The sequence below is a fragment of the Eubacterium aggregans genome, from assembly GCF_900107815.1.
GTDB classification, from domain to species: Bacteria; Bacillota; Clostridia; order Eubacteriales; family Eubacteriaceae; genus Eubacterium_O; species Eubacterium_O aggregans.
Genome location: NZ_FNRK01000011.1, coordinates 1 through 102,253, shown reverse-complemented (window position 1 = coordinate 102,253; position 102,253 = coordinate 1). Strand labels below are relative to the sequence as shown.

General features: G+C 51.7%; 104 protein-coding genes, 1 pseudogene and 2 riboswitches. Of the genes and pseudogenes, 52 read left to right on the top strand and 53 right to left on the bottom strand.

Translation table 11 applies throughout. The features are described from left to right. A partial coding sequence (locus BLW33_RS07960; protein ID WP_143032599.1) for an integrase core domain-containing protein occupies positions 1–221 on the top strand: 221 nt, incomplete at its 5' end. 70 nt (positions 222–291) lie between these two features. Next, positions 292–1,167 carry a restriction endonuclease subunit S gene (locus BLW33_RS07955; protein ID WP_341456152.1) on the top strand — a complete coding sequence of 292 codons (876 nt, stop codon included), beginning with the start codon at positions 292–294 and terminating at the stop codon, positions 1,165–1,167. Positions 1,168–1,224: 57 nt separating this feature from the next. On the opposite strand, the gene BLW33_RS07950 is transcribed toward BLW33_RS07955, so the two are convergent. Further along, positions 1,225–1,503, bottom strand: coding sequence for a type II toxin-antitoxin system YafQ family toxin (locus tag BLW33_RS07950; RefSeq protein ID WP_090307340.1), 279 nt, complete (start codon positions 1,501–1,503; stop codon positions 1,225–1,227). Further along, positions 1,504–1,779: a type II toxin-antitoxin system RelB/DinJ family antitoxin gene (locus tag BLW33_RS07945; RefSeq protein ID WP_090307337.1), complete on the bottom strand. Its 276-nt coding sequence runs from the start codon at positions 1,777–1,779 to the stop codon at positions 1,504–1,506. A 123-nt stretch (positions 1,780–1,902) separates the two neighbouring features. On the opposite strand from BLW33_RS07945, the gene BLW33_RS07940 reads away from it, so the two are divergent. From BLW33_RS07940 to BLW33_RS07900, 9 genes are all read left to right on the top strand, one after another. After that, positions 1,903–2,493: a restriction endonuclease subunit S gene (locus BLW33_RS07940; protein ID WP_090307335.1), complete on the top strand. Its 591-nt coding sequence runs from the start codon at positions 1,903–1,905 to the stop codon at positions 2,491–2,493. Next, positions 2,483–5,629, top strand: coding sequence for a type I restriction endonuclease subunit R, EcoR124 family (locus BLW33_RS07935; protein WP_090307331.1), 3,147 nt, complete (start codon positions 2,483–2,485; stop codon positions 5,627–5,629). The genes BLW33_RS07940 and BLW33_RS07935 overlap by 11 nt, the downstream gene beginning before the upstream one ends. 56 nt (positions 5,630–5,685) lie before the next feature. Then, on the top strand, positions 5,686–6,612 hold the full coding sequence (locus BLW33_RS07930) for a site-specific integrase (RefSeq protein ID WP_090307329.1): 927 nt from the start codon (positions 5,686–5,688) through the stop codon (positions 6,610–6,612). A 103-nt stretch (positions 6,613–6,715) separates the two neighbouring features. Continuing rightward, a riboswitch (molybdenum cofactor riboswitch) is annotated at positions 6,716–6,827 on the top strand. 48 nt (positions 6,828–6,875) lie between these two features. Then, the gene (locus BLW33_RS07925; protein WP_090307327.1) at positions 6,876–7,355 is read left to right on the top strand and encodes a 4Fe-4S dicluster domain-containing protein; all 480 of its coding nucleotides are present in this window, start codon (positions 6,876–6,878) and stop codon (positions 7,353–7,355) included. Then, positions 7,352–9,148 (top strand): aldehyde ferredoxin oxidoreductase family protein, encoded by a 1,797-nt coding sequence (locus tag BLW33_RS07920; RefSeq protein ID WP_090307324.1) that lies wholly within the window; start codon positions 7,352–7,354, stop codon positions 9,146–9,148. The genes BLW33_RS07925 and BLW33_RS07920 overlap by 4 nt, the downstream gene beginning before the upstream one ends. Positions 9,149–9,250: 102 nt before the next feature. Beyond that, positions 9,251–9,526, top strand: a complete 276-nt coding sequence (locus BLW33_RS07915; protein ID WP_090307322.1) for a MoaD family protein — start codon at positions 9,251–9,253, stop codon at positions 9,524–9,526. 15 nt (positions 9,527–9,541) lie between these two features. Beyond that, complete coding sequence (locus tag BLW33_RS07910) at positions 9,542–10,015, top strand: NADH-quinone oxidoreductase subunit NuoE family protein (RefSeq protein ID WP_242911629.1); 474 nt, start codon at positions 9,542–9,544, stop codon at positions 10,013–10,015. Then, complete coding sequence (locus BLW33_RS07905; RefSeq protein WP_090307319.1) at positions 10,012–11,853, top strand: NADH-ubiquinone oxidoreductase-F iron-sulfur binding region domain-containing protein; 1,842 nt, start codon at positions 10,012–10,014, stop codon at positions 11,851–11,853. The genes BLW33_RS07910 and BLW33_RS07905 overlap by 4 nt, the downstream gene beginning before the upstream one ends. Positions 11,854–11,863: 10 nt before the next feature. Then, entirely contained in the window at positions 11,864–12,610 is a 747-nt protein-coding gene (locus BLW33_RS07900) for a 2Fe-2S iron-sulfur cluster-binding protein (RefSeq protein WP_090307317.1), read from the top strand. Here BLW33_RS07900 and BLW33_RS07895 read toward each other — a convergent pair. Genes BLW33_RS07895 through fdhF form a run of 3 tightly spaced genes read right to left on the bottom strand, consistent with a single transcriptional unit; the run spans position 12,607 to position 16,678 of the window. Next, a complete protein-coding gene (locus BLW33_RS07895; protein ID WP_090307314.1) occupies positions 12,607–13,374 on the bottom strand; it encodes a formate dehydrogenase accessory sulfurtransferase FdhD in 768 nt (255 codons plus the stop codon). The genes BLW33_RS07900 and BLW33_RS07895 overlap by 4 nt on opposite strands. Further along, positions 13,358–13,972 carry a molybdenum cofactor guanylyltransferase gene (gene mobA / locus BLW33_RS07890; protein ID WP_090307312.1) on the bottom strand — a complete coding sequence of 205 codons (615 nt, stop codon included), beginning with the start codon at positions 13,970–13,972 and terminating at the stop codon, positions 13,358–13,360. The genes BLW33_RS07895 and mobA overlap by 17 nt, the downstream gene beginning before the upstream one ends. Before the next feature lie 18 nt (positions 13,973–13,990). After that, entirely contained in the window at positions 13,991–16,678 is a 2,688-nt protein-coding gene (gene fdhF, locus BLW33_RS07885) for a formate dehydrogenase subunit alpha (protein WP_090307309.1), read from the bottom strand. A 192-nt stretch (positions 16,679–16,870) separates the two neighbouring features. Between fdhF and BLW33_RS07880 the strand changes: the two genes are divergently transcribed. The 6 genes from BLW33_RS07880 to BLW33_RS07855 all read left to right on the top strand — a co-directional run bounded on the left by BLW33_RS07880 (position 16,871) and on the right by BLW33_RS07855 (position 23,385). Beyond that, the gene (locus tag BLW33_RS07880; protein WP_090307307.1) at positions 16,871–17,317 is read left to right on the top strand and encodes a hypothetical protein; all 447 of its coding nucleotides are present in this window, start codon (positions 16,871–16,873) and stop codon (positions 17,315–17,317) included. Positions 17,318–17,380: 63 nt separating this feature from the next. Beyond that, complete coding sequence (locus BLW33_RS07875) at positions 17,381–18,229, top strand: ABC transporter substrate-binding protein (protein ID WP_090307304.1); 849 nt, start codon at positions 17,381–17,383, stop codon at positions 18,227–18,229. Positions 18,230–18,876: 647 nt separating this feature from the next. Next, a complete protein-coding gene (locus tag BLW33_RS07870) occupies positions 18,877–19,545 on the top strand; it encodes an ABC transporter permease (protein WP_090307302.1) in 669 nt (222 codons plus the stop codon). After that, complete coding sequence (locus BLW33_RS07865) at positions 19,532–20,209, top strand: ATP-binding cassette domain-containing protein (RefSeq protein ID WP_090307299.1); 678 nt, start codon at positions 19,532–19,534, stop codon at positions 20,207–20,209. Before BLW33_RS07870 ends, BLW33_RS07865 begins: the two co-directional genes overlap by 14 nt. Positions 20,210–20,233: 24 nt before the next feature. Next, a complete protein-coding gene (locus BLW33_RS07860; RefSeq protein ID WP_090307296.1) occupies positions 20,234–21,463 on the top strand; it encodes a molybdopterin molybdotransferase MoeA in 1,230 nt (409 codons plus the stop codon). Positions 21,464–21,468: 5 nt separating this feature from the next. Beyond that, positions 21,469–23,385, top strand: coding sequence for a molybdopterin biosynthesis protein (locus BLW33_RS07855; protein ID WP_090307363.1), 1,917 nt, complete (start codon positions 21,469–21,471; stop codon positions 23,383–23,385). A gap of 47 nt (positions 23,386–23,432) precedes the next feature. Here the strand turns inward: BLW33_RS07855 and BLW33_RS07850 are convergent, their stop codons facing one another. Further along, positions 23,433–24,152, bottom strand: a complete 720-nt coding sequence (locus tag BLW33_RS07850) for a HesA/MoeB/ThiF family protein (protein ID WP_090307293.1) — start codon at positions 24,150–24,152, stop codon at positions 23,433–23,435. Between the two features lie 156 nt (positions 24,153–24,308). Here BLW33_RS07850 and BLW33_RS07845 point away from each other — a divergent pair, with 156 nt between their 5' ends. Beyond that, the gene (locus BLW33_RS07845) at positions 24,309–25,985 is read left to right on the top strand and encodes an IS1096 element passenger TnpR family protein (RefSeq protein ID WP_176966664.1); all 1,677 of its coding nucleotides are present in this window, start codon (positions 24,309–24,311) and stop codon (positions 25,983–25,985) included. Positions 25,986–26,011: 26 nt separating this feature from the next. Here the strand turns inward: BLW33_RS07845 and BLW33_RS07840 are convergent, their stop codons facing one another. The 4 genes from BLW33_RS07840 to BLW33_RS07825 all read right to left on the bottom strand — a co-directional run bounded on the left by BLW33_RS07840 (position 26,012) and on the right by BLW33_RS07825 (position 31,222). Beyond that, complete coding sequence (locus BLW33_RS07840) at positions 26,012–26,848, bottom strand: ADP-ribosylglycohydrolase family protein (protein WP_090307287.1); 837 nt, start codon at positions 26,846–26,848, stop codon at positions 26,012–26,014. 172 nt (positions 26,849–27,020) lie between these two features. Next, positions 27,021–28,787: a [FeFe] hydrogenase, group A gene (locus BLW33_RS07835; protein WP_090307284.1), complete on the bottom strand. Its 1,767-nt coding sequence runs from the start codon at positions 28,785–28,787 to the stop codon at positions 27,021–27,023. After that, positions 28,781–30,622, bottom strand: a complete 1,842-nt coding sequence (locus BLW33_RS07830) for an NAD(P)-binding protein (RefSeq protein WP_090307281.1) — start codon at positions 30,620–30,622, stop codon at positions 28,781–28,783. Before BLW33_RS07830 ends, BLW33_RS07835 begins: the two co-directional genes overlap by 7 nt. A 174-nt stretch (positions 30,623–30,796) precedes the next feature. Next, positions 30,797–31,222, bottom strand: coding sequence for a helix-turn-helix domain-containing protein (locus BLW33_RS07825; protein ID WP_090307279.1), 426 nt, complete (start codon positions 31,220–31,222; stop codon positions 30,797–30,799). Between the two features lie 76 nt (positions 31,223–31,298). Here BLW33_RS07825 and BLW33_RS07820 point away from each other — a divergent pair, with 76 nt between their 5' ends. From BLW33_RS07820 to BLW33_RS07810, 3 genes are all read left to right on the top strand, one after another. Beyond that, positions 31,299–32,417: a serine/threonine protein kinase gene (locus tag BLW33_RS07820; RefSeq protein ID WP_176966663.1), complete on the top strand. Its 1,119-nt coding sequence runs from the start codon at positions 31,299–31,301 to the stop codon at positions 32,415–32,417. A gap of 123 nt (positions 32,418–32,540) precedes the next feature. Beyond that, entirely contained in the window at positions 32,541–32,891 is a 351-nt protein-coding gene (locus BLW33_RS07815; RefSeq protein WP_090307273.1) for a hypothetical protein, read from the top strand. A gap of 10 nt (positions 32,892–32,901) precedes the next feature. Beyond that, entirely contained in the window at positions 32,902–33,540 is a 639-nt protein-coding gene (locus tag BLW33_RS07810; RefSeq protein WP_242911628.1) for a hypothetical protein, read from the top strand. 56 nt (positions 33,541–33,596) lie between these two features. Here BLW33_RS07810 and BLW33_RS07805 read toward each other — a convergent pair whose 3' ends face one another. The 10 genes from BLW33_RS07805 to BLW33_RS07765 form a co-directional block, all read right to left on the bottom strand. Further along, positions 33,597–34,952, bottom strand: coding sequence for an MATE family efflux transporter (locus BLW33_RS07805; RefSeq protein ID WP_242911627.1), 1,356 nt, complete (start codon positions 34,950–34,952; stop codon positions 33,597–33,599). A 551-nt stretch (positions 34,953–35,503) separates the two neighbouring features. After that, positions 35,504–36,481: an asparaginase gene (locus BLW33_RS07800; RefSeq protein WP_207647811.1), complete on the bottom strand. Its 978-nt coding sequence runs from the start codon at positions 36,479–36,481 to the stop codon at positions 35,504–35,506. 39 nt (positions 36,482–36,520) lie between these two features. Further along, on the bottom strand, positions 36,521–37,117 hold the full coding sequence (locus BLW33_RS07795; protein WP_090307267.1) for an FMN-dependent NADH-azoreductase: 597 nt from the start codon (positions 37,115–37,117) through the stop codon (positions 36,521–36,523). Between the two features lie 77 nt (positions 37,118–37,194). Then, on the bottom strand, positions 37,195–37,629 hold the full coding sequence (locus BLW33_RS07790) for a DUF2871 domain-containing protein (RefSeq protein ID WP_090307265.1): 435 nt from the start codon (positions 37,627–37,629) through the stop codon (positions 37,195–37,197). Continuing rightward, positions 37,629–38,075 (bottom strand): hypothetical protein, encoded by a 447-nt coding sequence (locus BLW33_RS07785; RefSeq protein WP_090307262.1) that lies wholly within the window; start codon positions 38,073–38,075, stop codon positions 37,629–37,631. The genes BLW33_RS07790 and BLW33_RS07785 overlap by 1 nt, the downstream gene beginning before the upstream one ends. 24 nt (positions 38,076–38,099) lie before the next feature. After that, a complete protein-coding gene (locus BLW33_RS07780; RefSeq protein ID WP_090307259.1) occupies positions 38,100–38,651 on the bottom strand; it encodes a TetR/AcrR family transcriptional regulator in 552 nt (183 codons plus the stop codon). Positions 38,652–39,011: 360 nt separating this feature from the next. Beyond that, a complete protein-coding gene (locus BLW33_RS14575) occupies positions 39,012–39,209 on the bottom strand; it encodes a 4Fe-4S binding protein (RefSeq protein ID WP_143032603.1) in 198 nt (65 codons plus the stop codon). Next, positions 39,133–39,939, bottom strand: coding sequence for a protein-ADP-ribose hydrolase (locus BLW33_RS07775; protein WP_090307257.1), 807 nt, complete (start codon positions 39,937–39,939; stop codon positions 39,133–39,135). Before BLW33_RS07775 ends, BLW33_RS14575 begins: the two co-directional genes overlap by 77 nt. Continuing rightward, the gene (locus tag BLW33_RS07770; RefSeq protein WP_090307254.1) at positions 39,936–40,832 is read right to left on the bottom strand and encodes an SIR2 family NAD-dependent protein deacylase; all 897 of its coding nucleotides are present in this window, start codon (positions 40,830–40,832) and stop codon (positions 39,936–39,938) included. Before BLW33_RS07770 ends, BLW33_RS07775 begins: the two co-directional genes overlap by 4 nt. A gap of 159 nt (positions 40,833–40,991) precedes the next feature. Further along, positions 40,992–41,216 carry a helix-turn-helix domain-containing protein gene (locus tag BLW33_RS07765; RefSeq protein WP_090307252.1) on the bottom strand — a complete coding sequence of 75 codons (225 nt, stop codon included), beginning with the start codon at positions 41,214–41,216 and terminating at the stop codon, positions 40,992–40,994. Between the two features lie 160 nt (positions 41,217–41,376). On the opposite strand from BLW33_RS07765, the gene BLW33_RS07760 reads away from it, so the two are divergent. Beyond that, positions 41,377–42,501: a GGDEF domain-containing protein gene (locus BLW33_RS07760; protein ID WP_090307249.1), complete on the top strand. Its 1,125-nt coding sequence runs from the start codon at positions 41,377–41,379 to the stop codon at positions 42,499–42,501. A gap of 71 nt (positions 42,502–42,572) precedes the next feature. Here the strand turns inward: BLW33_RS07760 and BLW33_RS07755 are convergent, their stop codons facing one another. Continuing rightward, positions 42,573–43,193 carry a flavodoxin family protein gene (locus tag BLW33_RS07755; protein WP_090307246.1) on the bottom strand — a complete coding sequence of 207 codons (621 nt, stop codon included), beginning with the start codon at positions 43,191–43,193 and terminating at the stop codon, positions 42,573–42,575. 126 nt (positions 43,194–43,319) lie between these two features. Here BLW33_RS07755 and trxA point away from each other — a divergent pair, with 126 nt between their 5' ends. Next, on the top strand, positions 43,320–43,628 hold the full coding sequence (trxA, locus tag BLW33_RS07750; protein WP_090307243.1) for a thioredoxin: 309 nt from the start codon (positions 43,320–43,322) through the stop codon (positions 43,626–43,628). A 36-nt stretch (positions 43,629–43,664) separates the two neighbouring features. Here trxA and BLW33_RS07745 read toward each other — a convergent pair whose 3' ends face one another. The 4 genes from BLW33_RS07745 to moaC all read right to left on the bottom strand — a co-directional run bounded on the left by BLW33_RS07745 (position 43,665) and on the right by moaC (position 46,515). After that, complete coding sequence (locus BLW33_RS07745; protein ID WP_090307240.1) at positions 43,665–44,315, bottom strand: TetR/AcrR family transcriptional regulator; 651 nt, start codon at positions 44,313–44,315, stop codon at positions 43,665–43,667. Position 44,316: 1 nt separating this feature from the next. Next, positions 44,317–45,405: a radical SAM/SPASM domain-containing protein gene (locus tag BLW33_RS07740; RefSeq protein WP_090307237.1), complete on the bottom strand. Its 1,089-nt coding sequence runs from the start codon at positions 45,403–45,405 to the stop codon at positions 44,317–44,319. A gap of 128 nt (positions 45,406–45,533) precedes the next feature. Beyond that, entirely contained in the window at positions 45,534–46,025 is a 492-nt protein-coding gene (locus tag BLW33_RS07735) for a MogA/MoaB family molybdenum cofactor biosynthesis protein (RefSeq protein ID WP_090307234.1), read from the bottom strand. Positions 46,026–46,029: 4 nt separating this feature from the next. Continuing rightward, positions 46,030–46,515 (bottom strand): cyclic pyranopterin monophosphate synthase MoaC, encoded by a 486-nt coding sequence (gene moaC / locus BLW33_RS07730; RefSeq protein WP_090307231.1) that lies wholly within the window; start codon positions 46,513–46,515, stop codon positions 46,030–46,032. Between the two features lie 203 nt (positions 46,516–46,718). Here moaC and BLW33_RS07725 point away from each other — a divergent pair, with 203 nt between their 5' ends. The 8 genes from BLW33_RS07725 to BLW33_RS07685 all read left to right on the top strand — a co-directional run bounded on the left by BLW33_RS07725 (position 46,719) and on the right by BLW33_RS07685 (position 54,298). Continuing rightward, the gene (locus BLW33_RS07725; protein WP_090307230.1) at positions 46,719–47,627 is read left to right on the top strand and encodes an NTP transferase domain-containing protein; all 909 of its coding nucleotides are present in this window, start codon (positions 46,719–46,721) and stop codon (positions 47,625–47,627) included. 110 nt (positions 47,628–47,737) lie between these two features. Further along, positions 47,738–48,757, top strand: a complete 1,020-nt coding sequence (locus BLW33_RS07720; RefSeq protein ID WP_090307228.1) for an XdhC family protein — start codon at positions 47,738–47,740, stop codon at positions 48,755–48,757. 54 nt (positions 48,758–48,811) lie between these two features. Then, positions 48,812–49,831, top strand: a complete 1,020-nt coding sequence (locus BLW33_RS07715) for a molybdopterin-binding protein (protein WP_090307225.1) — start codon at positions 48,812–48,814, stop codon at positions 49,829–49,831. Positions 49,832–49,844: 13 nt separating this feature from the next. Further along, on the top strand, positions 49,845–50,816 hold the full coding sequence (gene moaA / locus BLW33_RS07710) for a GTP 3',8-cyclase MoaA (protein ID WP_090307223.1): 972 nt from the start codon (positions 49,845–49,847) through the stop codon (positions 50,814–50,816). A gap of 2 nt (positions 50,817–50,818) precedes the next feature. Then, entirely contained in the window at positions 50,819–51,262 is a 444-nt protein-coding gene (locus tag BLW33_RS07705) for an MOSC domain-containing protein (protein ID WP_090307220.1), read from the top strand. 58 nt (positions 51,263–51,320) lie between these two features. Then, on the top strand, positions 51,321–52,112 hold the full coding sequence (gene modA, locus BLW33_RS07700) for a molybdate ABC transporter substrate-binding protein (RefSeq protein WP_090307217.1): 792 nt from the start codon (positions 51,321–51,323) through the stop codon (positions 52,110–52,112). Positions 52,113–52,581: 469 nt separating this feature from the next. Continuing rightward, on the top strand, positions 52,582–53,253 hold the full coding sequence (gene modB / locus BLW33_RS07690) for a molybdate ABC transporter permease subunit (protein ID WP_090307212.1): 672 nt from the start codon (positions 52,582–52,584) through the stop codon (positions 53,251–53,253). A 1-nt stretch (position 53,254) separates the two neighbouring features. Continuing rightward, positions 53,255–54,298, top strand: coding sequence for a sulfate/molybdate ABC transporter ATP-binding protein (locus BLW33_RS07685; protein WP_176966661.1), 1,044 nt, complete (start codon positions 53,255–53,257; stop codon positions 54,296–54,298). A gap of 51 nt (positions 54,299–54,349) precedes the next feature. Here the strand turns inward: BLW33_RS07685 and BLW33_RS07680 are convergent, their stop codons facing one another. The 3 genes from BLW33_RS07680 to BLW33_RS07670 are packed head-to-tail and all read right to left on the bottom strand — an operon-like array spanning position 54,350 to position 57,351. Further along, positions 54,350–55,888, bottom strand: a complete 1,539-nt coding sequence (locus BLW33_RS07680) for a xylulokinase (RefSeq protein WP_090307207.1) — start codon at positions 55,886–55,888, stop codon at positions 54,350–54,352. Positions 55,889–55,900: 12 nt separating this feature from the next. Continuing rightward, the gene (deoC, locus tag BLW33_RS07675; protein WP_090307204.1) at positions 55,901–56,572 is read right to left on the bottom strand and encodes a deoxyribose-phosphate aldolase; all 672 of its coding nucleotides are present in this window, start codon (positions 56,570–56,572) and stop codon (positions 55,901–55,903) included. Between the two features lie 8 nt (positions 56,573–56,580). After that, positions 56,581–57,351 carry an SDR family oxidoreductase gene (locus tag BLW33_RS07670; RefSeq protein ID WP_090307202.1) on the bottom strand — a complete coding sequence of 257 codons (771 nt, stop codon included), beginning with the start codon at positions 57,349–57,351 and terminating at the stop codon, positions 56,581–56,583. A 173-nt stretch (positions 57,352–57,524) separates the two neighbouring features. Between BLW33_RS07670 and BLW33_RS07665 the strand changes: the two genes are divergently transcribed. Further along, positions 57,525–58,244, top strand: coding sequence for a GntR family transcriptional regulator (locus BLW33_RS07665; RefSeq protein ID WP_090307199.1), 720 nt, complete (start codon positions 57,525–57,527; stop codon positions 58,242–58,244). A 137-nt stretch (positions 58,245–58,381) separates the two neighbouring features. On the opposite strand, the gene BLW33_RS07660 is transcribed toward BLW33_RS07665, so the two are convergent. Genes BLW33_RS07660 through BLW33_RS07650 form a run of 3 tightly spaced genes read right to left on the bottom strand, consistent with a single transcriptional unit; the run spans position 58,382 to position 60,671 of the window. Next, a complete protein-coding gene (locus BLW33_RS07660; RefSeq protein ID WP_090307197.1) occupies positions 58,382–59,569 on the bottom strand; it encodes a metallophosphoesterase in 1,188 nt (395 codons plus the stop codon). A gap of 26 nt (positions 59,570–59,595) precedes the next feature. Next, positions 59,596–59,865, bottom strand: coding sequence for a barstar family protein (locus BLW33_RS07655; protein WP_090307194.1), 270 nt, complete (start codon positions 59,863–59,865; stop codon positions 59,596–59,598). 29 nt (positions 59,866–59,894) lie between these two features. Continuing rightward, the gene (locus BLW33_RS07650) at positions 59,895–60,671 is read right to left on the bottom strand and encodes an EFR1 family ferrodoxin (RefSeq protein WP_090307191.1); all 777 of its coding nucleotides are present in this window, start codon (positions 60,669–60,671) and stop codon (positions 59,895–59,897) included. A gap of 172 nt (positions 60,672–60,843) precedes the next feature. Between BLW33_RS07650 and BLW33_RS07645 the strand changes: the two genes are divergently transcribed. Then, on the top strand, positions 60,844–61,449 hold the full coding sequence (locus BLW33_RS07645; RefSeq protein ID WP_090307188.1) for a DNA-3-methyladenine glycosylase I: 606 nt from the start codon (positions 60,844–60,846) through the stop codon (positions 61,447–61,449). Here the strand turns inward: BLW33_RS07645 and BLW33_RS07640 are convergent. The 7 genes from BLW33_RS07640 to BLW33_RS07610 all read right to left on the bottom strand — a co-directional run bounded on the left by BLW33_RS07640 (position 61,446) and on the right by BLW33_RS07610 (position 67,609). Beyond that, complete coding sequence (locus tag BLW33_RS07640) at positions 61,446–61,670, bottom strand: hypothetical protein (RefSeq protein WP_090307186.1); 225 nt, start codon at positions 61,668–61,670, stop codon at positions 61,446–61,448. The genes BLW33_RS07645 and BLW33_RS07640 overlap by 4 nt on opposite strands. A gap of 84 nt (positions 61,671–61,754) precedes the next feature. Next, positions 61,755–62,543 carry a bifunctional hydroxymethylpyrimidine kinase/phosphomethylpyrimidine kinase gene (thiD, locus tag BLW33_RS07635; RefSeq protein ID WP_090307183.1) on the bottom strand — a complete coding sequence of 263 codons (789 nt, stop codon included), beginning with the start codon at positions 62,541–62,543 and terminating at the stop codon, positions 61,755–61,757. Beyond that, on the bottom strand, positions 62,540–63,214 hold the full coding sequence (locus BLW33_RS07630) for an HAD family hydrolase (RefSeq protein WP_090307181.1): 675 nt from the start codon (positions 63,212–63,214) through the stop codon (positions 62,540–62,542). The genes thiD and BLW33_RS07630 overlap by 4 nt, the downstream gene beginning before the upstream one ends. Next, on the bottom strand, positions 63,204–63,845 hold the full coding sequence (thiE, locus tag BLW33_RS07625) for a thiamine phosphate synthase (RefSeq protein WP_090307179.1): 642 nt from the start codon (positions 63,843–63,845) through the stop codon (positions 63,204–63,206). The genes BLW33_RS07630 and thiE overlap by 11 nt, the downstream gene beginning before the upstream one ends. Further along, positions 63,832–64,653 (bottom strand): hydroxyethylthiazole kinase, encoded by an 822-nt coding sequence (gene thiM / locus BLW33_RS07620; protein ID WP_090307176.1) that lies wholly within the window; start codon positions 64,651–64,653, stop codon positions 63,832–63,834. The genes thiE and thiM overlap by 14 nt, the downstream gene beginning before the upstream one ends. A 55-nt stretch (positions 64,654–64,708) precedes the next feature. Next, positions 64,709–64,815: riboswitch (TPP riboswitch) on the bottom strand. A 47-nt stretch (positions 64,816–64,862) separates the two neighbouring features. Continuing rightward, positions 64,863–66,242: a radical SAM protein gene (locus BLW33_RS07615; protein WP_090307174.1), complete on the bottom strand. Its 1,380-nt coding sequence runs from the start codon at positions 66,240–66,242 to the stop codon at positions 64,863–64,865. 185 nt (positions 66,243–66,427) lie between these two features. After that, positions 66,428–67,609 carry an iron-containing alcohol dehydrogenase gene (locus tag BLW33_RS07610; RefSeq protein WP_090307172.1) on the bottom strand — a complete coding sequence of 394 codons (1,182 nt, stop codon included), beginning with the start codon at positions 67,607–67,609 and terminating at the stop codon, positions 66,428–66,430. Between the two features lie 324 nt (positions 67,610–67,933). Between BLW33_RS07610 and BLW33_RS07605 the strand changes: the two genes are divergently transcribed. From BLW33_RS07605 to glgB, 3 genes are all read left to right on the top strand, one after another. Beyond that, positions 67,934–68,662, top strand: a complete 729-nt coding sequence (locus BLW33_RS07605) for a gamma-glutamyl-gamma-aminobutyrate hydrolase family protein (RefSeq protein ID WP_090307169.1) — start codon at positions 67,934–67,936, stop codon at positions 68,660–68,662. Between the two features lie 79 nt (positions 68,663–68,741). After that, the gene (locus BLW33_RS07600) at positions 68,742–69,395 is read left to right on the top strand and encodes a class II aldolase/adducin family protein (RefSeq protein ID WP_090307167.1); all 654 of its coding nucleotides are present in this window, start codon (positions 68,742–68,744) and stop codon (positions 69,393–69,395) included. A 104-nt stretch (positions 69,396–69,499) separates the two neighbouring features. Further along, positions 69,500–71,323, top strand: a complete 1,824-nt coding sequence (gene glgB / locus BLW33_RS07595; RefSeq protein ID WP_090307165.1) for a 1,4-alpha-glucan branching protein GlgB — start codon at positions 69,500–69,502, stop codon at positions 71,321–71,323. Positions 71,324–71,402: 79 nt separating this feature from the next. Here the strand turns inward: glgB and BLW33_RS07590 are convergent, their stop codons facing one another. Both BLW33_RS07590 and BLW33_RS07585 read right to left on the bottom strand, forming a co-directional pair. Beyond that, a complete protein-coding gene (locus tag BLW33_RS07590) occupies positions 71,403–72,515 on the bottom strand; it encodes a hypothetical protein (protein ID WP_090307163.1) in 1,113 nt (370 codons plus the stop codon). Further along, on the bottom strand, positions 72,512–73,522 hold the full coding sequence (locus BLW33_RS07585) for a hypothetical protein (RefSeq protein ID WP_090307160.1): 1,011 nt from the start codon (positions 73,520–73,522) through the stop codon (positions 72,512–72,514). Before BLW33_RS07585 ends, BLW33_RS07590 begins: the two co-directional genes overlap by 4 nt. 254 nt (positions 73,523–73,776) lie before the next feature. Here BLW33_RS07585 and BLW33_RS07580 point away from each other — a divergent pair, with 254 nt between their 5' ends. The 11 genes from BLW33_RS07580 (at position 73,777) to BLW33_RS07530 (ending at position 85,070) form a co-directional block, all read left to right on the top strand. Next, entirely contained in the window at positions 73,777–74,751 is a 975-nt protein-coding gene (locus BLW33_RS07580) for a sugar-binding transcriptional regulator (RefSeq protein ID WP_090307158.1), read from the top strand. Positions 74,752–74,808: 57 nt separating this feature from the next. Beyond that, the gene (locus BLW33_RS07575; protein WP_090307156.1) at positions 74,809–76,356 is read left to right on the top strand and encodes an FGGY-family carbohydrate kinase; all 1,548 of its coding nucleotides are present in this window, start codon (positions 74,809–74,811) and stop codon (positions 76,354–76,356) included. Between the two features lie 3 nt (positions 76,357–76,359). Continuing rightward, positions 76,360–77,397: a 2-hydroxyacid dehydrogenase gene (locus BLW33_RS07570; RefSeq protein ID WP_090307153.1), complete on the top strand. Its 1,038-nt coding sequence runs from the start codon at positions 76,360–76,362 to the stop codon at positions 77,395–77,397. Between the two features lie 57 nt (positions 77,398–77,454). Continuing rightward, the gene (locus tag BLW33_RS07565; protein ID WP_090307151.1) at positions 77,455–78,123 is read left to right on the top strand and encodes an L-fuculose-phosphate aldolase; all 669 of its coding nucleotides are present in this window, start codon (positions 77,455–77,457) and stop codon (positions 78,121–78,123) included. Positions 78,124–78,307: 184 nt separating this feature from the next. Beyond that, positions 78,308–79,375, top strand: a complete 1,068-nt coding sequence (locus BLW33_RS07560; RefSeq protein ID WP_090307148.1) for a BglG family transcription antiterminator — start codon at positions 78,308–78,310, stop codon at positions 79,373–79,375. Beyond that, positions 79,309–80,424 (top strand): PTS sugar transporter subunit IIA, encoded by a 1,116-nt coding sequence (locus tag BLW33_RS07555; RefSeq protein ID WP_090307145.1) that lies wholly within the window; start codon positions 79,309–79,311, stop codon positions 80,422–80,424. The genes BLW33_RS07560 and BLW33_RS07555 overlap by 67 nt, the downstream gene beginning before the upstream one ends. Before the next feature lie 14 nt (positions 80,425–80,438). Beyond that, a complete protein-coding gene (locus BLW33_RS07550; protein ID WP_090307143.1) occupies positions 80,439–80,909 on the top strand; it encodes a PTS sugar transporter subunit IIA in 471 nt (156 codons plus the stop codon). Next, a complete protein-coding gene (locus BLW33_RS07545) occupies positions 80,906–81,208 on the top strand; it encodes a PTS sugar transporter subunit IIB (RefSeq protein ID WP_090307141.1) in 303 nt (100 codons plus the stop codon). The genes BLW33_RS07550 and BLW33_RS07545 overlap by 4 nt, the downstream gene beginning before the upstream one ends. A gap of 26 nt (positions 81,209–81,234) precedes the next feature. Next, on the top strand, positions 81,235–82,494 hold the full coding sequence (locus BLW33_RS07540; protein WP_090307138.1) for a PTS galactitol transporter subunit IIC: 1,260 nt from the start codon (positions 81,235–81,237) through the stop codon (positions 82,492–82,494). A 24-nt stretch (positions 82,495–82,518) separates the two neighbouring features. Then, entirely contained in the window at positions 82,519–83,562 is a 1,044-nt protein-coding gene (locus BLW33_RS07535) for a zinc-dependent alcohol dehydrogenase (protein ID WP_242911626.1), read from the top strand. A 137-nt stretch (positions 83,563–83,699) separates the two neighbouring features. Then, on the top strand, positions 83,700–85,070 hold the full coding sequence (locus BLW33_RS07530) for an MATE family efflux transporter (RefSeq protein ID WP_176966660.1): 1,371 nt from the start codon (positions 83,700–83,702) through the stop codon (positions 85,068–85,070). Positions 85,071–85,105: 35 nt separating this feature from the next. Here BLW33_RS07530 and BLW33_RS07525 read toward each other — a convergent pair whose 3' ends face one another. The 9 genes and pseudogenes from BLW33_RS07525 to BLW33_RS07485 all read right to left on the bottom strand — a co-directional run bounded on the left by BLW33_RS07525 (position 85,106) and on the right by BLW33_RS07485 (position 94,421). After that, positions 85,106–85,762, bottom strand: coding sequence for an ABC-2 transporter permease (locus tag BLW33_RS07525; protein WP_090307135.1), 657 nt, complete (start codon positions 85,760–85,762; stop codon positions 85,106–85,108). After that, positions 85,744–86,604, bottom strand: coding sequence for an ABC transporter ATP-binding protein (locus BLW33_RS07520; protein WP_090307132.1), 861 nt, complete (start codon positions 86,602–86,604; stop codon positions 85,744–85,746). Before BLW33_RS07520 ends, BLW33_RS07525 begins: the two co-directional genes overlap by 19 nt. Continuing rightward, on the bottom strand, positions 86,604–86,831 hold the full coding sequence (locus BLW33_RS07515; protein WP_090307349.1) for an AbrB/MazE/SpoVT family DNA-binding domain-containing protein: 228 nt from the start codon (positions 86,829–86,831) through the stop codon (positions 86,604–86,606). The genes BLW33_RS07520 and BLW33_RS07515 overlap by 1 nt, the downstream gene beginning before the upstream one ends. A 132-nt stretch (positions 86,832–86,963) precedes the next feature. Further along, positions 86,964–88,154, bottom strand: coding sequence for a [FeFe] hydrogenase H-cluster maturation GTPase HydF (gene hydF, locus BLW33_RS07510; protein WP_090307129.1), 1,191 nt, complete (start codon positions 88,152–88,154; stop codon positions 86,964–86,966). Between the two features lie 369 nt (positions 88,155–88,523). Beyond that, the gene (hydG, locus tag BLW33_RS07505) at positions 88,524–89,948 is read right to left on the bottom strand and encodes a [FeFe] hydrogenase H-cluster radical SAM maturase HydG (RefSeq protein ID WP_090307126.1); all 1,425 of its coding nucleotides are present in this window, start codon (positions 89,946–89,948) and stop codon (positions 88,524–88,526) included. A 42-nt stretch (positions 89,949–89,990) separates the two neighbouring features. Next, positions 89,991–91,031 carry a [FeFe] hydrogenase H-cluster radical SAM maturase HydE gene (gene hydE / locus BLW33_RS07500; RefSeq protein WP_090307124.1) on the bottom strand — a complete coding sequence of 347 codons (1,041 nt, stop codon included), beginning with the start codon at positions 91,029–91,031 and terminating at the stop codon, positions 89,991–89,993. Between the two features lie 307 nt (positions 91,032–91,338). Next, positions 91,339–92,721 (bottom strand): annotated as a pseudogene (locus tag BLW33_RS07495) (MATE family efflux transporter). A gap of 22 nt (positions 92,722–92,743) precedes the next feature. Then, positions 92,744–93,742 (bottom strand): sensor histidine kinase, encoded by a 999-nt coding sequence (locus BLW33_RS07490; protein WP_090307122.1) that lies wholly within the window; start codon positions 93,740–93,742, stop codon positions 92,744–92,746. Positions 93,743–93,746: 4 nt separating this feature from the next. After that, positions 93,747–94,421: a response regulator transcription factor gene (locus tag BLW33_RS07485; RefSeq protein ID WP_090307119.1), complete on the bottom strand. Its 675-nt coding sequence runs from the start codon at positions 94,419–94,421 to the stop codon at positions 93,747–93,749. Positions 94,422–94,585: 164 nt separating this feature from the next. Between BLW33_RS07485 and BLW33_RS07480 the strand changes: the two genes are divergently transcribed. Then, complete coding sequence (locus BLW33_RS07480) at positions 94,586–94,756, top strand: DUF362 domain-containing protein (RefSeq protein WP_090243523.1); 171 nt, start codon at positions 94,586–94,588, stop codon at positions 94,754–94,756. A 60-nt stretch (positions 94,757–94,816) separates the two neighbouring features. Here the strand turns inward: BLW33_RS07480 and BLW33_RS07475 are convergent, their stop codons facing one another. From BLW33_RS07475 to BLW33_RS07460, 4 genes are all read right to left on the bottom strand, one after another. Continuing rightward, complete coding sequence (locus BLW33_RS07475) at positions 94,817–95,833, bottom strand: permease prefix domain 1-containing protein (RefSeq protein WP_143032602.1); 1,017 nt, start codon at positions 95,831–95,833, stop codon at positions 94,817–94,819. Positions 95,834–95,837: 4 nt separating this feature from the next. After that, positions 95,838–96,176, bottom strand: a complete 339-nt coding sequence (locus BLW33_RS07470; protein WP_090307113.1) for a PadR family transcriptional regulator — start codon at positions 96,174–96,176, stop codon at positions 95,838–95,840. Between the two features lie 161 nt (positions 96,177–96,337). Then, positions 96,338–96,913 (bottom strand): EutP/PduV family microcompartment system protein, encoded by a 576-nt coding sequence (locus BLW33_RS07465; RefSeq protein WP_090307110.1) that lies wholly within the window; start codon positions 96,911–96,913, stop codon positions 96,338–96,340. A 27-nt stretch (positions 96,914–96,940) separates the two neighbouring features. Then, on the bottom strand, positions 96,941–97,321 hold the full coding sequence (locus tag BLW33_RS07460; RefSeq protein ID WP_090243531.1) for a BMC domain-containing protein: 381 nt from the start codon (positions 97,319–97,321) through the stop codon (positions 96,941–96,943). A gap of 596 nt (positions 97,322–97,917) precedes the next feature. Between BLW33_RS07460 and BLW33_RS07455 the strand changes: the two genes are divergently transcribed. From BLW33_RS07455 to BLW33_RS07440, 4 genes are all read left to right on the top strand, one after another. Beyond that, positions 97,918–99,123: a metallophosphoesterase gene (locus BLW33_RS07455; protein ID WP_090307106.1), complete on the top strand. Its 1,206-nt coding sequence runs from the start codon at positions 97,918–97,920 to the stop codon at positions 99,121–99,123. Between the two features lie 170 nt (positions 99,124–99,293). Continuing rightward, complete coding sequence (gene rlmD, locus BLW33_RS07450) at positions 99,294–100,661, top strand: 23S rRNA (uracil(1939)-C(5))-methyltransferase RlmD (protein WP_341456151.1); 1,368 nt, start codon at positions 99,294–99,296, stop codon at positions 100,659–100,661. Positions 100,662–100,845: 184 nt separating this feature from the next. Then, positions 100,846–101,766, top strand: a complete 921-nt coding sequence (locus BLW33_RS07445) for a homing endonuclease associated repeat-containing protein (RefSeq protein WP_090307103.1) — start codon at positions 100,846–100,848, stop codon at positions 101,764–101,766. A 248-nt stretch (positions 101,767–102,014) separates the two neighbouring features. Further along, on the top strand, positions 102,015–102,253 hold a 239-nt coding region (locus BLW33_RS07440), incomplete at its 3' end, for a transposase (protein ID WP_143032601.1).

Here is a 102,253-nt window from a genome sequence, read left to right as displayed (position 1 = left end):
GGAAAAGCCGCTGGGCGGATAATATCATGATTGAACGGTGGTTCCGCAGCTTTAAGTATGAGGAAGCCTACTTGACCCAATACAATAATATCAGAGAAGCGCGGGTCGCCATCGGACACTACATCCATACCTATAATTTTGAGCGGTGCCACTCCTCCTTGGATTATAAAAGACCTGCTGAATGTTACTACCCTGCCATGCTTCTGCCTTATGTTGTTTGATTTATTTAGCCGTATCAAGATCTCATTTGTTTGCCTTCCCACACCTTACTAACACACCTGCCTATTATTCATTATAAATCCTTCGGATTTTTGTCTTGACAAGCGCACCATTATATATTGGCATTCATTTATGAAATTGAATGGAGACTCAGGTGCAAGGTCTGATCGTTTTTCAATTAAGGACTCTGTGCTTATTGAGATGCCGATTCCATACCCAGGTTCGAAAGAGCAACTAAAAATCGGGGAATATTTAACACAACTCGACAACCTTATCACCCTTCATCAGCGTAAGCTTTTAAAGCTGAAAAATATTAAAAAATCCATGTTGGAAAAAATGTTTCCGAAAAATGGCGAGACGATCCCTGAAATCAGATTTAAGGGATTTACTAATCCTTGGGAACAGCGTAAGGCATCTGAATTGTTTGTTGCAACAGCTGATAAAGGGTATCCAGAGTTACCAGTTTTATCTGCAACGCAAGACCGAGGAATGATTAAACGAGATGATAACAACATCAATATCTTCCACGATAAGAAGAATGAGGAAGGCTACAAAAGAGTTCTGCCAGGGCAGTTTGTTATACACCTTCGTTCCTTTCAAGGTGGTTTCGCACATTCAGCGATAGAGGGTATAACCTCGCCTGCTTACACAGTTTTCGGCTTCAAAGAGCAAGAAAACCATAACGATATTTTTTGGAAATATATCTTCGCTTCCAAAGAGTTTATAAGGCGATTAGAAAACGTGACCTATGGTATTCGTGACGGCAGAAGCATCAGTTATGATGAATTCTTGACTATGAGTTTTCTGTATCCAAAAGCTCGTGAACAAAAGCATATAGCTGGTTATCTATCCACTCTCGACCACCTCATCACCCTTCATCAACGTAAGGCTGAAAAACTGCAGAATATCAAGAAATCTTTGCTGGAAAAGATGTTCGTTTCAGAGTAAACTCAGGAAAAGATAAAAAAGCCACCCTCAGCAGGTGACTTTTAGATAATTCTTGTCCTATAGATTAAAAAGATCGGAGTGGCTGCCGGTATCCACAAGGGTTAAGGTCAGAATATCATCTTCAATAAGATAGATCAGTAACCAGTCGGGTTGGATATGGCATTCATGAAACCCCTCCAGAGAACCTTTGAGGGTATGATCATAATATTTCTCCGGTAGTTTCTGGCCCTTGCGAAGCATTTCGATAACAGCATCGAGACGGATAAGGCTAAGGCCGCGCTTTTTTATCCGCTTATAGCCTTTTTTATAGGCGGTGGTAAATTTTAAAGTATACATTTAGTCGGCATCTAATGCTTTTTTCAAATCGTCCAGGGTCGTATAGCCCTTTACTTCGGGGTCTCTGGAAATTTTCCGGGCTTGTGCCATGGCGGACAGGGTCTTTTGGTTATAGCTCGGCAGGGCGACCTCAAAAGGAAGGCCACCACGGAGAATGCATTGGCGCAGGAAGATGTTAACGGCACCGGACATATCCATGCCGAGATCGTTGAATAAGCTGGTGGCCTGGGTTTTGACCTGGGTGTCAATTCGAATTTGGGTTGGTGTTGTTGCCATTGTTATCAACTCCTTTCATGATTATTTTACTACGATTAGTATACAATGTCAATCAAATAAAGGAAAAATGGACACCGCATATGGAGCTGATGGGGTTCAAAGCTGAAAATTGTAGGATAAAAAATGCCGTTAGTTTGGGAACAGCGGAAGTTGGGGGAACTTGGAATTATTATGACAGGTTCAACACCGTCAACCAGTCATAGTGAATACTATTCAGATGATGGAATTCCGTGGGTAACACCTACTGATATTACCAGCAATCTAATAAGCGATACTCCGAGAAAGTTAAGCAAAGATGGAGAAAAAGTTGGGCGAGTAGTCCCTCCAAATACTATCCTTGTTACCTGTATTGCAAGTATAGGGAAAAACTCTTTATTACAAGTAAAAGGCAGCTTTAATCAGCAGATAAACAGTCTTACGCCAAATGAAGAAAACGACCCTTATTTTCTGATTACAGAAAGTGAGTTGTGGTCTGCACAAATGAAGCGAAAAGCTGCTGCTGCCACAATGCAAATAGTAAATAAAACAGGCTTCTCCGAGATAGTAACATCAGTACCGACTAAAGCCGAGCAGCAGCAAATTGGCGCATATTTTAAGCACCTCGACAACCTCATCACCCTTCATCAGCGTAAGCTTTTAAAGCTGAAAAAATCAAAATCCTGGATAAAAGAACGAATAATTGAAAGAATTGGAGGAAAAGAAGATGCCATTTAGGAAAGAATCGGAATTTGAAGAGGCCCTTGTTGGATTATTGTCAGAAAAGGGATGGGAAAGAGAGGTCATTGCTTATCCAACGGAGAAGGAGTTGGTAGACAATTGGGCGAAAATCATTTTCGATAATAACCGGGGTATTGATCGTCTGAATGATTATCCCCTGACGGACGGAGAAATGCAGCAAATCATCGAGCAGATCAGAGGCCTTCGGACACCGCTGAAACTCAATGGCTTTATTATTGATAAATTTGTGACCATTACCCGGGATCACCCGGAGGATATCCTTCATTTCGGTAAGGAGGTTGGCCTTAAGATTTATGATCGCCGGGAGATTGCCGCGGGGCAAAGCCGATACCAGATCGTACAGCAGCCGCTGTTTCCTACGGCATCTAAGGTTTTAAGCGATCGCCGGGGAGACCTGATGCTGCTGATTAATGGGATGCCGGTTATCCATATTGAGTTGAAGCGCAGTGGTGTGCCAGTGAGCCAGGCGGTGCATCAAATCGAAAAATACGCCCATTCCGGCATCTTTACGGGTTTATTTGCCCTGGTGCAGATCTTTGTGGCCATGAACCCTGAGGAGATGCTGTATTTTGCCAATCCGGGACCGGATGGGCGTTTTAATCCCGATTATTATTTTCATTGGGCAGATTTTGATAATGAGCCCATTAATGATTGGAAGCGTATTGCTGACCAATTTCTTTCCATTCCCATGGCCCATGAACTCATTGGCTATTATACTGTCGCCGATAATGCGGACGGGATATTGAAGGTGATGCGCAGCTATCAATTTTATGCTGCCAATGCGATTTCAGATAAGGTATCTAAAACCAAGTGGGACAGCGGTACCCAGCTTGGGGGCTTTATCTGGCACACTACGGGCTCAGGAAAGACCATGACCAGTTTTAAATCAGCTCAGCTTATCGCCAATTCCAGAGATGCGGATAAGGTGGTTTTTCTGACCGATCGAATTGAGCTGGGCACCCAGTCTTTAAAGGAATACCGGGCCTTTGCCGAGGAAAATGAGACAGTACAGGCGACAGAAAATACAAATGTTCTCATTACTAAGCTTAAGAGTGGGAACCACGCCGATGGTCTTATTGTAACATCAATCCAAAAAATGAGTAATATCAAAGCGGAGGACGGTGGATTGAGTGATTGGGATATAGAGAAAATTAATGAAAAGCGCCTGGTATTCATCGTGGATGAGGCACACCGCTCCACCTTTGGAGATATGCTGATTACCATTAAAGCAACTTTTTCAAGAGCTGTGTTTTTCGGATTTACCGGTACGCCCATCCATGAGGAGAACCAGAAGAAGATGAGTACGACGGCTATGGTGTTTGGTGGTGAGCTCCATCGCTACAGCATTGCCGATGGAATCCGGGATAAAAATGTTCTGGGCTTCGATCCCTACAAGGTTTTGACTTTTAGGGATCAGGATGTGCGAAAGGTGGTTGCTTTATCACGGGCAAAGGCAGAAACAGAGGCAGAGGTTTTTGATAATCCGGAAAAAACCACGGTTTATTACAACTATCTGGATAAGTTAAAGGTGCCGATGGCAGGGTATATTGGAGCGGATGGCGGGTATGTAAAGGGCATTGAGGATTATTTACCAAACAGTCAATACCGGACCCCAGAGCACCGGGAAAAGGTAGTGGAGGATATCCGGGATCATTGGACGACCCTTAGCCATAACGGAAAATTCCATGCTATTTTTGCCACGGCCAGTATCCCAGAGGCCATTGTCTATTATCGTACAATCAAGAAGATGATCCCTGCACTGCGAACGACCTGTTTATTTGATCCGACCATTGATAATAATGGGGGTGTGGCTTTCAAGGAAGAGGGGTTGGTGGAAGTCATCACGGATTATAATCGGCGCTATGGACAGGCTTTTTCCGTTCCACGACATGGTGCTTTTAAAAAGGATATTGCCATGCGTCTGGCCCATAAAGAACAGTACAAGCGGATTGAGAATACATCAGAGGAACAGCTGGATCTACTGATTGTCGTGGATCAAATGCTGACGGGTTTTGACTCGAAGTGGGTGAATACCCTGTATATGGATAAGGTATTGGAATATGAAAATATTATTCAGGCCTTTTCCAGAACTAACCGATTGTTTGGGCCCGAGAAGCCCTTCGGGGTGATTCGCTATTATCGGCGTCCCCATACCATGGCGGGGTATATTAATGCAGCGGTTAAGCTCTACTCCGGAGATAAGCCGATTGTGCTGTTCGCCCAGAAGCTTCCCTACCATTTGGAGAAAATGAATACCGCATATCAAGAAATTCTCGGTATTTTCACCCAAGCGGGGATACCGGATTTTGAGAAGCTGCCCAAGGATTTAGCGGAGTGCGGAAAGTTTGCTTCGCTGTTTAAGACGTTGACGGATTATCTGGAGGCCGCCAGGGTTCAGGGGTTTAAATGGGATCAATTAAGCTATACCTTGGAGGATGGGGAAAAGAAGAGCACAGTAGAATTAGCCTTTGATGAAGGGCGTTATTTAGTATTGGCGAAACGCTATAAGGAATTGTCCACTCGCGGGGGAGAGGATGGCGGTGGTAATGAAGAGCTGCCCTTTGATCTCGATGGATATCTGACTCAGATTGATACCGGTGTGATTGATGCGGATTTCATGAACAGCCGTTTTCAGAAATATTTAAAGCTGATTCAACAGCCCGGGACCTCAGAAAAGTTAACTCAGGAGGCGCTGAATGAGCTGCACAAGACCTTTGCAGCCCTGAGCCAGGAGGAACAAAAATATGCGAATATCTTTTTACATGATGTTCAGCGTGGCGATGTTGTTCCAGCGGCAGGAAGAACCCTTCGGGACTATATTACAGAATACCAATACAAGGCAAAGGACGATCAGATTCGTCATTTTTCAGATATTCTCGGGTTAGACGAGGACAAGCTCCGGGGGCTAATGGGCCGCCATCTCTCGGAGACCAGCATTAATGAGTATGGTTATTTTGATGATTTGAAGGCATCAATGGTGAAAGAGAAGGCACAAGCGTATTTTGAAGGGGTTGAAGGAAAGCCCATTATTGCACCGAGGGTGAACCGGATGGCGGATCAACTGCTGCGGGATTTTATTCTTTCTGAGGGATTTGACGTCGGTGATGAATAGGCGTTGATTTTTATTTGGAGCAATGCGGACCGTTTTAATAAAACGGAGGTTTAATGATGTTAGGTGAAATTAAGCGGACAGATGCTTTTTGTGAGTATTATTCAAAATGGATTATGGTTTATAAGCAGGGAGCCATTCGACAGGTGACCATGGATAAATACACAATGACCCATAAGTGGCTTGAAAAGCTCATCCCCAGGGTAAAAATATGTGAGGTGACACGCATCGTATACCAGCAGCTTCTCAATGATTATGCCCTTTGTCACGAGAGGCAAACCACCATGGATTTCCACCATCAGCTTAAGGGCGCGATATTGGATGCAGTGGATGAAGGCTTAATTAAACGAGATCCTACACGAAAGGCGATTATAAAAGGAAAAACACCCCGGGAGAAGAAACCCAAATACTTAAATCAATTTGAGCTGCATACATTGCTCACGGCCTTGGAGCTTAAACCCAAGGTGGGATGGGATTGGTTCATTCTGCTCTCGGCAAAAACAGGAATGCGCTTTTCCGAAGCCCTTGCCCTGACGCCCCGGGATTTCGATTTTTCCCATCAGACCTTATCGATTAACAAAACCTGGGATTATAAAGGGAATGGTGGTTTTATGCCGACAAAGAATAAATCCTCGATTCGGAAAATCCAAATTGATTGGCAAACGGTTATCCAGTTTTCTGAATTAATCAAGGGGTTACCGGAGGACGATCCAATTTTTGTGGGAGGCAAGGTATATAATTCGACAGCGAATGATATTTTGGCAAGGTATTGCAGGAAGGCAAAGGTTCCAGTAATCTCAATTCATGGTTTGCGGCATACCCATGCGTCACTTTTGTTGTTTGCCGGGGTGTCAATTGCCAGTGTTGCACGGCGGCTTGGTCACGCCAGTATGACGACGACCCAAAAAACTTATTTACATATTATTCAAGAGCTTGAAAATAAGGATATCGATTTAGTGATGCGCTCTCTATCTGGCTTAAGCTAGGATGGCGTTGTAGTTGGACAAGGTCCGCAATTGTTTCAACTTCATCTTCCAACCCCATTCTGAAAAGGACTTGCAATTCATAAATGAAGGGCGTATAATGAAATCAATTAAATAACTCCGAGTCCATCGCATCCCACAGGGATGGGTGGAACCATGGGTTTGACTGGCAACAGCCGGGCCTGCCGTATTTGCAAAGGAGGCACTATTATAAAGGGGACGGACCCTTTTATAATAGTGTTATTTTATTCCCAGGAGGTAATTTTATGGCGAAGCAATTGTTGATCAAGCCTGAGAAATGCTTGTCCTGTCGAACATGCGAAACGGTATGTTCCTTTGGGCATTTTCAGGTCTTTAATCCAAAGCTGTCCAATGTGACGGTTTTTGCCTACGAGGCGGCGGCCATTTCGGTCCCGGTGATGTGCCTGCAGTGTTCCGACGCATCCTGCGTGGCGGTGTGTCCGGTGGGGGCCATGACCAAGGGCGAAGACGGTCTGGTCACCCTGAACCAGGATAAGTGTATTGGGTGTAAGATGTGCCTGAATGCCTGTCCCTTGGGGAATATCGGCATCAACCCCGCCACTGGCAGACTCCACAAATGCGATTTGTGCGATGGGGATCCCCAGTGTGCAAAATACTGCCCCACGGGAGCCATTGAATACGCAGACGCCACCGAGGATAAAAACCGTCAGAAAGCGGTGGCCGATGGACTGCGGGACGCTTATGGAGAGGAGGCGATTTCATGAACGCATGGACTGGAAAACTATTAAGAATCGATTTGGCTACGGGGTCCATTGCCACAGAACCCCTCAAAATGGATTTAGCCAGGGACTACGTGGGGGCCCGGGGACTGGGCACCAAGTATTTCTGTGATGAGGTCGACCCCAAGGTCGAACCCTTAAGCCCGGAAAACAAGCTGATCTTCATGACCGGCCCCCTGACCGGGACTGCCGCAGCCTGCGGCGGCCGTTATGAGGTGGTGGCCAAGGCTCCCCTGACCGGGACCATCGGCGCGGCCAATTCCGGGGGCTACTTTGGCCCAGAACTTAAATACGCAGGATATGACGGCATCATCTTTGAAAATGCCAGCGAAAAACCCGTGTACCTCTACATCAAAGATGATGTGGTGGAGCTCCGGGATGCAGACCATCTCTGGGGGAAGACCGTCTTTGAAACCACGGATATGCTCAACGAAGAATGCGGCGAAAGCTTTCGCATCGCCTGTGTGGGGCCTGTGGCGGAAAAGGGATGCCTGTACTCCGGAGTGATGAACGACAAGCACCGGGCAGCCGGTCGGGGCGGCCTGGGGACCGTGATGGCCAGTAAAAACCTGAAGGCCCTGGCCGTCCGGGGAAGCGGCGGCCTGAGTGTTGCCAATAACGAAGGCTTTATGGCCTCCATGGCGGATTGCCGGACCAAGCTTTTGGCCCACCCGGTAACCGGTGGCGGACTTCCCGCCTACGGAACGGAAATCCTGGTGAACATCCTCAATGAAAGCGGGAGCCTGCCGGTGAATAATGGCCGGGACGGTGCGGTGTTTGAACAGGCAGAGGCCATTTCCGGGGAGGCCCTGGTGGATGAATACCTGGTGCGCAATAAGGCCTGTTTTGGCTGCTGCATCGGCTGCGGGCGTATCGTCCATGTGAAGGATGGCCCCTTCAAGTCTGCTGGAGAAGGCCCGGAATACGAGGCGGGCTGGTCCTTCGGGGCGGCCTGTGGTGTGGATCGTCTGGATGCGGTGTGCAAGGCCAACTTCCTGTGTAATGAATACGGCATGGACCCCATCACCCTGGGCTCCACCATCGCCTGCCTCATGGAATTGTACGAAGCCGGCTATATCCCGGAAGAGGATATCGGATTCCCAGTGCGCTTTGGGGATGCGGATGTTGTGGTTAAACTGGTAGAAATGGTCTGTAAGGATGAGGGCATTGGGCATCTCATCGCCCAGGGCTCCTACCGCATGGCTGAAAAGTACGGCCATCCAGAGCTGTCCATGACGGTGAAAAAGCAGGAAATGCCGGCCTACGATGGCCGTGCCCAGCAGGGCATCGGTCTGGAATACGCTACTTCTAACCGTGGTGGGTGCCATGTCCGGGGGTATATGACCGCTCCGGAAATCCTGGGCCTCCCCGTTAAGATGGACCCCTTGGTCACCGAGGGAAAGGCCGGGATGCTTAAAATCTTCCAGGACCTCACCGCCCTCATCGACTCCATGGGGATGTGCTTATTCACTTCCTTCAGCCTGGGCCTGCCTGAATACGCCGAAGCCTATCGCCAGGCGGTGGGCAGTGACGAATCCGATGAGGATATCCTCTTAAAGGGGGAACGGGTCTGGAACCTGGAAAAGATGTTCAACATTGCCGCCGGTGTGGAAAAGGATACCCTGCCGCCACGGCTGCTTCGGGAAGCCCTGCCTGCAGGACCTGCCAAGGGACGGGTGAACGAGCTCTACACCATGCTTGAGGAATACTATACCTTAAGGGGATGGGATGGTGATGGCGTGCCGACGCCGGAAAAGAAGACCGCCTTAGATCTTTAAGGACGATTAAATTTTAAAAATAATGGGGCTTTCACGCTGTCCGGTGGATGGCGGAAAGCCCCGTTGGGTACAGAAGCCCGATATCTGGCAGAAGGGGGAGCCATGAAAGTAAAATTCTTTGCCTATATAAGGGATTACACCGGCACCAAGGCCATCGAGATGGAAGCTGTTCCGGATGTATATACCTTGATCCATCAGCTCAGCGACCGCTATGGAAAAGATTTTAGAGGGGTGGCCCTGGCTCCCGGTGGGGAGACTCTGGGGGATGAAATCATCATCCTGGTCAATGGCCGCCATGTGGAGCATCTGAATGGCATCCACACGCCCCTTGTGCCGTCGGATACCGTTGCAATCTTCCCGGTGGTGGCCGGGGGATGAAAGGAGAGGACAGCGTTGGACATCACACCGAATCAAATTCAAACAATCATGGAGGCCTATCCCAGGGATGAGCGGTTTGCCCTGGCCATACTGCAGGATATGCAGCGGACTTTCCAGTATATTCCAAGGAGCGGGCTTATGGCCCTGTCAGAATACCTCGGCCGGCCGGAGGCCAGCCTCTACGCCATGGCGACCTTTTACAAGGCTCTGAGCCTAAAGCCCAAGGGCAAGCATATCATCAAATGCTGCGATGGCACCGCCTGCCACATCCGGGGGTCCTTAACCATCGTGGATGGGGTCAAGCGGCTATTGGGACTGGCCCCGGGGGAAACCTCCGAGGATGGGCTGTTTTCCCTGGAAACCGTCAACTGCATGGGGGCCTGCGCCCTGGCACCGGTGGTGGTGGTGGATGATGTCTACCACAGTAAGGTGACCTTGGATAAGCTAAAGGCCATTTTAGAGGAATGTGCAGAGGAGGATAAAGCATGAAGGACCAGATAATCCTGATTTGCTGCGGGACAGGCTGTCGGGCCAATGGCAGCATGGCTGTGGCCGAGGCCTTTGGGCAAATCATTGCTGAAAAAAATCTGTCCGCCGAGGTCCAGACCGATATCAAAAAGACCGGATGCAGCGGCCTGTGTGAGAGCGGCCCCGTGGTCCAGATTCTTCCCCAGGGCATCATGTATTATAAGGTAAAGGTGAAGGATGTCCCCGCCATTGTGGAGCGGACCCTTGAAGGGGGCGAAATCATCGAAAGCCTTCTGGGCAAGGACAACGATGGGAAACGGGTAAAAACCCAGCAGGAACACCCCTTTTATGCCAACCAACAAAAAATCGCCTTAAAGGACCTGGGCTGGCTGGATCCCGAAAGCATCGATGCCTATATTGAAGCCGGGGGATACCAAGCCTTAAAAAAAGCCCTCACCATGACACCCGAGGCCATTATCAATGAGGTAGAAGCCTCCAATCTCCGGGGACGGGGGGGTGCCGGATTCCCAACGGGGCGCAAATGGCGCACAGCGGCGGGGTACGATGTCTTTCCGAAATACGTGGTGTGTAATGGAGACGAGGGGGACCCCGGTGCCTTTATGGACTGCTCCCTCATGGAGGGGAATCCCCACGTGGTGCTGGAGGGCTTGGCTATTGCGGCCATCGCCATTGGTGCCGAGGAGGGTTTTTTCTACGTCCGGGATGAATACGATCTGGCGGTACGGATGCTGCGGGGGGCCATTGCCGATGCCGAGGACCGGGGCATCTTAGGAGAATCCGTCATGGGTACCGACCATAAGCTGAAGCTTTCTGTGGTTCGGGGGGGCGGGGCCTTTGTCTGTGGGGAATCTACAGCCCTCATGGCCTCCATCGCCGGCCGGGTTGGAGAACCCCGGGCAAAGTATATCCGCTCGGTACAGCGGGGCCTGTGGGACCATCCCACGGTGCTGAATAACGTGGAAACCTTAGCCAATATCCCGGTGATCATCCGGGATGGGGGTGCCGCCTTTGCCCAGGTGGGTACGGAAAAAAGCGGGGGGACCAAGGTATTCGCCATGGTAGGCAAGGTCAAACGGACCGGCCTGGCGGAGGTTCCCATGGGGGCCACCCTGCGCCACCTGATCTTTGACATCGGCGGGGGCATTTTAGGGGATCGTCCCTTTAAGGCCGTCCAAACCGGTGGACCCTCCGGGGGCTGTATCCCAGAATCCATGCTGGATTTAGAGGTGGATTTTGACACCCTGAAGGCCTACGGCGCCATGATGGGTTCCGGCGGTATGATCGTCATGGATGACCGAAGCTGTATGGTGGAAGTTGCCCGGTATTACACCAAGTTCCTCTGCGAAGAGAGCTGCGGAAAATGCACCCCCTGTCGGGAGGGACTCCGGCGGATGCTGGAAATTCTGACGGATATCTGTGAAGGCCGGGGCCGGGAGGGGGATATTGAGCTCCTGGAAACCATCGGCCACGCCATGGAGGATGCCTCCTTGTGCAGTTTGGGGAAATCCGCCCCCAACCCGGTGCTGACCACCATCAAATTCTTCCGGGAAGAGTACGAAGCTCATATCAGGGACCACTATTGTCCGGCGGGAGTGTGTACCAAGCTTGTGGCCTTTGCCATCGATAAAAATGTGTGCGTGGGCTGCGGTGCCTGTAGCCGTCAATGTCCGGTGGAGGCCATATCCGGCGGGAAGAAGGCGCCCCATACCATCGATCCGGCCAAGTGCATCGTCTGTGGAAGCTGCCGGGAAGCCTGTCATTTTGATGCGGTTATCACCGTCAAAAAAGGGGCTGGGCATCAGAAAACGGCAAGTTCCCTGGCCGTGGAATTGTTGTAGGGGGTTTGAGATGATTGAAATTAAAATTGACGATAGGGTGTATACCTGTGAAAAGGGCGAGTATCTTTTAGATATCGCCAAGCGGAACCACATCGATATTCCCACCCTCTGCCATCATCCGGGAATGGATGGACTGGCCAGCTGCCGGCTGTGTATTGTGGAGGTGGTGGAACGGGGATGGAGCAAAATCGTGGTGTCCTGCGTCTACCCCGTGGATAAGCCCATTGAGGTCTATACCAATAGCGAACGGGTACGTCGGGACCGGGCGGCGGTACTGATGCTCCTGGCCCTTCGGGCACCGGAAAGTCCGGAGATTAAAGATTTGTGCGAAAAATACGGCGCCTTGGATGGCAGCCGTTTTGCCGCCATCGAGAATGAAAAATGCGTGATGTGCGGCCTGTGCGCCCAGGCCTGTGGGGCCATCGGAACCGGGGCCATTGCCACCGTGGGCCGGGGGACGGAGAAAAAAATAGCCACCCCCTACGATGAGCCCAGCGATGTCTGCATCGGCTGCTTATCCTGTGCCAAGGTCTGCCCCACCGGAGCCATCAGCTTTACCGAAAATCCCACAGACCGGGAAATTTGGGGACGGCGGTTCCCCTTGGTGTTCTGCCAAAAATGTGGCGCACCCTTGGGCACCTACGCCGAAGTGCAGTATGCCGCTAAAAAAGCCGGCCATCCCGGGGAGACCCTCTGTACCCATTGCCGCCAGGCCGCCATGAGCGATGCCTTGGCCCATACTTACGGGGAAGTTTAGGCGTAAAAATTCAGCCGTTCGCCCCGGACGAAACCCATGAGGGTGACGCCGTGTTCCCGGGCCAGCTGGACGCTGCCCTGGGTGGGGGCGGAGATGGACATCACCCAGGGAATGCCCCGGGCGATAATCCAACCCATGACCTCCGAGGGAATCCGTCCGGTGGTGAGGAGCATGGTCCTCTCAGTGGACAGCCCATGGCGGAGGATACCGCCAAAGAGCTTATTGTAGGTATTGTAACGGCTGACATCATCGTAAAATAAAAGGGGCTGCCCGTCTTGATACAGGCCGATGCTGTGGACTCCCCCGGTTGTGACAAAAACCTCGGACTTCCGGCTAAAGGCATCCATCATTTGAAATAAGGCATCCACATCCATGTGGGCACGGTTCATGGCATCCTCGAAGGAGGTTGTCAGGGGGCAGTGCCCCTTTTTTTTATGGGGTGAGGCAATGCTCTCCTCGGAGAGGCTAAAAAAATCCCCCTGATGGGCCCCTGTGGTGGAGCTGGTGACGGCGATGGTGGCACCGGGGGTCTCAGGGAAAGGGGTGATGGTGAGATCGGTGACGGCAGACATCCCCGGTATCAATCCTTTAAGGGAGAGAAAGCCCAGGGCCAGCTCCTCAAGGTCCCAGGGAAGGGTCATCAGGGTGATGATCGGCTCACCATTGAGGGTGAGGGACACGGGGTATTCCTTCACCATGGGGTCCGCCATTCGCATGATGCCCCTTGGGGTAATTTTTTCGATTTCTTCACGATAGATGGTCATGGGGTCCTCCTAAATGAGTGGCCAGGTCCCTGGGTGTATTCAAATTACAGAACATCTCCCAGTTTGGGCTAAAGCGTCTTGCGGTGGCTTCGGGGATATAGGTGATGGATTCCCCTTCTAAATACTTAAAGATGCTTTTTCGCCGGCTGTTAAGGAAAGCCTCCATGGTGGGGAGAAGGGCCGGGCTGTAAAAGGCATTGAAGGGCTCAATCCACTCCTGGTAGCGGGTGACGCAGCCACTAGTGGGGTCCTCCTTCAGCCGGGACATCATATAGCGGATATACCGGGGATTGTAGTGGGGCATATCGCAGGCCGTTACATAGAGATAGCGGGATTCGGTATGGCACAGCCCGGTGTAAATCCCGGTGAGGGAGGCGGCGGTGGCCAGGGCATCGGGATAAAAGGCCCGAATGCCCGTTACCGGAGCCACCGCCTCCCGGGGGCAGCCCAGGGCGATGATATCCTCAAAGAGGGGGGACAGCTGGTGGACGATGGATTGGAGGAGTCCCTCCTCCCCAAGGACCAGGTTTTTCTTATCCAGCCCCATCCGGGTGCTTTTGCCCCCCACCAAAATAGCGGCAGTTTTAAAATCGGTCACGCCAATGCTCCGAGGCCACTAATCCACCTGCCGGAGGTTGACCTTGCAGACCTTAAAGGGCGGAATCTTGGCGATGGGGTCCACCTTTCCTCCGGTGAGACAGTTGGCTCCAGTATCGCCATAATGGAAGGGCATGAATAGGGTGTTTTCCTGAATGCCCTGGTTAAAGGCGGCCTTGGCCTGGACGGTGCCCCGGGGGGAGGTCACCTGGAGAAGCTGGCCTTCCATAAAGCCGTAGTTCTGGGCGGTTTGGGGATTAATTTCCACAAAGGCCTCCCCAACGAGCTGCTGGATGCCTGGGGTGCGCATGGTCATGGTCCGGGTGTGGTAGTGCTGGAGAATCCGTCCGGTCATGAGGATCATGGGGTAAGCATCATCAGGCTGATCTTCCGGGGGCAGATACTGGGCGATATTGAACTTGCCCTTGCCCCGGGTAAATTTCCCCTGATGGAGGAAGGGGGTCCCGGGTGAATCGGCATGGGCACAGGGCCATTGGATGCGGTCTCCCCGATCCAGACGGGCATGGGATACCCCGGCGTAGCTGGGGGTCACGGCCGCAATTTCATCCATAATCTCAGCGGTGCTGTTAAAATCGAAGCCAGGAGCCCCCATGGCCTGGGCCAAATCGCAGAGGATGCGCCAGTCCTCCCGGGCTTCCCCTGGGGCGGTAACGGCCTTTCGAAGAAGCTGAATCCGGCGTTCGGTATTGGTGAAGGTACCGTCCTTTTCGGCGTAGACCGTGGCGGGCAGAACCACATCGGCGTATTCCGCCGTCTCCGTCAGGAAGATATCCTGGAGGACGATGAATTCAGCCTTTTCAAAGGCGGCCTTGACATGGTTGGTATTGGGGTCGGAGACCAGGGGATTTTCCCCCATGATGTAGAGGAATTTCACAATGCCTTCTTCTACATCGTCTACGATCTCGGTGACGGTGCGGCCGATATTGGTGGGCAGGGTAACCCCCCAGGCTTTTTCAAATTTGGCGACGACTTCGGGGTTGGCCGTCTTTTGGTAGCCGGTGTAATCCCCGGGCAAGGCACCCATATCGCAGGCTCCCTGGACGTTGTTCTGCCCCCGGAGGGGATTGACCCCACAACCCGGACGTCCGATTTTTCCAGTGATCATGGCGAGGTTAGCGGTGCTCATGACCCCATCGGTGCCGGTGGCGTGCTGGGTGACGCCCATGGAATAGAAGATTCCCCCGGTAGCCTTGGTGGCGTAAAGTCTGGCGGCCTTTCGCATTTCTTCGGGGTCGACGCCGCAGATGGCGGCACATTCCTCTACGGTGAGGGTCTTTAAGTAGGCCTCAAAGGCTTCAAAATCCTCGGTACGGGCATTGATGAAGGCCCGGTCTTCCAGCTGCTCGTCTAAAATGGCCTTCATCAGGCCATTGAAGAGGGCCACGTTGGTGCCGGGGCGGATTTGCAGGAAGACATCGGCGTAGTCGGCCAGCTCAATATGCCGGGGCTCGGCGACGATGAGGGCTGCTCCGGCCTGTACCCGCTGCTTGATCTTGGCCCCGATGACGGGGTGGGTTTCGGTGGTGTTGGAGCCAGAGACTAAGATGACATCCATCAGGGGGATTTCATCAATGCTGTTGGTCATGGCACCGCTGCCAAAGGATCGGGCCAGGCCTGCCACGGTGGAGGCATGACACAGTCTGGCGCAATGGTCCACATTATTGGTTTTGCCCACGGTGCGGATGAATTTCTGGAAGAGGTAGTTTTCCTCATTGGTGCATCGGGCCGAGGAGAAGCCAGCCACGGCCTGGGGCCCCTGGGCCACGGCGGCGGTGAGCTTTTCGGTGATCAGGGCGGTGGCTTCCTCCCAGGTCGCCGGCTCCAATTGGCCATTTCGGCGGATCAGGGGGGTCTTTAGTCGATCCGGGCTCCCCACGAAATCGTAGGCGAATCGCCCCTTGACGCAGAGGAGGTTGTCATTGACATGGCCGGGAACGCTCATGATATCGGTGATTTTATTATCGTACACCTTCAGCTTTAAGGTACAGCCCACGCCGCAATAAGGGCAGATGGTTTCCACGGTTTTGGTGGAGGGCAGGGGAACGTATTTCTTAGGGGCCAGGGCTCCGGTGGGGCATTCGGCGATGCAGTTCCCGCAGCTGACGCAATGGGTGCGTTTATCCCCCCGGAGCATGTTAAAGACTGGGCCGATGGCGGTTTCGTAGCCCCGTTCACTCCGGGAGAGGACATGGTTGCACTGGAGGTGCTCGCAGACCTTGATACAGCGGTTGCACAGGATGCATTTATTGGGGTCGTAGGTGTAGAAGGGGTTGGAATCGTCAATGGGGGCATTTTTTTCAAAGGTCTGGCCAAAGGATTTTTCCTCATCGTATTCGATGCAATTGCCATTGTATTCCACAAACTTGCAGGTATCAAAGCGATAGCAGGTCAGGCAGTCGAATTTGTGCTCGGAGAACAGCATTTTCAGGACAAAGCGTCTTGCCCGGCGGACAGCGGCGTTGTTGGTATAGACCACCATCCCTTCGGCCACCGGGGTGGAGCAGGCGGTTTCAAGGCGTCTGGCGCCCACCACCTCCACCAGGCACATCCGGCAGCTCCCCTCCGGGGAAAAATCTTTAAAGTAACACAGGGTGGGGATTTCAATATTAGCGGTTTTAGCGGCCTGGAGGATGGTCATCCCAGGGGATGCGCATACGGATTGGCCGTCAATGGTTAGGTTAATCATCTTATTATCTCCTCGTTATCGATAGTATCCATTTATGTCGATTCGGGCTGATGTCATAGTTCTATATTAGCCGATTTCAGCAGAAAAGACCAGAAGCATTTTTAGAAAGCGCCGATGTAAAAGAAAAAGAGTAGAAATTGGATTGAAATCGTGTATAATAAGATATAGAATAGAGCCAGGGAGAAATCGCATTTGAAAAGATATCAAATTGAAAGAATACAGTGTCAGTGGGAAAAGGGCGGTCCGATAAAGGCCCTGTCCCAGGGGCTTTTAGTCGAGGGTAAAGGTCTGGATGGAGATTTCCACAGCCTGGGCGGAGATAAACAGCTGACCCTCATGGGCAGTGTCTTAGAGGCCTGGATGGAAAATCAGGTCCCGCCAGGGCTTTGCTTTGCCCGGGTCAAGGCAAATTTAATCCTTAAAGGGAGTTTGTCCAACCTAGAACAAGGGGATGTTCTGACCCTTGGGGATGCCCAGGTGATCATTACCCAAAGGGGAAAGGGATGTCCTTTTGAAAATTGCCCAGTAGGCATGGGGCAGTGTGCCCTTCAGCAGGAAATGTGTTATGCTCGGGTGATCCGGGGTGGAGCCATCAAATCAACGGAAGAAGAGTCAATATGCCCAGGAAAGGAGTGTTGATCAAGGGGCGGATGTCAGAAGTCAATAGGATCAAAATTGCAAATCAAAAAGGAGAGATGTGTCATGAAAAAAGTATGGATAGGGATTATTTTGGCTTTAAGTATGGTTTTAATGCTCTCGGGCTGCGGGACCCAGAAAAAAGCGGTGGAGGATAAGGGGGATTTGCTCATGGCAACCACCACCAGCACCGATGACACGGGTCTGTTAGATTACCTGGCACCGATTTTCAAGGAGGATACGGGTTACACCCTGAAATGGGATGCCGTGGGAACGGGTGAAGCTATTAAAATGGGTGAAAATGGCGATGTGGCAGTTTTATTGGTCCACGCCAAGGCCAGCGAGGATGAATTTGTGAAAGCGGGCTATGGTGTGGAACGCTTCCCGGTGATGTACAATGATTTTGTGGTGGTCGGTCCATCGGGACCCATCGCTAAAACCGAGGATATAAACACGGTGTTTACGGCAGTTTTAAATCAGCAGCTCCCCTTTGTCTCCCGGGGGGATGATTCCGGGACGGATAAGAAGGAAAAGAAGATTTGGAAGACCTTATCCCTGGACCCTGCCCAGAATCCGAACTACGTGGAATCTGGCCAGGGCATGGGCGCAACCCTGACCATGGCCAACGAGCAGAAGGCCTATACCTTAACGGACCGGGGAACCTGGCTTAAGATGTCCAAGGATGCGGATGTCCCCATGGATATCGATATTGTCTGTGAAGGGGATAAAAACCTCTTAAATCAATACGGCGTTATCGCCGTCAGCCCGGACAAATACCCGAACACCAATATCGATGGGGCTAACGCCTTTATTAAGTGGATTTGCTCCGAAAAAGTCCAAAAGCTCATTGGCGAATACGGCGTATCGGATTACGGACAGGCTTTGTTCACCCCTAACGCTGGGACGGATAATTAAGGGGAAGAGAAGCTAGGCGGTAGGGACAGCTCTCTATAAGCGTCGGGCGGGTGGACATATGCCGTTTGTTCCGTCCACTTGCGAATTCGGACAAGGTGTGTTACCGAAAGTGCGTTGCACTTTCGAACACATTCTTGTCCGCCTCGATGTGGACTTACACAAAGGATATGTCCGCCCACCCTTTTGGTTCTGGATACCGCCGCGACAGATTTGTTGTCCTCCGTTCGTTCTGCAGAGCGAGGACAAAGTGGAGAATTGCCATTCGGATTGATATGGGGCTAAGGTGTTAGAAAACAGCTTTTGATCATTTATACCCTGCAGGGGCTCCATGCTAACATATCTTGAGATCAGTCCTCACGAGTTTTACGGCTATTTTAAACGCTAAGCCACAAAATTGCTGCGGCGGCATTTGCAAACAGAGGGGAGGCGGACATATCTTTCACGTAAGTCTGCATCGGGGCGGACTTGTGAGTGTTCGAAAGTGTGCAGCACTTTCGGTAACACTCCATGTCCGAATCCGTAAGCAGACGAAGTGAAAGCATATGTCCACCTCCCCGTCCCTCACTGAGAGCTACCCCTGCCGCCCTACAACCTTTGTCTTCACTCTGCAGGGATGCGCCAGCATCCCTCTTTTATAGGAGGATATCATGGAATTCTTATGGGATGGGGCGACTTTGAGCGCCATCCAGGTGACCTTTACTTTGGCCATTTGTGCCACGGGCATCTCTGCCCTGTTGGGTATTTGGCTGGGGCTAAAGCTGGAGCGCCATCAGTTTAAAGGCAAGAGCCTGGTCATCCGGATCAACCGCACCCTCATGGGGGTTCCCCCGGTGGTGGTGGGTCTTTTGACCTATATGCTGCTCATGCGCAATGGGCCCCTGGGCTTTCTCTCCCTCCTCTTCACGCTGCCGGGGATGATCATCGCCCAGACCATCATCATCACCCCCATCATCTGTGGGACGGTCTATGCCAGTGCGGAAAGGCAGGCCCCGGCCATTCGCTTCTTTGGGCAGTGCATTGGGGCATCTCCCCGGCAAACCCAGAGCCTGGTGCGAAGGGAGCTGAAACGGGAAATATATTTCGCCATCATCACCGGCTTTGGGCGGTCCATCAGTGAAGTCGGCGCCGTCATGCTGGTGGGGGGCAATATGAAATACCACACCCGAACCATGACCACTGCCATCTCCCTGCTGAAAAGCCAGGGGATTTTTACCGAGGGCATCACCCTGGGGGTGGTGCTGCTCCTCATGGCCTTCCTCCTCCAATGGGGGGCTGATTTTTTGCAAAGGGATAAACGGGAAATTGATAATTACTAATTTAGAAAAACGCATCGGAGATTTGACCATCAGCATCCCAGAGCTGGGCCTGGAGTCGGGTAAAATCCACGGGCTGCTGGGGGGCAACGGCTGTGGGAAATCCACCCTGGCCAAGCTCCTCATGGGCGCCATGGATTTAGATGCCGGACAGATCGATTGGGAGGACTGCGGGCCCAGGGACATCACCCTAATGGCCCAGCGCCCCTACCTTCTCAAGCGCACGGTTTTGGAGAACCTTACCTATCCCCTGGATATCCGCCATATAAAGCCAGAGGAAGGGGAAATGGAGAAGTGGCTTACCCAGGCCGGCCTTTGGGAGAAGCGGGATCAATACGCCCCGGGGCTATCCAGCGGGGAGCGGCAAAAGCTTTCCTTTATAAGGTCTCTGGTCTTTAAGCCCCGGTTCGTCATCATCGATGAAACCCTCTCGAACCTGGACCCCGAGAGCCTTGTGCAATTTGAGGATTTCATCCACCATTGGCAGGAGAAAGAGCACATCACCTGGCTGATCATTAGCCATCAGCTGGCCCAGATTAACGATCTGTGCGACCAGGTGCATTTTATGGAAAAGGGAAGGATCATCGAATCCGGGGACACGGAGCAGGTCATTTTTAATCCCCGGACAGAAACGGTCAGCCGGTATATGCAGTGCCAGCGAGTATGACCCAGAGAGAAAGGAAGAGAAAATATGCAGCTACTAACCGTCGACGATTTGGGCCAGGCCCGGGAAAAAATAAAGGAACGCTTCGGAAGCCATCTGCTGCGCTGTGAGAAAATTCCGGCGGCAGACAGCCTGGGGCGTATTTTAGGTGAAGGGGTTGATGCCCGGAATAATATCCCCCACTTTCGCCGGTCCACGGTGGATGGCTATGCCGTAAAGGCAACAGACGTCCAGGGCGCCAGTGAAAGCATTCCCGCTCTGCTGACCTGTGTGGAAGAAGTGGCGATGGGGGCTGCCGCCACAGGCACCCTAACCCCAGGGACCTGTGCCTATGTCCCCACCGGGGGAATGTTGCCCGAGGGAGCCGATGCCATGGTCATGGTGGAGTACAGCGAGGTTTTCTCCGGGGATGAAATCGCCATTTACACCAGCGTCGCCGCCGGGGATGGGGTGGTCCAGATTGGAGAGGATTTTGGGAAAGGCGAAGAGGGCCTTCACCGGGGCACCCGGATCCGTGCCCAGGAAATTGGGGTCATGGCCGCCCTGGGTATCCATGAGGTATCCGTGTACACCACCCTCAAGGTCGCCATTATTTCCACCGGGGATGAGCTGATTCCGGCAAAGGCCCCCCTGGAACCGGGGAAGATCCGGGATGTCAACACCAGTGCCCTGGCGGCCCTGGCCCAGTCCATGGGAATGACGGTGGTTTCCCAGGTATTGGTGCCCGATGTGTGGGAATCCATTGAGGAAGCCATTGCCGAGGCTATGGATAAGGCCGACCTTGTGCTGATTTCCGGGGGCAGCTCCAAGGGGAAAAAGGACATGACCGAAGCCATCATCGATACCGTGGCCAGTGAAGGGGTGTTTACCCACGGCTTGGCCCTCAAGCCAGGCAAGCCCACCATATTGGGCTGGGATGCACCCACTGCCACCCTCTTTCTGGGCCTGCCGGGGCATCCGGTGGCTGCTATGATGGTTTTCAGACTCCTCATGGAGTGGCTGGAGGGGGAAATGTACGGACAGCAGCCCGTGATCCCCATCACCGCTAAAATCGCCACCAATGTGGCCGGGGCACCGGGGCGCACCACCAGTGTCTTGGTAGCCCTTCGCCAGGAGGATGGGGGCTACCTGGCCATTCCCATCATGGGGAAATCCGGGCTGATCAGCATTCTCAGCCGAGCCTACGGCTATGTACTGCTGGATAAAAATCTGGAAGGAGTTCAGGCCGGTGACACCGTCACCGTATGGCCGGTGTGACTAAAATGGGAAAACGAAACCTATACCTTAAAACCGTTTCCGTGGAAGAAGCCCAGGAACGTTTCATGGAAAAGCTGGAACCTTGCCTGGAGGTACAATACGAAGAAATCGAGGTGGTGAACAGCCTCCACCGCATCACCAAGGAGGCCAGCATCGCAAGGTACTGCTCGCCTCTTTTCAACGCCTCGGCCATGGATGGCATCGCCGTGGTGTCTGCCCATACCCTGGGGGCGTCAGAAAAAACCCCGGTGGCCCTGGAAGAGGGCCGGGATTATGTGGTGGTGGATACCGGAGATCCCATCCATCCCCCCTACGATGCCGTCATCATGGCCGAGGATATTGTGGAGACGGAATCCGGGGAGCATACCATCCTCCAGGCGGCGGCCCCCTGGGATAACATCCGCCCCATTGGGGAGGACATCGTCACCGGGGAGATGATTCTGCCCAGCAACCATAAAATTCGCCCCATGGATATCGGGGCCCTCCTCTCCGCTGGGATTCTCACCATTCCGGTGGTCAAAAAGCCCAGGATGGCCATCTACCCCACGGGCACCGAAATCATCGAACCCACCGAGACCCCCGGGGAAGGGGATATCATCGAGTCCAATTCCCGGGTGATCGAAAACCGGGTAACCGAAGGGGGCGGTATCCCCCACCGTTTCCCCGCCATTCCCGATGATTATGAAAAAATCCGGGAGACTCTGGTTCATGCCATTCAGACCCATGAGATGGTGATTATCAACGCTGGCTCCAGTGCCGGCCGGGAGGATTACACCGTCCAGGTCCTCAGGGAACTGGGGGAGGTGGTGGTCCACGGCGTCGCCATGAAGCCAGGGAAGCCGGTGATTTTGGCCATCGTCCAGGGGAAGCCCGTCATTGGTTTGCCGGGGTATCCTGTAGCTGCCTATATGGCCTACGAAAGTTTTGTGGTGCCGGTGCTGAATAAGCTGACCGGTCAGGTGGACACCCAAGGCAGCCGGGCCAAGGCAGTGGTCAGTAAACGTCTGGTATCCAGCCTGAAGCACCGGGAATACGTTCGGGTAAAGTTGGGGGTGGTGAAGGACAAGCTGGTGGCTTCACCTCTGGCCCGGGGGGCTGGGGCGGCCATGTCCATGGTCAAGGCCGATGGGTGTTTAATCATCCCCCAAAATAGTGAGGGTATCGGTGCTGGAGAGTCCGCAGAGGTGGTGCTCTACAAGGCGCTGACGGAGATTGTGCAGACTTTGGTGGTCATCGGCAGCCACGACCTCATCCTGGATCTTATCGCCGATCGGCTGCCCGCCATTTATCAGGATGAATATCTGTCCAGCACCCATGTGGGCAGTATGGGCGGGCTTATGGCCCTAAAACGGGGAGAGGCCCATATGGCCCCCATCCACTTGTTGGATGAGGCCGATGGCAGTTACAATGTAAATGTGGTTAAAAGCCTATTTAAAGAACCCATGGCCCTCATCCAGGGCGTGGGCCGGGTCCAGGGATTGATGGTTAAGCCGGGGAACCCCCTGGGAATTCAGGGATTTGAGGACCTCAGGGCCCATCGCTTTGTCAATCGCCAGAGGGGAGCAGGGACCCGCCTTCTCCTGGATTATAATCTTAAGAAACGAGGGATTTCCCCGGATTCCATTTTAGGTTACAGCCAGGAATTAACCACCCATATGGCCGTGGCGGCGGCCGTGGGCAGTGATGGGGCCGATGTGGGCATGGGGGTTCAGTCGGCGGCGATGGCCATGGGCCTGGATTTCATCCCGGTGGGGGAAGAATCCTATGATTTTGCCCTACCCCAGGAAAACCTGGAGATGCCGGAGGTCAAGCATTTCATTGAGATTTTAAAAAGTGATGCCCTAAAGGAAAAATTAACCGCCCTTGGAGGCTACGCCATTGAGCATTCCGGAGAAATTCTCCACATCGACGGCAGAGAATAAAAAAATGCGCCTGGGTCCCTGTAAAATCAGGGGCTGGGCGCATTTTCTCATTGGGGGTTGGAAGCGCAGCAGGGGCAATTGGGATTTTGGGCAACGGGGATGGTGTCAAAATCCCCGTGGAGGCCGTCGTATTGCAGTAGGGTGCCGGGGTAGGCGGTACCCATTCCCAGAAGAAGCTTAAGACACTCCGTGGCCTGAAGGCTGCCGATGATACCAGCCACCGCCCCCAATGCCGGAGTTTTTTGAGGGGCAGGAAGCTGGGAGCCCAGGCATCCAAAGCAAGCACCCTCGGGCATACTGCAGAATAGCCAGCCCCAAAAGCCCATCACGCCCCCCTCCACCACGGGAATTCCCTGCTTCCGGCCGTAACGGGCCACCAGGTGACGGGTGGGGATGTTATCCACACAATCCACAATGACATCCGGGGACCCCATGAGGGCCGCCTGGTTATCCTCCTCCAGAAAAGCCTGGTGGCAGGTCACCTGGACACTGGGGTTGAAGGTTTCAATCCGGGCCTTGGCCAACTCACTTTTGGGGGACCCCAGGGCATCGGCGGGGTATAGAAATTGGCGGTTGAGGTTGCTCTCCGACAGAGTATCCCCATCGATGAGGGTCAGCTTTCCCACCCCGGCTCCAGCCAGGTAGGTTAAGACCGGGCTACCCAGTCCCCCCGCCCCGATGACCGTCACCCTGGATGCCTGCAGTCGGGCCTGGCCCGCCTCACCGATTTGGGATATCATTATTTGACGCTGATAATGGGCCTTCATTTGGGCCACCCCCTAAGATTTTGAGTCCATTATATATAGAATCCCTAAAAAAAACAATACACATTCAGAATCCACCCATTTAAAAAAGAGTGGTGATTCCATTTTTAAATGGGCTGTGATAGAATTAAAAAAAAGGGTATTAAAGGAGAGTCGACCATGGGAGCATATCAACTTAAAATTAAAATCGAGGGAAGTAAGCCAGTGGTATGGCGGCGGCTGATGATTGATGAGGGAGCGACCTTCCAGACCTTGGCCCAGGCCATTAATATCGCCTTCGGGTGGGGCGGGTACCATCTCCACGGCTTTGAATTCCCGGAGAGGGATATCCACATCGATATGGCGGATGAGGAGGGGCTTATGGCTGATTTTGGGATGGAGAGCCTGGACGAAGCAAAGGAAGCCCTTAACAAATGGCTGAAGGCAGGGGAAACCCTTCTTTATATCTATGATTTTGGAGACGATTGGATTCATCAGGTGGAGGTCGAGGCCTATCATCCCGATCAAATCCAGGAGGCCCCGGAGGTTACGGCCTATCGGGGGGATAACTTCATTGAAGATTGCGGGGGGCCCTACGGCTACTACGAGCTGGTGGGCCGCCTGAAGGACAAAAAAGACCCTGAGCGCAAAGCGCTTTTAGCCTGGGCCCAGGATTCAGGATACGGGGAGGCCTACAATCTTAAGGCAGTTAATGAGGAATTATTGGAGGATGGGCAATGGGACGAGGACATCCTCTACGATGATGAATTATTGGGGGATGAAGGCAAATTTTTCAATGCCCTGCCCAACCCCTTCGTCTCCGGGGAAATGCCGGTTCGTATTGTTGGGGATACCCCGGAATCCATCCTCCGGCAATTTACCGTGTCGGAGCTGAAGGAATACGCCCGGGAGCTTAGAATCGAGAGGCCCTACAAGCTGCGTAAGGCCGAGCTGATCGATGCCATCACCGCAAAGATATGTGATCCCCAGCAAATCACCTGGGATTTTAGTGTGGCCTATCGGGAGGAAATCGATCAGCTGCTGCAGGGGATGAAAACCGGTAACTTGGCTTTTAAATCGGACTTTCCGGCACTGCTGCTCTTTAATGGCTACGCCTATGAGGAGGAAGATGGCATCGCCATTCCCCGGCAGGTGGCAACGGCTTTGAAGAAGACGCTCAAAAGTGCGTCCTTTGAGAAACAGCGTGCAAAGGAATCCCGATATCGAGAATATCTGGAAACCTGTCTGAACCTCTACGGTATTTGTGATGACAAGCAGCCCGCTAAGGTTATGGCGACCTGCACCGGAGAATCCCCGGATTATTGGAGCTTTGAGCACCTTGTATCCCGCTGCCCCTTCCTTCGGGATGCCCTTTGCCTTAAGGATGGGTATTGGATGCCCTGGTTCTTTTCGGAAAGGGACATGGCCAGCCCCCTGCTTCAGGAGCAGGGAGACAAGCCCTATTACATGCCGACGGTCCAGGAGGTGGAAACCCACTTCGCAGGGGATACCCTCCAGGAAACGCCCCAGGCCTGGGCCTTGGTCCAGGAGCTGATTCATCGCCATCATCTTCATCGGGACAAGGCTCGGGAGATGTGTACCCGCCTCCAATTTTGGACGAAGATCGGGCTGTCCCTAAGGGATACCTTCTCCGCCTTCACCCAGGAGTTGGACGACTCCCTGGATGATGCCGCCATGGAACGCCTGGCTCCCCTTCTGATGGCCTTCCATAACAGCACCCGAATGTATTCTAACCGGGGATTTACACCCGATGAGCTGAGTGGTCCGGTGGCCAGTGAGCTTCAACAAATGGGAAAGCCGGGTAAAATTCTGGCCTTTCCCGGGAAACAGAAGTAGGATAGTGGGTTGACCGGAGCCTGTGCTTAGGAGGTCGCCGGTTTGGCTTCCCGGGCTTCCACCTCTGCAGCCACCGCAAAGGCATAAAACTGATACAAGGCGTCTTCGAGATCTGCATCCAGACGGGCCATTCCCTGGTCTGCAAGGGCATCGGGGATGGGGTAGCAGGCTTCAGCAATGGACCCGGCGATGGCCGCCAAGGTGTCGCTGTCGCCCCCCAGGGAAATTGCCAGACGGATGACGGATTCAAAATCCTCACCCTCTAAAAAAGCCGTCATGGCCTGGGGAACCGTTTCCTGACAGGATTCCACATGATGGTAGGTGGGGCGGATGGCATCACAGCGTTGGCTGAGATCGTAGTGGTAGGTTTCTTCAATATAATCTTTGATTTCGGCCTTAGGGGTCCCCTTTCGGGCCAGAAAAATGGCGGCGGCGGTCGCCTGGGCACCCTTAATCCCTTCGGGATGGTCGTGGGTCACCCCGGCGGAGATGGCAGCGTAGTGCTCCACCTCATCCAGGGTGTTGTACAGCCAGGCCACGGAGCTGACCCGCATGGCCGCGCCGTTGCCAAAGCTGCCGTAGGGCTTCGGGTCCGGGGCGTACAGCCAGTCTCCAAAGCGGGCACCGTACCCGCCGTCGGGATAGCGCTTTCCCCAGTCCTGCATGGCAGCGATAATTTCCTGGGCGGTTTTCTCCGGGTCCTGGTAGCCCCGGGTCAGCCCCTGGGCAACCGCCAGAGTCATAATGGTATCGTCCGTAAAATGGGAAGCCTCTGAAAACAATGGGAATTCCGTGGTTTTGATATTGTTGTGATCGAATTCGTAGGGACTGCCGATGATGTCCCCTAAAATAGCACCGAGCATGGTTGTTCCTCCTGAAATTTTATGGAATTTATTTTATCATGGGGGAAGAGAAAAGAACAATGGTATAAATCGGTGGATTCTCGTAAAAAAAGAAAAGCCGCTCATCCCCTTCTGGGGTGAGCGGCTTTTCCTTTAAATAACCGTTGGTAAATGCAGTAAAATCACGATGGATTTAGAGAAGGACGTCCGGGTCCGGATGGGGTGTCATCGGAAGATTCCAGGCGTGGTGGTCGGTGTGGAGGAGGTGATGGGCCTTGTGGGAAAGGGGCTCACCCAAGTATTCTTCATACAGGGTTAAGACCTCAGGGTTCTCGTGGGAGAAGCGGCGAGCGGCCATCTTATCCAGGTTGTACAGATTGCGGCTCCGAACCTCGGCCAGTTCCAGACCGTCGTGGATGGGTTGCCCCCCACCGCCGACACAGCCGCCAGGACAGGCCATGACTTCCACGAAATCGTAGGCCACCTCACCCCGGCGCAGGGCACGGATGAGTTCTCTGGCGTTGCCCAGGCCACTGACCACGGCGGTGCGCACCAGTGTGCCCTTGACATCGAAGGTGGCTTCCCGCCAGCCACGGTTGCCCCGGACCGCTTTAAAATCATCGGGCCCAGGATTTTCGCCCGTGGCCAGGAAGTAGCAGGAGCGCAGGGCGGCTTCCATGACACCGCCGGTGGCCCCAAAGATGACGGCGGCACCGGTGCCGCTGTCCAGGGGAGAATCAAAGGATTCCTCTGGGAGATCGGCCACATTGATGTTTAAAGATCGCAGCTGGCGTACCAGCTCCCGGGTGGTTAACACCAGGTCCACATCCTTGTCCCCATCCCCATCGTTGATGCTGGGAATATCGCACTCTGTCTTTTTCGCCAGGCAGGGCATGATAGAGACGGAGAAGATCTTTTTGGGATCGATGCCCACCTTCTGGGCAAAGGCCGATTTAATGACGGCCCCTTGCATCTGCTGGGGGGATTTGGCCGTGGATAAATCCTCCACCATATCCGGGTATTGGGATTTTAAGAAGCGCACCCACCCTGGGCAGCAGGAGGTAAACATGGGGTAGCGATGGGCCTCGCCGCTTCCGATGCGGGCCAGGAATTCGCTGCCCTCCTCCATGATGGTCAGGTCCGCCCCGAAGTTGGTGTCGAACACGTAGTCGAAGCCGCAGAGGCGCAGAGCGGCAGCTAAACGGCCGGGGGTCGCCTTATCCCGGGGGATACCCAGGGCTTCGCCCCAGGCTGCCCGGACCGAGGGAGCCACCTGGACCACGGCCACTACATCCGGGTTACTGACGGCCTGGTTCCAGGCAAAAACCTGGGGCTTATCATCCCGTCCCCGAAGGGCGCCCACTGGACAGTGGGTGACGCATTGGCCACAGACCGCACAATCGGCCTCGGTAATCTTCCGGCCACCGGAGACATCCACGGTGGTCCGGGAACCGGATTTGGCAATGTCCCAAATCCCCAGGCCCTGGACCTTATCGCAGATCTGGATACAGCGCATGCACTTGATGCACTTGGATTCATTTCGGATGAGGGGGAAGTCCTGGGGCCAGTTGTTTTCCGGCACATCCTTTTTATACAGGCTGTCCTCAATCCCTAAATCGTAGCTGATATTCTGGAGGGTGCAATTGCCGTTACGGGCACAGGTGGGGCAGTGACCGTCGTGCTGGGAAAGGATGAGGGACAGGTTCGTCCGACGGGCCTCCCGTACCTTGGGGGAGTTGGTGGAAACCACCATACCCTCACACACTTCATTATTACAGGCGGTCACCAATCGCTCCACCCCTTTAATTTCTACCACGCAGATGCGGCAGGCACCGATTTCGTTGATATCCTTTAGATAGCACAGGCTGGGTACGGGCCAGCCCGCTTTTTCGCAGGCCTCCATAATGGTGGTGTGCTGCGCTACCTCGATTTGCTTATTGTTGATGGTCACCTTTACCATTGGTTGACCCTCCCTCCTTTTAATGCGCTGATGCCGAAGTGGTCACACCGCAGACAGCGGGATGATTCCTGTTCAGCCTCCTGGCAGGTCATGCCGTATTCCACCTGGTCGAAATCCTGGCGGCGGGCATTGGCGTTGCGTTCCTTCATGGTCACCCGGCCGCAGGCTGGCAGATCCCCCATACGGGGGGCAGGGATTGCCACATCACAGGTAATGGCGTGGTGGAAGCCCAGATAATTGTCAATATTGGCGGCCACCACCTTACCGGTGGCTACGGCTTTGATGACCGTGGCAGGTCCGGTGGCACAGTCGCCTCCGGCGTAGACACCGGGGAAGCCCATCACCGCACCGGCGGCATCGGTCACCAGGCTGCCCCGGGCAACGGGCAGGCCGCCTTCAGCAAAGTGATTGGAGTCAATTTCCTGGCCGATGGCCACAATGATGGTATCACAGGGAATGGCTACGGTATCCTCGGTGGAATCCGCTGGGCGGGGACGTCCGGCAGCGTCCATCAGTCCGATTACCTTGGGGTCTGCCCAAAGGGCGCTGACATGGCCTGTGGCATCCCGCTCGATAAATTTGGGGGCGTGGAGCTCTAAAATCTGAACTCCTTCGGCTTCGGCCCCTTCAATTTCGTCCGGAAGGGCCGTCATGTCCGCCTTCCGGCGACGGTAGACCACACCCACTTGGTCGGCCCCCAGCCGGATGGCCGTCCGGGAGACATCCATGGCCACATTGCCCCCGCCGATGACCATGACGGTCTTTCCGGTGAAGTCCGGCATCCGGCCCTCGCCGATATCCCGGAGCATATCCACGGCAGAGATGACATCTGGTCCGTTCTCACCGTCGATGCCGATTTTCTTATCCTTGTGGGCACCGATGGCAATATAAACCGCATCGTAATTTTTCTGAAGGGTATCCAGAGGGATGCCCTTCTCGCCGCCGATGGGGGTGTTGAGATGGCATTCCACGCCGGTAGAGAGGATGGCATTGATATCCCCATCGAGATCGGATTCCGGCAATCGGTAGCCCGGAATACCGTAGCGCAGCATACCCCCCAGGGCATCCCGCTGTTCGAAGACGGCGGTTTGATGGCCCATGAGCTGGAGATAATAGGCCGCACTCAAGCCGCTGGGGCCACCGCCGATGATGGCGATGCGTTTCCCGGTGGATGCCGCATTATCCGGCACGGGGACATCCCCGGCGTGTTCGATGGCGTAGCGCTTGATCCCCCGGATGTTAACGGAGCTGTCCACCATATTCCGGCGGCAGCGGGCTTCGCAGGGATGCTCACAGACCATGGCACAGGCTGTTACGAAGGGGTTATCCTTTCGGATAAGCCGCACGGCATCCTGGTGACGGCCTTCGCCCACCAGGGCCAGGTAGCCCGGAATATCCACACCTGCAGGGCACAGAGCGACACAAGGGACCGGTTGGTCTAAGTGGCAGATGCAGCGGTTATGGGTGACGTGCTCCTCAAAATCATCCCGGAAGCCAGCCAGTCCCTTTAGAATCATGTGGGCTGCTTCATAGCCGATGGCGCAGTCTGCCGTTTCATAAACCACCCGGGCGGTTTTCTCCAGGGTGTCAATGGTGGCCATAGAGCCTCGGCTCTCTAAAATATCCTCCATGAGGTTTCCCATTTGTCCCAACCCAATGCGGCAGGGGGTACATTTTCCACAGGTCTGTGCGTGGCAGAGCTGAAGGAAGGCGTGTGAAATATCCACAGGGCATAACCCCGGAGGACTGGCCACAATCCGTTGCTCCAGGTTTTTATACAACCCTTCCACAACCTGTTGTGCCCGGCTTTTCGTAACGATACTCAACCTAGACATAATAATTTTCTCTCTCCGATTGATAAAATTTTATTAACTTTGGTTATCATAGCATTTTTGAGCGGGGATTGGAAGAGAAAAAATAAAATATTATTGTTTATGATAATATTTTATTGAAAATGACCATGGGATTGATGCAAGATGCGTGATAGAAGACCGGAACAATGGACAACATTAAAGGGAACGCAAGGCCTGTTTCTCTAAAATCAGATTGACATCCATGACGCTCAGATGCTGGTAGAGGGCTTTAATAAGGATGGCGTCCCGGGAGGTTTTGGGATAGAGGCTGCCATTACCCGATAGCTTTAAGAGGCGCTGGGTTTCATCCAGGGAAAAACCACCAGCCAGACTGATGGCAATAACCTTATCCCGGCCTGGGTTGCGCCGGCCATCGGCAATCTGATAAATATAGGTCCGATGGATTTGAGCAGACTGGGCAATTTCGGCCAACTCGATACCGTGGTGGTTTTGGCAGGCTGCCAGATAATTACAGAAGGTCAGTCCTTCGGCGTCGTCCATTTGGATACCCAGGCTGATGGCGGTTTCCATGGAACAATTCTCCAGAATTTTAAGTAGTTCATCGGTGGGTTTATTCTGCATTTTTTCCTCCTCGTGTCTGTCTGATTTTATGATATACTTATTTCAGAAAAACAACAAGTGGGATGGAGAAAATGTTATGGAAAATCCAGGGGCCTTTATTCTCGATCAATATGAGGAACTGACGGATTTGGCCACCGATGGACATGTGGTCAAATTGGTGCGTCAGAAAATATCCGGGCAGCTGTATGTCAAAAAAAGCCTTAAACGATACGATGCCGAAACCTATGGGGCTCTGGCCAAAGCGGCACTACCGGGGATCCCTAAAATTCACTACCAATGTGAAGATGAGGGCAGGCTCATCGTCATTGAGGATTACATCCACGGGCGGACCCTGGAGGATGATCTCCAACTGGGACCAATTCCAGGGGTGAGGGTGCGGGAGATTGCCCTGTCTCTGTGCCAGATTTTAGAAGGTCTCCACAGCTTGACGCCACCCATCGTCCACCGGGATCTCAAGCCCTCCAACGTAATGATAACCGAAAGCGGAACGGTCAAGCTCATCGATTTTAATGCAGCCCGCCAGGTTAAACCCGCTCAGGTTGAAGATACCCACAAGTTGGGAACCCCAGGCTATGCGGCACCAGAACAGTTTGGCTTTTCCCAAAGCGATGCCCGCAGCGACGTTTATGCCATGGGCATCCTCCTCAATGTACTCCTTACTGGAAAGCATCCCCAGGAGGCCTTGGCACCTCGCCCCTTTGGAGCCATCATCACCCGGTGTACCCAGCTGGCACCGGAGCAACGCTATCAAAGTGTGACGGCTCTAAAGATGGTTGTTAAAGCCCTTCCCCTCCGAAGGCCAAAAGTGTCCGGTGCTGGCCGGACCCACCAAGCCCCTGAAAATCCATCATCGATCCGGGAATCCTGGGCTCTGCCCGGATTTCGCAGCCACATTCTTTGGAAGAGTATCCTTGCTGTATTGGGCTACCTTTTTATTGGATATTGTGTGTTGACACCTGGCGGGAAGGATTACGGTACGCCCTTTCTTAATTTCTCCAACCAGCTTTATATGGGTCTGGCTCTGTTGAGCGTGGTGTTTTTTACCTGTAATTATCGGGGCCTTCGGGATTGCTTCCCCTTTATGAAAAGTGATAATATGGTCTTGCGGGTGATTTTTGGTCTTTTGTGGTGTTTTCTTCTCATCTGCATATTTGCTGTCATTAATATCTGCATCCAACAAATAGCCAGTCATTAGGCGAGAAAGATAGTTCAGTCAGAGCTTATGTCTCTGGCTGTTTTTTTGTATGCCCGCCGCATACCATCAGAGGGTATTTGAGGCATATACTAGGGGTAAATCAACGGAAAGGTTAAGGTACAGATGAAAACAACAAAGTTAGTAATTGGGATCGTGGCCATCGTATTATCGGTGGTTATCTTATTCCAGAGCTGCGCCGCCGGTGCAGCCAATGCGATGAGTGGCAATGGAGAGGTTGGGGGAAGTGCGGGATTCATCCTGGCCCTGTGCCTGATGATCGGCGGTATTGTCGGCATCGCCACGCGAAACAGCATGGGTCGGGGTGGGCAGATCACTGCCGGGAGTTTCTTTGTCCTGGGCGCTGGAATCGGGGCCCTTATGGCAGGCAGCTATAGTGATCTCTACATTTGGGCGGGGATTAGCGTTCTCTTTGGGGCGGTGTACCTGGTTAGTGTCATCCTGGACCGGCAGTAAGGAGGGCTTTATGGACAATCAAACGAAGAAATGCCGTTACTGCCACAGTGAGATGGACGGTAATGCCCGGGTCTGCCCTGTATGCCATCGCGAACAACAAGGTGGCGCAAAAAAGATGATTCTATTGGTGGCTCTGGGTTTGGCGGTACTGCTGGTCTTAGGAAGCTGCATGATGAACAGTGGTAAAAAAAATGATACTACCAGCAAACCGGCAGCTACCAGTTCCGCTCATACATCGTCGGAAAAAATCTATGGCCTGGGTGAAAGCTGGACGGTGGACGGCCAGTGGACCCTACGCATGGATGGGGCCACTGCCACCGACGAGCGGAACCCATACTCTGATAAGACACCGGCCCAGGTCGTCATCCTGAGCTACACCTACGAAAATCTGGGGTACACCAATGAGATCCAGGACCTGATGATTTCAGATTTAGCGCTCCAGGTCCTGGATGACGGGAAGGCAGTAGGAAATTCCTATCCCGGAAGTATTACCACTTACGCCCAGCCAGTGCCTGTAGGCGCAGCCTGTAACGGTGCCCAACTTTGTGTGGGGCTGGACAACCCGAGCTCGGCTATTACGGTCCATGCCGAAATGTATGACAGCAATGGGAAAAAACAGAGGGCCATCTTTAATATACCGGTGGAATAAGGATAAAGATAAAAAGACCCCTCAATGGAGGACCAGCCCTCCATTGAGGGGTCTTTTTATTTCCGTTTCAAGAGGATACAGGCAATACCCAGGGTAATAAACTCGGCAATGGGGAAAACAGTCCAAATGAGTTGAACTGCTTGGGGATTTGCAATGACAATGTGTGTGAAAATCCAAGCCAGGGGAATGACAAAGAGGAATTGGCGGCAAACCGAAATGATAAGGGAGTCCAGCCCACTATCAAGGGCTTGAAAAACGCCCTGGAAGGCGATATTAGGCCCGGCAAAGAGGAAGCTGATGGAGACGATGTGAATGGCCTGGATACAAAGATCCTGGGTTTCTCCAGATAAACCGAATACCTGGGACAAAGGGACGGCGCTAATTTCAAGAATCGTGAGCCCCAAAACCATAATAGCCAGGGTATAAAGCATCCCGTATTTAATACCCTCCCGTACCCGGGTGGTATTATGCATCCCATGGCTGAAGGAAATAATGGGAGTTATGGCATCCCGAAGACCAAAGGCAGCAAAGAGGATGAATTGCTGGATTTTATAATAGAGACCATAGGCGGTGACAACGGATTCACTAATTCCCACAAAAATAATATTGAGGGCGTAGGTCATAACCGACATGAGGGCCTGGGAGATAATGGCTGGCAGACCGATAGCGTAAATTTGTCTGAGAATATGCCAATCCGGACGGAGGTCCTGGAGATTGTTTTTTAATTCTTTGTTGTGTTTCAAGTGAAAAAGCAGGGCCAGCAGGAAAGAGGCGATTTGGCCAATAACCGTCGCCCAGGCGGCACCGATGATTCCTGTAGCGGGGATGCCAAATAGCCCGTAGATCATAATGGGATCAAGGATAATATTGACCACGGCACCCGTAATTTGGGCGATGGTGGAATAGGTAGAGCGCCCCGTGGCTTGTAGTAATTTTTCAAAAATTCCGAAAAAGACGATGCCAAAGGAAACCACACAGCAAATTTGCAGGTAGGATACCGCCATTTCAGAAATCTGGGGATTGGCCGTTTGAGTAGCAATATAAGTTGGGACCCCGAAGTGGCCAAAGAGCATGCACAGGCCGGTGATAATCAGCCCTAGAAAAATGGCATTCCCTGTGATACGACTGGCTTTTTTAAGATTTCCAGCTCCCAGACTGCGGGCTAACAGGGCGTTGGTCCCTACCCCGGTGCCAATGGCCACCGCGACCATAAGCATCTGTACCGGAAAGGCCAAAGTAAGGGCATTGAGCCCTGCCTCACCCCCTGAAGCCATGTTGGAAACAAAGGCACTATCCACAATGTTGTACAGGGCCTGAAAAGCCATGGACAGAATCATGGGAATGCCCATAGCCAGCATAAGTTGGGGGACCGGCATGGTGCGCATGCGATCCATTGCGTTTTGGGGTTTCATAATATCCTCCTAAATTCTTTTTAAGTATAACCCGTTGTGAAGTAAACTCGTTCCGCTTCGCTAACGTGCAATACGTTTCGGTATAAATCACCTTTGCTGATTTCTCCAGTCCAAGTTGGAACTTGGACTTCAGGCGGTGCTCCTTTTCGTCGCACCTTGCAGCTGCGCCGTGTAAAAATACAATCATCAAAGTCTTTATGAAAGCAAGCTTTCAACAGACTCTGCTGTTTGTATTTTTATACTTCTGTTAGCTAACGCGCAAAAAAAGCGCAAGTCCATTCCTGGACTTACGCTTTCGCAACTCGGTGATACTATTTTATCAAATTATTTTTAGACATGTCAAGTCAAATTATTTAGACATGCTCTTAGCGGCTAACTCTGCAGCGATATAGCTATAGAATAACACAAGAATCGCTCCCTTCCCCCAAAGGCTTTCCTTCGGCTGATACAAATTTATTATACAGCCTTATGAAAAAGAAGTCAAGTGCTATTTTGAAAATATTACATTGGTTGCAAATTTACAATTTTGATGCAAATTAATGATGATGTCCTTAATACTCTTCAAACCACTTCCGAATGACTCCAGGATCTGTACTTTGGGTGAGGGCCAGCATTAAAAGGACCCGAGCCTTCTGGGGATTGAGGTCGTTGCCGGGAATGGTGTGGGTGCGGTCGTCATCAAACTCACCACCGGGGATGACGGCACCAGAGCCCACCCGGGAGGAGCGCACCACGGGGATATTCACCCCGGCCGCAACCTTTCGGGTCAAACCTTCCCCCAGGCTGCCGTTACCCATACCGGCGATGACAATACCCTGGGAGGAAGTCTGAGCACAGTTCCAGAGGGTATCCCCCAGTCCTGCGGCTTCGTAGAGGATGGACACGGTGGGCAGGCTGGTGAGCCCCTCGACATCAAAACGGCTGAGGAGGGTATGGCGCTTGAGGGAGGCACAGTTGAACTGAATCCGTCCCCCCACAAAAATCCCGAGTTCCCCACCTTCGAAAGCTTCGATGTGGTGGGTAGAGGCCTTAGTGACATTCCGGGCACCGTGGATGGTGTCGTTCAGGACGATGAGCACACCCTTTCCAGCGGCCTGGGGATCAGCAGCCACCTGGACGGCCTGGTAGAGATTCATGGGACCGTCAGCGGAGAGCGCCGTGGCGGGGCGCATGGCTCCGGTAATGACCACTGGTTTGTTGCTCTTTACGGTGAGGTTTAGAAAATAGGCGGTTTCCTCCAGAGTATCGGTACCGTGGGTGATGACGATGCCGTCAACATCCGGTTTAGCCAGCAGGGCATTAATTCGGTGAACCAAAACAAGCCAGCGGGCGGGGTCCATGGACTGGCTGGGGATTTGCAGGATCTGCTCCATATGGATACAGGCCAGTTCCCGAAGCTCAGGAATGGCATCTACCAGGGCCTCCACCCCTAAATCGGCAGCGGTGTAGCCGCTGGTCTGGGTAGCGGATGGTGCCGTTCCGGCGATGGTACCGCCAGTGGCTAAAATTGTGATGCGTTTTTTTGTCATTGATGCCTCCATTATCAAATATCGGGATTAACCCCGTGGCTATAACGCCGATGCAGCTTCCTTTGCCTGATGTTCTGCCTGGGCCATTATTTCGGGAACATCCAATCCTTCAATATCCAACCCCTCTGCCGCAATGCACTGGAAACGGGGAATACCGTAGATTTGACTAAGGGCTTCCAAATAGCGGGCCCCCTGCTCCAGAAAAGCCAGATCCCCAGTGGTGATGCCGCCCCGGGTGGTAATCAAGGTGAGATCCTTTGCCGCGCAGAGCCCGATGCTGCCGGTTTCAGTGTAGTTAAAGGCAATCCCAGCTACAGAAACCTGTTCCAGATAAGCCTTCACCACGGCGGGAAAGCTGAGATCCCAAAAGGGGGCTGCGATGACAATATGCTCAGCCTCGGCAAATTCCCAGGCAGGGGAAAAGACTGGGGCATCCAGCTTCCCTGCGGCCATCAGAGCTTCGCGTTTGGTGTAGTCCTTGGCGTTCAGGGGTGGGATGGGATGCTGGGCAATTTCCCGGGTTATTAAGGTATCCTCGGGATGGGTTTTGAAATACGTGTCTAAAAAGGTTGTGGCCAGTCGCTTTGTGCGGGAGGCATCGCCTCGGATGCAGGCATCGATGTAAAGCAGGGACATGATTTTCCTCCAAGTCAGAAATTTATTTAATTATAGCACATCAAAGGACCCTTTGATTAAATTCTCTTCGTTCTACATCAAGCATCCTTTGACAAAACGGTTTTTGCCGATGCGCTGCGCAGGGATAAGAACAGGAAGATCAGCCCGAGGAGCAGCAGGATATGGGCAATGCCGGCCAGGCCGGAAATAGCGGCGGAGGGGCCGGCGGCCAAGGTCATCCCCATGACTTGGGGAACGCCCCGGGCGATGAGCATGACGACGGCGAAGGGCAGGCCGATGTTGTAAAACAGCATAAATTTTTTAAAGTGCTTTTGGGATTCTACATCGGTGAGCAGGGCGAAGAGCCCCACAATGAGAAAGACCACCATCCCCAGGACAAAGAGATGAACGTGGACGAATCCGAGGGTGGTCCGGCCATCAAAGGCAAGGTACTTGGTGAATTCCCGGTAAAAGACACCGCCGGCAATGGCCAGCATGGCATACAGAAAGGCGAGGTTGATATACTTTTTCATTAGAGTTCTCCATTATATCGGGCTTCCCGACATTCCTTAATATAATTGATGATAAACAGCACACCGGCCGTGGCCAGAGAGGCCCCCAGACCCGTGTAAAAGACAGCAATGAAGACCTCAGGGACCCAGCCGGAATACCGCAGGCTCACCCCGAAGATAATCATAAAGGCCATAATGCAGAAGGCCTTGATATCAAAAAATTTCATAAAAAACTGCTGGTCCTCCTCGTACTGGGTGATACGGGCGGTATGCTTGCGCACCATCTTACCGAAGACCATGAACTGGAAGGCGGCGTAGACCAGAATGGACAGCAGGATATTGATGATGCTGACGTAAGGGTCATAGACCAACAGGCCGATGCGCAGGATATTAAAGCCGGCGAACCCCCAGACAATGCCGCCGAGGAGCAAAAGGGTGTGTTTGTGTACTTTGAAAGAATTGGTCATAAATACCTCCTAAGGGCTGCGCCGTCAGTGCAGGGATCGACGCAGCAATTCACACAGGAAGCGGCAGTCGCTCCCTGTGGTAAGGGCTGATAGGATGTGGTTAAAGGTAAAATCCACTAAATCATCCGGAGCAAACGCCGCGTTAAAGATACTAGGATCGATGGTCCTGTCATTTTTAAGGCTTTGGGATAAGTCCGCCTTCATCAGTTGGAAACAGACGGCCATGGCCTGACGGCCCTCGGTGCGCTGTTTGGGCAGGATGACCTGGGAATGCCCGGTATAAAAACCCGGATAGCGTTCACTGCTCTTTTTAATGATGGTGTACAGGCATTCGACGGCGGCGATAAAGCTGTTTTGCTGTTGGGTGCAGCTCAGCACGTCCTCTCCGATGTCCCCCCAAATGGATTCCACCGTGGCCATGAGTAAAGCCGTCTTGGAGGGAAAGTAGCGGTACACCGTTCCCACGGCGATGCCACATTCCGAAGCCACCCGGCGTATCTCGATGGCCGCCAGGCCATCGGCAGACGTAATCGCCTTACAAATGGTTAAAATTTTAGTATGGGTCTCCTTTGCCATTGGTCACCTCCCTTTGTGAACTGTGTTCATTTTAATATAAAAACCTTAAAAAGTCAAAGGAATGGGCTGAGCCCATCCCGAGAAATGCCATGAGGGCTTAGGGTATATAATATCGCATCGGGTTCAAGTAAGCTCATGGTTGTGATTTTTTCGAAAGTGTACCCCGACGCAAAAAAAGATAGAGGGCACAATGTAGCAGTACATTGGCCTTCTATCTGATGGAACAAAAAGGCCGCGGACAAAGCATTGCCCATGGCCCTTAAAGACGATAAAATTGCATGCGAAAAACAGGAGCATTTTGACACATCCGATTTTCCGATGAAATCCCGGGGGGATTATATTATGACGGGGAGCGGGCGGTCAATGCCTTAGCCTCTCCACCGCCCCCATTGGACAGTACTCGGCACAGCTGCCGCAGTGCAGGCACTGCCACAGGCAGAGGGCCAAGCCCTTAGGAAGTACGCACAATATTGTGGGGTGGTTACCGGTGGGTAACGGTTGGCGGCGTATGGGTAAGAAGCTGTTTATAAAGATTAAAGTCGGTATCGGTGAAGACATTGAAAATGACTTGTTGCAGGGTTTGATCTGTTTTTAAAAAGGTAGATACGCTTTCCAGGGCAATCCTAGCGGCCTGATCCTGTGGAAAATGAAAAACTCCCGTGGAAATACAACAAAAGGTCAGGGATTTTACCCCATGGGCTACCGCCAATTCCAGACAGGAGCGGTAGCACTGGGCCAGTAAGTCACAGTCTGAGCTTTGGAGTGGACCGGATACAATGGGCCCCACCGTATGGAGCACCTGTTGACAGGGCAGATTATACCCCGGAGTAATCTTGGCGGTTCCGGTCGACTCCGGGTGGCCCTGGGCTTCCATCAGTTCATGGCATCGGAGACGCAGCTGTACCCCGGAAAAGGTATGGATGATATTATCGATACAGGAGTGGCAGGGCTGGAAGCACCCCAACAAAGCACTGTTGGCCGCATTGACGATGGCATCGCATTTTAAGGTCGTGATATCCCCCTGCCAGAGAAAGATTCGGGGATTGACTTCGGAGGGTACCAGGGAAGCGGCATCGGTCGTACCTCGTTCCCGAACACGTTGGGAGAGATAGGCATCCTGGATCTTTAGGAAAGCTTCGTCAGTTGGCAGGGGCGGACGGAGATTAAAGAGGCTGCGCAGCAGCTGCTGTTGGCCGGATTCATCCCCTGGGATGGCAACACCCGCATATTGGGGCAGCTCTTTGAGCAAGGCCTGAATCAAATAAAGTCGTCGTTCATCCTGGGTCATGGGAGTACCTCCTGAATGTGTTTTAAAGTGATGCCGATATCACCAGCAATGCGGATGGACTGTCTCGCTATTTCGGCTGGGGCGTAGGCTTCTTGGGTATTGACACAGGCATAGGTAGCCCTGGGATTGGCCTGGGTCATTTTCCAAAAGGGGTATTTGATAATCCCCGGGGTATTCATCCCCACCCCCAGCTCTAAGTAGAGGACATGAAGTCCCTGGTGGTGGCGGAGGAAATCGGAGTAGCATCCGGCGGCCCGGTGCCAGCCTGCATCCTCCACGAAGGTATGATCCGCCCGGAGGTTCATGGTCATGGGCTTTCCGCACTTTGGGCAGTGGGGAATAAGGTCCGAGGGAACCGCCATTGCCGGCGTGACTCCCTCTGGCAAGGTCAGTAGGCTGTTTTCGTCAATTTTGTACCCCTGTGCCTCAACCATTTTGGAGATGGTATCGGCGTTCCCGTAGGTTTTCTGATGGCAGGGGGTACTGCATTGGAAGCGTCCGTAGTCCCCCTGGGTATAAAACAGGCGTTTTTTATCAAAGCCCGCCCTCTGGAACTGGTGGTCCACATTGGTGGTTAGGACAAAATAATCCTTCCCCTGGGCAATCCGTAATAAGTCCCGGTAAACGGGCTTTGGTGGATTTTGGTATCGGTTGATGTGGATATATCGGGACCAATAGGCAAAGTGCTCCTCCCGGGAATCGTAGGGATAAAAACCGCCACTGTACATATCCCGGAAACCATATTTTTCTGCAAAATCCGAGAAATACAGGGTAAATCGTTCCCCGCTATAATCAAAGCCCGCTGAAGCCGAAAGCCCTGCCCCACCCCCGATGACGATGGCATCGGCGCAGGTGATAGCCTCAGCTAGGTTGAAAATGCTGTTATCCTTCATGATAAACCACCTTCTTTTTTTCTCCATTGTACTCTTTTAATCGGGAATGTAAAGTACGTACAATAGGATTGCCGGATGACCAGGATGAAACGAAGGGACCCCGTAAAAACGACCCTGATGCTCATCAGCAATAAATGGAAGGTTCTGAGATTACGGGATTTAATGTCGGGGAAATGGGTTTTTAATATTGGAGATACCACAAATATAATTGGCATCAACGTTGTAAAATTTTGCAAGAATTAATACGTAGTCCAAGGGAATACGTGTTTTTCCCAATTCATAGTCCGAATAGGTTTTTTGTCCGACATGGAGAAGCGCAGCAATATCGCATTGGCGTAAATCATGGTCCTCCCGCAGTTCGCGAATTCGTTTTAAATAGTGCATATGCTATCCCCCCTTTCCTCTGTTAATCATAGCGTAGAGGAATATACTCTATTGATTTATAGAGTTATATACTCTATAATAAAAACAAGGAAGCTATGGAGATGCCACTACATTGCAGGTTGATTCACAAACTTTTCCCGCTGCGGCAGAAAGGATTCCTATGCCACAACTACTTTATTCAGAAATCAATTTATTTTGTATTATCCTGCTTGTTATCGTTCTTCAGCAGATGCAGCGGGTTTTTACAGAGGATTCGGTGTGGTCTATTTTCATTAAAACAGTGGTCATTGGTATTGTCACTATGGCCTTGGATTTATTGTGGGGGCTCATGGATTCTGGTTATATTCAGGTGTCTTATCAGATGAGTGCAGTCATTAAAGGTCTTTATTTTTCTGGGGCGGGTCTCATGGCCTTTCTCTGGTTCTTGTTTTCTGAATCCTCCCAGCAGAGTACATGGGTGAATAAACCAGAGAAGAAATGGCTATGTGCCATTCCCTGGTTTGTTTTTGTCCTTTTATCCCTTCTGTCCGTCCAGACCGGATGGCTTTTCTATATTGATGAGACTGGACGTTATCAGAAAGGAAATTTGCTCCTTCTCCAATTGATGCTGTCCTACGGCTATATCATTGTGACGTCCGTTCGTGCTTTTGGGAAATCTCTTCAGAAGGAAAAGTATGCCTTGCGTGCCCGTTACCGAGCTTTGGCTTCATTCGTCATTTTTCCACTTCTTGGGAGTGTCGCTCAAATTTTCAGTCCAAATACACCGCTGCTGTGTATGGGAATTACCTTGGCGGTCCTTCAGGTTTTCCTTGACTTCCAGGGACAGCTGGTTTCGACAGACAGCCTTACTAAGCTCAATAACCGAAATCAATTGTTCGAGCATTTGGCCCGGAAAATTCGTAGTTATGACCAGGAGCTGTACTTGTTTATAATGGATATTGATCGTTTTAAATCCATTAATGATCGTTATGGGCATATCCAGGGAGATGTTGCCTTGGTTCATGTCGCCCGGGTCCTTCAGGATGTTGGTAATCGGAATAACTGTTTCATTGCCCGATATGGGGGTGATGAATTTGTCATGGTGGGGGAGTTCCCTAATGAAGCCAAAGCTCAAGGGCTCTGTGATCAGATTGGTATGGCCCTGAAAGCTAAAGCGGAATGTCTGCCTTTCCCAATCTCGGTAAGCATCGGTTACGCCTGCTTTACCCCGAGGTATTCCTACATTCCGGACTTCATTGCCAAGGCGGACCGGGCCCTGTATGCTGCTAAGGCCCGCCGTCAGTAGATTCCAGGGCTTAAAGAAAAAGCATCGAAGACATAAGGCTTCGATGCTTTTTCTTTGGGTGAAAGATCATTCTATCGAATAAAATTGGTATGGATGCCGGGTTCCCGTTCGGGAAAGGTGATTCCGGCAGCAGCGCCAGCTGCGATGCATTTCAGCAGCCAAGCCATGTTATTGCCAAGGGTCCGCATGGTCTGCAGCCCCTCGGCATCCTGACAGACTTCCTCCGGGGTATTACCATGGACTTGGTTCCAGTATTGGGAGCCCACCACAGGCATGTTGCTGATGGTGAAATACTTGTTGATTTGGTCAAAGGCTGCGGAGGCACCCCCCCGGCGACAGCTGACCACGGCTGCAGCAGGTTTACCGCCCACCGGAGATTTACCCCCGTAGAAAGCCCGATCCATAAAGGAAGTCAGGGCACCGGATGCCGCGGCGTAGTGGACGGGGGAGCCGAAGATGAAGCCATCGGCAGTGGCTGCCTTTTCTGAGAAAATATTGGCGCAGTCCTCAATAAAACATCGGCCTGTTTTTTTGCAGGCCCCACAACCGATACAGCCAGAGATCGGCTGATTGCCCAGCCAAAAGATTTCGGTTTGGATTCTCTGGGATTCGAGGGTTGAGGCCACTTCTTTCAGGGCAGTGTGGGTACAGCCATTTTTATGGGGGCTTCCGTTGACTAATAATACTTTCATAATGGGTTGTTCACTCCTTTAATGTTTCTTTTATTTTATTATACGCCCTGTGTCAATGTGATAATGTCACCGATAAGTTTAAGATTGGGGCGTATAATGAAAGTAATAAAATATGGAGGTATGGATATGAGTGTAACGACATTAACCAATGATAATTTTGAACAGGAAGTGACCATGCATCAGGGAACTGTTTTAGTGGATTTCTGGGCAAGCTGGTGTGGACCGTGTAAGGCCCTTTCCCCTGTTGTGGATGAGATTGCCAGAGAAGAAAAGGAACTGAAGGTTGCTAAGGTAAATATTGATGAACAACCGGAGTTGGCCAGACGGTTCCAGGTCATGAGTATCCCCACCCTGGTTGTCTTTAAAAACGGCGTTTTAGTGAATCGTAGCGTTGGAGCCATCCCCAAGGATGCGGTGCTGGAATTGGCAAAATAAAATCATTAAAAATAACGAAAGCGTCGGAAGGTTATCTTAAAGCCCCGACGCTTTTGTGTTATGTTGGGTGTCTGTACCCCGCCGATAAATTCGATAAAACTCCCGGACCTGGGCATCCAATAGGGCCAGGGCCTCAGCCTCCTTTTCCGGGAAGCCATCGTAACGGCTAAGGAGTAGAAAAATGGGGGCGTAGAAATTCATGGCCATGACCTGGGGGTCTCCGGGGATGAAAGCGCCGCATTGGATCAGCTGAGCGAAAACGGTGGTTTGATATTCGAGGGCATCAGACATGAAGGTCTTTCGGTAAATGGCGCAGACTTCAGGGTTATAGAACTGCTCCATGGAAAGCATTCGCCGGTATTTTGCGGCAAAGTCATCCTTCCAGTAGAAGAGGAAAACCTGCCGGCTGAGGGCTACCAGGGTATCGGCATTAAGGGCGGCGTAGAAGGAAGTGGCATTGGTCTCATTGGCATCCGGGAGGGAGAGCCGGTGGGACATCTCGGCCATACGTTCTCCCATTTCGGTGACGATGGTATTAAAAATGGCCGCCTTCCCCTTGAAATGCTTGTAGAGGGAGGCATCCTTAATGCCCACCGCCGCGGCGATATCCTTGACGCTGACGCGGCTGTATCCCCCCACAGAAAAAAGATCCAGGGCGGCGATGACGATTTTATCCCGGGTTTTCACATTAGGCCTCCAGCAGTGCTTTCACCTGATTCTCCTCGGCGAAGAGAACACAGCCGCCATCGTGGTCCTGGGTGAGGGTTCCCTGGGATTGCAGTTGGGTGAAAAGCTTTGAATGCAGGGCTTCCAAGAGGGAAGCCTGTCTCAGATTGGTGTCCGAATAGGGGGAAAAGGGACAGGGCTCGGCATCGCCTTTGGGGTTGATGTGGAAGAAGCCCCGGCCAGCCGCAAGGCAGCCGCCGCTTCGGGCTTCGTCCCCAGGAAAGGCAATGAAGATGCAGTCATCGTAATGGTCCCGCAGTCCATGAAGGGCTGCCATCAGGCGGGTACGGTCTGCTGGGGTGGGGGCCAGACCACCAGTACCCTTGCAGATGGGGACATATTCCACAAAGAAAACAACCCGACAGCCCCGCTCTGTGAGGGTATCCAGGAAGTCCCGGGAGGTGACAACTGCCTGATTCTCCCGGGTGACGGTGACCGAGGTCCCGTAGAGGAGACCCTGCTGATGGAGGGTGGTCATGCTGTTCATCAGGCGCTGATACATCCCGGCACCCCGGCGGGTATCGGTGAGGGTGGCGTCCCCCTCCACGCTGAGGATGGGAATTAAGTTACGGTGCTTCTTCAGAAAATCCAGGGCCTTATCCGTTAAAAGAGTCCCGTTGGTAAAGATGGGGAACAGAATCTCCGGATGGGTGGCGGCTGCTTCCAGGACATCCGGGCGGAGGAAGGGCTCGCCCCCGGCCAGGAGGATGAAGCTGCACCCCAGGTCCCTGGCTTCCTCAAAAATGCGGTTCCAGAGGGGAGCATCCATCCCCTGTTCCTCCGACCCATCCACACAGGCCCCCTCGGCCCGGGCATAGCAGCCCGTACAATGCAGATTGCATCGGCTGGTAATACTGGCGATGAGAAAGGGCGGAACGTGGGTGCCCTGAATCTGGTAGGCCTCCCGCCGGGCCTCGGCAGCCCTCCGGCCCTTAGCAAATCGGGCCATGGCCAGACTGGTCTGGGGATTTTTTACCGTGGCCTTTACGATGTCCTGGGAGAGGTGTCGGATACCGTCTTCTAAGTACTGCTTTAGTGTGAGATCTTCCATTATATCCTCGATAATTCAATACAGTGAAATCCAAAAAGGGAATAAGCTAGCGTTCACTAGCTCTCTTTAGTATAGCTAGTAAACGCTAGCCTGTCAAGGATATTGATTGTTTTTTAAAAATCTTCAGATTATCTGGCGCATTCTCCGCCGGCACCGGTGAGAATCTCAATGCCGTGGTCCAGATGGGGTGCAATGCAGTCCAGGCATTCCACCACGGCCTTGGGGCTGCCGGGCAGGTTGATAATCAAAGTGGTCCCCCGGATACCGGCGGTTGCCCGGCTGAGCATAGCCCGCCCGGTAAACTGCATGCTGTAAGCCCGCATGGCTTCCCCCAGCCCCGGGGCCATGCGCTCACAGACATCGGCCGTGGCTTCCGGAGTACAATCCCGGGGAGAAAAACCGGTGCCGCCGCTGGTCAGAATCAGTTCAGCCTGGCCCCCATCGGCAATTTCTGCCAGTCGGGCGGCCAGTACGGCCCGTTCGTCGGGGAGGATATCCGTGGCGACCAGGGTATAGCCTAAGTTTTCCATGTAGCCAGCGATGGCTGGGCCGCTTTGATCCTCCCGGGTGCCAGCGGCACCTTTGTCGCTGGCGATGATGATGGCAAGTCGTTTTTTCATCGGTTTATTCCTTTCCAAATTCAAAGTCACCGCTTTTTCCACCGCTTTTGGTCAGGAGGTGGATATCGGAGATGACCATCCCCTTATCCAGGGCTTTACACATATCATAAATGGTTAACAAGGCCACGGATACCCCGGTGAGGGCCTCCATCTCCACCCCGGTTTTCCCGCCAACCTTGACGGTACAGGTGGCGGTGATGGTGGAGGCCGCCGCATCGAGGGCAAAATCCACGGTGCAGTGGGTAATCATTAAAGGGTGGCAGAGGGGGATAAGCCCCGAGGTGTTTTTAGCGGCCATAATGCCGGCAATCCGGGCGGCGGCTAAGACATCCCCCTTGGGATTTTCTCCGGCTGTCAGGGCAGAGAGAATGGCCGGGATGACCTGGATTTGGCCCTGGGCCACGGCCTTCCGGCTGGTGGCTACCTTAGCTGATACGTCGACCATGATGGCATTGCCCTGGTCATCGAGATGGGTAAGTTGATCGTTCATAGGTTTCTCCATTTCAGTAATACCTTCATTGTAAAGCCAGGGGACATAAAAAACAAGGGGAAGATGACGGGCGTGAAGAAACAGTAAATTTTTGTGATGGAGACGATCTTCCTTAAAAAGGATTGCAACCCTTGTCAACATGGTTTATAATAAAAAAATATTAGAAAGAGAACAAGTTATTATTCACAACAAAGGAGGCCGCTATGGGATTTGGTGCTGTGATTGTTGCCGGGAAACAGCCTCCACCGTCGGGGTCCTTTGCCCCACTGGTCCAGGCAGGAAGTATTTCTGTCATCAAACGTATTATTTATACCCTCCAACAGGCAAAGGTTTCGCCCATTGTCGTCATGACTGGCTACGAGGCAGATCAATTGGAACGGCACGTGGAGCGGACCGGTGTGATTTGCATGCGGGATGTGGATTATGAATCCACATCGGAGCTGGAAACCCTTAAGCAAGGGATCGCCGAGATTCAAAATCAGTGCCAGGGGATTGTCGTCCCCAGTGTACAGACCCCTTTTTTTAAAGGTGAGACCATTGAAAGGCTGGTGGCAGAGGCCAGACCCTTTGCCTGGGCCGATACCGAAGAGGGATCTTGTCCCTATCCCCTCTGCATGGATAAGGCGGGGATGATGGCGGTAGAGGCGGCAGAGGACCCGGAAACCCTGATTGCCCTAGCCAAAAGATATGGTGTGAAAGGTGTTGCGACCATGGATGACGGAATCGGGAAGCCTTTGGGGACGGAAACCGAAGCCTTGATTGCAAGTTATAACCAGGTATTCCTTCGGCCCCTCATTAAGGTGAGCCTGGCCCGGGAAGAGGTGTTCTTCGGCCCTGGAACTGCCCAGCTGCTCCACCTCATCCAAAGAACCGGATCGGTTCGGACGGCCTGCGAACAGATGCACTTATCCTACAGCAAAGCCTGGAAGATGATAGGGAAGATGGAAAAGGAAATGGGTGAACCGGTGGTGAAGCGTTTCCAGGGAGGCCAAAGTGGCGGACGGGCAGAATTGACCCCCCGGGGAGAGGATTTGCTCCTGCGCTTTACCCGATTTGAACGGGAATGCAAGGATCGCGTGGAGGAGATATACAAAGACTATTTTCAGTCTTAAATTTTTACCATCGAGTGTCTTGAAAAAAGAATTCGGTGGTAAGGTTACGGTTTCGAGTTGCTTTAAAAAATAATTCGTTAAAATTGATAAAAATGAAAAGGTAGGAGAAAATGAGAAATACGATAAAAGCCCTTTGTGATTTCCTGGAAAAGAGACAGGATGTGGTGCTGTGCAGCGTTGTGGCCGCCAGCGGATCGACCCCCCGGGGAGCCGGTGCGAAGATGATGGTTTTGGCCGATGGCAGTGCCACGGGTACCATTGGTGGTGGTGCTGTGGAGCATCGGGCGGTGGAGTTGGCAACCCGGGTCCATCAGGATAAGGGCTCCTTTGTGGAGCAATTTGATTTATCCGACAGCGCCAAGGCCGATCTTGGGATGATCTGCGGTGGGAATACCACCGTGTATTTCCAATATTTTGCCAGCGATGATCCCCAGGCCCTGGCCTTTGCCCGGGCCGCGGCCCGGAAGGTGGACGCCAATGAGGATGCCTGGCTGATTACGGAAATTGCCGAAGATGGTCAGGGGTCCATGGGGATTTACGCCGATGGGGGGCTGGCCTTTGGTCAGGGCATCGCCCTGGAGGACTCCGGCAACTGGTTTGGCTCCGGCTCCCTGTATATTCCGGGGAAAATCAGACATTATATTGAGCCCCTATCCCGGAAGGGTCGGGCCTATCTCTTTGGTGGGGGGCATGTTTCCCAAGCCTTGGTTCCTGTCATTGCAAAAATCGGATTTGTGCCCGTGGTCTACGAGGATCGGGAGCGGTTTTGTGATTTGAATTTATTTCCCGGGGCCATGGCCACTATCCAGGGCAGCTTTGAGGAAATTGCAGATAAGATTACCCTGGAGGCATCGGACTATGCCATTATTATGACCCGGGGCCATATGGCAGACTATGCGGTGTTAGAACAGGTGCTGCGCACGCCGGTCACCTATATCGGGTTGATTGGCAGTCGCCGGAAGATTGCGAAAACCCATGAGAAGCTGCGGGCTGCGGGCTTTGGGGACAGGGATATCGCCCGAATCCATAATCCCATCGGGCTGGATATCGGGGCAGAAACCCCGGATGAAATCGCCATTAGTATTGCCGGAGAGCTCATCGCCTATCGGGCTGGAAAGGCCAGAGCCTAAGGCATCCTTGGATTGCAGATAAGCATTAAAGAATTGTAGATAGAGGAGTGGAAGATGAAAAGTATTCGAACTGAGGATGCGGTGGGGCACGTGCTCTGCCATGATATCACCCAGATTATTAAGGGTGTGACGAAGGATGCGGTGTTTCGCAAGGGCCACGTGGTCACAAAAGAGGACATCCCCGTGCTGCTTTCCGTGGGGAAGGAAAATCTCTACGTTTGGGAAGCGGATGAAACCATGCTTCACGAAAACGATGGGGCGGAGGTCCTGCGCAAAATTTGCCAGGGGGAAGGAATGCACCCCACTGAGGTGAAGGAAGGGAAAATCGAATTGATTGCAGACCGGGATGGACTGCTTAAGATCAATCGGGAGGCATTGGTTGCAGTCAATGGGCTGGGTGAGATGATGATTGCCAGCCGACATGGGGATTTTCCGGTCCGGGCTGGGGATAAAATTGCCGGAACCCGGATCATCCCCCTGGTCATTGCCCGGGATAAGATGGAAGCGGCCCAGAGGGTGGCGGGGGAATCCCCTATTTTCCAGGTTGTTCCTTTTGAAAAGAAGAAGGTTGGGGTCATTACCACAGGCAGCGAGGTCTCCAAGGGACGCATTGAGGATTCCTTTACCCCGGTTATTGTGGATAAGCTCTTAGAATACGGACTGTCCATGGATGAGCATGTTTTAAGCGGTGACGATCCCAAGACCATTACAGAGGCCATCCAGGGGATGCTCAAAAGGGGCTGTGAAATGATTATCTGTACCGGGGGCATGAGTGTGGACCCCGACGATCGGACCCCCCTGGCCATTAAAAATACCGGAGCGGACATTATTACCTATGGGGCGCCAGTGCTGCCGGGGGCCATGTTCATGCTGGCTTATACCAAAGCTGGGGTGCCCATCATGGGCCTGCCGGGCTGTGTGATGTACGCCAGACGCACCATCTTCGATTTGGTGCTGCCCCGAATTTTAGCCGATGATGTTCTTGCAGCTGAGGATTTCATCCGCCTGGGAGAAGGAGGGCTGTGTCTCCTCTGCGATGTGTGTACCTTCCCCAATTGCGGCTTTGGCCACTAGGATTGGTGATGCGATGAAGGATCAGCACGGACGTCACATCGACTATATGCGCCTATCCATTACGGATCGCTGCGATTTTCGATGTGTGTATTGTATGCCGGAGGATGGGGTGACACCCATCACCCACGATGAGGTACTCACCTTTGATGAAATCCTTCGGATCTGCCGCAGTGCGGTAGCCCTGGGGATTACCCGGTTTAAAGTAACCGGAGGAGAGCCCCTGGTGCGTAAGGGTGCCGTGGACCTCCTGGCTCGGATGAAGGCCCTCTCCGGGGTGGAACAGGTCACCCTGACCACCAATGGATATGTCCTGGGCCAGTATGTGGAAGCCCTGAAGGAAATAGGGATTGATGGCATTAATATCAGCCTGGATACCCTGGATCGGGAGCGGTTCCAGAAGATTACCAAACGGGATGGCCTGGATCGGGTCCTGCAGTCCCTGGAAAAAGCCGTGGATGCGGGCATTCGGGTAAAAACCAATACCGTACTGATGCCCCAGAACCGGGAGGACTGGCTGGGGATTGCCGATCTGGCCCGGTTTTGGCCGGTACACGTGCGGTATATTGAGATGATGCCCATCGGCATGGGCAGGGATTACAGCGGCTGTACCGGGGATACGGTCATGGCGATGCTCAAGGGAAAGCATCCCAATCTCATGGCAGTGTCAGAGCAGCTGGGGAATGGCCCGGCCCAGTACTTTAAAATTCCGGGATATTTAGGGCGGATCGGCATCATCAGTGCAGTCAGCCATGAATTTTGTGAGACCTGCAATCGGGTGCGCGTCACCTCGGATGGGATTTTGAAGCTTTGCCTCAATCGGGCAGGGCATGTGGATTTGCGGAAGCTGCTGCGTGACGGTGGGGACGATGGGGCCCTCACCCAGACTTTAGCGACAGCTATTTTAAACAAACCCCTGCGCCACGGATTTGAAATCCAGGGCCAGGCGGATGAAGAAACCCGCCGGATGGTGGGAATAGGAGGATGATCATGGGAATTGTACGAGCGGTTTGCACCAGTGAGCGGAAGGGGATTCAGAAGAAAAACCAGGGAAAGGCGACCTTTCGGGTGGATCATGGCATCGAAGGGGATGCCCACGCCGGCAATTGGCATCGGCAGGTCAGTCTGCTGTCCTATGAGCGGATTGCGGCCTTTAATGCCCAGGGGGCGGATGTGGTGGACGGTGCCTTTGGGGAAAACCTGGTAGTAGAGGGTTTTGATTTCAGTACCCTGCCCGTGGGGACCCGTTTTGTTTGTGGTGAGGTGATTCTGGAAATGACCCAGATCGGCAAGGAATGCCATAACCATTGTGAAATCCATAAAAAAATGGGAACTTGCATTATGCCCACCCAAGGCGTGTTTGCCAAGGTCATCCACGGTGGGGAAATTGCCGTGGGGGACACCATCGAGCGGATAGAGGCGGTGGCAAAGTAAGGGACGTTGGAAGATTTTGAGATCTAAGCGGTACAACTGAAATGAATGGAGAAAAACAATGAAGAAGAGAATCATATTGGCAATGGTGGCCATTCTGGCTATGGTGTGCGTATTGGCAGGCTGTAGTTCCAAGGCAAAGACCAGTGATCAGACCGGTGAAATTACGGTTATGGCGGCGGCCAGCTTAACGGATGCCTTTACTGAAATTGCCACGAAATTCAATGAACAATATGCGGATGTCAAGGTGAATTTCAGCTTTGATTCCTCGGGAACCCTGGCAAAACAGATCAAAGAAGGCGCCAATGCCGATGTTTTCGTATCGGCAGCCATGAAGCAGATGAACACCTTGAATGATGCGGGTCTCATGGATTCCGATTCCATTGCCAAGCTTCTGGAAAACAAGGTTGTCCTCATTAAAGGGAAGGATTCCACCCTGGATATTCAATCCTTTGAGGATGTGGGAACCGATAAGGTGAAAATGATTGCCATTGGGAATGAAGATGTGCCGGTGGGGCAGTATACTGAAACCATCTTTACGAATTTGGGGATTTGGGATGTCGTAAAAGCTAAAGCAAATCTGGCCACCAATGTCCGTCAGGTCCTGGATTGGGTGGCCACAGGCAATGCGGAATGCGGTGTGGTTTACGCAACGGATGCGGCTATTGAAGATAATGTGACTGTCATTACCGAAGCCCCAGAAGGGAGCTGCGACCCGGTTATCTATCCCATGGGGATTGTGAAGGCTTCCACCCAAAAGGATGCGGCCAAGGCTTTTACGGAGTTTTTAAAGACGAAGGATGCCCAGGATATTCTGACTAAGTACGGCTTTACGATTTACTCGGAGAAATAAGCAGTAGGTTGGAGCCATTCATCCGCTGTAATTAGTGGCAATAGCACGGCTGTTCGCGGGGCGGTGGGGATTGCCCTCAGCAAGCCCCGGAGTGCCGGACATATGCTTTCGCTCCGTCTGCCCGTGGATTCGGACGGGGTGTGTTACCGAAACGGCTTCGCATTTTCGAACACATGCCCGTTCGCCCCAATGCAGACTTACGCGAAAGATATGTCCGCCCCTCCTTTGTTTTTGGACACCGCCGGGTAACGGAGTATTGAGCCCCCCATACATTTAGGTTCGTCCCAGCTTACCCAGGCTGTCCGCAGAAGGTATCTCAGGCATCACGACCTTGAGGCGAACAGGCGCAGCCTGTACGACGAGCGGGAGTGTGATTGTGATACCTACTGCGAACAGCCGCCCCGTTTCCACAAAAATCAGCGGACGAACAGCACCCCCCTCAAATTTTCGCACCTCGAAAGGAGCAACCATGGATTGGTCACCCTTATTGTTATCATTAAAAACGGCCTTCATTGCCACGGGCCTTACCTTTTTGCTGGGGACCCTGGCCGCCTGGAAGGTGGTTGGATTGAAGCGGGGATCGGGGTTGTTTGATGCCCTCTTCACCCTGCCCCTGGTACTCCCCCCCACTGTGGTGGGTTTTTTTCTGTTGGTCCTCTTTGGGAAAAACAGTGGCGTGGGGGTCTGGCTGTCCCAGATTGGTATTCAGGTGGTCTTTACCTGGCTGGGAACGGTGGTGGCATCCACGGTGGTGGCCTTTCCGCTGATGTACCGCACCGCCCGGGGGGCCTTTGAGCAAATGGATGAAACCCTCATCTATGCGGGGCAGACCCTGGGACTATCGGATATTCGGATCTTTTGGCAGATCGTCTTTCCAAGCTGTTTGCCGGGGATTGTCGGAGGGACCATCCTGGCCTTTGCCCGGGCATTGGGAGAATTTGGGGCCACCATCATGCTGGCGGGGAACATTCCTGGGAAGACTCAGACCGTGGCGGTGGCGGTGTACTCGGCCGTGCAAAATGGCAATCGGGTTTTAGCTTACAAATGGGTGGCAGTCATTGTGACCATCTCCGTGATTTCCATCCTGGGGATGAATTGGGTCAACGGCAGACAGCGTCGGCTGGATGGAAGGAGGGGCTAAAATGGGCTTATCCGTAGATATTGTTAAAACCTTCGGAGATTTTACCCTGGCGGTCGCCTTTGAAACCGGGGAGGAAATCTTTGCGGTGTTGGGGGAAAGCGGCTGCGGCAAGAGCCTGACCCTTAAGTGTATTGCCGGCATTGAGAAGCCGGATTCGGGACGCATCTGCTTAAATGGCCGGGTGCTCTACGATTCCCAGAAGGGGATTAATCTCCCCCCCCGGGAGCGTCGGGTGGGCTACCTCTTCCAGCAGTACGCCCTTTTTCCCAATATGACCGTGGCCCAAAACATCGGGGTGGCACTATCCAAGGATGAACGGGAGGCCCTAGTGGCGGACTTTATTCGGGATTTTGCCCTGGATGGCTTGGCAGAAAAATACCCGCGGATGCTCTCCGGTGGGCAGCAGCAGCGGGTGGCTCTGGCCCGGATGCTGGCAGCTAAGCCAGAGCTGATTTTGCTGGATGAGCCCTTTTCCGCCCTGGACCATAACCTGAAAATGACCCTGGAGCTCCAGATGCTGGAAATCTTTGAGAAATACCACACCCCCATGCTTTTTGTCTCCCACAACCGGGACGAGGTGTACAGTCTGTGCTCCCGGATGGGGATTATCAGCCGGGGCCACATGGAGCGGGTGGGGACCAAGGAGGCTGTTTTTAAAGACCCGGTAACCGTGGCGGGGGCCAATATCACCGGGTGTAAGAACATCGCGGCAGTAAAGCCAGATGGTAAGGGGCAAATGTCCTGTCCGGAGTGGGGGTTTTGTCTTTCACCCCAGGTACCCGGGCGTACCCACCTGGCCATTCGAGCCCACGATATCCTTATGACCCAGGATGAACCCCTGGAGGCCTCCATCCGCCTAAAGGGAAGGATTGAGTGCCTGCTTGAGCTGCCCTTTGAAGACAATGTTGTCGTCCGTATCCAAGGGGATGGAAAGAGCCTGGGGCGTTTGGTGGTGGCGATGGAAAAGAACAATATGTCTACTTTATCCCTGGGAAAATCGGTGTCTCTTGGGATTCAGCCGGAGAAGCTCCTGTGGCTGGAATAAAAAAGACACCACAATATATCTTTAGCATGAGTATATTTATCTGATTTCAGGTTAGGATAAATTCTTTAAAGCATCCCCTGTAGTGGCCATGGCCTGGGCAACCGTTTTAAAAACTGGCAGCAGGGCTTCATATTGTTTCTGGTGTTCGGAGTTTACTGGTGTTCGGGCTTCCAGGGTATGGAGGCCATCGATGGGGGAGTAATCCTCCCACAGACCCACGCCTTTAAAAGCCAGGGCAGCAGCCCCAAGGGAAGCAGCATCCTGATCCACGCTTGTTTTGAGGATATCCAGGCCGTAGGCATCGGCAAAGATCTGACGCCACAGCGGGCTTTTGCTGCCGCCACCCACAATGAGCATTTCGGTGAGGGCTTCATCACCGTAGGCGCACAGAATATCCAGGGCGATGCGCAGATTTAAGGCAACACCTTCCATGGCTGATCGAATCAGGTCTGCCCGGGTGGTGGAAAGCTTGAGTCCGGCGTAGGCCCCGACGATGTCGTCGCTGGCTTCGATCATGGAGCCCCCAGCCAGACTGGGATTGAAGAGGAGCTTATTGGCCCCAATGGGAGAAGCTTCTGCCAGCTGATCCATGGCCATATAGGCATCGGGGCCACCGGCCTCTTCGGCTGCCTTTAAATCCGGGCAGAGGGTATCCCGAACCCATTTGTAGCTGTTCCCTGCAGAGAAGATACACGTTGCTGAGGCGTACATCCCCTTGATGGCATGGGCAAAGACATAGGGCTTGTATTTGAAATCCACCACGGGTTCCTGGGAGGTTAAGGCGATCCAGGCCGAGGTTCCCAGGGAGGTATAAATCCGACCATCTTTTATTCCCCGGGCACCCAGGGCCATACAGGCGTTATCAACACCGCCGGCAATCACCTTGACGGTGGTGGGCAGACCGGTAAGGGCCGCTGCCTCCGGAGTAATGGTTCCCAGAACGGCGTCTGAATCTAAAATTTCTGGGAAGAGGCTGGGGTCGATACCGGCGGCGGCCATATATTCCGGGATATAGTCCCAGGCCTTCAGGTTGAAGGCACCACAGCCAGAGGCGTAGGAATAATCGGTACACAGCCGTCCGGTGAAACGATAGTTGCAATAATCTTTGGTTCCAATGATCTTATGGACCTTGGCGAATAATTCGGGCTGCTCTTCCTGGTACCACATGATTTTAAAAAGGGAGTAGCATTCCCGGGGAAAGCCGCTGCCGGTACGGTTATACCATTCTTCATAATCGATTTTTTCAAAAAAACGATTGGCCTGGCAGGTGGCCCGTTTATCGGACCAAATGGGAGTGGTATCCGCTAAAAGCTGGCCATCTGTGCCAATGGGAACAACGCCGAGGCTGTGGCCCGAAATGGCCAGGGCTTCAATCGTATCCACATCGACGCCACTGGTGGCGATAAGCTCCTGGCAGGTGGCCACTACCGCATCCCACCAATCCTCGGGGCGTTGTTCGTGGCGGGATTCTTCGGGAAAGGTGGTATCGTAGGCTTTAAAGGTACTGGCTAAGGGTGCCCCGTCAGAGGCATAGAGAGAGGCCTTAATCCCTCCGGTTCCTAAATCGTAGGCAATCACTGTTTTTTTCATAAAGACACTCCATTATTCTTTAACTTCATTGAGGATATTCAGAGCGGATGCATAACCAATGCCGAAACGGCTGACGCCCATATCCACCATCCGCAGAACGGTTTCCAGATTGCGCACCCCACCCGCTACTTTGAGGGGAAGGGTATTTCCCACTGCTTTTTTAATCACTTTGATATGGTGGTCCGTGGTGGTGCCGGACCATCCGGTCCCTGTTTTAATAAAACTGGCGCCGTTGTCGCAGATCAGCCTTGCAGCCCGGGCAATTTCGTCATCGGTAAGGAGGGGCGCTTCCATAATAACCTTAAGGGGCGTGTCTCCGGCAGCATCGGCTACTCGGCGGATATCCCGGGCGACGGCGCCGTCCAGTCCGGATTTCAACATCCCCACATTGAGGACCATATCCACCTCGCCACAACCCATAGCGGTCAAGGTTTTGGCCTGATGAACCTTGAAGGCGGTCAGTTCACCGCCGGATGGAAAGCCGATGACCCCACCAACCATAATATCCGGTTCGTTCGCCATGGCATCCAAGGCCCGGTTTATAAAGCCGTGGAGGGGAAAGACGCAAATAAAGCGATGGGCCTTGGCTGCGGCGATAATGGCATCCACATCGGCCTGGGTGGACTGGGCTTGGACGGCGCTGATGTCAATCATCCGGGCAATATCGTGTTTTGAATAAGTCATGGGTTCTCCTATCGGCAGCAATAGCCGCCGTCAACGATGATATCGGAGCCGGTGGTGTAGCGGGAAGCATTGGAAGCGAGGTAGAGGTAGGCACCCACCAAATCCTCTACAGTCCCAAGGCGTTTCATGGGGACCATCTCATTCCAGATGGGGTGCATATCGGTTAGTTCAGCGACCAGCTCGGTTGTGATATACCCAGGGCTTACGGTATTAACGCGAATCCCCCGTTCGGCCCATTCCACAGCCATGGCCTTGCTCAGGTGGATAACGGCGGCCTTAGAGGCGCAGTAATTAGCGATGGTCTGGGGAACATTGACAATGTGCCCGGACATGGAGGCAGTCGAAATAATACTGCCCTTCTTCCCTTCCTTTAACATGGCCTTGGCAGCCGCTTGAGCGGTAAGAAAAACGCCGTTTAAGTTAACATCCAGTACGGCCTTAAAATCCTCGGGGCTAATCTCTTCCACCGCAAAGCCGTTGAAAATGCCAGCGTTATTGACGGCGAAGTCAATGGTTTTGTAGGTTTCCAGAAAAATCGCCATCATGGCATCCACCTCTTCAGGTTTGGTCACATCACAGCCGATAGCGGTAATGTTCCGCCCGGTAGTGGTGCGAATATCCTCTGCTGCTTTTTCAGCGATGGCCATATTCGTGGCGACCAAGGCGACATCAGCTCCAGCTTCAGCCAATGCCTTCGCTACGGCGTAGCCAATCCCCCTGGAGCCGCCGGTTACAAACCCACACTTACCTTTCATACTAAACATATCTAAAACTGACATGATCTTTCCTCCATAAAATGATTTGTTGGGAATAAATCCCTCTATCCGGATTTGTTTTTGATTATACATAGTTATCTTTAGGATATCAATAGAAATGTTTTAGTGATGTTTGATTTAAGGGTTGGACAAATGTTATAGGCTATGCTATTCTAAAAAATAAGAGGAGGTTTGCCATGTCCCGATATCCAAGCTATCGTCGTGTTTACGATGCATTAAAACAGCGTATCACCAATGAAGAATATCCGCCGGGAACCTTGATTCCCACAGAAACAGAGCTTTGTAGCCTATTTGAGGTCAGCCGAACCACCATCCGTAAGGCAGTGGCTTTGCTTGAGCAGGAGGGGCTTCTCCACGTTCAACAGGGCCGGGGAACCGAGGTGGTCGATGCCACAGCCACCCAGCGCCTCAACCAGGTAACCTCTTTTACGGAAACCATGCGGGCAAAAGGGTATGATGTTTCCTCCAAAGGGATTTATATTGATGAAATCATTCCACCGCCTTCTGTATTGAAGGCCCTCAAGCTTTCGGAGGGAACGGCAGTGATCCGCATCCAGCGCATCCAGATGGCAGATGGTCGGCCCATCGCCATTATGACAAATTATCTGAATCCGGATATTGCCCCGGGCATTTTAGAGGATCAGGATCAGATTACGTCTTTATATGCTTATTTAGAGAAAAAACATCAGGTTAGAATAACTGATGCCGATGATACTATCCGGGCGGCGGTGGCGGATTTTACCCAGGCTCAGCTTTTGGATTTACCGGTGGGGCATCCCTTACTGATCAATAATCGGGTGACCTATATGGAGGATTGTCCCATTGAGATCGTGCGTATGGTGGTGGACGGCAGCCGCTACGAATTTTCCATCCATCTCTCCGGGCGAGCCTTATAAAGAAATAAGGTATCAAAAAAAGGGCCATGGCCCTTTTTTTGATGCTATTCCAGGAAGTTTTTTCGAAGGGAAATAAAATCATCATTATTGAACCATACTGGCCCTTGGCTTCATCAAAAAGCTTTTTGGTATTGTGTTTATCGCTTAACATACGCATTCTCCACGGAAACAATATCCTCCAGCCGTTCTGTCCCCAGGCATTTAAGGAGGAATACGGAATCGGTTTTTTCCCCGGAATGGATATCTGCAAAGGTTGCGGTATTTTTCAAATCGTCGAAATTATGATCCACCCAGGTCCCTTCATTAACGAAACACTTTGTTTGACCGTAATCCCCTGAAAAATCATGGTAAGCAGGAACGTGGGTATGGCCAAAGACTACGACGTCAACTGTGGGGTCCAAATCAAAATACTGCTGCCTGGAATATTGGATGTGTGTTGCTAAATTTGTAGTATGCTGCATTTGAAAGAGGGCAGTGGTAGGAGCCGGGACGAGATTGTGCTGTTGGACTTTTTCCCAGCGGCGTTGGATATCGGTGTAGAGTTTGGCGCTGATGTGGTGCTTTGTTTTTGTAGGAACAAGATCGGCAATGGAGAAACGACCCTGGAACCCATCCACCGCAACTTGAATAAAGGGGTCATCCAGGGTCTGTGTCACTGGAAACTGGTGGTTGATGAGGTCTTCCCAGGTTTTGAAGTACAGATAAGCCGTGTATTGATCTCCATCCTCTGGATTGGGAGTAGAAATAGTTCCGAGGTCTTTGGTGATTTGTGGAAAATTCTCCATCAAAGAAGTCACTCCGAGACGGGCATAAAAGTATCCTGGGGGTAGGATGGGCTGCCCATGGGTCATATGCTCTAAATTGGAAAAGGGGTCTGGGGCACAGAAAAGCTCGTAGCGATGGGAATGTTCGATGACAACCTCGCTCCGACAGCCGGTGCGGTATCGGCCCAGTCCCCGGGTATCTCGGGCCTGGACGATACCAGGCAGAATTTGATCCAGCGTGGCAGCAGACAAGGTCATATCGTGGTTTCCCGGAATATAGACCACTTTGATCCCATCGGCGAGGAGTGCTTTGAAAGCATCAATGACCGGTGCGTTATTAGCGGCAACGTCCAGATAAAAGGTATTGGAATCTCCGGTTATTTCATAATCCCCAGGATAAAACCATTGATCCCAAAAATCCCCATTAATAACCACCTCATCTACCTGTTTTTCCCTTCTAAGGTGTTCAAGAAAAGAGATCAGTAAGGATCTATTTTGGACACATTCTGCAATGCGGTCGTCGACGCCGAGGTGAATGTCACTGATAACAATAGTCCGCATAAGAAAGCCTCCTCACATTCGATGCCTTAATCTTCTTCAAACAACAGGTCTCCGTTGACCTTCGCCGCATCCTGGAAGGTATCTAAAAGATCGTAGCCGTATTGTCCCAGGTTATTTAACATGGCTTGGGTATCATACAGGGTGATGGCGGTGGGTTCTTCAATATCATTTAGAGCATCCCAAAGGGCGTCGGGGGTAGCACCGTAGTTATCTTCAAAATCCATCCGCTTTTTAATATGGGACTGGGCTTTTTCCGGGGTAATCATCTTATCCCCTTCTAATCGGACATCAATCATTCTCTCATCTCCTTTGTGTAGGCTTAAGCTTATAAGAAAAATTCCGGGTTCTTATGGACCTTGGCAGTCTTGCCGATATGCTGCTTAGTGAAGAGGATATCCATCTTCCCCAGGGCTCGGGCATTCTTTGGGCAGGCCCAAACACAGGCCATACAGGTAATACACTTCTCTTTTATGGTCTTACTGGGGGAATCCATGGGAATGGCGCCCATGGGGCAGACAGCCACACAGGCGCAGCAGGCCACGCAGTCCATGTTGGTAATGGGCTTAAAGGGAATCCCTTTGAAATCCTTGTATTCCGGGTTGCCTGGCAGGGTCACCGCCTCGGGATGCCCCTGTTCCATGGCGGCAATCCTTTCAAAGACCTGTTCGGTAAAGGCGTTGAAGGCGGCATAATCCCCTTCGTCCGGACGGCCTTCGGCAATGGTGGGGACAATGGAGTGGCGCGTGACCACGGCAGCACCGGCAATGGTGACAAAGCCTTTGGCCGATAGAAAATCAGAAAGCTCCCGCAGTGCATCGTCGTAGTGGCGGTTTCCGTAAGTAGCGACGACGACGGCAGGGGTGTCAGCGCCCTTAATATAGGCCAGGCGGTCTTTAACCACCGGGGGAATGCGTCCGCCGAAAACAGGAACCCCAATAATCAGGAGCTCTCGATCATCAAAGGACCGTCGGCAAGGGTCTTGAATCGGGGTGAGGTTCACTTCAGATACCGGGGCCGCAGAGTGATCTGCCATGGACCGGATAACCTGGGCGGTGGAGCCGGTTGGACTGAAATACATAAGGGTGGATTGTTTTAATTCCATCGTCCATTACACCTTCCTTTTACATTAATAATAATTTTATTATACCATAATCAAAGGGCGAGTTTTTAGAATTGAGGTATAAATTTTAAAAGGGAGGTGTGCCGTCAATGGATACTTTGCCTTGTGAAAGGCGGTTATGGCGATTATAATAGATAAAAACGAGGAGGGAGCAATGGAAAGAGATTTAGAAAATAAAGGGAAAGGGCCCATACCAGCGGTCTTACAGCGCTGTACCTGGGTAGATTTGAAATCTCCAGAATATATCAATTATCATGATTATCAATGGGGGGTGCCCGTCCATGACGATCGCCTGCTCTTTGAGATGCTGATTCTGGAGGGATTCCAGGCCGGGCTATCCTGGCTGACCATTTTAAAGAAGCGCCCAAATTTTCAAAGGGCCTTCGATAACTTTGATCCGGCGGTGGTGGCGGCTTATGACACAGTTAAAAAAGAAGCCCTGATGCAGGACGCTGGGATTGTGCGCAACCGCCGAAAAATCGAGGCGGCGATTAAAAATGCCCAGGTTTTTTTAGACATCCAGGAGGAGTACGGCAGCTTCGATACCTACCTTTGGGGCTTTACCCAGGGCCAGACTTTGGTGAACACCGATGATGCTCTGCCGGCAAAGACGCCCCTGTCCGACACCATTTCTGCGGATCTGAAGGGTCGGGGGATGGGCTTTGTGGGCAGTACCATCATCTACGCCTTTCTCCAGGCCGTGGGGGTGGTGAATGACCATGCACTGGGGTGTTTTTGCCACCCGAAGCAGCAGGATTAGGCGCTGAAGGTATACCGGTAGGTTAAGGTGTATTTATCTAAAACGAACTGAACATCTCCATTGTCAAAGGTGGTTTTCTTGAAGTCGGCGTAATCTACGGGGTGCTTGGCCCGGATATAAGCCTCGGGGCTTTCCGCCTCAATGTCGGAAAAGGTGGTGACCGGGTTGGATGCACCACCGCATTGGTTGATCAGATCGGTGACCAGTTCATAGGTTTTCATGGGTATCTCCATTTTGATTTGATATTTTTATTGTATAGCTAAGCAAAGGCACCGTCAAGATACTTTTTAGATGGGATTATCTGTCTAATAGGCCGTTTGCCAACCGTGATCCAAAGGCCCAGAGCCCTGGCCGAGGTTGAGCCCCGCCCTTAGGGCACCGGTGAGGTAGTCCTTGGCCCTTTTAATGCTGGTGGGCAAATCCTCACCGAGGGCCAGCTGGCAGGCAATGGCCGAGGATAGGGTACAGCCCGTGCCGTGGGTATTTTCCGTAGCGATGCGCTCGGCGGAAAACCAGGTACAGGTGCCCTGGGTGCAGAGAAGATCCGTGGCATCGGACACCCGGTGCCCCCCTTTAATGAGAACCGCCGGGCCTTTAAGCTGGCGGGCGATGGCCCGGGCGGCGGCCTCCATGGCCTTTTCATCGGGGATGGACTGTCCCCAAATCACCTCAGCCTCGGGGATATTAGGGGTGATGAGGGAGGCTGAAGGCAGGAGGGTATGGATTAAGGTCTCCCGGGCATCTGGGGCCAGGAGAGCAGAGCCGCTGGTGGATACCATTACCGGGTCTGCCACAATGGCGGCGGGTTTATACTGGGCCAGCTTTTCGGCAATAACGGCGATTAACGCCGCGTTTGCCACCATGCCGATTTTAACGGCATCCGGGGGGATATCCGTAAAAACCGCATCCAGCTGGGCAGCCAGAAAATCCGGTGTCGTTTCCTGAATGGCGGTGACCCCCAGGGTATTCTGGGCAGTGAGGGCGGTAATGGCACTGGTGGCGTATAGCCCATGGGCGGCGATGGTTTTGATATCCGCCTGGATACCCGCACCGCCACTGGAGTCCGATCCGGCGATGGTTAAAACGGTTTTCATAAAAGCTCCTTAAAGGTATGAATAGTCATGGGGCAAAGGGCCTGAATAGCCCCGGTATCGGCAGCAGCGCTGTCATCGGCAACGGCTACGACAGTAAACCCCGCTCCGGTGGCCGTCTTAATGGCGTGGTAAGCATCCTCAAAGACGAGGGTGCTTTTTTTGGATGTTCCCAAAAGGGCTAAGGCGGCTTCGAAAACCTCAGGGCAATCCTTGCCGCACCCCACTTCAGAGCAGGTGAGAATATGGTCGATGCAGTGGGTCAGTTTATGATGTGCCAGGGCAGCATCGATGAGATCCCGCTCCGAGGCCGTGGCGATGACCGTGGGGATACCAGCGGCATGGAGGGTGGTGAGGAAGTCGTAAGCCCCGGGCTTTAAGGGGACCCGGGTGGCATAGGCCTTGTAGACCATGGCGCAGACCTCGGTGATAATTTGATCCACTGGCTTAACAAGGCCATAGTGGTCTCTGTAGTGAGCGGCACCCTGGGCCATGCTAAGGGACATAAAATGCTGATCTAAACCCGGCTCTGGCTGAATGTCCTGGGAGCGAAGGTAGTCTGAGGCGATGGTAGCCCAGATGGGCATGGAATCCAGCAGCGTTCCATCCAGATCGAAGATGACCCCGGTAATGGGGGTGGCAATGTCCCTCAGGGAAATGGACTTAGCAGTCATGGATCATTTCCCGGGTAATGGTCAGCAGCGCCTGGGTGGCGCCTTTAATATCCTCAGCAGCAAAGATGGCCGAGACAACGGCAATGCCGGCAATCCCCGTACCAGAGAGCCCAGAGAGGTTTTCCTGGGTGATGCCGCCAATGGCCACCACCGGGATATCCACAGCGGCGCAGATATCGGTCAGGGTATCCATGGAGACATTGTCCGCATCGGCCTTGGTCCCGGTGGTGTACACTGCTCCGACACCCAGGTAATCGGCGCCCATGGACTGGGCCAAAAGGGCTTGCTCCACGGTTTGGGCAGAGACCCCCAGGAGCTTTGTGCTGCCGATGAGGGCACGGACATCATCCGCTTCCATATCCCTTTGCCCCACATGGATGCCGTCGGCATCACAGGCCCGGGCGATAGCGACATTGTCATTGATAATAAAGGGGACGTTGTATTGGGCACACAGGGCTTTGATGACCTTGGCTTCAGCGAGAAAATCCGCATCGCAGAGGGTTTTTTCCCGGAGCTGGATCATGGTAGCACCCCCCTTAAGGGCGGCTTCCACATCCTGGGTCAGGGTGTGGTTCCCCAGCCAGTATCGGTCAGTCACAGCGTAGAGGAGGAGGTCCTTAGCGCAATTCATAGCTGGCCCGTCCTTCCAGAGTATCCCCATCCAGATGGTAGATGGCATCGATGAGGCGGTTGCGGAAGGTGGCGTTCCCATCCGTGGGAAGCATGTTTTTCACAGCAATTTCCCCAGCCACACCCATGGCACAGACTGCGGCAACCATGGCCATAAAGGGGTCCCCAGGATTGGCGGTGAGATAGGCTGTGGCCATGGCGGACAGCATACAGCCGCTGCCGGTAATATCGGCCATCATAGGCACCCCGTTTCGGATGATCCCCACCCGATCCCCGGTGGCGACGATGTCCGTGGCCCCAGTAATGGTGATGACGGCCCCGGTTTTGGCAGCGAATTCCTGGGCGAAGGCAATAACGGCATCTAAGGTTTCCGGGGTAACGGTATCCGCCACATCGGCATCGACGCCTCGGGTGGCCCCGGTGCCGGTGGCCAGGGTTTTAATCTCAGAGATATTGCCCCGGATGGCGGTGAGGGGCAGGGTTTCCACGAGGTTCAGGGCCGTTTGGGTACGCAGGGTCGAAGCACCTGCTCCCACAGGGTCCAACAGGATGGGATGGTTCAGTTCACCTGCTCGAATACCGGCGGTCATCATGGCAGGGATGGTCCGGGAATTCAGGGTGCCGATGTTGAGGTTCAGTCCCCCGCAAATGGCGGTGATTTCAACGGCGTCGTCCACATCGTCGGCCATAATGGGGGCACCCCCACAGGCGATTAGGATATTGGCGCAGTCATTAACGGTGACGTAGTTGGTGATATTGTGGACCAAAGGTGTGGTGCTGCGGACCTGGTTCAGATTACTTTTTAACATTATTTTCCTCCAAAAAATTGATAAGGGAACACCCATGGGTATGGGGTGTTCCCTTAGTCGGTTCGTATATTATTTCCTACGATGGCATTACCCATATCAGGTGTGTGGGTCGAAGCGTCACGCTTCCTCTCAGCCTGTGCACAAGCTCCCCTTTATGTGGTTGTGGTTTCATTATAGCGGTGGGACGGGTGGGTGTCAAGGTTCCAAGCCTAATACTTAAATTCCCGCTCCGTCCGATTCCAATGGGGATTTTCTTGCCAAAGCTGTTCGGCGGTATCGGCCCATTTTTCAGAGACGGCCTTGCATTTGTCGCAGAGGTCGTGGACATCCTCGGGGCTTTCCATATCTGTGGAGTGGGCACCGGAGGCATCCACCATTTTGGCTAAGGCACCGTAGTTGTCTAAGAGTGGGCAGGGGCGCAGCATATTGTCATTAAAGGGCTGACCTTCTTTGTAGGCCATAAAAAGGGGGGACTGGTAGGCTTCCAAAAGGGTTTTGTCATAGATATTGGAGTCGGAATAGTGGATAAAGGCACAGGGTTCAATATCTCCGGCAGCATTGATATGGAGGTAGTTCCGTCCCCCGGCGATGCAGCCCCGGACATATTCCCCATCGTTCCAGAAATCCATGGTGAAGATGGGCTTGGTTTTTCGGAATTTCCGAATTTGATGGTACATATATTTCCGCTGCTCATCAGTGGCTAAAAGCTCAGGGACGGCATCTTTACCCACGGGCATGTAGGTAAAGAACCAGGCAAATTTAGCCCCCTTGGCGATGAGGTCGTCGATGTATGCTTCACTGCCAATGACTTCCGTATTGGTCCTGGTGTAGCAGCAGGACACGCCAAAGGGCAGTTTATGCCGACGTAGGATTTCCATTGCCGCAATGACCTTATCGTAGGTCCCTTCACCCCGGCGGCTGTCTGTGGCTTCTCCAAAGCCTTCCACGGAGATGGCCGGAACAAAGTTTTTCACCCGGAGCATTTCTTCGGCAAAGGCATCATCAATGAGCGTCCCGTTGGTAAAGGAGAGGAACTGGCAGTCCGAATGTTCTTCACAGAGACGGATGATGTCCTTTTTTCGTACCAGGGGTTCCCCACCGGTAAAGATATACATATAGGTGCCCATTTTTTTACCCTGACTGACGATATCGCTGAGGGTGGCGTAGTCCATATTGGTGTTTTTGCCGTATTCTGCGGCCCAGCAGCCGATGCAGTGGAGGTTGCAGGCGGTGGTAGGGTCTAAAAGAATGGCCCAGGGAATATTACACTGGTATTTTTCACGATAGGCATCCCCCCGGGGCAGTCCGATGAGAGCACTGTTAACAATAAAATTCTTGAAGGTGGTCTTGCGGACGTCGGTGTCCACATCATTCCAGAGACTCATCATCAGCTGATACCAATTATTGTCGGGGTCGTCAAGGACCTCCCGGAAGAGCGTTCTGAAGGAAAGGAACATGTCCCCCCGATCAAAGCGATCCACCCAATCCAGCAGCTTGGGGAGGTTCTTTTCCGGGTCCTTATCTAAATAATTCAGTGCCACATTCACAGCAGAAGCCTTGATGGTTTCCTTTACCGTTTTATCTGCCATTTTTAATCACAATCCTTTCTCATGCTGTTCATTCATACCAGTATAGCCTTCATTACTGAAGAATGCTTTAGACATTTTATGCTTTTTGCCAGGATTCCCCCTAAATTCGATAAAGGTTAAGGGACCACCCCGATACTCGAGGTGGTCCCTTGGTCAATCAACAGAAATCATAAGGTTTAGATGGATCAGAAATCGATGGAGGTTCCGTAATAAATAGCCTTAAGCAGCTTCGTCATGAGTGGGACATCAATGGCACGGGGGTTGGAACCGGTGCAGGCATCCTCCACAGCCAGGCTGGCCACAAAGTCCAGTTTTTCAAGGAATTCATCCTCGGGGATTCCAAAATCCTTCATGGTATTGGGAATGTCCATGGCAAGGTTGAATTGCTCGATGAGTGCACAGAGGGCTTCTTTTAGGGTTTCATCATCATCACCGGTGAGTCCCAGGGCACGGGCAATTTCAGCGTAACGGGCACAGGCCTGGGAATCCTTAGCATTGAATCGGATGACATAGGGCAGGTAGATGGCGTTGGCACAGCCATGGGGAATATGCCCGATGGCGTAGGCCGGACCTGTTTTATGGGCGATGGAGTGGGTAATGCCCAACAGTGCATTGCTAAAGGCCATCCCCGCCAGACACTGAGCATAGTGCATTTGTTCCCGGGCAGCCATATCCCCGTTGTAGGAAGGCTTAAGGTACTCCCGGATCATAACGATGGCCTGGAGGGCCAGGGGATCGGTAAAGGGAGAGTGCAGGGTAGAGACATAGGCCTCAATGGCGTGGGTCAGGGCGTCCATCCCGGTGTGGGCGGTAAGCTTGGCGGGCATGGTTTCAGCCAGTTCCGGATCGACAATGGCTACATCCGGAGTGATATTGAAGTCAGCCAGGGGATACTTCGTTCCCTTAGTGTAATCCGTAATGACCGAAAAGGCCGTTACCTCGGTAGCGGTACCAGAGGTCGAAGGAATGGCAAGGAATTTTGCTTTCTGCCGCAGGGTGGGGAAGGAAAAGGGCTGGATGATTTCCTCAAAGGTGGTTTCGGGGTATTCATAAAAGACCCACATGGCCTTTGCCGCATCGATGGGGGAGCCGCCGCCCATGGCAATAATCCAGTCGGGCTGGAATTCCCGCATGGCTTGCGCTCCCTTCATTACGGTTTCCACGGATGGATCAGGCTCCACCCCTTCGAAAACCTGGGTCTCAATCCCTGCTTCCTTTAAATAGTCCTGGACTTTGTCCACAAAGCCAAAGCGTTTCATGGAGCCGCCGCCAAGGACGATGATGGCGCGTTGACCATCTAATGTTTTTAACTGTTCCAGGGCACCCTTGCCCCAGTATAAATCACGGGGTAATGTAAATCGATTCATAATAGCCTCCTTTTATTGTCGATTGTTTGTTAAATGATTAACGAAATGTTTACAGGTAGAATTATACGATAAGGCTTTGGGAGAAACAAGGGAAAATACTCGCTAAAGGAATGCCCAAGATTTGATGATAAAAGGGAAAAAATTGTTAAAAATTTATCATCTTTAGTCTGGATCTCTGGATGAGAGGAATAAACATAGACAAAATGCAGGAAAACAGGATATAATATGAAAAACTTTGAAAATTTAAGAGGACGAGGAAATGGTTGAGCATAAAGTGAAGGAACAAACACGAATAGTCGGTGTGAAACAAGGAGGTGCACAGCAATGAGGGGGCGTAAACCGCTGATTGGGGTAACCCCCCAGGTCGGCAAGCTCAAGGGATTTGAGGTCGATGCCAAGGTTGTGCGTCTCTTTCCCCAATATCTGGAAGCTCTGTTGGATGAAGGGGCGATTCCGGTGATTCTTCCCTTTGCGGGAGAAGCCCAGGATATTATCGAGTTAGTGGATGCTATGGATGGCTTCGTTTTTACCGGTGGGGTGGATATTGGCCCGGGCCTGTACGTCCCCGGAGCAGATCCGGAGGACATCAGCCAGCGGGATCGTTTTGAAGTGAAGCTCCTCCATGAGGTCATGGTCCAAAATAAACCCTTTCTGGGAATTTGTCGAGGCCTCCAGCTCATCAATGTCGTCATGGGGGGGACCCTTTATTCTGATCTGAAGCCCGAGGACAGCACCCTGGGCCTTTGCCATGAGCAAGGGGATCATCTGGAGCAGATCTATCATCATCGGGTACAGGTTCAGCCGGGAACGCTGCTGGAACGGATTTGTGGTTGTGGTCAAATGGGGGTGAATAGTCTCCATCATCAGGCCATCGATATCCTGGGAAAGGACCTGGAGGTCCAAGCCATAAGCGACGATGGCCTCATTGAGGCCATTCGTGTGACCACATCGTTTTATGGCTTAGCGGTACAATGGCATCCCGAGTTGATTTTTGAAAAGGACGCCTGCTCCAGAAGGCTTTTCCGGTCCTTTATTCGGGCGACAGGAATATAGAAATATATGGCAGCAACCAATACAGAACATCAATCTGTATTATGAAAGTATAGCAGAAACAGCGGAGGATAAATAATCTGTGGAATATTTAGAAAGACGTCACGCAATGATTGAAGCCTGTCTGTGGCTTGAAAAAGAAGGGATGGTTATCGGGACCTGGGGCAACGTCAGCATGCGCTTGCCCGACGGGAATATCATGGTGACACCGAGCCGTATCGATTATTCTGACCTGAGACCAGAGGATATGGTCATTGTGGATCTCCAGGGTAAAAAGCTGGAAGGGCACAATAATCCGACCTCTGAAATGCATGTCCACCGCCTGATCTACGTTCATCGTCCGGATGTGAGGGCTGTTATTCATTGCCATCCGGTCTATGCCTCGGCGATGTGTGCGGCGACCCATGGCATCCCCGTTATTTTTGAAGAGATGAGCCAAATGATTGGTGGTGAAATCCCCATCACGGATGAATACGTCAATGCCGAACAGCATGTGCGATTGGGTGAGGTCACCGTGGCAGCTCTGGCGGATAAGAATGCCGTACTCATCCGAAATCATGCCCCAGTGTGCGTGGGACGGGATTTAAAAGAAGCACTGTTATGCAGTCAGGTCACAGAGAAGGCTGCAAAATGTTATCTGGCCCTTTGTGGTGGGGTGGAAATTACCACTATTCCCGAGAAATACGTTGAATCAGAGCGCCATCGCTTTCTTTATACTTATGGAAACGAGCAGTAGTTTGGCATGAAACAACCAAAAAGATCGGATTGTCCATAGCCATGGCGGCTTTCTCATTATATAATAGGGTTAACACATAACCTTAGAGAAATGGGGAAGCCACCATGGATTTTTTTAATTTCTACACTGGAAGATGCTTTAATGCGTATACTTATCTAGGCGTCCATCCCATTGGGACAGGCAGCGTTTTTAGAACCTTTGCGCCGATGGCGAGAAATGTTAGCCTCATTGGGGAATTTAGTGGGTGGGACCCCATCCCCATGGAGAAGGTCCACGACGGTAATTTCTGGGAGGTTATTGTCCCAGAGGCAGAAGTGGGGATGATGTACAAATATAAAATCACCGGGGCTGACGGCAGCATCATCGACCACGCCGATCCCTACGGTACTGGTATGGAGCTGCGCCCGGCTAACGCTTCCATCATCCGGAATCTGGAGGAATACACCTTTGGGGACGACGCCTGGATGGCGGCCCGGAGGGCGGGGTTAGCCGAGCCAGTGAATATCTACGAGCTGCACTTGGGCTCCTGGCGCACCAATACGGAGGACGAAAACGGCTGGTACGCTTACGACGAAATCGCTGAACCCCTTGTGGACTACCTGAAGGCCAGCGGTTACAACTACGTGGAATTCATGCCCCTGTCCGAGCACCCCTGTGACGAATCCTGGGGCTATCAGAACACCGGCTTCTACAGCCCCACATCCCGCTATGGCACCGCTGCCCAGCTCATGGCCCTAGTGGATATCCTCCATCAGAACGACATTGGCGTCATTCTGGATTTTGTCCCCATCCACTTTGCCGTGGATGATTATGGCTTGGCCCACTACGATGGCACGGCTCTGTATGAATATCCCTACGAGGCCGTGGGCGTGAGCGAATGGGGAAGCTGCAACTTCATGCATTCCCGGGGAGAGGTTCAGAGTTTCCTCCAGTCTGCGGCAGACTATTGGCTGCGTTACTATCACTTCGATGGTCTGCGTATGGATGCCATTAGCCGCATTCTTTATTGGCAGGGGGATGAAGCTCGAGGGGTCAATGCCAATGGGGTGGAATTCCTTAAAACCATGAACAGTGGCTTAAAGACCCTCTTTCCAAATTGTATGCTCATTGCCGAGGATTCCACCAACTATGGCCAGGTGACCACCCCGGTGAACCAGGGAGGATTGGGCTTTGACTATAAGTGGGACATGGGGTGGATGAATGACACCCTGGATTATTTTAAAAAGACACCGAAAGAGCGTATCGACCACTACCATAAGCTGACCTTTTCCATGGCTTACTTTTATAATGAACACTATCTCCTCCCCCTCTCCCATGACGAGGTGGTCCACGGTAAGGCGACGATTATTAACAAGATGTATGGGGACTACGTCATGAAATTCCCCCAAGCCCGGGCCCTATACCTCTACATGATGGCCCACCCCGGGAAAAAGCTGAATTTTATGGGGAACGAAATCGGCCAGTTTAGGGAATGGGATGAAAAGCGAGAGCAGGATTGGGATTTGCGAAAGTATCCCCTTCACGATGGGTTTTACCATTTTATGGCGGATTTAAACCGACTCTATTTGGAGCATCCAGCCCTCAGTGCCCAGGATTACCATCGCCAGGGTTTTGAATGGCTGGATTGCGAGCAGGATGGAACCTGTACGTACGCCTTTATTCGCCGGGGTGGAGGGGAAGCCCTGCTGGCTATCTTTAATTTTGGGGCGGAAGCCCAGGTGGACTATACCCTGGAGGGATTGACGGGCGGCCGTCCGAAAATTCTATTCAGAACAGAGGAAGCCCTCTATGGCGGAGAATTGCCTAAGGGGCAAAAGGGGCTTCACTACAAGCAGGCCAAGGACGGTACCTTTACCCTAAATCTGGATTTGCTGGCCTTTAGCGGGATACTCCTGGCATTGCCAGAAAAGAAAAAAGAAAGGGAATAAGGGAGCCAAAAAGGATCTGAGCATCGACACTGTCGATGTCCAGATCCTTTTTGATTTGGAACTTTTTAAATGGAAGGACTTAGTGATGCACTCTTTTACCCAGGAGTGCCGTCAGGCCCAGAGAAAGAACTAGGGCAAAGCCCAGGGATAGCCTTGGGGGTTCCACCGCAATACCCGTATGGGGATTGGTGGATGCCACTGTGGGGCTGTTTTCTTCAGTCGGGACCGTTGGGGTGGGGGTAACTGGAACCTCGGTGACCTTCACCGCACTGTTAGCCAGTGCCTTCTCCGGTGCCACCGCGTAGGGGGTGAGCATATCCTTAAGAACCGGCATAAAGGCAAAGGTGCCCTTTTCGCTCACTAAATCGCTCATCTGGGTATAGGTCCCGTCGGTAAAGAAGGCGGACATGGCTGCCCGTGCCCCTTCCCCCACCATTTGCAGGGCGGTCAGGCCGGTATTAGGGTCGTCATATACCTGGTCGACGGAACGGGAGGCTTTTCCACCAGCGTCTCTATTAAAGGTACAATCCGTTAATGCACTGACCCGGCCCCCACCTAAAACACCACCATAATAGACCACCTTCACTTTGATTTGGGCATCAACATCCTTGGTATCCAGGGATGGATTGGTGTGGCTGCCGTCCACAGGTCCTGCGCTGTAGCAGCGAATAAGGATGGGGGAATCCACATCGGCAATCCCTAAAATACCGCCGCTGTAGCAGTGATACTCCAGGGGGTCCATGGTTTGGGTGTAAAGATTGCCGAGGTTAAAGCAATCGGTGATGGGCATACCTGAGCGGGAGGCAATGCCCCCCATCGCGTTGTAGCCATCGCCTTTATCATCCAACAGGGTGTTGGATAAATCTCCAGTATTGTAGCAGCGGCTGATGGTTGAACGGCTGTAGCCGCTAATGCCCCCAATATAGCCCTTGGCGGATATCTTTCCTGTATTGATGCATCCAGAAATGGTTAAAACCGAAGGCGATCGAACCAAGCCACCGGCGTTGTTTTCATCGCCACCGACAATCCCCCCAACCCGGGTGACGGCTTCAATACTTCCACTGTTGGTACAGCCCTTGATGAAGATGCTATCGGTGCTGCCTTCGGGACAGGTTACGTTTTGGTTGTAAGAGCCGACAATCCCACCAGTCCACAGGCCGTAGACATTTTGAATAATGGTCCCGGTATTCATGCAGTTTTCCAGCTTGCCATCGGCCAGCTGCCCGGCAATTCCTCCGGTGACGCTATAGCCGAGGTAATGGCACCATTATTGGTGCAGTCGGAAATTTGAACTGGAAGGGTAGGGATGGTCTTTTCATCGACACCAAAGGTTTGGTGTCGGCCGACAATTCCCCCGGTACCATCGCCCATGGTCCGTGTATCGTCGTTCAAACAGGTTATTGTGGCATTATTCGTACAATTTGTGATGCTCCCGGTGGGTGTCCCCTTGCTAAGGGTAAAGAGGTTCATTCCAACGATCCCCCCGCAGAGCATCCCGGTGCGGGTGATGGTGGTGTTCTGTTCCGTTTTACAATCCACCACCGTCCCATTATTTATTCCGACGATACCGCCACAGCCTGAAAAGAGACTGCCATTCGGGGTGCGTTGAAGGTCCTCTACATCAATGATGCCGCTGAAGGTGCAGCCCTGGATATTCCCCTGGCTGAGGGCGGCAATACTGCCAACATTCCCGATTCCGGTGATTTCCCCCTGGATATTGAGGTCCTGGATATTTCCGTCAGTGGTAAGCAGTGCAACAAACCCCAGGTTTGTCCCCTGGGCAACACTGCTTTCATCATTGGCGATGGACAGCCCGGAGATGGTGTGGCCATTGCCCAGGAAGGTCCCGGCAAAGGTGGTAATGGGAATCCAGGGCTCCGTAAGCTGAAGATCATTTTCTAGGGACACGGTCACATCCTTGTAATGTGCTGGGGCCTGGGAGACGGATAACCCAAAGTCGATAAGATCCTGGGGGGTCGTGATTGTTGTGATATCGGGGGATGGGGGTACCGTGGTTTTGGAATCCTGGCTCGAAAAGAGTGTGTCAATGGCAGCATCCGTCAGGTTAAACGCAATGACCTTAGGGTCCAAAGTACTGGCATTTTTGTCAGTAGTCGTTGAATTTGCCGCTAAAACACCACTGGTGGTACAGAGGCAGAAAAGTATTATCATTAAAAGCCCGATTCCTATTTTTTTCATCGTCATCCTCCGTTTTTCTTTAATTTTAACACGTCGGTTTCCGGAATGCATCTGTATTTAAGGAAGGAATGTGGGATTTTAGGGGTTTTTGTATAACAAAAGGTGGAAAAATGGTTTTTCTCTTGACATATGTAACGATTCCGTCGTATAATAATCGTGTAATACAAAAGTAATATAAAAATACAAATGTATTACTATTGTTGAGATAGAAACCATATGTCATAATAGTAATATAACGATTGACGGAGGTTTTTATGGAAGATCGTAGCTTGTATATTAAAATTGCACATTGGTATTACACCCTGGGCCTCACCCAGGATGAAATCGCAAAGCGTTTGGGAACAACCCGGCAGCGGGTCAACCGAATCATCAATTCCCTGTTGGATTTAGGGATTGTGACCATTACAGTCAATGGCTTTAATGGTGGGAAGGTCAAGGAAGAAGCGGCCATCGAGGAGCATTATGGCCTCCGGCGCGTCATCATCGCCAAGACCTATGGTGAGGAGGATTTCCGACCGGCTCTGGCTGAACGGGCGGCCCGCTATTTAGAGGAAGAAATCGGCCAAGGAATGACCATTGGGGTGTCCTGGGGGGAAACCCTGGCAGGGACCATCTCCCGGCTATCCTATATGAATCGCGGAGATTGTCGAGTGGTCCAGATGGTGGGTGCTCAGAATATTGATGTGGATATGGTCAAGTCGGATGAAATTGCCAGAATTTTGGCGGATAAGCTGGATTGTGTGTCCTATATGCTTTACGCCCCAGCCATGCTGGAAAAAGAAGAAACAAAAAAGCTCCTCATGGAGGAGCGGACGATTCGACATACCTTTGAAATCATGCGCCAGTGTGATATGGCGCTCTTTGGAATCGGACAGCTTAGCCACAATGCCACGATGTACAGCCGCGGCATCATGCGGAGTGAAGATATTGACAGAATCCGAGGCGAGGGGTTCGTGGGGGACTTGTGTATTAATCCGATTCGACAGGATGGTAGCTACACGGGGTGTACGGCCCGAAAACGTTTTGTCAGTGCGAATATGGATTTGATTAAATCCATTCCTAATGTCACCGCCATTGCGGGAGGGCTGGATAAGGTAGAGGCCATTATGGCCTGTCTCAATTCCGGGGCTATTGACACGCTGATTTTGGACGATTGCACGGCCAGTGCTATTGTTAGCGCATTATCACAAAATTCGATGGATTCCACGGAGGTGGATGATATAAATTAAACGGGAATATCAGACCCTTGGGGGGAGCTGGTATTCTACACTCAGGAGGAGGGTCTGATGAAGTACATCATTGGAATTGATGCCGGGACGTCCAACGTCAAGGCAGTGCTGTTTGACACGGCAGGAAAAGAACTGGCGGTAGAAAGCCTGGAGAATGAGCCTATCTACATTGGGGATGTTGAAGTCGAGCAGAATATGAATCTGCTGTGGGATAAGGTTGCGTTGTGTATCAAAAATCTGGTGGCCAGCGGCCCGGCAAAGGCAGAGGAAATCCTTGGCATTGGCGTAACGGCCCAGGGGGAAGGAATCTGGCTCATTGATGCGGAAGGACAGCCAGTCCAGGATGCGATTCTGTGGTGTGATGGCCGGGCGACAGAGGAAGTCAGGGTTGTAACAGAAGATGAACCTCAGTTGGGGGCGCTCATTCATCGGATTACGGGAACACCAGCACTAACAGGCACTCAGCTGATGTTGTTATCCTGGATGAAAAACAATCGAAAAGAAGTCTTGGATCAAGCCAGTCATATGCTCTTTTGCAAGGATTGGGTACGGTATAAACTCACGGGTCTCCTGGGGGGCGATTTAAGTGATACCGGGACTTCTTTGATGGATTCCGATAAAGGCGTCGTTGCAAAAGATATGTTAAAAACCCTGGGGTTGGAGGAATACATTTCCTATATTCCAGAAATTAGCACCTCTGATACCATTGCAGGTGGTGTGACCGCCGAGATGGCAGAATTCCTGGGACTGAAGCCTGGGACGCCCGTTATCACTGGGGCCATCGATGTGGTGGCCAGTGCAGTGGGGATTGGTGCTGTTGGGGAAAATGATGTCTGCGTCATCCTGGGAACCACCTGTGCCAATGAAAGCTTCATTAAGCGGGAACGTTGTGAGTTTGGCAAAGAAGGCACCCGCTACGAAAAGCACGCGGTGGGAGATTTGTTTATGAATCTCATGCCAACCATGAATGGTACCCCCAATCTGGACTGGGTGTTGGAAGAAATCGCCATGACCAAGGATTTCTCTAAAATTGACATTATGATTGCCGATGTGCCTGCTGGCAGCGGTGGGGTGATTTACCATCCCTATATCAGTGCAGCTGGGGAACGGTCTCCATTTTACAACCCTGATGCCAAGGCGAATTTCTTTGGAATCAGCGCCAAAACCGGTCGGGCGGAGCTGACCCATGCGGTGTACGAGGGCATTACTCTGTCCATTAAAGACTGCCTGGCCGATGTGGAGGTGGATGCCAACGCCAAGGTTTATCTGGCCGGAGGTGGTGCTAAAAGTGCCATTTGGGCCCAGATGATTGCCGACGTGCTGGGAATGCAGGTGGTTATCTCCGATGGGGCGGAGTTGGGAGCCAAGGGAGCCGCCATGATGATGGGGGTTGCAGCAGGCGAATACAAGAATTATATCGATGCCGCCAGGCAATGCTGCCGGGCTACCCAGGTGTATTTTCCCAATTTAGAAAATACGGCAATTTACCAAGAGGTGTACACACTTTACAAGGCTATTCGCGTGGCCAATGCTGATTTGTGGCATGAACGGGCACGCCTGTTAAAGCGTATTAAGAACGGCGAATTTTCAATCCAGGAGGACTAAGACATGAAGATTTTTTTTACAGCGGAGTACGACGAGGAAGCACTGACCCCTTTATACAGCATTGGTGAGGTCGTGAAGGATGGCTGGGCCATTGGCTTGGCAAAAATGTCAGAAGAAGAGTTTGCCGAAAAAGCAGCAGATGCGGATATCATCATCACCAGCTACGACGATGTCACCCGCAAGGTCATTGAAAATGCACCAAACTTAAAGCTCATTGCTGTGACCCGGGCGACCCCGGTTAATGTGGATATGGAAGCAGCTAAAGAACGGGGTATCCCGGTGATTTACACACCAGGCCGTAACTCAGACACCACTGCAGAAATGACCATTGGTTTAATGTTATCTGTGGCACGACGGATTCCTATGGCTTACCGGGCCCTTAAAGAGGGTCAATTCACTGCTGATCCCAATTTTGTGAAGGAAACCAAGGATGGATTAAAGGTCGATATGGTGTGGGATATGAAGCCCGGTGCGCCTTACATGGTCTTTAAGGGGACTCAACTTAAGGGGAGTACCCTTGGGATTGTCGGTTATGGCAGCATCGGTCGGAGAGTCGGTAAAATCGCCAGTGCTATCGGGATGGAACTGCTGATCTACGATCCCTTTTGCTGTCCCATTGATATTGAAGGCGTGGGCATTAAAAAGGTGGAAAAGCTGGAAGATCTCATGGCCGGTTCCGATTTCATCACCTGTCATATGAAGATTACCCCGGAAACCACAGGAATCATTAGCCGGGAGATGATTGGGAAAATGAAGCCCACTGCCTATTTTATTAATAGCTCTCGGGGTGCCATCCTCGATGAAGACGCCCTGGTGGATGCCCTGAAGGAAAACCGCATTGCCGGTGCCGCCTTCGATGTTTACGCCTCAGAGCCCATTGCCAGTAACCATCCGTATATTACGGAACTCAACAATGTGGTCATCACCCCCCATATTGCCGGAGCCACCGATGCGGTACTGACCAACCACACCCGCCAATTCGTAGAGGATGTACAGCGTTTTGTGGATGGCGGACGGCTGTTATACGAGTATCGTGCGTAGTTGGCCTGCCGATTTGTCTTTGAATGGAAAATTTAAAAAAGTGAAGGAGAAACTTTCATGTTGTTAGAAAAAGAACGTCAGGATGTCGTAAAATATTGTCAGAAGCTCATTACCTCTGGTTTGACCAAAGGAACCGGCGGAAATATCAGTATTTTAAATCGGGAAAAGGGACTTTTCGCCATTAGCCCCTCGGGAATCGATTATTTTGAAACAGAACCTGAGGATGTGGTGGTCATGGACCTTGAAGGGAATATTGTGGATGGCAAGCGTAAGCCCTCCAGCGAGCATGGCCTCCACCGGATCTTCTATACCGATCGGGATGACATTGATGCCGTGGTTCACACCCATTCCACTTACGCTACGGTGTTAGCGACCATCCGTGAAGGGTTGCCGGCCTCCAGTTATCTGGTTGCTTTCTCGGGTTTAGATGTGCGCTGTGGTGATTATGCTTCCTTTGGAACACCGGAGCTGGCGACACTAACCTTTGAAGCCATGAAGGATCGTTATGCGGCTATTATGGCCAACCACGGACTGATTGGCGGCGGGGAGGATATCCTCAATGCTTTCAATATTGTCGAGGAAATCGAACAATGCTGTAAGGTCTATGTTTACGCCCGGTCCATTGGGACCCCGGTGATTTTGGATGAAGCTGAAATGGAAAAAATGATTGATAAGTTCCATAACTCCTATGGTCAGAAAAAGGCCAAGGCGGATATGGAAGGATAAACGTAAAAAAGCCACCGTGTTTGGAGTCCCCGACACGGTGGCTTTTTTGTATTTGGGGGCAAAAAATGGGGCCTTGGCCCCAGGAAAAGTATAAAAAGCACTGCAGAAAAACGGGTTGTCCTTTTGACTGTTTTTCTAGTTAAAAACCAGATATAATGCAGATATAGCAAGGAGGAGGGTAAGAATGAAAAAAAGATCGCGCGATATTCTCGTTTCATTTGAAAACCAAAGAATGCCCTTTACCATTGAGGAATGTGCCGAGCAATTCGGGATATCACCCCGGACGGTCCGCCACGATATTCAGGAGATCAACGATTTCCTAAGCAGCCATGGATATAAGGCGTTGGGCATTGATGGCACAACGATCATCAACCCCATGTCCGACGTGGAATTACAGGGGGCTATCGAAAAAATCCAAGGCTTTTATTGCTATAAGCTATCCCCGGAGGAGCGTCAGCTTTTAATTCAAATTATGCTGATTCATGGCGAGGGTTATCAAACGTATTCCCAAATTGCCGATGAATTAATGGTGAGCCGGGTCACCATTATCAATGACTTGGTGAAGGTAAAGGCATGGTTTGCGTATCGGAACCTCCAGGTAGAGTCCCTTTCCAATAAGGGCATTCGACTGTGTGGAACAGAGATTAGCCGTCGGCGAGCCATTATAGAGTCGGTGAGCAGTGTTTATGGATCGGTCCAGGAAAAACCTGTGGTGGTCGAATATATTGAAGATCTGGCGGAAACGGCCTTTTCAAAGGATACTGTTGAATTTTTAAGATGTCAGATTATTCGCCAGGAGGCCATCCATGGGAACTACTTGACGGATCAGTCCTTTACAATACTGATTTTCTATCTGTCTTATGTGTTTTTTCGTATCAGCCAGGGGAAGGTGGTGCAGTTGGAAGATGGGGGACCGGGGGTGAATCGGATGGCCGCCGATTTGCTGGAATCCATGGGTGAGTACTGGGGAATGGATATGCCAGAGGGGGAGGCGCAATTCCTGAGTTTAATCCTGGATTCACTGCATTATATTAAGAAGTCTAAAAGGGATGAGAAGATCATTATGCTTCAAGTCCAAACCCGCCGATTTATCGAAATCATTTCAACGGCGCTCAAGCTTGATTTGAACCACGATTATGTTTTTTATCAGGATCTGGCCAACCCATCATTGTCCAGCACTGCCATATGCCGTCGAATAACGCGGTGGTCCGGCAGATTGCCCAACAGAATAAAGTGCTCTCTGCGGTCGTAAAAGAAAATATTGGAATTCTTGAGGAAAATATGAGCCATCATTTTGATCAGGATGAGCAGGATTATATCATCGTTCATTTCTGTGCCGCTATGGAGCGTCTGAAATGGAAGGAGCATGATTTTCGGGTGGTGGTGGTCTGCGGGAATGGCATTGGGACGGCCCAAGTGCTGACGGTAAAGCTTCGGTCCAGATTTGGCTTTAATATCATGGGGGTGACGTCTGTCCATGGCTTACAGCAAATGGATTGCCGGGAGGTTGATTTAATCATTACAACGACGGCACTGAAAGAAAGCCCCTGTCCCTATATTGTGGTGAGCCCCCTGATTTCTGAGGCAGATGTCCTCAGGATTTCCAGGGCTTTTAATGAAATCACAGAACAAAGTGGCGGGAGTGCCAATGTATTCCAGGAATCTCAGGGGATCGGGGATACGGCTGGGGAAGGCTTGATGACCTTTATGGAATCAAAGCTTGATGAAATGGAAGGGCTGGAGTGTCAGGATAAGGCCATGATTCTTGAAAATATCAAAGGCTTCTTCGAGAATTACCAGTTATCTTCCACCCCCTTTCTTCATGAGCTGCTCATACCTGAGCATATTGTGTTAGATATGGACTGCAGTAACTATTCTGAGGCCATTGCCGCAGCAGGACAAATCCTTTTGGACGGGGGCTTCATCGACGGGTGTTATATTGAGGCCATGGTTGAGAATATTGAGAAAAATGGGCCTTATATTGTGGTTTCAGAAGGGTTTGCCGTACCCCATGCCGGCTTTGATGCAGGGAGTAAGGCGGTGGGGATGTCTTTAATCCGTCTGGAGAATTCTGTGGATTTTAATACAAAGACGGGTTCCCCCATATGGGTTGACTATGTATGCTGCCTATCCACCGTTGACGATCAACAGCATCTTAAGGCATTTTTCCATTTGGTGAATATTCTGACAGATCCCAGGGTAAAAGAAGATTTTCACAGGGCAGAATCGCCAAAGCAGTTCGCCCAGATGATTAAGGATTATGAATTAAAACTGATTTTAAAGGATAAAGAAAGAAGATAGGGAGGTCATTGACCGTGATTTGGGAACAACTTAATGTAGATTTGATGATGGTGCAGGCAGTCGTTGGTGATCAAATCGATTTATTAATCGAAATGGGGGATCGCTTTGTGGCAGGGGGCTACTGTAAGCCGATGTTTACCGAGGCGGTTATTCACCGGGAGAGGCTGTATCCAACGGGGATTCAGCTGGAGCGAATTGGGGTTGCTATTCCCCACGCCGATTCGGAATTTGTGATAAAGGAAGCGGTTGGGTTTGCCATCCTGAAGGAGCCGGTATGTTTCCAGCAAATGGGCGGAACCTCAGATGAAGAACCCTTGGCGGTGTCCATGGTCATCATGCTGGCGTCCATGGGACGGGATCATATCGATCTTCTGCAATGTATCGTATCCTTGTTACAGGATAATGTGGTGCTGGATCGATTGTTAGGAGCCACTGAGGAAAATGAGATGATTCAGATTATTAAAAAATGGGAGGAGCATCAATGAGAATTTATAAAGTATTATCCGTTTGTGGAACAGGTATCGCCACTTCCACGGTTGCCTCTGAAAAATGCAGGGAGATGCTGGAAGAACGGGGGATATCACCCATTGAGGTGTTGGAGTGTAAGGTTTCAGAGGTGTTGACCGCAGCCGAAAGTTATCGGCCGGATGTCATTATTCACACCGCTGAAATACCAACGGATGCGCTGAGGGACTTTAAGACCTTCCGGGCAATCCAATTTTTAACGGGAATCGGCAAGGAGGCTTTGGCGGATCAAATCGCTGAGTACTTAAAAAGCAAATAAAATCCATTGATTGGGGTAAGGATATTATGAACGTTTTACAATATGTTTTAGATATGGGCGCCGCTGTTGTCATGCCGATTATTGTGACAATACTGGGATTGGCGCTGGGGTTAAAGCTGTCCAAGGCCTTTCGCTCGGGGTTGACCATCGGTATTGGGCTGACGGCCATAAACCTCGTCATCGGTTTGATGGGGAGCGCTGTCACACCAGCGGCGACGGCTATGACAGAGCGCTTTGGCCTGAATCTGACGGTTATTGATGTGGGGTGGCCCATTTCAGCGGCCATTAGCTTTGGGACGAATATCGTTCCTTTCGTTTTTCTGGTTTGTGTGGCCCTCAATATCATCATGCTCACCTTAAACTGGACAAAAACCTTGAATATTGACTTTTGGAATTACTGGCATTTTGTCCTTACCGGGGCACTCATCCAGTATTTAACGGGAAATATGGTTTTAGGTGTGATTGGGGCCGGCATTACTTTTATTATCATCATGAAGTTTGCCGATTTATCCGCACCCTTGGTTCAGAAGTATTACGATATGCCCGGGGTATCCCTACCCCATACCGAATCGGTGAGCTGGGCCCCCATTGCTATGGGGCTGAATTGGGTGTACGATCGCATTCCTGGTTTTAGAAATATTGACTGGAACAATGAGAAAATCCAAAAACGCTTCGGCCTTTTGGGAGAACTGATGATGCTGGGACTCCTCCTTGGGATTGGACTAGGCGCTTTGGCGGGGTACGATCTTGGGAAGATGGTTGTCCTCGGGGTGAATATGGCGGCTGTGATGTTTATCCTGCCCCGGATGGTCAGGATTCTAATGGAAGGCCTGATCCCCCTCAGTGAGGGCGCCAAGGCATTCATGGAGAAACGCTTTCCAGGGAAAGAGTTGTACATTGGGCTGGATGCCGCGGTTGCAGTGGGCTCACCCGCCGTCATCTCAACATCGCTTTTAATGATTCCCATTACGCTGCTGCTGGCCTTTATTCTTCCAGGGAATAAAATTTTGCCCCTGGTGGATTTGGCAACCCTTCCCTTCTTCGTGCTTTGGCCAGTCATTGCGTCAAAGGGGAACCTTTTCCGTTCCCTGATTACCAGTACCATCGTCGTGACGGCCATCCTCTACATTGCCACAGATATTGCACCGGTGTTTACCACCATGGCCCAGGCCACCAGCTTTACCTTTCCAGAGGGCGCGACGACGATTTCATCATTGGATGGTGGGGCCCACTTAGTGCCTTATATTATTTACAAGATCGTGGGCTTCATCAATGGATTATTTTAAGACAACCAAATTGGAGGATATTGAATGATGAATCAGAAAATGAAAGCACAGATGTTCTATGCACCGGGGGATGTGCGCTTTGAAGAAACGGACATCCCCACCATTGGTCCGGAGGATATGTTAATCAAGGTCAAGGCGGCATTAACCTGTGGAACGGATTTAAAAACTTATCGGCGGGGCCACCCGACCATTATAACCTCCGTGCCCTCCACCTTTGGTCATGAATTTGCCGGAGAAGTCGTTGCAGTTGGAGAAAAAGTGACGCAATTTGAGGTTGGTGATCGAGTGGTGGGTGCCAATACTACACCGTGTTTTGAGTGTTATCACTGCAAGAAAAATGAATATAGCCTGTGTGAAAATTTGAATTATCTCAATGGTGCGTATTCAGAATATGTAGCGGTACCCGGCCACATGCTCAAGTATAATTTTTATAAAATTCCAGAGTCCCTGCCCTACGAGCAAGCTGCTTTATTAGAACCTCTGGCCTGTGCTGTCCATGGGGCGGATCGTATTCCAGTTAAAACAGGGGATGATGTGGTGGTCATTGGGGCCGGGCCCATTGGACTCATGTTTATGGATTTGCTGGCATTAAAGGGCGCCCGGGTCATTGCCGTGGATTTGTCCGATTACCGCCTGTCATTATCCCGGCAATTCGGGGCAGCGGGAACGGTAAATGCCGGGGATAAAGGGCATGTGCAAAGGGTTAAGGAAAAATGCAATGGTGGCCGGGGTGCCGATGTGGTGGTCGAGGCAACGGGCTTTCCGGAGGTATGGGAAAATGCCATTAACATGGTCCGTCCTGGAGGAACGGTTCTCACCTTTGGGGGGATGAAAAAAGGCACTTCCATTGCCATTGATTGCCAGAAATTTCATTATGAAGAAATCAATTTGAAGGCGGTGTACCATCACACCCCCTACCACGTCCAATGGGCATTAAACCTGCTGACGAATGGCAGCATCGATGGGGCTAAGTATATTTCTGGGGTATACCCCCTGGAAAATGCCATTGACGCATTGGAAAGCATTGCTCGGCAGGAGGGTATTAAATACGCCGTTTTACCAGAATAAAGGGTGAGAATCGAAGGCGCACAGCACCGTTAAACCGGTGCTGTGCTTTTTTAGATTCCAAGGGCAATTGGCTTTCCCGGGGGATGGCCTATGGTATAATTAAAAACATACTTTAAAGAAGGAAGTGACAGAATTTAATGATCAATCGGATAACGTTGGATAAAAGTAAGCTTTTATTCACCCGGAAGGCCTTAATTGCCTTGATCCTTCCCCTGATGATGGAGCAGTTCCTCACCGTTTTGGTGGGGATGGCGGATTCTATTATGATTGCCAGTGTGGGGGAGGCTGCCGTCTCGGGGGTATCTTTGGTGGACAATGTGTTCATCCTTATCCTTCAGGTACTGACGGCACTGGCCACCGGTGGGGCCGTGGTCATTGGGCAATACCTGGGCAGCCGAAGTGCCGGGGAAGCACGGCGGGCGGCAGAGCAGCTCATGGGATTTTTGTTTGTTTTTTCACTGGCCATTACGGCCTTTATGTATCTGGGGCAGGACTTTATCCTCCACGGGGTCTTTGGTGCGATTTCTGATGAGGTGTACGGCCATGCCCGGACTTATCTGCTTATTTGCTCGGCGGCGATTCCGGGGATTGCCCTGTACTGTGGGGTGGCGGCTATTTACCGGACCCAGGGAGATTCGGCGACGCCCATGCGCATTGCCATCGTTATGAATGCCATCAACGTGTGCGGGAATGCCATCCTGATTTATGGGCTGCACTTTGGAACGGCAGGGGTGGCCATTCCAACCCTGGCCTCCCGGGTGGTGGCGGCGATCATCGGGTTGGTCATCCTCCGACACCCCAACAAGGCGGTGTACCTTGACCAGATCCGACATTTCCGGTTTAATGGCGGCATGATCCGGTGGATTCTGCGCATCGGTATCCCCAGTGGGGTAGAAAATTCCCTATTCCAAATTGGTAAGCTGGTGGTCCTGGGGCTCATTACCACCTTTGGGACCTCCGCCATTGCGGCCAACGCTGTCTCCATGGCCGTGGCCAATTTTATGATTTTACCGGGAATGTCCATGGGCTATGCCATGGTTACTGTGGTCAGCCGCTGCGCCGGAGCCGGGGATGCAGAACAGGCGAAGTATTATGTTCGGCGGCTCATGGGGCTGACCTACCTGTCCATGTGGGTGATGACCATCCTGATTCTGGCGGTGCTGCCTGGGATTATGATACTGTACAACCTGACACCAGAAACGGCAGAAACAGCGACCCGAATTCTGTGGACCCATGGGATTATGGATATGCTGATTTGGCCCATCTCCTTTACCCTGCCCAATGCATTCCGGGCCATGGGCAATGCGGCCTTCCCCATGGTGGTATCCATCCTCTCCATGGTCCTTGCCCGAATTGTGTTCAGCTATATTTTTGCCCAGGGACTGGGCCTGGGGGTCTGGGGAACCTGGCTTGCCATGATTCTGGACTGGGCCGTCCGCTCAGTGGTGTTTGTCATTTATTATTTTAAAGGGAATAAGATGCACCGTGTGGTACTGGAGCGACATTAAATAAAAAAAGCCCGAACTGGGGCTTTTTTTGAAGATCATACCGCTAAATCCTGCTTTTCAAAGGAGTTAATCGCTTTTTTACAGGTTAGAAGATTCAGCAGGAGGAATACGACGAGTCCGATGATGAAGACGATGGCCTTGGGGAGCAGATTCTGGGGATCCGGGGTATCCAGGACGTCCCGCACATAGGGAATGGCGAAGGTACTGCCTTCGACGAGGATGGCACCAACCCAATAGACGGTAGTGGCCGCAATGAAGCTTTTCCCCACGGTGTTAATATCCCGGTAGTATCGACTGAAGAACACCCGATTAAAAAGGCCGAAGAGGGCGAAGCCAAAGCCCAGCAGGGCCAGATTTCCTTCCATGCCGGCCATATTGGGGGCGGGGTTCAGGGCATGGCGCACCAGGCTGAAGATTTCCACCAGTATCACCTGGATGACTTCAATCAGGATGACGAAGAGCATTCTGCCCCGAACAACATCGGCTTTGGTGATGGGGAGTCCCAGAGAATAAGCCACATCCCCATTTTCCCGTCCCAGCATACAGGTGAAGAAGATACTGAGGGTGGTATAAAAGAAAATCACAGTGTAGGGATAATTGGGGATGAGAACCATGGCGGCCAACAGCATGAATAGGGGAACCACAGGATGCATGACCAAGGTGATTTCTTTTTTTAGATACTTTGCATACATGAGGGATTCTCCTTTTCAAAATGAACCATGATATCCTCCAAATCAGCCTCCCGGGAGGGGAAACCCAACCCGGCAGCGTCTGTGGTTCGGACCAGAGCCGTGTCACCCTGCTTGCTGCGTTTGATGCCCATCAGCCGGGGATCATTGGCGGAGGGTGTGGTTCCCTCCGGCAGCGTGACCACCTGATAGCGGGTCACGAAATGCTTGAAACTTTCCTCAGCAATGATTTGGCCTTTCTTGATGTAAATAATATCGTCGGCACATTTATCCAAATCGGAGGTGATGTGCGTGGAGAACAAAATGGATTTGCCCTTGTCACAGAGGGTCAGGAAGACATCCAGCAGCTCATCCCGGGAGACGGGGTCTAGACCACTGGTGGGTTCATCCAAAAGCAGCAGCTCGGCGTTGTGGGACAGCGCCAGGGCCAGGGCGTACTTGACCTTCATCCCGGCGGAGAGCTGTTTTGGGGTTTTGTTCTCGTCCAGATTGAACAGCGTCATATAGCGAGCGTAGGCGACATCATCCCATTGGGAAAAGAAGGAACGGGTGATGGCGGTAATTTTCGACAGCTTTTTCAGGGGGTAGTACTGGATGCTGCTGCCAACGAAGCCGATTTTCTCTTTGATGGCCAGTTCATTTTTCTCCCAATCCTGATTGAAAAAGGTAATCCTGCCGGCATCGGGATGCACATAATGGAGAAGGGAATTCAGGGTCGTTGACTTCCCGGCACCGTTGCGCCCGATGAATCCGGTGATGTGGCCAGCCTCTAGGGTAAAGCTCACATCGGACAGGGCGAAGGCGGGATAGGCCTTACACAGTCCTTGTACCTTTAAAATGTCCATTATTCCTCACGCTCCTCTTCTTCTGCGTCAAAGATCATCTGGGTCACTTTGGTCAACATATCCTTGGGGGGGATGGCGATGCCCTGTTTTTTATCGCCCAGCACGAGCAGGGTATCCCCTGGGTGGATGTCGAAGACATCCCGGGCTTCCTTGGGGATGACGAATTGCCCCCGTTCCCCGACTTTTACAGTCCAGGCGTATTTCCCTTCCGGTGTTTTTTTCTTCATGGCTGCCTCCATTCGAGCATTAATCACAAAAGTATGATTTGTGTGATTTTTATGATATTCCTTTTCTGCGTCGTTGTCAATCATTTTCAAAAAAAACTTCCAGAACCCGTTGGGGGTCTGGAAGTTTTTGAATTAATGGGCCAGCGGCGCGATGCAGCGCTCCAAAATCCCATTGATGTAAGAGATGAAAATACCGTAATTGGTAAAGGGCACGTTCTGGGTCCGGGCCACGGCCATGCGGTGGGTTACCTCCATGGGATTGAGGGTACAGGCCCCGCAGTGGATGATGAGCTTGTAGGGGGTGAGGTCCTCGGGGAATTCCACCCCGCTGGTAAAGGTGAAGTCCGGGGTGATGCCGGTGTGGGCGGCGATCCATTTGGGGATTTTGTAGGTGCCGATATCGTCGCATTGGCGGTGGTGGGTACAGCCTTCGGCGATGAGCACCTTGTCTCCCTCCTTTAACGTATCCAGGGCACGGACCCCCTCCAAGGTTTGGGCCAAATCCCCCTTGTACCTTGCAAAGAGGATGGAGAAGGAGGTCAGAGGAATCTCTGGCGGAACGATGTGGGAGACTTCGGCGAAGGCCTGGCTGTCGGTGATGACCAGACGGGGGGCTTTACCCAGGCCCGCCAAGGTGTCCGCCAGCTCAGAGTCCCGGACCATCATGGCCGAGGCACCGGCCTCCAGCACATCCCGGATGGTCTGCTGCTGGGGGAGTATAAGCCGGCCCTTGGGGGCGGCCTTGTCGATGGGGATGACCAGGAGGACAAAATCTCCGGGGCTAAGGAGATCCGCCACCAGGTGGCGGTCCTTCAGGGTATCTGGCACCAGATGGGCCAGGTGCTCCTTAAGGGCGTGGATGTTCTCTCCCGTGGTGGCGCTGACGGCCATGGCTTCCGGGGGCAGCGCCGCCAGCTGGGCTGGGGGGACGGTGTCGGATTTATTGTAAGCCACCACATAGGGGAGCTTTTTCTCCCGGATGCGGGCTAGGAGGGATTCGTCCTGGGGGGTCAGGCCTGTGGCGGCATCCACCACCAGCACGGCGATGTCCGCCTTATTGAGTATCTGTCGGGATTTTTCGATGCGCAGGGCACCCAGGGCGCCGATGTCGTCCAGGCCGGGGGTGTCGATGAGGATGACGGGTCCCAAGGGCAGGAGCTCCATGGTTTTGAAAACCGGGTCCGTGGTGGTCCCCTTGACGTCGGAGACGATGGCCAGACGCTGGCCGGTAATGGCGTTAATCAGACTGGATTTACCGGCGTTGCGCCGGCCGAAAATGCCGATGTGGACCCGCTCGCCGGCGGGGGTGTTGTTGAGGCTCATGGGTGATGTTCCTTTCTTTTTGTAAAGGAACGTGCCATAATAAAAATGAGTGACCGTGGAGGGTAGTTGCCTGCCAAGGCATAAAAAAGCTACCCACGACTTTCCCGGTGATGGGTAGCATCGAATAAGAAACGTGGCAACCGCCTAAAGCGGTCACTCTCTACCCATATTATAGCACGTTTATCTATTTTTCAAGGGATACAGAACCGGATTAAAGGTTCTTTTTTTGTGCCGTGGGGACTCGTTCCGCTCACGATGTTCGCTGCACTCGTCGCGGGCTTCGCCCTACGGGAAAAAGCAGATGAGATTCACCTTTTGGAAATACATTCCCAAAAGGTGACCTTCATCTGTTGTTCCCCCACGGCTTCATTAAAACCGAAAGTCTCTCGTTCCGTTTTCAATCATTTCCAGTCGTTCCGCGGCAATGCCCCGGACCTTATCCTTGGGGATATTGCCCAGCTCAGCGGCAATCATGGCTTCACCCTTGGCCTGGGTTTCGGGGCCGGCATAATCCATGAGGTATTCCTTTAAGGTCATGAGGGCGTTGGGGTGGCAGCAATTGGCAATTTGCCCATTCTTTACCAGGCTCATGAAACGGTCTCCAGTGCGGCCTTCCCGGTAGCAGGCGGTGCAGAAGCTGGGAATATAGCCCAGGGTGAGGAGCCAATTTACCACCTCATCCAGGGTGCGGTTGTCATTGACATCAAATTGGGCAGAGTTATCCTCGGGTTTTTCCTTTTCCACATAGCCCCCCACGGCGGTGGAGGAAGCCCCGGAGATCTGGGAGACCCCAAGATCCAGTACCTTTTCCCGGGTGGCCTGGGATTCCCGGGTGGAGATAATCATCCCGGTGTAGGGCACGGCAATGCGGATCACTGCGACGATTTTTTGGAAGATTTCGTCGGAGATGGCGTTACTGAAGGTGTCAGGATCGATATCGTCTGCCGGGCGGATCCGGGGGACGGAGATGGTGTGGGGGCCAACCCCCTTGGCGGCTTCCAGATGCTCGGCGTGCATGAGCAGGCCCACAAAATCGTAGCGGTAGAGATTAAGCCCAAAGAGAACGCCACAGCCCACATCATCGATCCCCCCATCCATGGCCCGATCCATGGCCTCGGTGTGATAGGCGTAGTCGTGCTTGGGGCCCGCGGGATGAAGGGCTTCATAATTTTCCTTGTGATAGGTTTCCTGGAAGAGGATGTAGGTTCCGATACCGGCATCCTTTAATTTTTTGTAGTTTTCCACGGTGGTGGCGGCAATGTTGACGTTCACCCGGCGGATGGCCCCATTTTTGTGCTTGATACCGTAGATGGTTTTAATGGATTCCAGCACGTATTCGATGGGATTGTTCTTGGGGTCCTCTCCGGTTTCTAAGGCCAGGCGCTTATGGCCCATATCCTGAAGAGCGATGACCTCCTGACGGATTTCCTCCTGGGTCAGCTTCTTTCTTCGGATGTGGGTATTCTGGCGATGATAGGGGCAGTACACGCAGCTGTTGATACAGTAGTTGGAGAGATAGAGGGGGGCGAACATGACGATGCGGTTGCCGTAGAAATCCTGCTTGATTTTCTTGGCCAGGGAGAACATCCGCTCATTGAGATCCGGCTGGTCGCATTCTAACAGCACGGCGGCTTCCCGATGGGTGAGACCCTTGCAGTCCGCCGCCCGGGTAATGAGTTCCTCAATGAGTGTCCGGTTGCTTTTGTTGGCTTGGGCGTAGGCCAGGGTTTCTTCGATTTCTTGGTGGTTGATGAATTCCTCGGCTTTGGAGGAGTTGATGTTGTAGGGATACATTTTAGCTTCCTTTCGATTTGGAGAGAAAATTATTTGATTTTTTTACGAAGGCAGTGCGTCACCCCGGTCGATGACGAGGTGGCGGTCCACGCTTTCCATGCGTCGGCCCAGACACTGTAGACATTCTGCCGCCTCATCCCCGGTACAGATCTTATTATCGTAGAGGCTGTACTGCTTGCGGACCGCTAAAGGGGAGAGATTGGGCATGACCACGTTGGCCCCGGCCTGGATGCCCTGCTCCCGGCCGGTGGGATGGATGGTCCCCAAAGCAGTGGTGGCGGGAATAAGGGCCTTGGGGTTTAACAGCCGCAGGATGGACAGACAGAGCAGGGTCTGGGAAAGACTACCCGGGGGATTGCCCCCAAAGGGCGTGTCAGCGTGGGGGATAAAGGGACCGATACCGATCATCTGGGGCTGTCTTTTGGTCGTGTAAAGCAGCTCCTGGGCCAGATCCTCAGACGTTTGTCCCGGAGCCCCCACCATAAAGCCCATGCCCAGCTGATAGCCTAAATCCCCCAGAGTGTGTTGGCATTCCAGACGCTTTTTGCCATCCATTTCCGGGGGATGGAGGTGGCGGTACAGCCGGTCCACACTGGTTTCCTGACGCAGGAGGTAGCGGTCTGCGCCGGCAGCCTTGAGCTGGGCGTAGGAGGCCGCACTGCGTTCTCCCAGGGAGAGGGTGATGGCGCAGTCGGGATAAGCGCTGCGAATGGCCGTGACGATGTCCGCCATGCGGTCATCAGTATAATACCCGTCCTCCCCGCCCTGGAGGACGAAGGTCCGAAAGCCCAGGGTGTAGCCAGCAGCACAACAGCTTAAAATATCGTCCTTGGTCAGCCGATAGCGGGCTACCTTGGCATTGCTGCGCCGGATACCACAGTAGTAGCAGTCGTTTTTGCAATAATTGGTGAATTCAATGAGCCCGCGGATGTAGATTGCTTTGCCGTAATGGGCCTCGCAGACCCTGCGGGCAGACTGGGCCAGCCGATTTCGGACAGCATCCTCCGGCCGGGAGAGGAGGAGAGAGAGTTCCTCTTGACACGGGGGCTGTCCCTTTTCGATTTTTGTGAGAATAGTGTCCATATCGCCTCGTTTCGGATGGACAGCTGAAAAAAGGTTGACAAAAAAATCTGGCTCTAGTCTAATGAATAGACTGGGGCCAGGAAAAGTCACGCTTAAAATGAATGCGTCAAAAACGCAGCCATAATGTCGCAAAGCACCTTCCTGTCCGGGACGAACCCAAACCAGTCAGCCGTTCACTATGTATTGAGGGTTTCCTGGAAGGACGAACCTTGCAAGTTACCGTTGCCTGTTAGTGTAGCACGTTTTCCTTTTAGGAACAAGGATAAAAATTGGTTCTCAGGGAAAGGGTGCTAAAAGATTGCGCCAATCAGGCAGTGGTCGAAAGAGACTGGAGGGCCTTTTTGAATTGAAAAGTAAAGAGCACCACCGTAAAAGACACGGCCAATACATCGGCCACAGGCTCCGCCAGATACACCGCCAGGGTTTGGTTAGCCATGAATTGGGGCAAAAGATAAATCAGGGGGATCAGCAGTACAAATTTTCGCATTATGGCCACGATGATGGAGGCCTTGGCATTCCCCAGGGAAATAAAGGTCATCTGGCAGGCCATCTGAGCACCCATCACCACGATGGCGGCACCATAAACCCGCAGTGCCCAGGCGGTGTAGCGAATCAACTCAGTATCCCCGGTAAAGATACTGGCAAAAACCTGGGGAAAAGCCAGGACAGCGGCCCATAGGAGGGCAGAATAAATCAGGCTAACCCGGAGTAAGAGCCGAAAGGTCTCTTTAACCCGATAGGCATTGCCGGCGCCAAAATTGTAGCTGGAAATGGGCTGGGCCCCTTGGGCCAAGCCCTGCATGGGTAGCATGGCAAATTGCATAACGCTGGTCAGGATGGTCATTGCACCAACGGCAACATCTCCACCATAGCGGAGGAGAGACGCATTGAAGCATACCTGGATGACGCTTTCGCTGGCCTGCATGATAAAGGGGGCGAGCCCCAGGGCGACACAGGGTAGGATAATTCGGGGTGTCAGACCAAAATGCTTTTTTCCCAGATGAAGAACGGTTTTTTTGCTACAGAGGAAGGACAGACACCACAGGGCAGAGACCCCCTGGGAGATAATAGTCGCTAGGGCAGCCCCTTGAACACCCATATCCAGGACAAAAATAAAAATCGGGTCCAGAACAATGTTCAAAACTGCACCGATTAAGACCGTCAGCATTCCCGTTTTTGCAAAGCCCTGGGCGGTGATAAAGGCATTCATCCCAAGGGTCAGCTGAACGAAAATCGTTCCCATGGCGTAAATCCCCATATAGCTGATGGCGTAATTGATGGTATTTTCGCTGGCTCCAAAGGATAACAGTAAGGGGCGGCTGAAGAGCAGTAGAATGGCTGTTAGGATAATGGATAGGAGAACCTAGAGAGTAAAGCAATGCCCCAGGATGTGTTCCGCCTCCGAATCATCCCCCTTCCCCATGAAGATCGAGGCCCGGGGAGCCCCGCCCATACTCACCAGGGCGGCAAAGGCAGAAATAATCATAATGATGGGCAAACAGACCCCTACACCGGTAAGGGCCAAGGCCCCCACTTCGGGAATATGACCGATATAAATCCGATCCACGATATTGTAAAGCATATTAATGAGCTGGGCCGCCACGGCGGGCAGGGCCAGCTTAAAGAGCAGGCCGCCCACTGGGGCGGTGCCTAAAAAGGTACTGGTATCCTTCTGGCGTTTTTCGGGCATGATTGTATCCTCCGTCGATGTTTTATTCTAAAAAAATCTGTTGCTTATTTAAATCTAAAGTGACCACCGTACCCTCTCCTGGGGTGGAATCAATGCGAATCTTGTGGCCAAGTTGGTCCATAATCCGTTTGCAGAGATAGAGCCCAATACCTGTGGATTTTTTATTTTCCCGTCCATTATATCCGGTAAAGCCCCGTTCAAAAACCCGGGGGAGGTCCGCTGGATCAATCCCCATGCCTGTATCGGCCACGGATAGAATACCCGGGGAGGACATGGCAATGGTAATGCGTCCCCCTGGAGAAACGTACTTGATGGCATTGGACAGCAACTGTTCCAAAACGAAGCCTAGCCATTTAGCATCGGTCAGAACGGTGGCCTCCAGGGGGGGGTACACCAGAGTGATGTGGCGGCGGATAAAGGACCGGGCAAATTTGCGCAGGACAGGCCGGATAATGCCATTCAGGTCCGATGGGGTGAAGACATAATCCCGGGCGGTTCCCTGGGTACGAATGAATTGGAGAACCATTTCTACATATTGGCTGATTCGAAAGAGCTGCTCTGCGAGTTCTGCGCTCCCCTGGACATCTAATCCATCCCGGGCGGTTTGGAGCACCAGGTCCATGGCTGCAATGGGAGTTTTGATTTGGTGAGCCCAAAGGGTGTAATACTCATTGATGTCTGACAGACGGATATCCCCATCGGAAACCAAGCGACGCTTTTCCTCGGACAGAAGGTTTAGGAGGTGCTGGTAATCCTGGGCAATTTGGTCTCTCGGTTCCGGGAGGGCCGAAAGACTATCCACCACAGAGTTAGCGGCTTGGCGCAGCTTGCGGTGGGTTTCCAGGAAGCGTATAATATCCCAGGAAATAAGAGCCAGAGCCGCACAGGTGTATAGCAGTAAACCGTAAAGGAGGGGCTCCCAAGGCAGGTGGTAGAGAAAGAAAATCACCGGAAAAAGCAGCAGGGGAAGAAACCCGAGCAGCAAAGGGATGTCCCGGCCTTTCAAATAAGCAGTGACCATGGCCTTATTCCACCAGATAGCCCAGGCCGCGTTTCGTGGTAATAAAATTTGTTAAACCGATTTCGGCTAGGCGTTTTCGCAGTCGGGTAACATTGACGGTTAGGGTATTATCGTCAATATAAAGATCAGTCTCCCAGAGCTTTTCCATGAGCTGATCCCTGGAAATCACCTGTCCCGGATGCTCCATAAGGACCTGGAGAATCCGATATTCATTTTTAGTCAGCTCCAGCCGGGCATCCTGATAAGATAGGGTAATTTCCTTGGTGGAAAGCACGGCTCCCTGAACGACAAGCCGATCTGAGGACTCCCCGATGAAATCGTAGGCGCGGCGCAACAGCGCAGCAATTTTAGCCGTCAGCACCGTTAGCTCAAAAGGCTTGGCAATAAAATCATCAGCCCCCATATTCATGGCCATGACGATATTCATATCGTCGGAGGTGGAAGATAAAAAAATAATAGGGATACGGGAGATCTTTCGAATCTCCTGGCACCAATGGTAGCCATTAAAAAAGGGGAGGGTAATATCCAGCAGCACCAGATGGGGATCCCAGGCCTCAAAATCGTCTAAGACAGCAGAAAAACGGGTGGCGCAGTGGGTGTTGTAACCCCAGCCGGATAAATGGGTGGCAATGGATGCGGCAATAGAGTCGTCATCCTCCACAATGAGTATTCGATACATAGCGTTACCTCAGATCAAATGTTATACTTTCATTATAGCATAGCTGATAAATTTTTGCGCTTTCACATTGATATTAAAAAGTATAAAAAGATAAAATTATTTCTTGATTTACTGAGTACATAGGATATAATAAAATCAAATCGTTACTGAAAGGAGTGTTTCCAATGGCTTACAAAATTACTGATGAATGTATCGCTTGCGGTTCCTGTGCAGAACAGTGCCCAGTAGAAGCAATTTCTGAAGGTTCCATCTACGAAATCGATGAAGATACCTGTACAGAATGCGGCGCTTGCGCTGATCAATGCCCGGTTGATGCAATCGTTTTAGACGACTAATCAAAACCGAAATATGATAAAAAAGCCGTATGCCCATGGGGTGTACGGCTTTTTTTATCGCTATTTTAAAAACATATTTCGAATGACTTTGTACAAAATGGCCGCTAGTGGCCAGATGATCCAGCTGCTTCCCCAGTTTCCGCTCAGAAAGCTGGAGCCCAGATAAAGGACCGTGACGATGGGCCAGTACATCCCTTTAAAGGATTTCTCCCGGGCAGTTTCTTGGGCTTTTGGTGTTGGATCAGCGGCACAGTTGTAATAATCTGCATCCTGGACCAGTTTGCCGTAATGGCCCCGTTGACTGCCAAAGACAATGATGAGGAAGACCCCTGCTGCAACCAGCAGCAAAAGAAGGACCACCCCCAGTTCCATCAGCAAATCATTTTCTGTGACGGATGGAAGGATGACGGCCAAGGGACTGAGGACACAAAGGCAGATGCCACTGGTCAGACCAAGGGTAAACCCGCCGGATTCCTCGGCCTTCTTCTCCACCACCCAGGTAATCATCTCAGGGTCTGGGATGAAAGCTGAATTGAGATATTTATAGGGCTCCTTCAGATGATCTGCAAAGATGAACAGAGCGACTCCGATGGCTACCCCAATGAAGAGAGGAATCAGTCCAAGGATTCCACCTAAATCTGTGGGCATCAGGGTAGCCATCAAAATCAAAAGGGCTGGGGATACGATGCATAAAAAGACACCCATGCCCACCATCATATCCGTCTTCCGGGAAACTTCCAGGTATTCATCCGCCATGGCAATATCCACCACGGGTCCATCCTCCGGTGGTGTTTCCGGAGTCGGTTGGGGGTCAGGTTTTTCCTTCTGAGCTTCGAAGGGAGATTCGGGTTCTGGCTTTGGCTCTGGCTCCGGAGCAAAGAGTTGTTTCAGCTCATCGATATTGCCAAACTCTGAAATCACCGTGCCAATGGCCTCGTTTTCGCTTTTTCCGGCAGCCTTGAGCTCGTTATAGCGTTCCTCCATGGAATCCTGGAGGTCTGCCTTGGCCCGCCGAACATCCTCGGTATCGGGCAGGCTTACAAACAAATTATCCAAATAGTTTAATAAGGTTTCCACTTCTTCATACCTCACATGATGAATACATGATAAATTTCTCGACAACATCCTTTGTGATGCTCCACTCGTCGCATTTCTCCTGGTAATAGTGCCGCCCCGCTTCTGTGATATGGTAATACGTTCGGCGCTTACCCTGGGTCTCCCCGCCGGGATAAGATTCGATATAGCCGTTCTTTTCCAATCGATTGAAGGCAGAGTACAGCGTTGTCTCCTTAATGACGTAGGCGCCCGCTGTCCGGGTTCGGATTTCCTTTGAGATAGCGTAACCATAAGAGTCGCCCTTGCAGAGCAGATACAGGATGATTGTATCGTTATATCCGCGGATCACATCGCTTCCGATCATAATCTCATCCTCCTGACATTACTCCGAGGGATATACTATGTCTGTCGGAGTAATTTTAGTATAAACTGATTACTACGACAGGTCAAGTAATTTTTGGAAATAGTGAAAAAATAAAAAAGCCATCCCAATCCTGACGGATGGATGACTTCATAGGGTGATCTCTAAATAATCATGCGATCATTAATATCTAAAAAGCTGGATTCATCGGAAATATCCTCAATGGCCTCACCAATTGCCGGCGGCTCGTACTTGGTGGACAGCACCTCCCGTGGGGTTTCCAGTTCCTCCCTGGTAAAGGGAAATTCATCCCCTGGCTCCCGGAGGTAGGTGAGTAAATCCCAGAGGCCTTCACCCGTATAAGAGCTAATGGGAAAAATAGGATTGGCCCCAGTGAGCTCCAGCCAGCGAATGGCCTGCTCTGTATTGGCATAGGGAGAATCAATCTGGGTCACGATGCCGATAATTGGTCGGGTACTGACCCCATCGATGGCGGGTGGGTACAGGGAATAAGGCTCTGTGGCAGAAATCAGCAGGGCCACCACATCCGATTCATAGGCATAAAGAGCCAAGGCCCGGGCCAAGCTGGCATTTTCAGCATATTCCCCAGGAGTATCGATAATGACATCAAAGTAATTGATATATTGGGTTTTTTCGTATTGAATCTTCTTGCCCTTCAGTGCCTGCTTCAGGGTCGTCTTACCGCATTCGCTGCGGCCGATGAGTACCATTTTCTTCATAGGTCTGCCTTCTTAGAATGTAAAAAATCAGGTTTTAGTAATATCGCACACCGTAAACCCGAGGGTTGTTTTTAAATAATTTAGAATTGCCTTAACGGCAGAGTTAACATCAGAAATCCGGCCAGTAAAAATAAGGGTACCGCTGAAACGGTCAATAAATCCAATGTCGATGGCTGCGGTTTTGGTGGCCATATCACCAGCAATCACAGCGATTTCCGGTGGTGTCATGCTTAAGATGCCAATGGCCGCCTGGGAATAATCAATGGCGGGGTTTAGCCCCAGTTTCTGATATACGATGGCCGCAGGACCAGCGATGATATGGGCCAGGGTAACCTGTTTACCAGGCACGGTTTCCTGGATAATCCGTAATTTGCCCTCATTCGAGCCTAAAATATTGTTCATGTCCATATGAACGCCTCCTTCATCTCCAGAAGAGGAAAAACCTCTATATTGACTATATCACGAAAAAGGAAGGGGATGCCATGGAATTTATGGGGTGCTGACAGCAAAATCTTGCGTTTCCTTTACGGTTTATGACAATTTTTGTACTTTGTCAAAAAAAACAAAATAGTAGCCGTTTAGGACAGAATTGTAACGGTGACTCTATTGAAATCATTAAAAATTAGTGCTAATATTTGTATAGATTCCAAAGAACCATCGTATTGGTAATGTTGACGCCGTAGCGATTTATACATCTGAACGATGGGCGGAGCAGTGACCGTGATTGGAATTATGAAATACGGGTTAGGAGAAAACGGCGAAATACGACGATGCTTTGGTTCATAAGCGCTATGCCTTTAAAAGCACGACGTATCCCCCGAATTACGCGCCGCACGCTTCACCGTTTCCGGCCTGCATTTCCAAATACTGTCATCATTTCAAGGCTACCAAGGTTCATTCTTTTGGTAGCTTTTTTCGATTTGCCCTCATTGATTTAAATTTGATTTCGTGAGTGTGTCAGACCAGCGTTTTAAGGATGAAAAGAAAAAGCAAAGGAGAATCCTATGATAAACCATCAATCGATGTGGGCTGCAAATCCTCAGCGGGATAAAACTGTCGTTATCAGTGATCTGCACTTAGGTGTGGATGATCGCTATACAGAAACCCAAAAGAATCGTGCCCTCCTCGTTGAATTCCTGCAGCGGTTGGAAAAAACCGACGATGTCAAAGAACTCGTCATCGCTGGTGATTTCCTGGATGCGTGGTTCCTTCCGGTTTATTACCCCAGCTATACCGATGAAGACCAGTTCTATCGTGATGTTGCGGCGAATAATCAGGCTGTGATGGATGCCCTCAACCACCTCATTCAAAGTGACATGACGGTGGTCTATGTCGCAGGGAACCACGATTTGACCATGAAGCCAGAACTTTTGGATGAGCTATTGCCCGGCATCGTGCAAATCCATGAAAAGCAGGGATTAGGCCGATATTATACGGGCAAGCGGAAGGAAATCGTCATTGAACACGGCCACCGGTACGATGCCTTCAGTGCACCGGACACCCTGACCAATCGGGAACTCTGCGGGAATGATGAAACCATCTTGCCCATGGGCTATTTCTATGCCCGCTATGGTGCCACTGCCTATCTGGAAGGCTATCCCAAGGTCGAAAAGGATCTTCCGGTCATTACCCAGGTCCCGGATCCCTCGGATGTGGATCAATACGGTGCCTATCTCTACTATTCCATTTTAAAAGGCGTATCGGAACGTTGTACCCCTAAGGTGGATTTACAGGATAAAATCTTTGATATGCACATCGGCGGCTTTGATGATGCCTATTCCTATCTGGATTTTTATCCGGCTCAGCAGGAGGATGGAACCATTTCTGCGCCGGTTCTCTTTAAAAACATCCAGCGCACCTGGGACGAGCGTCAGAAATTAAATGATGTGAAGCGACCGAACAGCTTTATTGAAGCCGCTTCGGGAACCCTTGATTCATCCTACTATACCCAAAAAGCTGTGGAAGAGTACTTAGAAAATCCAGATGAACAGGTCGAAGTGGTCGTGTTCGGCCATACGCATATTCCGGGATATTGCAAAACAGATATGGGAAAAACCTATATCAATTCCGGAACCTGGATCGATCATAACCTGGATGATCCCGATGCCACCTGTATCTTTGCCGTCATCACTTCCGAGGATACAGATATCGTGGCGCTATACAGCTATCAGGCGGATGGTTCTTTGCAGATCATCACCAAACAGCTCTGAGATGGGGAGGGCTCATACCGATTTTCATCAGCAGCGGCCTGGATTCTTAGAATCCAGGCCGTTTTTTATCTTGTCTGGCTCTTCCACTACCGACCTTCACACGGTTTTATGTTACAATGGCATCATTAAAACAATAATGGATAAAAATCCCAATGGAAAGCAGAGATAATATGATGAAAAAAGGTGATCACTTCGAAATGAAAATCCAGGGGGCCGTGTTTCCTGGTAAGGCTTGGGGCCTGGTCCCCATCGGCGACGACATGCGGAAATGCTGGGTCAAGGATGGCATTCCTGGCCAAAAGGTACGCATCATGGTGACGAAAAAACGGAGTAAAAAGATTGAAGGCCGGATTCTGGAGGTCCTGCAAAAAGCTCCGGAGGAAATTATGCCGGCTTGCCCCCACTTTGGGCGCTGCGGCGGCTGTTCCCTCCAGAACCTGCCCTATGAAAATCAGCTGGCCATGAAGAACGATTATGTCATGGGCCTGCTGGCCGATGCTGGCATCACCGGCTACGATGCCCTACCCATCGTCCCCAGCCCCGAGGTCTGCGGCTACCGCAATAAAATGGAATACTCCTTCGGGGATGATGCCCCGGATGGCCCCCTGCTCCTGGGCCTCCATGAAAAGGGGAGCTTCTACAACATCCTGCCCACACCCCACTGCACCATTGTCGATGGCGACTTTGGCAGCATTCAAACCGCCGTGGCCGGGTGGTTCGCCGAGGGAAGTACCACCTACTTCCATAAGCGACGTCACGAAGGCTTCCTGCGCCACCTCGTCGTGCGCAAGGGCAAAGCCACCGGGGAAATCCTCATTAACCTCGTCACCACCAGCCAGGGCGAGCTGGATGCCGGGGCCTTCACATCGCTATTGCTGGAACTACCTCTAACCGGGACCATCGTCGGCATCCTCCACACCCTCAACGATGGCGTGGCCGACGTGGTCAAGGCCGATGATATGAAAGTCCTCTACGGGCAGGATATCCTCCATGACCGGATCCTGGGGCTGGATTTTGAAATTTCCACCTTCTCCTTTTTCCAGACTAACACCCTTGGGGCCGAGCAGCTCTACAGCGTGGTGCGGGAATTCGTTGGGGATACTCCGTCAGAGGTTCTCTACGACCTCTACTGTGGCACTGGCACCATCGCCCAAATCATGGCACCCGTCGCTAAAAAAGTCGTGGGCATCGAGCTGGTGGAGGAAGCCGTAACCGCCGCAGAAGCCAATACCAAACGCAATGGCATCACAAACTGCACCTTCATCGCCGGGGATGTTATGGAGAAGGTGGCCGAGCTCACCGACCGCCCCGATGTCATCATCCTCGATCCGCCCCGGGATGGCATCCATCCCAAGGCCATCTTTAAAATCATCGACTTCGCTCCGGACACCTTTGTTTACGTCTCCTGTAAAGCCAGCTCTCTGGCCCGGGATCTGCCCTTCTTTGTGCAGGCCGGGTATCAGGTGGAAAAGGTGCGATGTGTGGATATGTTTCCGGGGACGGTGCACGTGGAGACGGTCGTATTGATGTCACGTTAGAACCCTTGAAAAGACTGTGTTTTTTAGTAACATCTAAATCAACTACCCGACCTAAAGTGTGTTTTTGCGTTTGTGGGAACATATCAAGACAAATTAAAATGTAAATATGGTTGAGTGGACAGGATAGATGAATTTGATATGTTGAGAAGATAAAATAGATAACAATGTAAAAGTAGGTGAGAAAATGAAATTTGAATTAAATGAGTATAGAAGTGAATTAACTGACGAAGAAATCATAGAAGATATTAAGCGTGTTGCAAAAGAATTGAGCAAAGACTATATTTCTATTTCTACCTATAAGAAATATGGAAAATATTCACAGACTGCAATACAAGGTCATTTTGGAACATGGAAAAATGCATTGTCGAAATCGGGGTTACGAAACGAAAGAACAAGATCTGAGTTGAAGCAAATAAAAAATGAAGATTATTATGCTGATTTGCAGCGGATAGCGAAACAACTTAATAAGGATACCGTACTATACGATGATTATAAACAGTATGGGAAATACGCAGCTGAACATGTCTTTTCAAGATTTAAAACTTGGGACAAAGCATTATTGTCAGCAGGACTTCAACCAACGGGTTTGGCTAGAAGAAGAATTGATGAACAAACACTTTTTAATGAATTGGAGCGTATCTGGACAAAATTAGGAAGGCAACCAACATCAACTGATATAACGAAGGGGAATATATCAAAATATTCTCTTGATACATACAAACGAAGATTTGGCAGTTGGAGAAAAGCATTAGAAGCCTTTGTTGAATATATCAATTTAGATAGTTCAGAGGAAATTAATGAAGAAGAAATAAAGGAAAATAAAATAAATGATCAGGACAATATTTCTAAAACTATTAGTGTAGAAAAACCTCTTAAAAAGAAAGAGCACAGGACTTCAAGAAATATAAATGCACGGTTGCGTTTTAAAGTGTTGAAGAGAGATAATTTCAAATGTTGTGCTTGCGGTGCGTCTCCAGCAAAAGATCCATCTGTGGATTTACATGTAGACCATATTGTTCCTTGGGCTAAAGGTGGAGAAACAGTAGTTGAGAATTTGCAGACGCTATGCTCAAAGTGTAATTTAGGTAAAGGTGATATGGAATAAGTTGACATGTTTCCGTGAACAGTCAAAATGAGAAATTTACTGTGGACATATTCCCGCGAACGAGTAAAATGCAAAAAAAGCTGTGGACATATTCCCTTAAACGGAGATATGCAAAATTACACTCAAGACATCAAAACGAACGGTTCGTTCCACGTGGAGACAGTAGTAATGATGATATTGTATAGTTTTAGTTGACAACTGATTCACAAGGATTTAAGCTAATCAAAGAGTCAGGAGGAGACGAAAAAATGGCAAAGAATAGACAATATGATCCAGAATATAAGATACAGGCCGTGAAGCTGGGAAAAGAAATTGGTCAGTCTAAGGCAGCTAAGGAACTCGGCATTCCCAAGAATACATTGTATTCTTGGATGAGATCCTGCCGACTCGGTAAGTTAGACCTGGGGCCAGGTTCACAGACGCCAACAAGCGCCATGTCACTGACCGAGGAGCTTATCACCTTACGCCAGCACGTTAAGGCACAGAA

What these genes read in the sequence shown, in the direction of transcription:
- BLW33_RS07950 (WP_090307340.1), bottom strand. Translation starts at nt 1,503, where the DNA reads ATGTATACTTTAAAATTTACCACCGCCTATAAAAAAGGCTATAAGCGG.
- BLW33_RS07945 (WP_090307337.1), bottom strand. Translation starts at nt 1,779, where the DNA reads ATGGCAACAACACCAACCCAAATTCGAATTGACACCCAGGTCAAAACC.
- BLW33_RS07940 (WP_090307335.1), top strand. Translation starts at nt 1,903, where the DNA reads ATGCCGTTAGTTTGGGAACAGCGGAAGTTGGGGGAACTTGGAATTATT.
- BLW33_RS07935 (WP_090307331.1), top strand. Translation starts at nt 2,483, where the DNA reads ATGCCATTTAGGAAAGAATCGGAATTTGAAGAGGCCCTTGTTGGATTA.
- BLW33_RS07930 (WP_090307329.1), top strand. Translation starts at nt 5,686, where the DNA reads ATGTTAGGTGAAATTAAGCGGACAGATGCTTTTTGTGAGTATTATTCA.
- BLW33_RS07925 (WP_090307327.1), top strand. Translation starts at nt 6,876, where the DNA reads ATGGCGAAGCAATTGTTGATCAAGCCTGAGAAATGCTTGTCCTGTCGA.
- BLW33_RS07920 (WP_090307324.1), top strand. Translation starts at nt 7,352, where the DNA reads ATGAACGCATGGACTGGAAAACTATTAAGAATCGATTTGGCTACGGGG.
- BLW33_RS07915 (WP_090307322.1), top strand. Translation starts at nt 9,251, where the DNA reads ATGAAAGTAAAATTCTTTGCCTATATAAGGGATTACACCGGCACCAAG.
- BLW33_RS07905 (WP_090307319.1), top strand. Translation starts at nt 10,012, where the DNA reads ATGAAGGACCAGATAATCCTGATTTGCTGCGGGACAGGCTGTCGGGCC.
- BLW33_RS07900 (WP_090307317.1), top strand. Translation starts at nt 11,864, where the DNA reads ATGATTGAAATTAAAATTGACGATAGGGTGTATACCTGTGAAAAGGGC.
- BLW33_RS07895 (WP_090307314.1), bottom strand. Translation starts at nt 13,374, where the DNA reads ATGACCATCTATCGTGAAGAAATCGAAAAAATTACCCCAAGGGGCATC.
- fdhF (WP_090307309.1), bottom strand. Translation starts at nt 16,678, where the DNA reads ATGATTAACCTAACCATTGACGGCCAATCCGTATGCGCATCCCCTGGG.
- BLW33_RS07875 (WP_090307304.1), top strand. Translation starts at nt 17,381, where the DNA reads ATGAAAAAAGTATGGATAGGGATTATTTTGGCTTTAAGTATGGTTTTA.
- BLW33_RS07870 (WP_090307302.1), top strand. Translation starts at nt 18,877, where the DNA reads ATGGAATTCTTATGGGATGGGGCGACTTTGAGCGCCATCCAGGTGACC.
- BLW33_RS07860 (WP_090307296.1), top strand. Translation starts at nt 20,234, where the DNA reads ATGCAGCTACTAACCGTCGACGATTTGGGCCAGGCCCGGGAAAAAATA.
- BLW33_RS07855 (WP_090307363.1), top strand. Translation starts at nt 21,469, where the DNA reads ATGGGAAAACGAAACCTATACCTTAAAACCGTTTCCGTGGAAGAAGCC.
- BLW33_RS07850 (WP_090307293.1), bottom strand. Translation starts at nt 24,152, where the DNA reads ATGAAGGCCCATTATCAGCGTCAAATAATGATATCCCAAATCGGTGAG.
- BLW33_RS07845 (WP_176966664.1), top strand. Translation starts at nt 24,309, where the DNA reads ATGGGAGCATATCAACTTAAAATTAAAATCGAGGGAAGTAAGCCAGTG.
- BLW33_RS07840 (WP_090307287.1), bottom strand. Translation starts at nt 26,848, where the DNA reads ATGCTCGGTGCTATTTTAGGGGACATCATCGGCAGTCCCTACGAATTC.
- BLW33_RS07835 (WP_090307284.1), bottom strand. Translation starts at nt 28,787, where the DNA reads ATGGTAAAGGTGACCATCAACAATAAGCAAATCGAGGTAGCGCAGCAC.
- BLW33_RS07830 (WP_090307281.1), bottom strand. Translation starts at nt 30,622, where the DNA reads ATGTCTAGGTTGAGTATCGTTACGAAAAGCCGGGCACAACAGGTTGTG.
- BLW33_RS07825 (WP_090307279.1), bottom strand. Translation starts at nt 31,222, where the DNA reads ATGCAGAATAAACCCACCGATGAACTACTTAAAATTCTGGAGAATTGT.
- BLW33_RS07820 (WP_176966663.1), top strand. Translation starts at nt 31,299, where the DNA reads ATGGAAAATCCAGGGGCCTTTATTCTCGATCAATATGAGGAACTGACG.
- BLW33_RS07815 (WP_090307273.1), top strand. Translation starts at nt 32,541, where the DNA reads ATGAAAACAACAAAGTTAGTAATTGGGATCGTGGCCATCGTATTATCG.
- BLW33_RS07810 (WP_242911628.1), top strand. Translation starts at nt 32,902, where the DNA reads ATGGACAATCAAACGAAGAAATGCCGTTACTGCCACAGTGAGATGGAC.
- BLW33_RS07805 (WP_242911627.1), bottom strand. Translation starts at nt 34,952, where the DNA reads ATGAAACCCCAAAACGCAATGGATCGCATGCGCACCATGCCGGTCCCC.
- BLW33_RS07800 (WP_207647811.1), bottom strand. Translation starts at nt 36,481, where the DNA reads ATGACAAAAAAACGCATCACAATTTTAGCCACTGGCGGTACCATCGCC.
- BLW33_RS07795 (WP_090307267.1), bottom strand. Translation starts at nt 37,117, where the DNA reads ATGTCCCTGCTTTACATCGATGCCTGCATCCGAGGCGATGCCTCCCGC.
- BLW33_RS07790 (WP_090307265.1), bottom strand. Translation starts at nt 37,629, where the DNA reads ATGAAAAAGTATATCAACCTCGCCTTTCTGTATGCCATGCTGGCCATT.
- BLW33_RS07785 (WP_090307262.1), bottom strand. Translation starts at nt 38,075, where the DNA reads ATGACCAATTCTTTCAAAGTACACAAACACACCCTTTTGCTCCTCGGC.
- BLW33_RS07780 (WP_090307259.1), bottom strand. Translation starts at nt 38,651, where the DNA reads ATGGCAAAGGAGACCCATACTAAAATTTTAACCATTTGTAAGGCGATT.
- BLW33_RS14575 (WP_143032603.1), bottom strand. Translation starts at nt 39,209, where the DNA reads ATGTCTTCACCGATACCGACTTTAATCTTTATAAACAGCTTCTTACCC.
- BLW33_RS07775 (WP_090307257.1), bottom strand. Translation starts at nt 39,939, where the DNA reads ATGACCCAGGATGAACGACGACTTTATTTGATTCAGGCCTTGCTCAAA.
- BLW33_RS07770 (WP_090307254.1), bottom strand. Translation starts at nt 40,832, where the DNA reads ATGAAGGATAACAGCATTTTCAACCTAGCTGAGGCTATCACCTGCGCC.
- BLW33_RS07765 (WP_090307252.1), bottom strand. Translation starts at nt 41,216, where the DNA reads ATGCACTATTTAAAACGAATTCGCGAACTGCGGGAGGACCATGATTTA.
- BLW33_RS07760 (WP_090307249.1), top strand. Translation starts at nt 41,377, where the DNA reads ATGCCACAACTACTTTATTCAGAAATCAATTTATTTTGTATTATCCTG.
- BLW33_RS07755 (WP_090307246.1), bottom strand. Translation starts at nt 43,193, where the DNA reads ATGAAAGTATTATTAGTCAACGGAAGCCCCCATAAAAATGGCTGTACC.
- trxA (WP_090307243.1), top strand. Translation starts at nt 43,320, where the DNA reads ATGAGTGTAACGACATTAACCAATGATAATTTTGAACAGGAAGTGACC.
- BLW33_RS07740 (WP_090307237.1), bottom strand. Translation starts at nt 45,405, where the DNA reads ATGGAAGATCTCACACTAAAGCAGTACTTAGAAGACGGTATCCGACAC.
- BLW33_RS07735 (WP_090307234.1), bottom strand. Translation starts at nt 46,025, where the DNA reads ATGAAAAAACGACTTGCCATCATCATCGCCAGCGACAAAGGTGCCGCT.
- moaC (WP_090307231.1), bottom strand. Translation starts at nt 46,515, where the DNA reads ATGAACGATCAACTTACCCATCTCGATGACCAGGGCAATGCCATCATG.
- BLW33_RS07725 (WP_090307230.1), top strand. Translation starts at nt 46,719, where the DNA reads ATGGGATTTGGTGCTGTGATTGTTGCCGGGAAACAGCCTCCACCGTCG.
- BLW33_RS07720 (WP_090307228.1), top strand. Translation starts at nt 47,738, where the DNA reads ATGAGAAATACGATAAAAGCCCTTTGTGATTTCCTGGAAAAGAGACAG.
- BLW33_RS07715 (WP_090307225.1), top strand. Translation starts at nt 48,812, where the DNA reads ATGAAAAGTATTCGAACTGAGGATGCGGTGGGGCACGTGCTCTGCCAT.
- moaA (WP_090307223.1), top strand. Translation starts at nt 49,845, where the DNA reads ATGAAGGATCAGCACGGACGTCACATCGACTATATGCGCCTATCCATT.
- BLW33_RS07705 (WP_090307220.1), top strand. Translation starts at nt 50,819, where the DNA reads ATGGGAATTGTACGAGCGGTTTGCACCAGTGAGCGGAAGGGGATTCAG.
- modA (WP_090307217.1), top strand. Translation starts at nt 51,321, where the DNA reads ATGAAGAAGAGAATCATATTGGCAATGGTGGCCATTCTGGCTATGGTG.
- modB (WP_090307212.1), top strand. Translation starts at nt 52,582, where the DNA reads ATGGATTGGTCACCCTTATTGTTATCATTAAAAACGGCCTTCATTGCC.
- BLW33_RS07685 (WP_176966661.1), top strand. Translation starts at nt 53,255, where the DNA reads ATGGGCTTATCCGTAGATATTGTTAAAACCTTCGGAGATTTTACCCTG.
- BLW33_RS07680 (WP_090307207.1), bottom strand. Translation starts at nt 55,888, where the DNA reads ATGAAAAAAACAGTGATTGCCTACGATTTAGGAACCGGAGGGATTAAG.
- deoC (WP_090307204.1), bottom strand. Translation starts at nt 56,572, where the DNA reads ATGACTTATTCAAAACACGATATTGCCCGGATGATTGACATCAGCGCC.
- BLW33_RS07670 (WP_090307202.1), bottom strand. Translation starts at nt 57,351, where the DNA reads ATGTCAGTTTTAGATATGTTTAGTATGAAAGGTAAGTGTGGGTTTGTA.
- BLW33_RS07665 (WP_090307199.1), top strand. Translation starts at nt 57,525, where the DNA reads ATGTCCCGATATCCAAGCTATCGTCGTGTTTACGATGCATTAAAACAG.
- BLW33_RS07660 (WP_090307197.1), bottom strand. Translation starts at nt 59,569, where the DNA reads ATGCGGACTATTGTTATCAGTGACATTCACCTCGGCGTCGACGACCGC.
- BLW33_RS07655 (WP_090307194.1), bottom strand. Translation starts at nt 59,865, where the DNA reads ATGATTGATGTCCGATTAGAAGGGGATAAGATGATTACCCCGGAAAAA.
- BLW33_RS07650 (WP_090307191.1), bottom strand. Translation starts at nt 60,671, where the DNA reads ATGGAATTAAAACAATCCACCCTTATGTATTTCAGTCCAACCGGCTCC.
- BLW33_RS07645 (WP_090307188.1), top strand. Translation starts at nt 60,844, where the DNA reads ATGGAAAGAGATTTAGAAAATAAAGGGAAAGGGCCCATACCAGCGGTC.
- BLW33_RS07640 (WP_090307186.1), bottom strand. Translation starts at nt 61,670, where the DNA reads ATGAAAACCTATGAACTGGTCACCGATCTGATCAACCAATGCGGTGGT.
- thiD (WP_090307183.1), bottom strand. Translation starts at nt 62,543, where the DNA reads ATGAAAACCGTTTTAACCATCGCCGGATCGGACTCCAGTGGCGGTGCG.
- BLW33_RS07630 (WP_090307181.1), bottom strand. Translation starts at nt 63,214, where the DNA reads ATGACTGCTAAGTCCATTTCCCTGAGGGACATTGCCACCCCCATTACC.
- thiE (WP_090307179.1), bottom strand. Translation starts at nt 63,845, where the DNA reads ATGAATTGCGCTAAGGACCTCCTCCTCTACGCTGTGACTGACCGATAC.
- thiM (WP_090307176.1), bottom strand. Translation starts at nt 64,653, where the DNA reads ATGTTAAAAAGTAATCTGAACCAGGTCCGCAGCACCACACCTTTGGTC.
- BLW33_RS07615 (WP_090307174.1), bottom strand. Translation starts at nt 66,242, where the DNA reads ATGGCAGATAAAACGGTAAAGGAAACCATCAAGGCTTCTGCTGTGAAT.
- BLW33_RS07610 (WP_090307172.1), bottom strand. Translation starts at nt 67,609, where the DNA reads ATGAATCGATTTACATTACCCCGTGATTTATACTGGGGCAAGGGTGCC.
- BLW33_RS07605 (WP_090307169.1), top strand. Translation starts at nt 67,934, where the DNA reads ATGAGGGGGCGTAAACCGCTGATTGGGGTAACCCCCCAGGTCGGCAAG.
- glgB (WP_090307165.1), top strand. Translation starts at nt 69,500, where the DNA reads ATGGATTTTTTTAATTTCTACACTGGAAGATGCTTTAATGCGTATACT.
- BLW33_RS07590 (WP_090307163.1), bottom strand. Translation starts at nt 72,515, where the DNA reads ATGAATACCGGGACCATTATTCAAAATGTCTACGGCCTGTGGACTGGT.
- BLW33_RS07585 (WP_090307160.1), bottom strand. Translation starts at nt 73,522, where the DNA reads ATGAAAAAAATAGGAATCGGGCTTTTAATGATAATACTTTTCTGCCTC.
- BLW33_RS07580 (WP_090307158.1), top strand. Translation starts at nt 73,777, where the DNA reads ATGGAAGATCGTAGCTTGTATATTAAAATTGCACATTGGTATTACACC.
- BLW33_RS07575 (WP_090307156.1), top strand. Translation starts at nt 74,809, where the DNA reads ATGAAGTACATCATTGGAATTGATGCCGGGACGTCCAACGTCAAGGCA.
- BLW33_RS07570 (WP_090307153.1), top strand. Translation starts at nt 76,360, where the DNA reads ATGAAGATTTTTTTTACAGCGGAGTACGACGAGGAAGCACTGACCCCT.
- BLW33_RS07565 (WP_090307151.1), top strand. Translation starts at nt 77,455, where the DNA reads ATGTTGTTAGAAAAAGAACGTCAGGATGTCGTAAAATATTGTCAGAAG.
- BLW33_RS07560 (WP_090307148.1), top strand. Translation starts at nt 78,308, where the DNA reads ATGAAAAAAAGATCGCGCGATATTCTCGTTTCATTTGAAAACCAAAGA.
- BLW33_RS07555 (WP_090307145.1), top strand. Translation starts at nt 79,309, where the DNA reads ATGCCGTCGAATAACGCGGTGGTCCGGCAGATTGCCCAACAGAATAAA.
- BLW33_RS07545 (WP_090307141.1), top strand. Translation starts at nt 80,906, where the DNA reads ATGAGAATTTATAAAGTATTATCCGTTTGTGGAACAGGTATCGCCACT.
- BLW33_RS07540 (WP_090307138.1), top strand. Translation starts at nt 81,235, where the DNA reads ATGAACGTTTTACAATATGTTTTAGATATGGGCGCCGCTGTTGTCATG.
- BLW33_RS07535 (WP_242911626.1), top strand. Translation starts at nt 82,519, where the DNA reads ATGATGAATCAGAAAATGAAAGCACAGATGTTCTATGCACCGGGGGAT.
- BLW33_RS07530 (WP_176966660.1), top strand. Translation starts at nt 83,700, where the DNA reads ATGATCAATCGGATAACGTTGGATAAAAGTAAGCTTTTATTCACCCGG.
- BLW33_RS07525 (WP_090307135.1), bottom strand. Translation starts at nt 85,762, where the DNA reads ATGTATGCAAAGTATCTAAAAAAAGAAATCACCTTGGTCATGCATCCT.
- BLW33_RS07520 (WP_090307132.1), bottom strand. Translation starts at nt 86,604, where the DNA reads ATGGACATTTTAAAGGTACAAGGACTGTGTAAGGCCTATCCCGCCTTC.
- BLW33_RS07515 (WP_090307349.1), bottom strand. Translation starts at nt 86,831, where the DNA reads ATGAAGAAAAAAACACCGGAAGGGAAATACGCCTGGACTGTAAAAGTC.
- hydF (WP_090307129.1), bottom strand. Translation starts at nt 88,154, where the DNA reads ATGAGCCTCAACAACACCCCCGCCGGCGAGCGGGTCCACATCGGCATT.
- hydG (WP_090307126.1), bottom strand. Translation starts at nt 89,948, where the DNA reads ATGTATCCCTACAACATCAACTCCTCCAAAGCCGAGGAATTCATCAAC.
- hydE (WP_090307124.1), bottom strand. Translation starts at nt 91,031, where the DNA reads ATGGACACTATTCTCACAAAAATCGAAAAGGGACAGCCCCCGTGTCAA.
- BLW33_RS07490 (WP_090307122.1), bottom strand. Translation starts at nt 93,742, where the DNA reads ATGGTCACTGCTTATTTGAAAGGCCGGGACATCCCTTTGCTGCTCGGG.
- BLW33_RS07485 (WP_090307119.1), bottom strand. Translation starts at nt 94,421, where the DNA reads ATGTATCGAATACTCATTGTGGAGGATGACGACTCTATTGCCGCATCC.
- BLW33_RS07480 (WP_090243523.1), top strand. Translation starts at nt 94,586, where the DNA reads ATGGCTTACAAAATTACTGATGAATGTATCGCTTGCGGTTCCTGTGCA.
- BLW33_RS07470 (WP_090307113.1), bottom strand. Translation starts at nt 96,176, where the DNA reads ATGATCGGAAGCGATGTGATCCGCGGATATAACGATACAATCATCCTG.
- BLW33_RS07465 (WP_090307110.1), bottom strand. Translation starts at nt 96,913, where the DNA reads ATGAAGAAAATGGTACTCATCGGCCGCAGCGAATGCGGTAAGACGACC.
- BLW33_RS07460 (WP_090243531.1), bottom strand. Translation starts at nt 97,321, where the DNA reads ATGGACATGAACAATATTTTAGGCTCGAATGAGGGCAAATTACGGATT.
- BLW33_RS07455 (WP_090307106.1), top strand. Translation starts at nt 97,918, where the DNA reads ATGATAAACCATCAATCGATGTGGGCTGCAAATCCTCAGCGGGATAAA.
- rlmD (WP_341456151.1), top strand. Translation starts at nt 99,294, where the DNA reads ATGATGAAAAAAGGTGATCACTTCGAAATGAAAATCCAGGGGGCCGTG.
- BLW33_RS07445 (WP_090307103.1), top strand. Translation starts at nt 100,846, where the DNA reads ATGAAATTTGAATTAAATGAGTATAGAAGTGAATTAACTGACGAAGAA.